The 115,343-nt window shown below is 60.5% G+C and carries 101 protein-coding genes, 2 tRNA genes and 1 pseudogene (1 of these 104 running past the window's edge); 49 read left to right on the forward strand and 55 right to left on the reverse strand.

Features of this window, described 5'->3' with window-relative positions; translation table 11 throughout:
• Positions 1 to 948 precede the first annotated feature (948 nt).
• A complete protein-coding gene (locus tag OB916_RS05770) occupies positions 949 to 1,599 on the forward strand; it encodes a hypothetical protein (protein ID WP_315908339.1) in 651 nt (216 codons plus the stop codon).
• 3 nt (positions 1,600 to 1,602) lie between these two features.
• A complete protein-coding gene (locus OB916_RS05775) occupies positions 1,603 to 2,247 on the forward strand; it encodes a hypothetical protein (RefSeq protein WP_315908340.1) in 645 nt (214 codons plus the stop codon).
• Positions 2,248 to 2,361: 114 nt separating this feature from the next.
• Here the strand turns inward: OB916_RS05775 and OB916_RS05780 are convergent, their stop codons facing one another.
• From OB916_RS05780 to OB916_RS05840, 13 genes are all read right to left on the reverse strand, one after another.
• Positions 2,362 to 2,982 (reverse strand): tyrosine-type recombinase/integrase, encoded by a 621-nt coding sequence (locus OB916_RS05780; protein WP_315908341.1) that lies wholly within the window; start codon positions 2,980 to 2,982, stop codon positions 2,362 to 2,364.
• Positions 2,983 to 3,398: 416 nt separating this feature from the next.
• The gene (locus OB916_RS05785) at positions 3,399 to 6,482 is read right to left on the reverse strand and encodes a UvrD-helicase domain-containing protein (RefSeq protein ID WP_315908342.1); all 3,084 of its coding nucleotides are present in this window, start codon (positions 6,480 to 6,482) and stop codon (positions 3,399 to 3,401) included.
• A gap of 139 nt (positions 6,483 to 6,621) precedes the next feature.
• Positions 6,622 to 7,167 (reverse strand): hypothetical protein, encoded by a 546-nt coding sequence (locus OB916_RS05790; protein WP_315908343.1) that lies wholly within the window; start codon positions 7,165 to 7,167, stop codon positions 6,622 to 6,624.
• Positions 7,168 to 7,372: 205 nt separating this feature from the next.
• Entirely contained in the window at positions 7,373 to 12,946 is a 5,574-nt protein-coding gene (locus OB916_RS05795; RefSeq protein ID WP_315908344.1) for a DEAD/DEAH box helicase, read from the reverse strand.
• Between the two features lie 23 nt (positions 12,947 to 12,969).
• Positions 12,970 to 13,749, reverse strand: coding sequence for a hypothetical protein (locus OB916_RS05800; protein ID WP_315908345.1), 780 nt, complete (start codon positions 13,747 to 13,749; stop codon positions 12,970 to 12,972).
• Between the two features lie 2 nt (positions 13,750 to 13,751).
• Positions 13,752 to 16,808 (reverse strand): hypothetical protein, encoded by a 3,057-nt coding sequence (locus OB916_RS05805; RefSeq protein ID WP_315908346.1) that lies wholly within the window; start codon positions 16,806 to 16,808, stop codon positions 13,752 to 13,754.
• On the reverse strand, positions 16,805 to 17,680 hold the full coding sequence (locus tag OB916_RS05810) for a hypothetical protein (RefSeq protein ID WP_315908347.1): 876 nt from the start codon (positions 17,678 to 17,680) through the stop codon (positions 16,805 to 16,807). The genes OB916_RS05805 and OB916_RS05810 overlap by 4 nt, the downstream gene beginning before the upstream one ends.
• A 10-nt stretch (positions 17,681 to 17,690) precedes the next feature.
• The gene (locus OB916_RS05815; protein ID WP_315908348.1) at positions 17,691 to 18,539 is read right to left on the reverse strand and encodes a hypothetical protein; all 849 of its coding nucleotides are present in this window, start codon (positions 18,537 to 18,539) and stop codon (positions 17,691 to 17,693) included.
• Between the two features lie 164 nt (positions 18,540 to 18,703).
• The gene (queC, locus tag OB916_RS05820; RefSeq protein WP_315908349.1) at positions 18,704 to 19,396 is read right to left on the reverse strand and encodes a 7-cyano-7-deazaguanine synthase QueC; all 693 of its coding nucleotides are present in this window, start codon (positions 19,394 to 19,396) and stop codon (positions 18,704 to 18,706) included.
• Entirely contained in the window at positions 19,389 to 19,991 is a 603-nt protein-coding gene (gene folE, locus OB916_RS05825) for a GTP cyclohydrolase I (protein WP_390884033.1), read from the reverse strand. Before folE ends, queC begins: the two co-directional genes overlap by 8 nt.
• The gene (locus OB916_RS05830; RefSeq protein ID WP_315908350.1) at positions 19,988 to 20,764 is read right to left on the reverse strand and encodes a 7-carboxy-7-deazaguanine synthase QueE; all 777 of its coding nucleotides are present in this window, start codon (positions 20,762 to 20,764) and stop codon (positions 19,988 to 19,990) included. The genes folE and OB916_RS05830 overlap by 4 nt, the downstream gene beginning before the upstream one ends.
• Complete coding sequence (locus OB916_RS05835) at positions 20,764 to 21,225, reverse strand: 6-pyruvoyl trahydropterin synthase family protein (protein WP_315908351.1); 462 nt, start codon at positions 21,223 to 21,225, stop codon at positions 20,764 to 20,766. The genes OB916_RS05830 and OB916_RS05835 overlap by 1 nt, the downstream gene beginning before the upstream one ends.
• Positions 21,226 to 21,358: 133 nt before the next feature.
• Entirely contained in the window at positions 21,359 to 21,634 is a 276-nt protein-coding gene (locus OB916_RS05840; protein WP_315908352.1) for a hypothetical protein, read from the reverse strand.
• 112 nt (positions 21,635 to 21,746) lie between these two features.
• Between OB916_RS05840 and OB916_RS05845 the strand changes: the two genes are divergently transcribed.
• Positions 21,747 to 23,945, forward strand: a complete 2,199-nt coding sequence (locus tag OB916_RS05845; RefSeq protein ID WP_315908353.1) for a queuine tRNA-ribosyltransferase tRNA-guanine transglycosylase — start codon at positions 21,747 to 21,749, stop codon at positions 23,943 to 23,945.
• Between the two features lie 98 nt (positions 23,946 to 24,043).
• On the forward strand, positions 24,044 to 24,661 hold the full coding sequence (locus OB916_RS05850) for a hypothetical protein (protein ID WP_315908354.1): 618 nt from the start codon (positions 24,044 to 24,046) through the stop codon (positions 24,659 to 24,661).
• Here OB916_RS05850 and OB916_RS05855 read toward each other — a convergent pair.
• On the reverse strand, positions 24,643 to 24,915 hold the full coding sequence (locus OB916_RS05855) for a winged helix-turn-helix transcriptional regulator (RefSeq protein WP_315908355.1): 273 nt from the start codon (positions 24,913 to 24,915) through the stop codon (positions 24,643 to 24,645). The genes OB916_RS05850 and OB916_RS05855 overlap by 19 nt on opposite strands.
• Positions 24,916 to 25,023: 108 nt before the next feature.
• Here OB916_RS05855 and OB916_RS05860 point away from each other — a divergent pair, with 108 nt between their 5' ends.
• The 5 genes from OB916_RS05860 to OB916_RS05880 all read left to right on the forward strand — a co-directional run bounded on the left by OB916_RS05860 (position 25,024) and on the right by OB916_RS05880 (position 30,319).
• On the forward strand, positions 25,024 to 26,058 hold the full coding sequence (locus OB916_RS05860) for a tRNA-guanine transglycosylase (RefSeq protein WP_315908356.1): 1,035 nt from the start codon (positions 25,024 to 25,026) through the stop codon (positions 26,056 to 26,058).
• Between the two features lies 1 nt (position 26,059).
• Positions 26,060 to 26,974 (forward strand): hypothetical protein, encoded by a 915-nt coding sequence (locus OB916_RS05865; RefSeq protein ID WP_390884037.1) that lies wholly within the window; start codon positions 26,060 to 26,062, stop codon positions 26,972 to 26,974.
• Entirely contained in the window at positions 26,971 to 28,131 is a 1,161-nt protein-coding gene (locus tag OB916_RS05870) for a BREX system ATP-binding domain-containing protein (protein WP_315908358.1), read from the forward strand. The genes OB916_RS05865 and OB916_RS05870 overlap by 4 nt, the downstream gene beginning before the upstream one ends.
• Before the next feature lie 215 nt (positions 28,132 to 28,346).
• The gene (locus OB916_RS05875; protein ID WP_315908359.1) at positions 28,347 to 29,474 is read left to right on the forward strand and encodes a hypothetical protein; all 1,128 of its coding nucleotides are present in this window, start codon (positions 28,347 to 28,349) and stop codon (positions 29,472 to 29,474) included.
• Positions 29,475 to 29,857: 383 nt separating this feature from the next.
• Entirely contained in the window at positions 29,858 to 30,319 is a 462-nt protein-coding gene (locus OB916_RS05880) for a hypothetical protein (protein WP_315908360.1), read from the forward strand.
• Positions 30,320 to 30,388: 69 nt separating this feature from the next.
• On the opposite strand, the gene OB916_RS05885 is transcribed toward OB916_RS05880, so the two are convergent.
• The 8 genes from OB916_RS05885 to OB916_RS05920 all read right to left on the reverse strand — a co-directional run bounded on the left by OB916_RS05885 (position 30,389) and on the right by OB916_RS05920 (position 45,226).
• Positions 30,389 to 33,637 (reverse strand): PD-(D/E)XK nuclease family protein, encoded by a 3,249-nt coding sequence (locus OB916_RS05885; RefSeq protein ID WP_315908361.1) that lies wholly within the window; start codon positions 33,635 to 33,637, stop codon positions 30,389 to 30,391.
• Positions 33,637 to 35,730, reverse strand: coding sequence for a hypothetical protein (locus tag OB916_RS05890; RefSeq protein WP_315908362.1), 2,094 nt, complete (start codon positions 35,728 to 35,730; stop codon positions 33,637 to 33,639). The genes OB916_RS05885 and OB916_RS05890 overlap by 1 nt, the downstream gene beginning before the upstream one ends.
• Positions 35,723 to 38,470, reverse strand: a complete 2,748-nt coding sequence (locus OB916_RS05895) for a DEAD/DEAH box helicase (protein ID WP_315908363.1) — start codon at positions 38,468 to 38,470, stop codon at positions 35,723 to 35,725. The genes OB916_RS05890 and OB916_RS05895 overlap by 8 nt, the downstream gene beginning before the upstream one ends.
• A complete protein-coding gene (locus OB916_RS05900; protein ID WP_315908364.1) occupies positions 38,467 to 39,585 on the reverse strand; it encodes a hypothetical protein in 1,119 nt (372 codons plus the stop codon). The genes OB916_RS05895 and OB916_RS05900 overlap by 4 nt, the downstream gene beginning before the upstream one ends.
• Positions 39,586 to 39,909: 324 nt before the next feature.
• The gene (locus OB916_RS05905) at positions 39,910 to 41,199 is read right to left on the reverse strand and encodes a site-specific integrase (protein ID WP_315908365.1); all 1,290 of its coding nucleotides are present in this window, start codon (positions 41,197 to 41,199) and stop codon (positions 39,910 to 39,912) included.
• A gap of 80 nt (positions 41,200 to 41,279) precedes the next feature.
• Positions 41,280 to 43,010: a phospholipase D-like domain-containing protein gene (locus OB916_RS05910; protein WP_315908366.1), complete on the reverse strand. Its 1,731-nt coding sequence runs from the start codon at positions 43,008 to 43,010 to the stop codon at positions 41,280 to 41,282.
• A 59-nt stretch (positions 43,011 to 43,069) separates the two neighbouring features.
• The gene (locus OB916_RS05915) at positions 43,070 to 44,464 is read right to left on the reverse strand and encodes a HEAT repeat domain-containing protein (protein ID WP_315908367.1); all 1,395 of its coding nucleotides are present in this window, start codon (positions 44,462 to 44,464) and stop codon (positions 43,070 to 43,072) included.
• A gap of 66 nt (positions 44,465 to 44,530) precedes the next feature.
• On the reverse strand, positions 44,531 to 45,226 hold the full coding sequence (locus OB916_RS05920; protein ID WP_315908496.1) for a protein sorting system archaetidylserine synthase: 696 nt from the start codon (positions 45,224 to 45,226) through the stop codon (positions 44,531 to 44,533).
• A 114-nt stretch (positions 45,227 to 45,340) separates the two neighbouring features.
• Between OB916_RS05920 and OB916_RS05925 the strand changes: the two genes are divergently transcribed.
• Entirely contained in the window at positions 45,341 to 45,748 is a 408-nt protein-coding gene (locus OB916_RS05925) for a cupredoxin domain-containing protein (protein WP_315908368.1), read from the forward strand.
• 69 nt (positions 45,749 to 45,817) lie between these two features.
• On the opposite strand, the gene OB916_RS05930 is transcribed toward OB916_RS05925, so the two are convergent.
• The 5 genes from OB916_RS05930 to OB916_RS05950 form a co-directional block, all read right to left on the reverse strand.
• Positions 45,818 to 46,438, reverse strand: coding sequence for a 30S ribosomal protein S3ae (locus OB916_RS05930; RefSeq protein WP_315908369.1), 621 nt, complete (start codon positions 46,436 to 46,438; stop codon positions 45,818 to 45,820).
• A complete protein-coding gene (locus OB916_RS05935; RefSeq protein ID WP_315908370.1) occupies positions 46,435 to 46,689 on the reverse strand; it encodes a KEOPS complex subunit Pcc1 in 255 nt (84 codons plus the stop codon). The genes OB916_RS05930 and OB916_RS05935 overlap by 4 nt, the downstream gene beginning before the upstream one ends.
• The gene (locus OB916_RS05940) at positions 46,686 to 47,807 is read right to left on the reverse strand and encodes a hypothetical protein (protein WP_315908371.1); all 1,122 of its coding nucleotides are present in this window, start codon (positions 47,805 to 47,807) and stop codon (positions 46,686 to 46,688) included. Before OB916_RS05940 ends, OB916_RS05935 begins: the two co-directional genes overlap by 4 nt.
• Positions 47,808 to 48,272: a 30S ribosomal protein S15 gene (locus tag OB916_RS05945; RefSeq protein ID WP_315908372.1), complete on the reverse strand. Its 465-nt coding sequence runs from the start codon at positions 48,270 to 48,272 to the stop codon at positions 47,808 to 47,810.
• A gap of 314 nt (positions 48,273 to 48,586) precedes the next feature.
• Positions 48,587 to 49,507, reverse strand: a complete 921-nt coding sequence (locus tag OB916_RS05950; RefSeq protein ID WP_315908373.1) for a PLP-dependent cysteine synthase family protein — start codon at positions 49,505 to 49,507, stop codon at positions 48,587 to 48,589.
• Between the two features lie 223 nt (positions 49,508 to 49,730).
• Here OB916_RS05950 and OB916_RS05955 point away from each other — a divergent pair, with 223 nt between their 5' ends.
• Entirely contained in the window at positions 49,731 to 50,603 is an 873-nt protein-coding gene (locus tag OB916_RS05955; protein WP_315908374.1) for an aminotransferase class IV, read from the forward strand.
• Between the two features lie 22 nt (positions 50,604 to 50,625).
• On the opposite strand, the gene OB916_RS05960 is transcribed toward OB916_RS05955, so the two are convergent.
• Positions 50,626 to 51,423 carry a CPBP family intramembrane glutamic endopeptidase gene (locus tag OB916_RS05960; RefSeq protein WP_315908375.1) on the reverse strand — a complete coding sequence of 266 codons (798 nt, stop codon included), beginning with the start codon at positions 51,421 to 51,423 and terminating at the stop codon, positions 50,626 to 50,628.
• 84 nt (positions 51,424 to 51,507) lie between these two features.
• Between OB916_RS05960 and OB916_RS05965 the strand changes: the two genes are divergently transcribed.
• The 9 genes from OB916_RS05965 (at position 51,508) to OB916_RS06005 (ending at position 59,313) form a co-directional block, all read left to right on the forward strand.
• On the forward strand, positions 51,508 to 52,050 hold the full coding sequence (locus OB916_RS05965) for a hypothetical protein (protein ID WP_315908376.1): 543 nt from the start codon (positions 51,508 to 51,510) through the stop codon (positions 52,048 to 52,050).
• A 61-nt stretch (positions 52,051 to 52,111) separates the two neighbouring features.
• Positions 52,112 to 52,585, forward strand: a complete 474-nt coding sequence (locus OB916_RS05970) for a DUF5812 family protein (protein WP_315908377.1) — start codon at positions 52,112 to 52,114, stop codon at positions 52,583 to 52,585.
• Positions 52,586 to 52,699: 114 nt separating this feature from the next.
• On the forward strand, positions 52,700 to 53,584 hold the full coding sequence (gene secF, locus OB916_RS05975) for a protein translocase subunit SecF (protein WP_315908378.1): 885 nt from the start codon (positions 52,700 to 52,702) through the stop codon (positions 53,582 to 53,584).
• Positions 53,581 to 55,482, forward strand: a complete 1,902-nt coding sequence (locus OB916_RS05980) for a preprotein translocase subunit SecD (protein ID WP_315908379.1) — start codon at positions 53,581 to 53,583, stop codon at positions 55,480 to 55,482. The genes secF and OB916_RS05980 overlap by 4 nt, the downstream gene beginning before the upstream one ends.
• 46 nt (positions 55,483 to 55,528) lie before the next feature.
• Positions 55,529 to 55,690: a hypothetical protein gene (locus OB916_RS05985; RefSeq protein WP_315908380.1), complete on the forward strand. Its 162-nt coding sequence runs from the start codon at positions 55,529 to 55,531 to the stop codon at positions 55,688 to 55,690.
• Positions 55,691 to 55,910: 220 nt separating this feature from the next.
• Positions 55,911 to 56,549, forward strand: a complete 639-nt coding sequence (locus OB916_RS05990) for a 50S ribosomal protein L1 (RefSeq protein WP_315908381.1) — start codon at positions 55,911 to 55,913, stop codon at positions 56,547 to 56,549.
• Position 56,550: 1 nt separating this feature from the next.
• Positions 56,551 to 57,591 carry a 50S ribosomal protein L10 gene (locus tag OB916_RS05995; RefSeq protein ID WP_315908382.1) on the forward strand — a complete coding sequence of 347 codons (1,041 nt, stop codon included), beginning with the start codon at positions 56,551 to 56,553 and terminating at the stop codon, positions 57,589 to 57,591.
• Positions 57,592 to 57,606: 15 nt separating this feature from the next.
• The gene (gene rpl12p / locus OB916_RS06000; protein ID WP_315908383.1) at positions 57,607 to 57,939 is read left to right on the forward strand and encodes a 50S ribosomal protein P1; all 333 of its coding nucleotides are present in this window, start codon (positions 57,607 to 57,609) and stop codon (positions 57,937 to 57,939) included.
• A 138-nt stretch (positions 57,940 to 58,077) separates the two neighbouring features.
• Positions 58,078 to 59,313 (forward strand): tripartite tricarboxylate transporter permease, encoded by a 1,236-nt coding sequence (locus tag OB916_RS06005; RefSeq protein ID WP_315908384.1) that lies wholly within the window; start codon positions 58,078 to 58,080, stop codon positions 59,311 to 59,313.
• Here OB916_RS06005 and corA read toward each other — a convergent pair.
• The 5 genes from corA to OB916_RS06030 form a co-directional block, all read right to left on the reverse strand.
• Entirely contained in the window at positions 59,310 to 60,275 is a 966-nt protein-coding gene (gene corA / locus OB916_RS06010; protein ID WP_315908385.1) for a magnesium/cobalt transporter CorA, read from the reverse strand. The two genes, OB916_RS06005 and corA, sit on opposite strands and share 4 nt — an antisense overlap.
• Before the next feature lie 46 nt (positions 60,276 to 60,321).
• Positions 60,322 to 61,806 carry a cysteine--tRNA ligase gene (gene cysS / locus OB916_RS06015; protein WP_315908386.1) on the reverse strand — a complete coding sequence of 495 codons (1,485 nt, stop codon included), beginning with the start codon at positions 61,804 to 61,806 and terminating at the stop codon, positions 60,322 to 60,324.
• Positions 61,807 to 61,873: 67 nt separating this feature from the next.
• Complete coding sequence (locus OB916_RS06020) at positions 61,874 to 62,347, reverse strand: DUF7523 family protein (RefSeq protein ID WP_315908387.1); 474 nt, start codon at positions 62,345 to 62,347, stop codon at positions 61,874 to 61,876.
• A 44-nt stretch (positions 62,348 to 62,391) separates the two neighbouring features.
• Positions 62,392 to 64,047 carry a histidine kinase N-terminal 7TM domain-containing protein gene (locus OB916_RS06025; protein ID WP_315908388.1) on the reverse strand — a complete coding sequence of 552 codons (1,656 nt, stop codon included), beginning with the start codon at positions 64,045 to 64,047 and terminating at the stop codon, positions 62,392 to 62,394.
• A 49-nt stretch (positions 64,048 to 64,096) separates the two neighbouring features.
• Entirely contained in the window at positions 64,097 to 64,372 is a 276-nt protein-coding gene (locus OB916_RS06030; RefSeq protein WP_315908389.1) for a hypothetical protein, read from the reverse strand.
• Positions 64,373 to 64,500: 128 nt separating this feature from the next.
• Between OB916_RS06030 and OB916_RS06035 the strand changes: the two genes are divergently transcribed.
• A complete protein-coding gene (locus tag OB916_RS06035) occupies positions 64,501 to 64,830 on the forward strand; it encodes a carboxymuconolactone decarboxylase family protein (protein WP_315908390.1) in 330 nt (109 codons plus the stop codon).
• Here OB916_RS06035 and OB916_RS06040 read toward each other — a convergent pair whose 3' ends face one another.
• The 6 genes from OB916_RS06040 to OB916_RS06065 all read right to left on the reverse strand — a co-directional run bounded on the left by OB916_RS06040 (position 64,831) and on the right by OB916_RS06065 (position 68,876).
• The gene (locus OB916_RS06040) at positions 64,831 to 65,733 is read right to left on the reverse strand and encodes a glycosyltransferase family 2 protein (protein ID WP_315908391.1); all 903 of its coding nucleotides are present in this window, start codon (positions 65,731 to 65,733) and stop codon (positions 64,831 to 64,833) included. It lies immediately after the preceding gene.
• Between the two features lie 114 nt (positions 65,734 to 65,847).
• Entirely contained in the window at positions 65,848 to 67,029 is a 1,182-nt protein-coding gene (glmU, locus tag OB916_RS06045; protein WP_315908392.1) for a bifunctional sugar-1-phosphate nucleotidylyltransferase/acetyltransferase, read from the reverse strand.
• 396 nt (positions 67,030 to 67,425) lie between these two features.
• Positions 67,426 to 67,496: transfer RNA gene (locus OB916_RS06050), tRNA-Gly, on the reverse strand.
• 168 nt (positions 67,497 to 67,664) lie between these two features.
• Positions 67,665 to 68,315, reverse strand: a complete 651-nt coding sequence (locus OB916_RS06055; RefSeq protein WP_315908393.1) for a class I SAM-dependent methyltransferase — start codon at positions 68,313 to 68,315, stop codon at positions 67,665 to 67,667.
• Between the two features lie 49 nt (positions 68,316 to 68,364).
• Positions 68,365 to 68,595: a DUF7123 family protein gene (locus OB916_RS06060; RefSeq protein ID WP_315908394.1), complete on the reverse strand. Its 231-nt coding sequence runs from the start codon at positions 68,593 to 68,595 to the stop codon at positions 68,365 to 68,367.
• Positions 68,595 to 68,876 carry a hypothetical protein gene (locus OB916_RS06065; protein WP_315908395.1) on the reverse strand — a complete coding sequence of 94 codons (282 nt, stop codon included), beginning with the start codon at positions 68,874 to 68,876 and terminating at the stop codon, positions 68,595 to 68,597. Before OB916_RS06065 ends, OB916_RS06060 begins: the two co-directional genes overlap by 1 nt.
• A 99-nt stretch (positions 68,877 to 68,975) precedes the next feature.
• Here OB916_RS06065 and OB916_RS06070 point away from each other — a divergent pair, with 99 nt between their 5' ends.
• Positions 68,976 to 70,340: a hypothetical protein gene (locus OB916_RS06070; RefSeq protein WP_315908396.1), complete on the forward strand. Its 1,365-nt coding sequence runs from the start codon at positions 68,976 to 68,978 to the stop codon at positions 70,338 to 70,340.
• 238 nt (positions 70,341 to 70,578) lie between these two features.
• On the opposite strand, the gene OB916_RS06075 is transcribed toward OB916_RS06070, so the two are convergent.
• Positions 70,579 to 71,217 carry a DUF5806 family protein gene (locus OB916_RS06075; protein ID WP_315908397.1) on the reverse strand — a complete coding sequence of 213 codons (639 nt, stop codon included), beginning with the start codon at positions 71,215 to 71,217 and terminating at the stop codon, positions 70,579 to 70,581.
• A 101-nt stretch (positions 71,218 to 71,318) separates the two neighbouring features.
• Here OB916_RS06075 and OB916_RS06080 point away from each other — a divergent pair, with 101 nt between their 5' ends.
• Both OB916_RS06080 and OB916_RS06085 read left to right on the forward strand, forming a co-directional pair.
• The gene (locus OB916_RS06080) at positions 71,319 to 71,687 is read left to right on the forward strand and encodes a universal stress protein (RefSeq protein WP_315908398.1); all 369 of its coding nucleotides are present in this window, start codon (positions 71,319 to 71,321) and stop codon (positions 71,685 to 71,687) included.
• Positions 71,684 to 72,214 carry a GNAT family N-acetyltransferase gene (locus OB916_RS06085; RefSeq protein ID WP_315908399.1) on the forward strand — a complete coding sequence of 177 codons (531 nt, stop codon included), beginning with the start codon at positions 71,684 to 71,686 and terminating at the stop codon, positions 72,212 to 72,214. The genes OB916_RS06080 and OB916_RS06085 overlap by 4 nt, the downstream gene beginning before the upstream one ends.
• On the opposite strand, the gene OB916_RS06090 is transcribed toward OB916_RS06085, so the two are convergent.
• Positions 72,211 to 72,663 (reverse strand): universal stress protein, encoded by a 453-nt coding sequence (locus tag OB916_RS06090; protein WP_315908400.1) that lies wholly within the window; start codon positions 72,661 to 72,663, stop codon positions 72,211 to 72,213. The genes OB916_RS06085 and OB916_RS06090 overlap by 4 nt on opposite strands.
• A gap of 102 nt (positions 72,664 to 72,765) precedes the next feature.
• Here OB916_RS06090 and OB916_RS06095 point away from each other — a divergent pair, with 102 nt between their 5' ends.
• Positions 72,766 to 73,230 (forward strand): universal stress protein, encoded by a 465-nt coding sequence (locus OB916_RS06095; protein WP_315908401.1) that lies wholly within the window; start codon positions 72,766 to 72,768, stop codon positions 73,228 to 73,230.
• 2 nt (positions 73,231 to 73,232) lie between these two features.
• On the forward strand, positions 73,233 to 74,297 hold the full coding sequence (locus tag OB916_RS06100) for a DHH family phosphoesterase (protein WP_315908402.1): 1,065 nt from the start codon (positions 73,233 to 73,235) through the stop codon (positions 74,295 to 74,297).
• A 152-nt stretch (positions 74,298 to 74,449) separates the two neighbouring features.
• Here OB916_RS06100 and OB916_RS06105 read toward each other — a convergent pair whose 3' ends face one another.
• On the reverse strand, positions 74,450 to 74,779 hold the full coding sequence (locus OB916_RS06105; RefSeq protein ID WP_315908403.1) for a DUF7322 domain-containing protein: 330 nt from the start codon (positions 74,777 to 74,779) through the stop codon (positions 74,450 to 74,452).
• 58 nt (positions 74,780 to 74,837) lie between these two features.
• Positions 74,838 to 76,097 carry an RNA-guided endonuclease InsQ/TnpB family protein gene (locus OB916_RS06110; RefSeq protein ID WP_315908404.1) on the reverse strand — a complete coding sequence of 420 codons (1,260 nt, stop codon included), beginning with the start codon at positions 76,095 to 76,097 and terminating at the stop codon, positions 74,838 to 74,840.
• Positions 76,098 to 76,163: 66 nt separating this feature from the next.
• On the opposite strand from OB916_RS06110, the gene OB916_RS06115 reads away from it, so the two are divergent.
• On the forward strand, positions 76,164 to 76,412 hold the full coding sequence (locus OB916_RS06115) for a hypothetical protein (RefSeq protein WP_315908498.1): 249 nt from the start codon (positions 76,164 to 76,166) through the stop codon (positions 76,410 to 76,412).
• A 33-nt stretch (positions 76,413 to 76,445) separates the two neighbouring features.
• On the opposite strand, the gene OB916_RS06120 is transcribed toward OB916_RS06115, so the two are convergent.
• Positions 76,446 to 76,901, reverse strand: a complete 456-nt coding sequence (locus tag OB916_RS06120) for an OsmC family protein (RefSeq protein WP_315908405.1) — start codon at positions 76,899 to 76,901, stop codon at positions 76,446 to 76,448.
• Positions 76,902 to 77,170: 269 nt separating this feature from the next.
• A complete protein-coding gene (locus OB916_RS06125; RefSeq protein WP_315908406.1) occupies positions 77,171 to 77,350 on the reverse strand; it encodes a DUF7331 family protein in 180 nt (59 codons plus the stop codon).
• A gap of 108 nt (positions 77,351 to 77,458) precedes the next feature.
• On the opposite strand from OB916_RS06125, the gene OB916_RS06130 reads away from it, so the two are divergent.
• On the forward strand, positions 77,459 to 82,750 hold the full coding sequence (locus tag OB916_RS06130) for a DNA polymerase domain-containing protein (protein WP_315908407.1): 5,292 nt from the start codon (positions 77,459 to 77,461) through the stop codon (positions 82,748 to 82,750).
• Positions 82,751 to 82,762: 12 nt separating this feature from the next.
• Here OB916_RS06130 and OB916_RS06135 read toward each other — a convergent pair whose 3' ends face one another.
• The gene (locus OB916_RS06135) at positions 82,763 to 83,020 is read right to left on the reverse strand and encodes a DUF5789 family protein (RefSeq protein WP_315908408.1); all 258 of its coding nucleotides are present in this window, start codon (positions 83,018 to 83,020) and stop codon (positions 82,763 to 82,765) included.
• Positions 83,021 to 83,228: 208 nt separating this feature from the next.
• On the opposite strand from OB916_RS06135, the gene sufC reads away from it, so the two are divergent.
• The 3 genes from sufC to sufD are packed head-to-tail and all read left to right on the forward strand — an operon-like array spanning position 83,229 to position 86,842.
• Complete coding sequence (sufC, locus tag OB916_RS06140; RefSeq protein WP_315908409.1) at positions 83,229 to 84,140, forward strand: Fe-S cluster assembly ATPase SufC; 912 nt, start codon at positions 83,229 to 83,231, stop codon at positions 84,138 to 84,140.
• Positions 84,141 to 84,190: 50 nt separating this feature from the next.
• Positions 84,191 to 85,615, forward strand: coding sequence for a Fe-S cluster assembly protein SufB (sufB, locus tag OB916_RS06145; RefSeq protein ID WP_315908410.1), 1,425 nt, complete (start codon positions 84,191 to 84,193; stop codon positions 85,613 to 85,615).
• 15 nt (positions 85,616 to 85,630) lie between these two features.
• Positions 85,631 to 86,842, forward strand: a complete 1,212-nt coding sequence (gene sufD / locus OB916_RS06150) for a Fe-S cluster assembly protein SufD (protein WP_315908411.1) — start codon at positions 85,631 to 85,633, stop codon at positions 86,840 to 86,842.
• Between the two features lie 272 nt (positions 86,843 to 87,114).
• Here sufD and OB916_RS06155 read toward each other — a convergent pair.
• Positions 87,115 to 87,187 (reverse strand) — tRNA-Asp (locus OB916_RS06155).
• A 305-nt stretch (positions 87,188 to 87,492) separates the two neighbouring features.
• On the opposite strand from OB916_RS06155, the gene OB916_RS06160 reads away from it, so the two are divergent.
• The 7 genes and pseudogenes from OB916_RS06160 to OB916_RS06190 all read left to right on the forward strand — a co-directional run bounded on the left by OB916_RS06160 (position 87,493) and on the right by OB916_RS06190 (position 96,302).
• Complete coding sequence (locus tag OB916_RS06160; RefSeq protein ID WP_229111019.1) at positions 87,493 to 87,720, forward strand: DNA-directed RNA polymerase subunit H; 228 nt, start codon at positions 87,493 to 87,495, stop codon at positions 87,718 to 87,720.
• Positions 87,721 to 87,722: 2 nt separating this feature from the next.
• Positions 87,723 to 89,291, forward strand: coding sequence for a DNA-directed RNA polymerase subunit B'' (locus OB916_RS06165; protein ID WP_315908412.1), 1,569 nt, complete (start codon positions 87,723 to 87,725; stop codon positions 89,289 to 89,291).
• A gap of 3 nt (positions 89,292 to 89,294) precedes the next feature.
• Entirely contained in the window at positions 89,295 to 91,121 is a 1,827-nt protein-coding gene (gene rpoB / locus OB916_RS06170; protein ID WP_315908413.1) for a DNA-directed RNA polymerase subunit B, read from the forward strand.
• Between the two features lie 3 nt (positions 91,122 to 91,124).
• On the forward strand, positions 91,125 to 94,040 hold the full coding sequence (locus OB916_RS06175; RefSeq protein WP_315908414.1) for a DNA-directed RNA polymerase subunit A': 2,916 nt from the start codon (positions 91,125 to 91,127) through the stop codon (positions 94,038 to 94,040).
• Positions 94,040 to 94,309: pseudogene (locus OB916_RS17080) on the forward strand (hypothetical protein); the annotation flags it as partial. The gene OB916_RS06175 and the pseudogene OB916_RS17080, both read left to right, overlap by 1 nt.
• Positions 94,301 to 95,875: a DNA-directed RNA polymerase subunit A'' gene (rpoA2, locus tag OB916_RS17000; RefSeq protein WP_390884042.1), complete on the forward strand. Its 1,575-nt coding sequence runs from the start codon at positions 94,301 to 94,303 to the stop codon at positions 95,873 to 95,875. The pseudogene OB916_RS17080 and the gene rpoA2, both read left to right, overlap by 9 nt.
• A gap of 1 nt (position 95,876) precedes the next feature.
• Entirely contained in the window at positions 95,877 to 96,302 is a 426-nt protein-coding gene (locus tag OB916_RS06190; protein WP_315908415.1) for a NusA-like transcription termination signal-binding factor, read from the forward strand.
• Between the two features lie 114 nt (positions 96,303 to 96,416).
• Here the strand turns inward: OB916_RS06190 and OB916_RS06195 are convergent, their stop codons facing one another.
• Positions 96,417 to 96,944, reverse strand: a complete 528-nt coding sequence (locus OB916_RS06195; protein ID WP_315908416.1) for a hypothetical protein — start codon at positions 96,942 to 96,944, stop codon at positions 96,417 to 96,419.
• A gap of 189 nt (positions 96,945 to 97,133) precedes the next feature.
• Here OB916_RS06195 and OB916_RS06200 point away from each other — a divergent pair, with 189 nt between their 5' ends.
• The 3 genes from OB916_RS06200 to OB916_RS06210 all read left to right on the forward strand — a co-directional run bounded on the left by OB916_RS06200 (position 97,134) and on the right by OB916_RS06210 (position 99,542).
• Positions 97,134 to 97,562, forward strand: coding sequence for a 30S ribosomal protein S12 (locus OB916_RS06200; RefSeq protein WP_315908417.1), 429 nt, complete (start codon positions 97,134 to 97,136; stop codon positions 97,560 to 97,562).
• A 2-nt stretch (positions 97,563 to 97,564) separates the two neighbouring features.
• The gene (locus OB916_RS06205) at positions 97,565 to 98,158 is read left to right on the forward strand and encodes a 30S ribosomal protein S7 (protein WP_315908418.1); all 594 of its coding nucleotides are present in this window, start codon (positions 97,565 to 97,567) and stop codon (positions 98,156 to 98,158) included.
• 64 nt (positions 98,159 to 98,222) lie between these two features.
• Positions 98,223 to 99,542 (forward strand): PQQ-dependent sugar dehydrogenase, encoded by a 1,320-nt coding sequence (locus OB916_RS06210; protein WP_315908419.1) that lies wholly within the window; start codon positions 98,223 to 98,225, stop codon positions 99,540 to 99,542.
• A gap of 19 nt (positions 99,543 to 99,561) precedes the next feature.
• Here OB916_RS06210 and OB916_RS06215 read toward each other — a convergent pair whose 3' ends face one another.
• The gene (locus tag OB916_RS06215; protein ID WP_315908420.1) at positions 99,562 to 100,314 is read right to left on the reverse strand and encodes a DUF5781 family protein; all 753 of its coding nucleotides are present in this window, start codon (positions 100,312 to 100,314) and stop codon (positions 99,562 to 99,564) included.
• 29 nt (positions 100,315 to 100,343) lie between these two features.
• Complete coding sequence (locus OB916_RS06220; protein WP_315908421.1) at positions 100,344 to 100,706, reverse strand: hypothetical protein; 363 nt, start codon at positions 100,704 to 100,706, stop codon at positions 100,344 to 100,346.
• 368 nt (positions 100,707 to 101,074) lie between these two features.
• On the opposite strand from OB916_RS06220, the gene OB916_RS06225 reads away from it, so the two are divergent.
• Positions 101,075 to 103,261 carry an elongation factor EF-2 gene (locus OB916_RS06225; RefSeq protein ID WP_315908422.1) on the forward strand — a complete coding sequence of 729 codons (2,187 nt, stop codon included), beginning with the start codon at positions 101,075 to 101,077 and terminating at the stop codon, positions 103,259 to 103,261.
• Between the two features lie 68 nt (positions 103,262 to 103,329).
• On the opposite strand, the gene OB916_RS06230 is transcribed toward OB916_RS06225, so the two are convergent.
• A complete protein-coding gene (locus tag OB916_RS06230; RefSeq protein ID WP_315908423.1) occupies positions 103,330 to 104,298 on the reverse strand; it encodes a DUF5787 family protein in 969 nt (322 codons plus the stop codon).
• A gap of 285 nt (positions 104,299 to 104,583) precedes the next feature.
• On the opposite strand from OB916_RS06230, the gene OB916_RS06235 reads away from it, so the two are divergent.
• The 4 genes from OB916_RS06235 to OB916_RS06250 are packed head-to-tail and all read left to right on the forward strand — an operon-like array spanning position 104,584 to position 108,047.
• The gene (locus tag OB916_RS06235) at positions 104,584 to 105,363 is read left to right on the forward strand and encodes an electron transfer flavoprotein subunit beta/FixA family protein (RefSeq protein WP_315908424.1); all 780 of its coding nucleotides are present in this window, start codon (positions 104,584 to 104,586) and stop codon (positions 105,361 to 105,363) included.
• A 1-nt stretch (position 105,364) separates the two neighbouring features.
• Positions 105,365 to 106,393 carry an electron transfer flavoprotein subunit alpha/FixB family protein gene (locus tag OB916_RS06240; RefSeq protein WP_315908425.1) on the forward strand — a complete coding sequence of 343 codons (1,029 nt, stop codon included), beginning with the start codon at positions 105,365 to 105,367 and terminating at the stop codon, positions 106,391 to 106,393.
• Positions 106,390 to 107,718: an FAD-dependent oxidoreductase gene (locus tag OB916_RS06245; protein ID WP_315908426.1), complete on the forward strand. Its 1,329-nt coding sequence runs from the start codon at positions 106,390 to 106,392 to the stop codon at positions 107,716 to 107,718. The genes OB916_RS06240 and OB916_RS06245 overlap by 4 nt, the downstream gene beginning before the upstream one ends.
• A gap of 2 nt (positions 107,719 to 107,720) precedes the next feature.
• Entirely contained in the window at positions 107,721 to 108,047 is a 327-nt protein-coding gene (locus tag OB916_RS06250) for a ferredoxin family protein (protein WP_315908427.1), read from the forward strand.
• Positions 108,048 to 108,206: 159 nt separating this feature from the next.
• Here the strand turns inward: OB916_RS06250 and OB916_RS06255 are convergent, their stop codons facing one another.
• Together OB916_RS06255 and OB916_RS06260 are read right to left on the reverse strand one after the other, a co-directional pair.
• Complete coding sequence (locus OB916_RS06255; RefSeq protein ID WP_315908428.1) at positions 108,207 to 108,668, reverse strand: GNAT family N-acetyltransferase; 462 nt, start codon at positions 108,666 to 108,668, stop codon at positions 108,207 to 108,209.
• On the reverse strand, positions 108,665 to 109,237 hold the full coding sequence (locus OB916_RS06260; RefSeq protein WP_315908429.1) for a cysteine hydrolase family protein: 573 nt from the start codon (positions 109,235 to 109,237) through the stop codon (positions 108,665 to 108,667). Before OB916_RS06260 ends, OB916_RS06255 begins: the two co-directional genes overlap by 4 nt.
• Before the next feature lie 81 nt (positions 109,238 to 109,318).
• On the opposite strand from OB916_RS06260, the gene OB916_RS06265 reads away from it, so the two are divergent.
• Genes OB916_RS06265 through OB916_RS06275 form a run of 3 tightly spaced genes read left to right on the forward strand, consistent with a single transcriptional unit; the run spans position 109,319 to position 113,641 of the window.
• Positions 109,319 to 111,076 (forward strand): Hvo_1808 family surface protein, encoded by a 1,758-nt coding sequence (locus tag OB916_RS06265; protein WP_315908430.1) that lies wholly within the window; start codon positions 109,319 to 109,321, stop codon positions 111,074 to 111,076.
• Positions 111,077 to 111,118: 42 nt separating this feature from the next.
• Positions 111,119 to 112,426, forward strand: a complete 1,308-nt coding sequence (locus OB916_RS06270) for an Hvo_1808 family surface protein (RefSeq protein ID WP_315908431.1) — start codon at positions 111,119 to 111,121, stop codon at positions 112,424 to 112,426.
• 57 nt (positions 112,427 to 112,483) lie between these two features.
• Positions 112,484 to 113,641 carry a nicotinate phosphoribosyltransferase gene (locus tag OB916_RS06275; protein WP_315908432.1) on the forward strand — a complete coding sequence of 386 codons (1,158 nt, stop codon included), beginning with the start codon at positions 112,484 to 112,486 and terminating at the stop codon, positions 113,639 to 113,641.
• A gap of 13 nt (positions 113,642 to 113,654) precedes the next feature.
• On the opposite strand, the gene OB916_RS06280 is transcribed toward OB916_RS06275, so the two are convergent.
• Positions 113,655 to 114,215 carry a DUF1684 domain-containing protein gene (locus tag OB916_RS06280; RefSeq protein ID WP_315908433.1) on the reverse strand — a complete coding sequence of 187 codons (561 nt, stop codon included), beginning with the start codon at positions 114,213 to 114,215 and terminating at the stop codon, positions 113,655 to 113,657.
• 251 nt (positions 114,216 to 114,466) lie between these two features.
• Positions 114,467 to 115,343 carry the 3' portion of a M28 family metallopeptidase gene (locus OB916_RS06285; protein ID WP_315908434.1) on the reverse strand. It continues 455 nt past the right edge of the window, so only the last 877 of its 1,332 coding nucleotides appear in the window; its start codon lies beyond the right edge, outside the window; it ends in the stop codon at positions 114,467 to 114,469.

Raw genomic sequence — 115,343 nt, forward strand, 5'->3', positions numbered from 1 at the left:
GTTCGGGACAATAATGATCGTGGCGTCGATGACCTGATGGAAGAAATCGATCACCTGTTCGTTCATTCAACAGCTGACGCTAACGTGCAAAGCTGAGTAGAATATTTACTCGTACGTCCAGATACAACTGGACGGACTGTTCAACCATTATTTACCAATAAGAAGCAAGAAGAAGGAGGTACGAGTCCAGCACGGTTAGGGTCTGATGCGATGGCAATTAGGCTATTTAGGAATGAAAATAACCCTGATAGCGTGAAAAAGTACGGAAGAGAACGATCTCTTAATCAATGCCCTGACTGCGGTGGATCTGTGGTAAAGTGGAATCAAGTTGATGCCGAAAAAACGGGCCGAATCTTTGAGTGCCAGGACTGTGGATCACAACACCGTAGAGCAATAATGTGGGATCACGGACTCTCCACCGAGCAGAAATTCACTTACCATGTAGTCCGACACTTCTTTTCTGATGCACACAGAGTAGGATCATCAGAACTCCACGAAGGCGAACTCTTGGATAGAGTTCGACAGTATCGAATCCGGGGTGATCGCAACAGTGGTGATGCAGACAGTGAGACGTACCAACATAAAGAAAATCAAGACTGGGAAAAAGATGTTCGAAAACCGTACTTAGATGCGGTATATAAATTTGGAATTTACGACAGGGTAATCTCTGCTGTGGGAGAGACGTAATTTTATTTTTATGGGTTGGCAATTGCCAGTTCTCTGAAACCTGTAACACTTTCACCCTGAGTGGCGTTGTATCTCGGATTGATCTTCCATCCCCGCTAAGACGTTATTATCAATGGGCATGGATGGTGTATTCAGAATTCTGCAATACCAGCCCCAATATTTCGGAACCCAAATAAATTTAAAAGTTCGTGTTATGAGGCTATCAACCACTTTCACCCTGGTTTACGGAAACTTATATTCATACATTGACTACTATTCAACATGGGTAATCTTGCACCAGTTGCATTCGATATTGAAACCTCTGGCTTAGATGACCAGGCTGTAGTAACTGTTGCTGGGATATCACATCAACTGACCAATTGGATTGTGCTAAATACTGGGGACCGTCACGCCTCCACTGACTCCCTTACAGAAGCACTCAATCAATGTACGGATAATCAAACCGAACTCACTGTAGTAGCGAACGAAGAGATGCTACTTCGAACTCTCGATGACTTCGCTGATAATCGGATTGACGGCGATATCCATTACCTCACAGCCTACAATGGGGAAACCTGGAATGGGGGGTTTGATCTTCCATTTCTCCGATCTGCCTGCATCCGAAATGATGTTCCGTGGCCTTTCGGTGATATTGCCTACGCAGACACAATGGAGGCTACAAGCCGGTTTGCCACAAACGATGTTGGTGACTTGGTGGGCGTCTACAATACACTCATTGGTGACGACAATTGTGATCCATTCACAGACAGTGAAGAAGCCGTCACAGCGTTCGAAAACGGAGACTGGCTACCACTTCTGAAGCATAATCTGGCTGATATCGAGCGGACACGGGAACTTGCTGAGCTTGCTGGACGGTTCGTTCCGAGTTCCGATTTTGCGATGAAAAATCTCGCGCCGCCGGAGGTTCGATAACCGATGTTCACCGCCATACACAGCTCATCTGATCAACTGATATCTGGAGTTGATGTCATAGACCCGAAGTCGCTGTTCTCAGATACAGACACCTACTGTTGCCTGCTCTGTAATGACGAAGTAGAATTTAATCGAAGGGCAGATCAGCACGAACTCTTCACACACAGTAGTGGGAAGGATGATTGTTTCAGTCGTCCCCAGAATTCTGTTGTACATCAAGTAGGTTGTGAGAAAGCAATAAAAACCGCTTGTACTCAGCTTGGGTACGATCGAGAAACCGTTGATATTGAATCAGATATCAAAAAAGGAGGTGGTTCGATGAGAGCAGATGTCGTCATTGAAGAACCAGAACCAGTCGTTGTTGAACTTTATTATAAGAGTCGGCTATGTGCTTTGTATCGGAAACTCGATGTGATGTTGAATAAAGGATACTCCTGTTACATAATTTGTGTAGCGCCTGGTCAGTACAAGCCAGCACACAAGCCAGAGGATTTTGATGAGAGTTTGCAGGAGTATGGTCCAATCGAAGTGGGGCGTTTCGTTCCTGAATTCAACATGCTCTCCTTCGGAACCAGAATAACAGCAGAGATTGTTGATTTGAAACTACCAAGTCGTGTGGATGGTGACGGGTACATTCTATCGGGTTAATCGAGAATATTCCGTGATCCTTGAGCCCGACCTTTGACTCAAGTATCACAGAGTTCGATGAGATGAGAACAGTCGAGGACTGCGATTGCATGTCTGGTGTTCGTGCTGTTCCTTTCAGACCCTTCTGAAGTGGTCGTAGACGCGCTCTGTTGTTTGGATAGAACGATGTCTGAGACGGTTGCGAACGTCATAAAGAGTATTCCCGTTGTTCTCATGGAGCATTCGGTAAGCGACGCTGTGACGCAATGAGTGTGGCGTCACATCACTTGGGTCTCCACGACTACCATCCAGTTTGAATGGTTGAACATCAGCAGTCTCAGCAACTGCATGGAGCATGTATCGGATGCCTTGCTCGGAGATCCGGTTTGATTTCCTTGACGGAAACAGGGATTCAGTCTCCTTCCATCTTGAAGCCAGATAGGAATTCAGCGTTCGGGTGGTCTCACTATCCAAATTGATCGTTACCGCACTGGGAGTATTCTCGTTCGGATAATCTTTCTGAACATTTGCTGGTAGGTAAAGCGCTGTATTATTGTCACGCAGCATCTCGACATCAACCTGAACAAGTTCACCTACTCGCAATCCACTGTCGTAAAGCAGACCGATGATCGCATCGTTTCGCTGCTGAAGATATGAGGCGAAGGTGTCGTCGTAGCAAGCGTTCCGAAGTGTATCCACTTGGGTCGGTTCCAACCACACTTTCGCGCGAATGTTGGAATTTGTTTCTTGGGTCATGATCTGATTGGTGGTTTATAAGCAATAGAAGGTTCCACTCATTTGAATGTAGGAGTTCGTAAACAAACTCCTACATTCAGTTTTGCGGGCATTGAAGTAGGCTCAGCTGTGTCGACACAATGCCGGGCGCTCAGAGATGTGCGATCCGGCTCCCCAAGAGAGAGTGACCCCTCGGCATGGTGGCCGAGGTTCACCCGCACAAAACCCGACGGTGGTGCGTCGGGTTTTTCGGGCCGCAGTGGTGTGCGGCCGTTCATCTTTACAAACACCCGAAGTGAAGTCTTTAGGGTGTAGGAAGATAAGACGGAACAGGAGTTTCTGTAGCTAAGGATTATACAGAAGGGCAGAGCTGGAAAGGGAATTCGTAGTGCCGAGATGATTAAGATCCCCTCGTATCAGTGTTTAGAGGTTGTGTCTCAAGGGGTCCGTAGTGGATATCTCCCTTCGACGGCGGGGCAGTCCCACCGGAGGTCACAGTCGGCACAAGTCTCCTCTGTCGGTGCCTCCTCCGGATCTGGAGCGGGCCACGACTCCATGCGCCGACTGTCCTCGATATTGTTGACTGTGTTACTGAATATCTCGATTGCACGGTCAATTTTATCCCTGGTAAATGAAATCTCGACCATGGCGTCTTCGGGATTTCTCTCGCCAAGGAAGTACAGTACTGCGCGGGAGGGCAAGTCGCCGTTTTTCAGTTCGAATAGCCCCGCGTATACCTGCATCTGGAACCGATAGTTCTGCATGTCTTGGCTGTCCTCCGGTGGAACTTGGGACGCTTTGTAATCCCAAATCTCCCAGTCACTGGGATCATTGTCGTCAGCAGCAGACCGTGTTAGCACGTCTACTGTGCCCTGCAGAACGAAATCCTCGTGTTGGCGCTTGAGTTGGTGCTCAGTGTCCTTCACGGCAGGATACAACTCATCGCCCATCTGGCTGTTAAACCGTTTTATGTACTCAAGCGCTTTCTCTTCAGCCTTCTCGCTCATCGGGTAGATCCCCCGAGAGACCAGCGACTCGCTTACCTGCTCAAAGTACTCTTCGACAGTTCCCTCGTCTGGAACCACACCCGCCTCCTTGCCTTCGATCTGTCCCTTGTATTGCTGGTGAATCCGATCCAGCGTCCGGTGTACCACCTGACCGAAGTAGAGCTGTCCCGACCCAGCTGGCGAGAAGCCGAAGTCCGTGAAATGTCCGTACTGTCTGGCGCACCGTCGGTACGAGAGGATATCCCCGGTCACGCTGTAGCGACGGCGTGGCCCGTCGTCGGCCTCGAAATCACGGTCTATTGTCCGGTAGCGGTCGAAATCAGCTTCTTCCCCGATTTCTGCGTCGTTCGCGTCAAACCACTCTGTATGGAGTGGTTCGCCGGTTGTATCGTGGCCAAGCGCGATCTGTTCGACCGAACTTCTGGATCCAGTCAATACGAGTTGGTCCTGCGCTCGTGAGTACTGAACGAAGAAACGACGGACATTGTCTCTGTCCGCACGCTCTTCTGGCGTTGAATCGAGCGAAAGCCCCGAGTACGGTGCCAACTCGTTCTCCATGAAATGCGTACCTCCTGGGCCGTCTCGTTTGTTGATGTCTCCAGCGAACACCACAGGGAATTCAAGTCCCTTCGCCTGATGGACGGTCATCACTTGGACAAGTCCCTCGGGAATCTGGTCGTACGGATCCTCTGGTTCATCGAATCCTGAGTTTGCGACGTATTGCAGGAAATTATAGTAGAATCCCCGAAGCCATCCATGAGAGAAATGACCTGGGATATTGGCCGATGTACGGAGATTCCCGCTGTACACGTTCGAATACGCTTCGATGAGGTTCGAGAGTCGAGCGAGTCGAACCGAGCGGTTCGGATCCTCTTCACGCCAGGTACTGAAGGGTTCACGTGAGAGGATACGGTAAAACACGTCTTGAACCGTTTCCAGTTCCTCTTCGAATCCTGCCCGGTCTAAGCTCTCGTACGATCGTTTGATGTATTCATCGAGTTCGGAACCTTCGTTCGTCTTGCGGAACTCGTCGAACCGCTCGGTCCACTCGTCTACCGTGTCAAGGAATCGGCCACGCATGTAGTCCGCTTCGCGGACGGCATGATAGCGGTCGAGCAGCGTTACGAGTGCTCCTAACGCCAGTTGGACTTCTTCCTGCTCGGTGAGTGCCTTGTTCCGCGGATTGTATATCGGTATTCCAGCGTCCCGTAACGCATCAACGAAGTCTTGAGCATTCTGGGGAGATTCCCGCGTGCTCCGCAGGAGTAGCGCGATCTGGCTGTAATCGTCGATAATTCCCTCATCAAGCAGGAATTCGATGAAGGAGGCCATTCGGTCGGCAGCGTCACGACGAGAGTCGCCCAGTATTGCACTAACTGCTGGGTAATCTCCATCGATACCAGCGGCGGACTCAAGCGATTCCTTCTCCCCTGCCCGAGCAGAGGACGGTAGGTTCTGGTGATTTCCAATGTATCTGTTGATCCAATCGACGACGTCGGAATGCGAGCGGAAGTTCTGTGTTAGTTGAACCGTTTCCGGTTCAACGCCGAACTCCGTCCGACACTTCTCGCCGAACCGAACCATACACTCAACGGATCCACCTCGGAATCGGTACATCGCCTGATCGTCGTCTCCGACGACAGTGATATCGCTGTCGCAGGCCTGCGCCAGTTCGAAGTAGATAGCTTCCTGAAGCGGGTTCGTATCTTGATACTCATCGACGAGTACGTACTCAAGTGGCGGCTGATCCAACTCCTCGTTACCGTTGACGAAACTCCGACCGAACTCCGAATCGAGGAAGTTCAGAAAATGTAGCTGGAGTTCTGCGAAATCTGTTCGGTACTCTTCGGCAAGCGTCTCCTGATATCGAGACAGTTCGTCAGCGAGTTCTCGAAGCACCGACTCGTCGGCTTCGGCTAACTCGTCTGGATCAACCAGATACTGTCGGGTTTTGTTGAGAACCTGTGTGGCTATCTGGGTGGCTTGCCAGGTGTTCGGTCCGTATTCCGAACTAAACCGCGGCATGACTGGACGGAAGTACTCGTAGACCTCGGAGTTACTCTTGACCCAGTCAACCGCCTCGGCATTTCGCTTGATAAAGAACTCTTGATCTTCTCCGTCGAGAAGTTCGAGGTCGATGTACTCCGGATATCGGAACTCGCGCATGACCTCGTCACAGAGGCTGTGAAGCGTCCCAGTACGAAGATTTTCGACATCGATGTCGTCGCCGTATCCGAAGTCCTCAACCGCGTTCGTAATCCGGTCTTGGAGTTCCTCAGCACCCTTCTCCGTAAAGGTCGTCAGCATGATCGACTCTGCGGGTACGCCCTCTACAGTCAGTAGCTTGAGCGTCCTGATAATGAGAGCCTCTGTTTTCCCGGTTCCTGGTCCTGCGATGACCCAAAGCGGCCCGTCTTCGTGCTCCAGAATGTCGGATTTGCCGCCACGAATCTTCCACCCATGAACCTCTTTCCACCGCGCTCGGAATTCCTCCTTCGAAAGTGTATCAACCATAGAAGACTTGCCTCGCTTTTGATGCAGATATAGCAATTACCAGGGGAAGGTAAACTAATTTGGGGAGAATAAAGGGACGTATCAGTCGCTCAACCTCGTCATTGCCCACAGGTATTGTACCTACCCATCAACCACCCATTTACCAAAAACTCGGGCCACGGACGCCACGCCGACCAACAATTAGTGAAATTGTGAGAATAACAACGAGTGTTGCACCTGTCAAAAGCAACCACTGACTGGGAGACTGGAGTTCTCTGTATGCTAAATATACCTGGACGAACGCTCCAGCAGCCAGAAATCCGGTTGCTATCGTAAGTACGACATCAATTTTGCGACTTTCAGAGCGCCACCTCTCTTCCATCTCGGTTCGCTTTCGCTCATGTGCCACCTGATACCCTGCATCTGTTAATCGGTATACTACAAAATCGGTGTCCTCGAACGGCCTTATATAATCCACAAGGCCTTCCTCCAGAAGATGATTTAACTCAATTATCGCTTGATTCTCAGTTAGTTCAGTCTCCGTAAGTATTTCAGAGTCTGACGATAACTGCTCAACAACTGCGTAGTCTGTATCAGAGGTACGTATGTGCGCGAGACTGACAACAACGTCTGTCTTGTATAATACCTCAAGAACGCTGATCCATCCGCGAGTAACCCATTTGTCTCCTTCAACTGTCCTCTCCATCGAGAACTGCAAGACTCAGAACGGCAATAAATATACTCATACTCTACTGACCGAGACTTCCAGCAGTGAGTGAGTGCATCCACTCGACAGTGAATCCGGTAGGACTCATCTTGAGCTGAATCTACCGTCAGGTCTGACCACAATACTCTGTAGTCAGCATAGAGATCTTATCAGATGTCAAGGGTTTCAACAGATCCGAGTCAAATTATTCCTCGATCCCAGGCCGCCGTAATTTGACCTCTTCACCCAGAATACGCGAACGTATGCTATCCAGATCGAATGTCTGTGGTTGATTCCGCTCTGCGCAACCGTATTGGTAGACGCATCGCGGACAACCGTCAGTGCAGTCACAGCGGAACTGGGTTTCGAGCATTTCCATCGCCGTGGCGAAGTTTTGGAACTCGCCATCACGTTCTTGAACCAGTTGTCGGGCGACAGCAGCGCCACCCTCCTGTGCATCGAACACATCAACGTGGGCGTCGCCGACGTGCTCTGAGACATCACGGATCGGAACGCCAGACAGCTTCTGTAGTGCGAGTCGAAGGCCGTGTGCGAGCGTGTGCGTTGCATCGGTGCCGGCATCCGGAAGTGTGAGTCTCACACCTTCCGTTTCGTATTCGTAGCCGAATCGGGCGAACGAAGCGTCTGTCCCCTCGGTGTCGGGAGAATGGTCGGGGTTCGCCGAACACCGCCGGGTATCCTCGTAGTCCTCGTAGATGATACCGGGACAGTCCGGTTCAGTACATACCTGGAATTTCGTTTCGCTGTCGTCGATTCCACCGGACTGGTACTTGGCGCGGAACGACTCTGTGTATTCGAGGATATCATACTCGCCATACGAGAGTGTCCCGATCTCTTCACCATCTTCGGACACCAGCGAGAACGTCTCTGAAGAGTCGAAGCGCAGGATTTCGGTGTGCCGGCGCGAGAATGTGTTTTGGACACGCTCGCTTGGCTTTTCGTAGACGGTTCCTGCCTTGTCGAGTTCGTTCGGGAGGGGTTGCGTATCGAGTGTCGCTTCCACAGACTCCATCGAATACAGACGACGCTCTTGCCACTGCCTACTCCCACACTCGCAACCGGCCATCCGATCCGTCGAAGCGTCTCCACACTCGGTGCAAATGAACTCGGAAGTAAGCGGCGACTCCTCGACATCGATCGCTCCTTCGACGTGATCTCGGAGATCGGCCGATGCCTTGTCATCGGTGATGACCTGTGCCACAACGTGCGGACGACGCTCATGGAGGTAGGCAGCTCCTGGATGGAGTTCCCCCAGAGCGAGTCGGCTTGACCGACCGCCCCTGTCGTCACCGATCTGTGTCGGTTCACCTTTTTCGTCAACGACCGAGATATCTACCGAGTCAGATACCGACCGAAGGTTGAACGCGTACTCAGCGAACGCTTCGGTCAGTACGTCGCCGTAACTCTCTCCAGAGAGTGTTTCGAGGTGGTCTGAGAGGACATCGGCGCGGGAATCAACCTGCTCGATTGCTCGCTCATGTCGTTCGATGTCTTCCCCCTCTGTTGCAGCATCACGCTTGGCGACCAGTCCCCGCCTGCGGTCTTCGAGAGCGCCGATCCGGTCCCGAATTCGATCCGTGTAATTCCGGTATCCGTCTACAAACACCTCTGTCACATTCTGAAGTGCGGTATCAATGCATTCTCCGTGTGCCTCTTTTGCATCGATGAGTGTTCGATCACACTCCTCTTCTTGGCACGTCTCCCCGTTTTGTTTGGCCTCATACCGTCGGTGACAGTTCGGACAGTACGCGTAATTCAGCAGGGATTCGAGGTGAGATCGTATCTCGGATTCGTTGTCCTCGATAGTGATACCGAGCGGCCGAAGCCGGGATGATTCTTCGTCCAAATCCAGCGACGAGACTGACTTTGCCAGTAGCTGTGTGTACTTCGAGGCATCCTCACGCTGTGCGAGGGTTGCGCTTTTTCGCCGGACGACTTCTTCGCCGCCGGTAACGTCATGCTGAGAGACATCCCATGGAATTACGAATTCCGAAGCGACGTAATCGAAAACAGCCCATGTAAGTGATATTTCCAGGACTCGGGCGTTGTGTTCGTTGAGCGGAACGGGTTGCTTGTCGGCCGTGATGAGTTCGGTCGGTTCGTCGTAGTAGTAGTAATCAATCGGATTCCGCTGGCTGACGCTGTGTACCAGCGATGAATGCGAGGACCGTCCTGCTCGTCCGACTCGCTGAAGATAGGCGTTCATGTTCGGCGGCGTCCCATACATCAGGAGTGCGTCCAGCGCTCCGATGTCCACACCCAATTCCATGGTGGGTCCAGATGAGAGGAAGTTCGGCGAGGGTTCGCTTCGGAAGCGGTGTTCGATCTCACGGCGCTCCATCTTCGGTGTCGAACCGTAGTAAAGCCGACTTAGGAGGAGCGCGATCCGACTCCGACTCGCGGTGTAGGCACGTTCGGTGAATCGCGGGTGTGATACGTCAGCGCGGTCCCGTAGCGTGTCTGGGCAATCGACTATGTTTTCGCCATGTCCGAATCGTCGGTGTATCGTCGAGTAGTATTCGTTCGCGTCCGGGTCGTAGCCGATGTTTCCAACTCCTGCGTGTATGATCTCTACCGCACCCGGTGAGAGCGCGAGGCGATCATCGTCTCGTCGGACGAAGACATCCTGCTGCAAGAGGCGATTGGCTGCCGCATCCAGTGGTCCTGAATCACCTACGATATCTTCCTGGAGGGCGTTGTTCCCCGCGGCGACGAGAGCTCCAATAACTTCTTTCTCAGCATCGCTCAGTTCGTCGCCGACTACCGGATTGAGTCGAACGTCGATGAGTCCGTCTCGTTCGAGTGAAACGCCGCCAGTGCCACGCTGTTCGCCGATGTGACGAACCGCTCGCCGCCGGAGTCGATCCTTTATCGCTCGTTCTTGATTGGATATGTATGATGTCCCGAGAATCACTGAACCCAGGTCGATTCCGGCCGCGCTTCGGACATCCTCACCACCAAGTTCTGATTCGAGTACGAGTAGTAACTCATACGCGGTATCTGTGACAGCGTCGAGTGGCACCCAGTCCGTCGTTTTACTGGTACCTTTCCCCTCGTCTCCTGGGCGAAGCGATTCGAGGTCTTCGGGCCCCAAATCGTCCGGAGCGACCGCTTGCTGTTCGAGCGATATCGACGTCAGGATAAGTTGATCCAGTACGGTTTCGACCTCAGGGTCGGTGAATGCCCGGTCGAGATCCTTCATGTCCCGATGAGAGTCTGAAAAAGACAGGAGCTTGGCATCGTCGAATCCAGAGTCGTCAACGAGATCCCGGAGGAGATACTGGGAGGTGGTTACCGCCACGTTCGTCGGACTCCGTAGTAGTTCGTCGAACGCGTCACCAACGACCGTCGAGTACAGTCCATGCGAACACGGCATCGCATTCCGATGTTCAAGTGGCGATACGACGTTCCCGTTGGCGTCCCATGTTCGGTACTTGCGATATGGCTGTTCGTTGACCTGGTAGTCTGGAGCGTCGCATCCGCAATCTCCACCCGGAACGACTTCGCCATCACACTCCGAACACGAGAGAGTCACAGCTAATTCAGCCAGCCCACCTTTCGCAAAGTCGGTTGAACCGCAGGAGCACTGTCTTGGTGGATCACGAGTGAAGTGAACAGCATCACAACTCTCATCTGCACAGACCCACGGCAAGAGTCGTGTACTGTTCACCTCTGTCCCGCATTCACACGTCGTCGGGAGCACGTCCTGCTCGTGGTGTTCACCACATTCGCTACAAACGATTGAACCGGGAACAGTAGCGAGTTCAAAATCGGAGGTAGCGCATACTGAACACGTCGGGGTCTCGGACCACCCGTAGCCACAGGACGGGTTTCGACAGGTGTATTCATCGTCGCCGGTCGGGACTCCGGGGGAGCCACAGTCTGGACAGGAGGCGATGACGCTCCGTCCCTCGTGTGTGCCGCAACTGGTGCACTCGTGGTATGGCCGGAACGTCACACGATGCATCGGGATCGAACTTCCGCTCGACGAGAGGCACGCCGAACAGAATTCGTGTTCGTCCTCTCCGATTAGTCCCTCGTCGGTGTGGACGTAGGGTTCCAGCTGCCCACAGCGGGAGCAGGCGTTCGCCACAAGGTACTCTTCGTTGCATTGGCGGCAGTACGTCGCTCGGGTTACGAAGTCTTCTCCACAGGCCTCACAACGCTCCTGCGGCGAGCGGTATACTGCGGTGCAGGCGGCGCAGGCGTAAAACCCGTCAAGGGGCCACGAAAAGAGGTGGTTTCGGCTTTCGAGCAATCCTGCAAACTGCCCTATCCGCTGGAAATTATCAACTAATGTTTCTGCCGCCTCTATCGAAATATCGAACCGATCAGCACAATCCTGGATGAATGCCTCGGGTGAACGAGGATCGTTCGACAGGTCAGTATGGAGTGCTTGTAGCGTCTTCACCACGGAATCGGTAGGGTTCTCGTCAGTGTAGAAATCGTACAGATCGTCAGCGACCCGCTCTTCGACCCGTTCATTGTCAAGTGACTCCGCTTCCGGGATGTTCAGGTCGATGTCTCCCAGCTGAGAAGGGGCTTGGTTTTCTTGTCTGCCTGCTTTGACGATTGAATCCGCTGACACAATGTCTTCATACAGAACGGATGGCGCTTCCTCAGGTGGGTCAGCAGTGAGTGTGCGTGGCTCCTCGCTCACCCTACTGATGTCGGTTGCACCGCTGATTTGTCGGAACAGTTCCGCGTCGTTATCGACGGTCGCACTACTCCCAATCACCTGTAACGGGTTACTGTCGTTCTGCTCGCGGAGCCGTCGGAGTCGCTTGACCAGAGTGGCCGTATAACTCCCGAGCAGTCCGTCGTAGGTGTGTACCTCGTCAAATACCAGGAACGACGGATCGTAAACGAAGGCCTCTTGCTCCGTTTCAGCATTGACGTTGAGCAGACGGTAGTTAAGGGTGTCCGGATTGGTCAAGATGATATCAGCTCCGGATTCCAACACGGAGTTCTTCGTCAAACGGACGAAATCCAATGGGACCTTGTGGTCCGCGTCGGTTTCACAGCGAGGCTTGTCGGGACGAAGACGGTAGTCGTCAGTCGTTCGCTCAACGAACACGCCCTGCCGACAGTTCTGGCATTTCTCCAGTTCGTCGTTCGCACCGGGACAGCCGAAGTGCTGGAAAGTCCGGTTCAGGTACCCCTGTGCTTTTGATTCGTAGCTGTTTCGAGGCGTATCACCGTCGTAAATCCCAACCGTGACCCACTCTTTCTGTCTGAGATTCCGGTTGATACGATAGAGGATTTGGACGAGGCGTTTGAACTGGTCTTGTGCCAGGGCCTTCGTCGGATACAGTAGCAGCGCCTTCGTCGGTGTTCGACCGTCGGAATCTTCATTCCGTTTGGCGGTGACGATTCGGTCAAGAATCGGGATGAGCCATGCCTCAGTTTTTCCTCGACCCGTTGCTGCGGTGATGACAGTATCATCACCGTCGAGAATGGTACTGACACTCCGTTCTTGGAAGTCGTAGAGCCGTCGGAATCCTTCTTGCTTGAACGCCCGAATTACGTTCGGATGTAGTGACTGATTCTGTGCAAACGATTCCCAGTCCGTATCGCTCCAGTTGGCGATCGGTAGCGCCTGCAAATACGGACCTCGCATCCCTGCGAGTGTCGATTCCCCAGCCGAATCCGGTTGTAACCGCTGTGAAACACTTCGAGCAGGTATGCCGCCACGCCCCTGGAGATAGGTCTGGTAGGCCTCCCGCATCGAAGCAGCGTGGCGAGCAGGATCGTTCATCGCTGAATCCCTCGTAGCATCACTCAAATACTCAACTCGACAGCATTCGCTAACTGGTCAATACCTTTCAACTCGCGGAGTACCTCGACATCCACATCGGCCAGAGTTAGACTGGAGCGCGAACTTAACCGTTCGACCGCTTCGACAGTGTCATCACTCAGGCCGTGAGTCTCTTGGAACGCGTCGAGTCCTTGCAACTCCTGGTGGTTCTCCCACTGCCTGGTAGCGTTCTCCCAGTTGTTGACCACTGTGGATGCGGTTCGCTCCGGTTCCCACATATTTGTCGTGATGATCTGTTCCAGCCAATTGACCGTTTTGGCGAATTCGTCGTTTTGTCCGCCGATGATTTCTTGCAGGTCCCGTGCCGAAGAGAGGCGCTTCTCCCATTCATTCTTGTAGCTTCGGAGCCGCTCCTTGACGATGTCTGTCGCCTTGCTGACTGAGGATGTCGCAGCAGTTACGTCCTTCCGCAACTCGTTAATCGGTGTCCCTGGGCCACCTCCCGTGTTTTCGACCACTGCATCAACAATGTCGGCCTTATCTGACTTAACAGCGTCTTCGGCCTCGTCAAGCGCGGCTTGAACTCTTGGTGTCTCATTCCCCTCAAACATCTCATTTAGCAATCGTCGGTAGAACTGCAAGGTTTCGACCGCTTCAGCGAGTTCTCTCACGTCGCTGTTCAGGCTTGATACTGTTCCCTTAGCCGTGGCTACCTTTTCGTCGATATTCTCGGCCCTCTCCTTACGATCTGCTTGCTTCTCGATGGCTTCGACTGCCTTTGAAAGTGTTGCAGCGTTACTCATTATTAGTAGGAATTCACCGCATTGATGACATCACTTCGAGCGGATTCATATTCTGTGACCTCGTTCAGTTCCTGAATCTGCGTTCGCAGGTCGCTACTTTCGGAGACATCGAGCCCGGATAACTCCTCGATAATCTCGTCGAAGGTTCGATACACTTCCCAGGTTATGTGGTCCTCTTTGCTTGCTTGGAACTCATGGAGGAGTTCGACCCGTTCGAGCGGCGACTCCGCCTCCAACTCGACGAACGACGATATAGATTCGTTGAATGTGGTAAGATCGATGGACTTCTTCTCGTGCAATTCCTGCTGAACGTTCTCCCAGCGCTCCAGTTTCGTCACGCCAAACATACCAAGACACTCAATCAGCGTATCTAGCATGGATTCGATCTCGTCCGCCCTATGGCTCGGGTCGTGCCACTGTTGAATCGGATCCAGCGCGGATTCAAAGTGCGATTCGAGGTCTTCGTCACTCAGACGGGACAGTTCGATGGCGTAATCCGAAATAGAGTTCAAGAATGTTACGACGCTGGTCTTCTTATTGGAAGAACGACTTGTACCAATATTGTACGCACTTGGGTAGTCGAGTTTCTCCGTATCGATCTGTTGTGCCAACTGCAGGTACTTATCAGGATCCGACGCGATATCTTTTCGAACAGGGTCGAGTCGATCATGATCCACGAGGTTCTTTTTCAACAGGAAGAATCCATCAACGAGTCCCTCGATGTCCCTCCGGCGATCTTTGAGTCCACCGAGTGTGGATCTGAGACTGGATTCGTCTGAGAGGGCTTCTCGAATAGGACTCTCGTATTCTCGATCTCTGGGAACCTGTCGATCGAATATGGCTTCACGGTCGAATTCGGTCGTCCCGAACTCAGCGTTCGAGAGCAACAATTTGCCGAGCAAGATAGTGTGCTCTATCGTAAGTCCGGGAGGAAGCATACCGTTTTTATCGTCTTCGATCTCCTTACGCATCTTCTGTCGGAAGCCGACGACGGAATTCGTCGCCCACGACCGCAGCTGTTCAACTGTTGCGGACTCGGGAAGCTCCCCGTCTTCATTCATTCCGACCTCCAACAGTTCGAAGTAGAGATCCATGTACTCCTTTCCGAACGGAAGCATTACTGACAGGCCATCACGCTCGTCTGGCCCTTCGATGGACACTGGGACCTTCTCACCGCGTGTATAGTAGATAGCAGTTGCTGGATCTCTCGAAGAGTTCGTGTTCCCGAGTTTTGTGGGATCGTGCCACATCCCCAATACTGATTCTGCTCCGGAACGGAGTACCTCCGAACTCGGGTAACTGTCGCCGGTCTCCACCCACTCTAAGAAGTCGTTGATCTGGTTCTCCCGCCGATCCGTATCTTCCCCCTCGCCGCCCTGTTTTGTTTTGGTCTTAGTTTTCTCTTTCTTATCGATCTCGGTTTTCGTTTCCTTTTCTGTCCCCGGTGTTTTGGTGATTTCTGACTCGCTTTCTTCTGACGCTGGGATTGATGGCCGGGAGTTATCGGCGTTTCCGAGAATGCGAGTCGCCGCTTCGTTCGGATGAAACGCAACGTAGTTGGCCCCCTCGTAGTCAACCGTCCCTTCACCGTCTGTATCGAACTCGAACGCTTCCAGTACGCCACGATGGATAAGAATCTCTGACGAATCATCGCGTACCTCGTCACGATACCCGTACCATGTGGCGAGTTTTTGCATTTGGTTTGAGTACGACCCGGGATCGATAGGGGTCACTTGGTTGTCCACGTTCGGGTTCTTATCCACCACTTCGTATGGCGGATCGTCCGAGAGGAGCACGCGTCGTACGACCTTCTGTAATAGTACGCGTGGTGTGCGACGAGGAGACCCATCCTCTAAGAGATGATCGTATGCCATCTGTACGAACGCTCGGTTGAACGGGTAGAGTCCGTCAAAGGCCGATTCAGTAGATTCGTTGATCTCTGCTCCGGATTCACGCTTGATCACATCCATGTACTTGTGAACAAGATCCACCGATAGCGAGTTGTCCAGGAAGTAGGCAACCCCGTCCTGTGTCAGACTCAGGTACCCCTCAGAGCGGTCCTGAAGGTATGTCAACGCGTCTTCGTTGCCACGGTTACTGAGTGCATCCTGCAGGTCGTCTTGTTCGAACCCGGTGGTGTAGCCGAGTACGATATCATAGGTCGCGCTCTCGACCTGAATGATTTGGTCGAGCAATTGCTCTTTCAGCACCGAGAACGTAGTGACATCCTCACAGATGATTACCGGTCGCTTGTCGAGTTCCTCTACGTAGCGCTGAGCGTAGTCTCGGAGCTGCCCTTGGAAGTCATCTACACCAATGACGTGTGAGAAGTGTCGGTGGATCTCGTCTCGAAGTGCCTGTCGAAGCACCTGCCTTTTGTTGTGGAATACAGAATCGGTGCCGAGGGAAAGAGCGATATCCCGGTAGTCTTCCTTCGAGATGAGGTTAGGATCGAAGTCGGTTTCATCACCTTCATATAGACCGTTCTGATACTCCTGTATGTTCGACGCCAGCATCGACTCCAGATTGCCTTCCTGAATTATTCGATCAATGTTAGCATCCGCAAGTTTCTGTCCCGGATTTGCAACCAGATTTCTGACAATCGCATCAGCCACCTTTTCCGCGTCTAGTTCTGTTACCTGTCTAATCTCGGGGTCCTCACCGAGTGGTTCGGCAAGTGTTGAGATAATGTGCTCTATGTTCGTCTGGTTGGCCTTGATGTGTAGCGGGATTCGATCCGGTGCACCCTCCGATTCTCCTTTCCCCGCGAGTTCGTAGTCCAACCACTGACAGAGTTGGCTCTTCCCAGACCCGGTTTCTCCGCGAACGATGAACGTTCGGATATCTGCGTCGATGGGTGAATCAACTAACTCGTCTCGGAACTGCTCCTGTGTTACGAACTCATCCTGATATCGAGGTAAGAATTTTGCATAAATCCGGTCGATATCAAGGTGCGTATTGTAGAAGGTCTTCGGATCATCTTTTTGTTGTGCAGTTGCTGTAAGATATGTCCGAACGACCTCGTCGTCCCAGGGTCTCTGGTCGGCAAGAAGACTCATAACGTAGCCACCTCATCATGTTCAAGCGGATATCGATACGCCGGCTTGTCTGGTCGTTCGCTGAGTTCGAACCGGCTCACCTGGTCAGCTTTTGTCGCTGGAATCCTCACCTGATAAGTAGCGTCACTCGGTGTCTTTAGTGCCAGCACGTCGTCTTCGATCATCGTCTTCATGGTATCGCTAAGCCCCAGATAGACGCGGGGAACGCCGCCCCGTGACGCATAGCACGCGAAAAAGTGTTCTTCGATCCAGTCCAGCGCTTCGCGGATGCTGTTTGAGCCCTCCTCACGCTCGAACTCTTTGAGAAGGTCGTAAATCAGCGCGGGACATGGACTCGTTCCGATTTCCTGGTTATCTTTTATCGAAATGAGGCCTACTGGTGCCATCAGGTTGTACCACATCTCGACCTTCTGAACGGTCCAGTCGAAGGGGTAGTCGTCTGCTTCCCGTTCGAGGTCTTCTTTCAAGTTGCCTTTGTCGTAGAGGCGGACCTCCTTGTCTTTTTCTTTCTCAATCATAACTTCCTGAATCCGGGCGAAGTGATCTTGAGCGTCCTGCTGCTGTTTGAGATGGTGAAGCACTCGAATTTCGAATGGATACTCCGAGAACGGTTGGTCGTCGATTGGTTCGACTACGCGTTCGGACGGTTTCTCGATTATGTCGATGGCGTGGAGGAACTGTACCGTGTCATCTACGGAGTCCGTATTCGAATCATCTGCCGGTCGAACGAAATCCTGGTGCACTTGTGATATGGGCGTCGAGCCTTGAACGTTCGTAGCTATTGCCTTGACTTCGGCTCCACGAACGCCTTGATAGCTGGCCAGGTCTTTGGTCGATTTTCCGTCTGCGTAGGTGTAAATGTCGTCCGTCATTAGTGGTGGATCATCGTTGGTCTGAATGCTGGTACTCGGTCAGTTCCCCGCTGTCGAAATTACATCGGTGAAGGGTCGCAATCATTCGCTTTGCGATCTTTTCAGTATCGCCCCACTCGATCCACGACCGAAGGGCAGTCGTGACGTGTGCCTCGTACTCCTCCAAAACCTCTTCGAGTTCGTGTTCTATAAAGAAGTGTAACGGTTCCCAGACGGGACTTTCGATCGGGGCGCGTTCGTAATCGAACAACTCAACAAGTTCGGATGCCGGTGCACCTCGGGTGGCATGATGTTCTGAGACTCGGTGGAAGTACAAGTTCTTGGTATCGTAAAGAGGGAGCCGGGATTCAACGTTTGACTTCACGTATTCGTGGATCAGCTGTTCATACTCGAAGCTGATTGCATTGAACTGATCTGCAACTGAACGCCTTGGAACGGGGATTCGGGACTCAATATGAGGTGTGGGCGTATCGGTGACAAACACGTATTGTCCGCCTGTCGCCTCTGTGCCTTCTTTGAACAACTCCCATGTGACGTCTGCCTGTGAGATGAACTCTTGTCCCTGATCTTGTTCGTCCTTCGACCGCAGTTGTTTCTCGGTGGCAATATGAGTCAGCGGAAACGAAACATCGGATAGTGTTATTGCCCCGGGAGAACAATGGCCGTGGTTCACCAACTGAAACTCGCGGGCCCAGAGGTCGTCGTACACGAAGCGCGAGACGCCTAACTCCAGAAAGAACGGAATCGTCCTTAGTTGTGCTCGTGCTCTCTGGTCCCGCTTTTCCAACTGTGAATCGTGTATAATAATCGGCGATTCGGTGGTTCCTAATGCCCGAGCTAATTTCCTATCCTCCGACACAATACTCCGAGACAAAGCGGGGATATAAAAATGTTTGTCCGAATGAATATGCCTGACAATTCACATCTGAATTATTATAATATGACTAATATAGAATTTCGAGAAGAAATCTAAGATGACTAAACAGGCGGATCCCTTCGCTGGCGGATGCGCTCAGTACTAAATTAATTGAAAGCAGATCGTTCGGCGTACTCTATCGGATCCCGAGAACCTGCCCTACGGAAAGCTTCCAGACGGAAGGCACAGGAATCGCACGTCCCACAGGCAGGTGCTTCGTCCCGGTAACACGACCACGTTATCTCGTATGGGACACCGAGTTCCAACCCACGTTCGGCGATGTCGGTTTTTGACCACTCGACGAAGGGAGCCACGAGTTCGATCTCAGTATCCGGTTTCGTTCCGACATCGATGACCTGCTGGAAGGCGTCGAAGAACACGGGGCGACAGTCCGGGTATCCTGAGAAATCCTCGGAGTGAGCCCCAATGAAGACTGCAGAACAATCGTTCGCTTCGGCGTAGGAGACAGCCATTGACAGTAGATTTGCATTCCGGAAAGGGACGTAGGATGTCGGAATATCATTACTGTCGGGATCAGCGTCCTCAACCTCCATTTCATCGTCGGTCAGACTCGATGCGCCAATTGCGGAGAGGTGTCCCGTCTCGATGTGCAGGAAGTCTGTTGCATCGACCTCCTCGGCCAGCGCCTTCGCACACTCGTACTCCTTATTCTCTGTCTCTTGTCCATAGGAGGTATGCAGGAAGTACGGCTCGTAGCCGCGATCCATTGCCTCGTAGACTGCCGTTGCGCTGTCCATACCACCGGAAACCAGAATGACTGCACGTTTGTTGTTACTCATGGGAATCTACCGCGGAGCGGAACCGCCGCTGTTCGTTTTCAGTCAGTTCACCAATCGTAGTCTGGGTCGTGGTTTCAGTTGCCGTTTCGACGCCACGCATCGCTTCACAGAGGTGTGTCGCCGTAATCTCTACCCTGACGGCCTCTGCATCTACTTCGTCCGCCAATCCTTCAGCGATATCTCTCGTTAGCCCTTCCTGTACCGTCAGCCGACGCGATTGCCACCGGACGTACCGAGCCAGTTTCGAGAGCCCGACGACATCGCTGTTTGGACGGTACGCGATGTTTGCAACACCGTGGTAGGGAAGTATGTGGTGCTCACAGAGACTGTACACCGGAATCCCGGTCTTGATCACAAGATCGGTCGTTTCGGCTTCGAAGGTGCGCATTTCGGGCTTTTCAGCGTCCTGCTGGCCCTCGGTGAGCGTCTCGAACGTAGCTGGTACCCGACGTTCCCACGTGTCTTTCAATCCGCCTCTGTCGGGATTTTCACCGACCGCCTCCAGCAACATCCGAGTCGCACGCTGTGCTTTTTCCCAATCGATACTGCCTGACTCCCCATCCGCGCCGTTCGTGTGGTACTGCTGGCTCGTCATGTTCCAGGTGCGTCGTTCCAGAGATCGACGTGTAATCGCGGTGTGTAGCGATAGCCGTATTCCATTGCTAACTCCGCGACATCGTTTCTCTTCGCGTCCAGTTCCTCTCGGGTCATCCCTTCTGGCATGAGCAGCACATCCTCGCCGGGGACGGTCGTGTTGGTTGCATCTCGAACCCGCTTGACCAACGATTCGATCTCGACCATATCGTCGCCTCCAGTCACGACGAACTTCAGTTGACTCTCATATTTATCGACGAGTGCTGTGAGGGCATCCATGTCGATACGACGCTGTTTGTGACGGTCGGCCCACTCGCCATCGCCCTTCGGGTCACGCTCTGCTGTGGGTGTACTGGAGGCGAGTTTGGGACTGATGCTGGCCAGATCGATCGCCGCATCTCGGTAAATGGTTCCGTTCGTCTCTACGGTTGTGTGATAGCCATGGTCGGCCAACTCGTCGAGCAATTCCACTGATTCTTCGTGAATCATCGGTTCACCACCCGTGAAGACAACGTGGTCGGCTTGATCGTACGATAAAATCTCGTCTACGATGTCTTCGATCGAGAGCCATGCTCCGGTCGGCTCCCACGAAGTGTGATAGGAATCACAGAACCAACATCGGAGATTGCATCCCGAAGTCCTCACGAATACTGAGGGAATACCAGCGAATTTTCCTTCCCCTTGCAGCGAGCAGAAGAGTTCGTTAATCGGGAGTCCTTCCTTCTCAGCATCACCCTCGGGGCCGAGTTCATCAACGTTACTGGCAACCGGCATTAGTACGCTGCACAGAGCTCCCCGGTCTCTCGGACCGAGACGGAAACACCGGAGACAGAATCCGGGAACGCCTCTACCATTTGCTCTTCGAGCATGACTGCCATCACCTCCGCTGTCGGCGGATGATCCAGCACGACCAGCGCATCGTCGTCACCCGACGCTTCGAACGCGTCGATGAGTGGGTCACCGTCCTCAACGAGAAACATGTGATCCCACTTGTCAATGACGTCGGTCACATCGCCCTTATCGACGATCCATCCCTCTTCCGAGAGGGTGCCTGTCACCTTGACGGTAATCTGGTAGTTGTGTCCGTGTGGACGCGAACACTTCCCGTCGTGGTGGAGAATTCGGTGGCCCGCGCTGATCCGAATCGGTTTCTCATCTCCGATACGAAGAACTCTCTCCCCGGCTTTTTCCGATAAAGTGCTATTTTGGCCTTCTCCGAGAGCACTTTGAGGCATACCTGAAGAATATTGGGGTAATATATAAATCTAACTCTCAGTGCCCTCCGACTCCAACGTGATCTGCTATCTCAGTTGGATCTGCTCTTTATTAGGGGAATAAAATGAGAAGAGGTCGCGGCGCGCTGGACTGTTACTCACAGTAGCAACGTACCGGCCCGTGATTGAATTCGTCCTCTTCAGCATCGATTTCACAGATGAACGTCTCACCGACGGGGTACATGATGAATCGATCCTCTTCAACGTTTTCGACACGCGCGATATCTTCGACATTCCAGTCGGCATCCTCGACACCGTTCCAGGTGTAGTAGTCGTCTTCTCCCTTGACTGCGAAGTCCAGAGTCCCGCTTCCACTACCGAGGATGTGTTCGACATCGCGGAAGACAGTCTTCTGTGAGATGACAGCCATGGTTACTCTATGGGCCACCCAGCTCAAATGTGTGTGGGTTATTCACCAAACCAGGACGTCCAGCAACCTTCATATGGAAAAGGCCAGTAGCAGTTGGTGGTGAATATCTTACGTGCGATTCTATGTCCCTGAGTGGGATGACAACGTTGATGCGGACTACGATTTCGTACATGATGAGCACTCTTCTCTGGATCCAAGTAAGCGGAATCTCTCGTACATCTGGGACATCTTCGACCGAGAAACGACACCCATTGACGGAGTTCTCATCTCGCGTGAACAGGTAGAAGATACACCCTCGAAGTTCGACCGAATCACGCAAAGCGGTGTTTACGATGCTCCGGTGTTAGACATTCCAGAGTGGTTGCCTACCATTAGCGACTGTGGCGCATGGGGATACAAGTCGCTCCCTTTCCCTCCGTATGGGAACGAGGGAATGTTAGAGTTCTACGAAGAACTCGACGTGACGGTCGGGGTCACTATCGACCACCTCGTTCTGGGAAGCGGCCACACTGCGAGGCTGTACCTTGACGAACGTGCGTTTCCCAAGGGGTTCACGAAGTCCGATATCCCAGATGAAGTTTCGGACGAAGTCGATGTGATGATCGACAAGTGGCCATCGAAATGGCCTGACTACGTCGGGAACTATGAGCCCTCGATCTGTGGTACTGAAGACGTGATGACGTTCGACCCGGCCATTTTCGACCAACCACTTCCAGCCCTTCTCTCGGATCTCGAAGCACATCCACACGCCGTTTATCGAGATGATGATATGGCCTTCCGGTACGACTTGACATTGACCAACGCCCGCGAAATGAAGGATCTCTATGACGAGGGCGACTATTCGTTCCGGATTATGGTGGCCATACAGGGGTGGAACGCCCGCTCGTATGCTGAAGCCGCCGAACGCGTTCTCGGTATGGGCTACCAGTACCTTGGAATCGGTGGCGTCGCGGGGAGCCCAGAAGAAGCGGTCAAAGACTACGTCACGACGATTGGCAACTCGGTGAAGGAGTTCGAACGTGACCACGATACCCGAGTCGATACGCACGTCTTCGGGTTCGCCAAGACTGGAGCGTTCGACACCATCGGGAGGAGTGGGATGACCAGTTTCGACAGCGCCAGCATGCTTCGGGCCGCCTGGACTGGAGGTGACAACTACCATCTGGACAGCGATCAACGGTACGACGCTTTCCGGGTCAGATACCCACCCAACACAGCGACTCTCCGACAGGCCGTCGAAAGGTCTCTGCGCGCTCAGGAGATACTTCACGCGCTCCGGGCTTTCGACGCGGATCAATCGATTTCACAGGCTTTAGCTGACTGGTATCGAGAAGCGGAAAAGACGCTTGAGAACCTCGAATCGTATCTGCGAGAACACCGCCATGATGACCAGTACGACAGCTCGACCCTTCGTCCCATCAAGCAGGCGTTTCGTGACGACTACCAGTACGGCCACAAAGTGTGTGCGAACTTCAGCGGGAAGTTCCGGGGACAGTTAGCCAAACTTCTTCGGCGGGACAGTCACGACGACCCACTGCTGTTCGAAGAGTACCAAGAGCTGCTTTCCCCAGTTCAAGACGTATTCGACGACTGGGAACCGACAAAAATAGAAGAGATTGAACAGCGTGAGGATCGCTCCGGTGAACACGGAACCTTCGACCAACTTTGGGTCCTCGTCGCCAACTATACTGCACACGTCGGTGACGAGGGTCATCGAGATGCATACGAGGAGCTTCTTCGACGCGAACCATGGACCGAGTGTGATTGCCGAATTTGCCAGGAATACGGTATCGAGGTAGCAATCTTCCGTGGGAATAACCGCAACAGGCGACGTGGATTTCACAACACACGACGGTTTTACGACGAGTTCGAACGCGACCTTCCAAAGATGGCTATCTTGACACGAGGGGGGACATCCCTCTCAATGGGCGAGACTGTCGAGGAATTCCTCTGCGACAAGCGGAAAGCATTCTGGAAGCAGGTTCACGATCTCCCAGTGACCGAAGTCGGGGCTGTTACAGCTAATGGGGTTCATGAGTGGTGGGAGGACGCTCCACGAACGATTTCGTTTGCCCCTCAACCCATGCAGGAGGCTCTCGGGGAGTTCGCACTTCGATATCAAGAGTTATTCATCGACGGGGATAATTGGATGCCTGAGGAGGAACTCTTGGACGCGATACAGGCTGCTGGTTGTGAGGTGCACGTCGTAGATAATCCAGCAGACCTTCGCAGCACCGTTCTTGAACGCCTCGGCTATGGATCGGATTTTGTGCCAAACTCGCTGCTTCAATCCGGACTCACAGAGTACTGACCATGCGTATACTCATCGTAGACCAATGTTCAAGCGCGAAGAAGACGAGCGAGCGAAACGAACCGCTCGACAGGGAGACTATCGATTCAACGTCTTGCGTGGAACTGGTCAGCAAGGAAGGCGTGGAATCTTATCGTGCTGAAGAATTGTACCAAGGCCGCCAGCAGAAGCGAATCACGGAGGCCAAACAGATACTCGAACAGGCCAGTGACGATGTCGGTCGAGTCTTTATTAGCGCCGGTTTCGGCGTCGTTGATGGGAGTGACGAACTCCCTCTCTACGATGTCACGTTCGCAGATATGAATTCCACTGAAATCGACGAGCGCGCCGAAAAATTGGGCATCCAGGAGGATCTACATGACATAATCGTCGGCGGAGAATACGACATCATTTTCTTTGCCCTTGGAGGTGACTACTATCGTAGTGCGGGGTTAGATAAAATTCTCCCCGATGTATCCGAAGAGACCTATGTCGTGTTCTTCAACCGCGAGGACTTCGAAGAAGAGTACAACAACGGACTCTCAATACCTGCACGCACCTCTCAGGCGAAGGCATATGGAACGATTGTTATCGCGTTGAAGGGAGAATACCTTCGCAATTTCGCTTCTCACAGAGCAGCAGGAAAGGATGTTGAAGGGGTGGATGATATCAAGGACTTCTGCGAACAGGAAGCTAGTCCCCAGTCTGGCTTAGACGATTACTCTTCGAGTAATTGAGATATTTGGTCAACCAGTGCAATGAGTTCTCGACCATCCGCGGTAATCGTGTATCGGACGTCTTTCGGTCCCCGTTCCTGACGACTCAACAATCCGGCAGATGCCAGTTCCTGAAGCCGTTTGACGACCACGTCACTTGAGGTTTCGAATTCTGCTTCGATCTGACTGTAGTTCTGCGTCCCTTCCTTGAAGAGGAATCGAAGGACTTCCAGGGCCCATTTGCGACACAACACCTCTCGGATGTCGTCGGGCATCTGCCGTTGCACAAGCAGAGGAATGATATACAACCATCGTTCCACTCCGATTACTTGGTTTCAACCAAGTCTTTATTACCCAGCCCAGCTAATCGGAGCGCGCCGCAGATGCTGTATCGACAACGAACGCTGGAAACCCCCAGCGGACCATTACGAACCCCGACGCTTTTCCCGGTGCGGAATATCGGGAAGCGGTCGTCCGACAATACACCGGAATACGCGGACTCGATTCCGGATCTGGGTGTTGCGATGGTCAACGCTAGGGCGATTCGGCAACGACAACCCCAGTGGAACCGAATTCAAGAGGGAGTAACACTTCGAGAGGAGATGTGTGTTCCCGAGGATACTATTGTGTTCGCCGACAGCGGTGGGTTCGACTTTAGCGATGACGAAGTGGACACCACCCCAAAACGGACGCTCGAAACCCAGCGAGAGATTGGTGCCGATCTCTTGGGAACCGTTGATATCCCGCTGTTGCGAGAGAATCGAGACTCCGAAAATCAACGTCGAGTGAAACAGAGCACGCAATATGCTCTCCAGGCGAGTAATGCGCACGAGGGAGAGGGATTACTCATCGGAAGTGTGCACGGTCACGACCCCGAAACGATCCGGAACACACTGCAGTACCTCGAACGGCACGGTGACTTCGATGGGTACGCGCTCGGAAGTATGGTCCCTATCCGGACCGACTACAAAAAGGTAACAAAGTTGATAATTTCTGCACGACAGGCGACCGATAAGCACCTCCACGTTTATGGACTCGGAGGAATCGTCTATCAACCGCTGCTCCTGTATTTGGGAGTCGATAGCTTCGATTCTTCAGCGTTCATTCGGAGTGCCGGAAACAGGAACTACCTACTCCCGGGATTCGGTGGACAGGAACTCCACACCATCGAGGACCTGGAGTACCTTCCTTGCTCGTGTCCGGTCTGTCGTGATCAGACCCTCGACGAAATACGGAAAGACCGGGATCAACTCACAAAACACAATCTGTGGTCGCTGGCGATGGAACTCCGACGGTTCAGATATATGATCGCGGCGGGCGAAGACATCGAAGCTTATCTCGACCTCCGTTTCCGCGGCAACGAGGTAACCTATCGGGCCTTTAAGCAGGCAAAGCAACAGGTTCGGAGGTTGACTTGACATGGCCGAAAACAGTGAACGGGCGACTGTCCGGCCTGTAACCCTCGCTCGACTTGTGGAGACAGCATATGTTTGTTCTACGGGACCTCGCTTGACTGCCGACATCGAGGAACAGTTGGACGTGAGTCACCGTCGGGCCAGAGAGACGCTTCTCGAAGCACTCCGAATCGATCTTATTGACGAGGATACGGTCCCCGAAGAGACCGAGTACGAGACCACTCACGTCGGCGAAGAGTTCCTGTCCGCGGTTCGCGCTGAAGATTGGTCAACAGTCAGTGATATCCTTGCCACCCGAAGCCCACACTACAGTGCGTTCTTAGACGTGCTCGATACTGTCGCGCCAACGAACCTGCAAGACATCCTTACGGAACTGGAAGAAGTTGAAGAACATACTCCGCGCTCGTACAACCAGACGAGCGTCGAAGTAGTCGGCGACTGGGCTGAGCGACTCGGGGCCATTCAGCGGAACGCGTTTACCGGGAGTTATTATCCCGTTGAGAGTGACCGTGTCCCGATAAACTTCCCCTACACCCTGCTCGCAGTCTACGACGATCTGGAAGAGACTGCTGGTGTCAGCCTTCGACAGCGGTATCTTGCCATCCCAGAGTTGCGCGAGGTATTCTGTGAGCGCCACCACTGTAGGCGCGACGGATTCGACCAAGCTCTCTGCCAGTTGGCGAGCCAAAATGTCGGCCGACTCGAACTGTCTGGTGCACCGATGGACACCGGCGCGAAGGATGCGAAGTTGGGAATTAAAGAAATAGCACTTGGGGGTGACGACGGACTCATTTCGACCACGCAATCGACAGAGAAGGTGATGGCCGGCGTTGAACAGTTCGGCAAACAGTATTATTACCTCGCGGTTCACGACCGCGACCTCAGCTACGATACGACAGAAGACACTTCGGAACCATGAGCAATGCCAACTTCACGATCACGGACGAACAGCGCGACTATTCCTCGCTTGGACTCGAAGAAAACCCCTTCCCGTACAGCCCAGTTCCGGATGATAATCCGGAACTCTACTGTGGTCAGGACCAAGCGACCAAGACCATCAGCGATACGGTTTCGACGATGCTCTCAACGGGCAAGTCGAAGCACCTCGTTGTCACCGCGAAGTACGGTAATGGTAAGTCTCACACACTGAAGTACACTCGGTCGCTCGTCCGCGACCGGGGGGACGTGATCGTCGGCTATGTCGCTCAACCGGGAGAGGGCTTCCGTGACATCTACCACGAATTCCTTTACGACCTCGGTTTCGACCGAGTACAGGAGATTGCCTACGAGTACTTGGCACAGGTCACCCGTGAGACGACCGACCACAACCCGATGGGAGCTGACGCGATGGAGGGTCTCATCGACGACGGTGAGATACTCCTCTCAGAACTCGTTCCGACAGCAATTCAACAGCTGAATGATGTAACGAAATTCGCCGACTTCGCGCGGGCCATCATTCACATGATCTACGAGGACACTAACCTCTACGCGTGGCAGTGGCTCACTGCTGAGGGGATTCGCTACGAGCAGCGTAAGGAGATGGAGATCCACAGTGCACTTGACGATGATACCACGAGTGTAAGAGCTTTTACAGCACTCAAGAACCTCCTGCTCGAACTCGGATACACCGGCGTGTTCGTCTTCGTTGATGAGTTCGAATCGATCGCTCGGTTGAGTTCGAAAGACGAGCAGGCGACACTCAACAGTATTCGACATCTGATGGATCAGAACAGCCACGGACTGTGTATGCTCTTCGGGTGTGCGCCTGAGGTCTGGCAAGATGTTATGAGCGAGTACCACGCGTTTTCGGAGCGTATCGGCCAGGAAGTGGCACTCCGTCCGCTTACTGACGAGCACATTCAGGAGTTGGTCTCGTCGTATCTGGATCTCGTTCGGACGAACGGGACAGAGGGAATCGAACCATTCGAGGAAGAGTGTCTGGGACTGATTCACCAACGGTCACAGGGGAACATTCGACAGGCACTGTCGTTGTGTAGCCGGGTACTGGATGCGGCAGTTGATAACGAAAAAGAGCAAGTCGAATCTGAGTTCGTGCAGGATGTATTAGCAGGGTAATCCCGAATCAGCGTTAACTGAATAGTGTATTAATCGTCTTATTAAAGCTTCAGAGCCGATAAAACGCGCCCTTTGCTGTGTTGGTGCGGTGCAGTTCTCCAACGCTGTGAGCGACTTGAGTCCAGTATCGGCGACACCTGTCAGTGCCGATAGCCAAGTCGTTTTCGCGTTCCCATCACCGGTAGAATCAAAAGCGATGGCGCTCCTGAGTGAATATGGCGAGGCTATATCATATCAAAAACGATCCCTCAAACCTCTACCTCATACATCCGTTCAACGGCAATCCCAGGAAGATCAGCTGTGATCCAGTGGCACAGCGACTACTTGCTGAACTAGATTATGAACCGGAGGTACTGCATCAACGCCAAGGCGATAAGATTCCAGCCGACCTCCTGTGGGCCTTATGGGACACCGGTCTCATCGGCACCGACGACGTAGGCGAACAAGATCCAGATATCGGACGAGTACAGGAGAAGACAGGATACTCGGTTCCACTACAGGAGGCGGACGTTGAAGTTCTCAAAGAACTTATCCAGTCCTACACCGGGCAGTCGCGCAGGTCGCTTGAAGAAGTCGCCGAGTCGCTTGGACTGACGCTAAACGCCAATTCGGCCACAAATTCTCTCTCCGAAGGTAATTCTGAAGTCAGCAGCGAGTACAATTCACAGAGTGGATTGAGTAACAACATAATGATCGAGAAGCGTCTAAAAGCCGTGGGTGTCTCGGACATGATGTCCGCTCCGGCCTTTAGAGAGTGGTATGAGGAGACGGTCACGGGTCCACGAATAGAGGACTTCTTTCTCTCCAGTGAAACTACCCGGGCGCTTGTGTTTCTCGCACGGCGGACAGATGTTACCTCAGTAAAGTTGACAGGAAAGAAAGACTCTGAGCACATCCAGATAAGCGGTGACATCCAACCTAATGGATTTTCTGAGATGTCAGAGACAATTACATCAGTAACATTTCACACAGGTGATTATCTACTCCCGCCCGAGGACCATCTCACGGGCACTTGGGATGATGAGTTCCTATTTGTGAATTGGGACATATGTTCCTCCGCCTCACTCACCAGAACGGACGCGGAACTGGATCTATCCACAGGGGTAACCATCCACCCATCAGGTATCTCTGCGGTTCATACAGGTGTTGATGGTGGATCCGGTCACACCCAAGAAGAGTTCGTTGCCCGACGTCACCAGACTGAAATCGTGGATTTCGTACTTCGACAGCATATCAGTGATAGTGGCCTGTTCGCTCTTCCCGAATCCCGGAGCTATACCGAGTACACCTGCTCTGTTGAGTACACCGACTTGCCAGGCTCGAAACAAAACACCGACAAGTAATTCATACGACCAGTGACTATTCGACAGGTCAATGAGCGGCATTTTCCTCGCCACCGGCCTTGTTTAGACGCGGTGTAGCTCGGGTGAAGTGGCCGCTATCCGAAGAACGAAATCGAACAGAGAGGCTCTCATAGACTGATCCTGTTCAGTCAACACAAACGCTAACCCACGTTATCGGGAGCGTCTAAACAAGGCCCTCGCCACCCAATCGGGGGCAAATGACCAACCCGCGTCTGCATGCAGCAAGGGCCGACCCGAGGTTCTGTCAGAAACCGGCTACTGTATACATAGCCTGTAGTCATCATAGGATCGAAATATTTGGCTCTGGTTGAGGATACCAGCGGGAGTTGTATTTTTATGTGAGTGTCGTGAGTCGTGTAGATATGGTTGAGAAATACATCGGTATTCGAATAAAAGATACTCAAAGCAAGAATAACACCGGAGTCAATGACCGATATCACTTGGTTATCCGTCCCGAAAAGAATCCCTCTGTGTTCCGCACGTTCGATAAGCAGACAAGGAAGTCTAACGACGTAATCTTTCGTCAAGAGACTGTGCGAATGCAAGACGTTCCGACAAGAGTCGCCGACGTATTCGATCAGTACGTTGATGCGGCGGCCCTTGGTATGTCTCCAACCGGTAACTCTCAGACGCTTGAAAACGAGGAGGCGACGATTACAATTGAAGCAAACGGTAAAGAGTATAAATATGCCGTATACCGCCGAGAGTACGTTGATATCATCAAGTCAGGCGGCGGATCAACCATACCTGGAAATGTAGAACGTAGTGCCAAACAGCACATTCCCCGAGGCGCAAAATACCTCGGGGGCGGATCCGTTTATTAGTGAATGAAATAACAATCTTTTGATATGATGGCCGTTTCAGTGTGATGTATGATTAGTAAGTAGCACGGTTCACTCTACTCTTTCAGATACATAGCTATCAGCCAGTTCATCCACTAACCATGCCAAATCTTGTTTCGACCGAAGCGTTTCACCGTGCCCAACTAACAACAGTTCAGATCCACACGACAGCAACTGGTACAGCATCTCTGGTTCGGTCAGTGGCGGTCGAAGTACCCCATGTTCGCTCGACACCCCGAATGAGACGATCGCCTTCTCAGCTTGTTCAGACAACTGTTCAGGTAGAACAACAGGCACGTCGGACCCGGCTTCGTCCAGCCGCTTCCGGAGTTCGTTCGCGTGTGTCTCGAACGGCGTCACGACGACATCGGCACCGAACTCCTCGGCGACCTGTGCAAGGATCCGGGCCTCCGGCCGGTTGTAAAGGAACGCTCTCCCGAATTCGGGCGTTTGTGCCGCGTTCGAACGAACGACGACTCTATGATGGGTAGCATTCGCAGCATCCAGCTGGGCTTTCTCTTTTAGGAAGAGCGGCAAATCGTCCATCAAGGCCACCTCTCCCTCGTGGAGGGCCGTCGCATCGAGATAATCCATCGATTCGAATACTGACTGAACTTCGAACGGATTCGTGGTCGTATCCGAAGCATCAAAGACTAATTCCATCGGTGCACCCTGGCGTGCTCGAACTGAGGTCCGAACTTCGACCTTACTTGCGTCGATGGCCACGTCACCTTCGATGTCGAGGAACGAGAACGCTGTATCCGTCTTGTCCCACTCATCGTTTGGGAAGAGTTCGCGCACGAACTCGTTGGCTTCTCCTGGCAATCGGAGGCTCGTAGCATCTTCGACTGGGAGGTTCGCGTATCGGCTATGCGCCCAGGTAAAGTATGAGCGATCCAATCCACGCTCGGTCGCTTCTTCGCTCACCATTGATGGGCCGAGTCTGCGTGTATCGCCGATGGCTACGACTCGGTCGGCGAGGTCACTCAAGAATAGGTACTCCGGTTCAGTAACTTTCTCTGCGCCAAGTAACACGAGGACGTCGAAGTAGCGTGGGGAGTGGTCGCGGTCGCCGAAAGCACCCTCGACCAGACTGTGGAAATGTTCGGTCTCTAGAGCGTACTGAACCGACGACAGCAGGGATTTCGATTCCTTCCAACGGTCTTGGACCTCGTGGTACGAGTCTGAAGCGTGAATCGCAGTTTCGCCTGTACCCCCGTCGTCCATCCGGTAGTGATCTCCGTCAGCGGTCAGAACCGCTCGCTCTGCGAGTTCGACTTGTTGGGGTGTCGTACCGAGGACGAGTGCACGCTGGCCTTCGATGGAAACCGTGCCTTCACCGTCAATGAGCGGGTACTTAGTGTCGGTATCGACAAGATTCCTGACAAGGGAAACGAGAACTTCCGGGCGGTCGCTGCGTACTGGCACGTCAAGGAAGATCTCTTTGTTGTCGAGGAACTCGGTGACGGCGGTGGGTTCTTCGACCGTCGTGGCCCCCGTTTCGACAGAATTTGACTGCGTATCGTGAATCTGCTCGTGCTCGAACCTGCGGTTGTGCTCGCGGCGCTGTGCGTAATCCAGATACGCGAGGAACTTTCGGGAGACTGTCTCCGGTTCGAATGTTTTGCGGATTCGATAAGTAACATCATCTCGGAGGAACGCGAGGTGTGCCTGCACGTCGAACTGGAACCGGTATTCGCCATCGATTACGCCGAGGAAAGTCACTTGTTTCCCGACGGTTCCCTCTTCTTCGGGTTCCAGAATAACGGTATCCCCCGGAGCGAATGCGGGAACACGACGCTTCTCTGATTCGAACGCAGCGTAACCGATTGATACTCCGGACAACTTTAATCCCTGCAGTAACCGGCCGCTTGCAGCTAATATCTCGTCGTCGAGTTGTTCTAAGAGATCACTCGCCGTCTCGCGTCGGTCCTCCTCAAACTCTAGGGCCTTCCGGAGGCGGTTGTAGTGATCGACCCGGTCCGGGTCCCGGTATTCCAATCGCTGTTCACACTCGCTAAATAGCGAGCAGTCCGATACTACGCCGCCATCGGGGGCGGTTTCGGAGCAGGGCCATCGACGCTCCGTCTGACAATGGAACTTGCAGGCGGACGGAAGCGGTTCCCGTTCTGGGCGATCCTGACCGCGTGGGGATACCAGTTCCTCCTCTGTCCGGTGACGGCATCCCTCACAGTCTCGGTTGTACGGTGATGGCGGCCCAAAGGTCTCTCTGGAGCCCGCCACGCCGTTCCGCATTTTGAGCAGATCCCGAACGTCATCCGTGGTGAGTCGCACCTTTTCGAAGCGTACCGACTCAGTGTTCTTGATGTTCGGGTAGACGATGTACCCGACCGGAACGTCGTCAATATGTTCGGCAAGATCGTCACCGATGTCGGCGCGTTCAAGCAGGAGAGCGAACAAATACAGTTGCAACTGCTTGCTGTGATAATCGACGTTAACTGACTGTGACGTCTTGAAATCGTACGGAACACCGTCCAACACGAGGTCGATATCACCACGGTAGCCGTATCCGTCACCGAGCCTCCGCTCGGTCGATACTTCGCTCGCCTCAGCGACGTGGTCGCAGAAGGATTCGTCGGTGAACAACCGCGAAACAATCTCCATGGCGTCGTCTCGCCCCCAAAGGCCGATGCCTGAGATACTCAACTGAGCCATCCGGATGCCAAACTCCTCGTTGAGTACCTCTTGGACGTATTCCTCGGCGTTATCGTCGGTCCAGTCGTTGTTTTCGAACCGTCCACGGTGTTCCGTCAGCGCTCGCTCGGCAACTCGGTGGACGACGTCACCACGGAATCGATTACCGTTCACGGGGAACCGCGACGTGTACACCTTCTTCACGTAGTTCAGGTAGTACCGGCGCGAGCATTGCTCGTTGGTTCCCATCTCCCCTTTCCCGATTTGTAGGTCCGGCGACCTAACAAGTACGGACGTGACGTTGATATAGAGTCGCTCCTCATCGTCCCACGTCCCACGATGGGGTGTCCCTCGAACCAGGACGGTTTCTCCCCGAGAGAGCGTTTCCTCGTTCGATTGGCCCGTGCCGATGGCGTCCAAGACGTATTCCTCGGTCTGTTCGATTGCAGGGTGTGGCGGTTCGTCGGTCCACAGTGACAGAAATGTTGGGAGAGTCAGGTTCCCACGTGGATCGTCAAGTTCGTATAGAACTTTGCGTCCGTCCTCTCCGGGCATCGGATCGCCACGGATACGACAGCGGACGCTCACTTCCTCGTCTTCGAAACGGTCGTACTCGTCATGGATGGTTGCCAAATCGTATAGCATCAGTATCCACACACCTCCGACAGCAGTTTCCTACTGAGTAGTTTCGACTGGTATGTCCCCCCGTGGACACAATTCGGTCCTTCTGTCTCTAAGCAGTCGGGGCAGGCCGTGATGCACTGAACTGTCACCTCTTCGAGACGCTCGCCAAGTTCGGAAAGGTCGCGGCGATTGGTTCCGCGGGCGAACCGCTGGTAGGTCTGTTTCACCCGCGGGTCATGGATGAGTTCCCGATCGAGGTGAAGCAAGAGATCGACTGACCGCGGCGTACGTTCGATAGTCTCTGCCACCTCATCGTATCGGTCCGCGACGTACGCATAGAAACGGGCAGTTTCCCGTGTCTCGAACAAACTGCTGATACGCTTTTCGGCCTGTGACGTGAGGTCTTCGAGGTTGTACGCGTCGGCGTGGGCCCCAACTGCGGTGTCACGAGCATCGATCAATCGTCCGCGGAAACCAGTCATCTCATCGTCGCTACTTCGATCCTCGTAGAGGTCGTAGAGCACGTCCCCGTTTGCATTCGATAGCAGTTCGAGAACTGTTCGGTCTGCTGCGCCGGTGTGGCAAGCGCCCTGGGCTGCGAGTCCGGCATCCAGATCTGGGTTTGCAGTCGCCTCAAGATAATCGTAAACTTCCGTAGCGATGCCGGCACCACCTTGGATGGAGTCGTAGATGCCGACATGGGCGATGTCATCGTCGCGTTGCTGGAAGTTGACGTCGTACCAGAGTTCGAACGACCCGCCCGCTGGCGTCGCCTCCGTCGCCCACGTTGAGAGGGCGTGTTCGATGGAGTGTATGAGTACTTCCTCGGCAAAGTCGAGCAGTGTCTCACGTTCACGGCACTCTGCAAGTAGTCCCGAAATCATCTCGTCGTGCTCACGGAGGATTTCGAGTACCCGAGAACTGCTGGCATCGTCGTACCCCATCAGAGTGAGTCGTTCCGCTTCGGGGGCAAGCAGCGTCGAAAGCAGGTCCGACAGTTCTTCAGTGCTTAGTTCAAACACTGAGTCGGCGTCGTAATCCGGATGTTCACGTGTCCAGTAATCGGCCGCTATCAGGTGCTTCACGAACGGTTCGACGGCGAAGACGTGCTCCAGAATACCCTCCTGGAAGAATAACTGCTCCCATGCTTCCTTATAAAGAAGTGCGAAACGAGTATCCCGCTCGATATCGGACCGTTTGCTGAATACACGCGCAGCCTGGCTGCGCACTCGGGCGCGGTTAACATCCATCAACAGGAGTTGACTCTCTTCGAGTGCCCCAACGAACGCTCGCTGGTCCTCACCACCGTGTTCGTAGGAGAGTGTCCGGGATATCGTGTCGTTGTTCTCCTTTTCGTACATCGTCAGCAGCGATGCGTAGTAACAGCGCAGAAACTCGGTCTCGGGTTCAAATTGATAGCTCTCAATGACTCGACTGTCATCGACGGATGTCCGCTCGCCTTCGGGCTCTGAACGGTAATGGCGGAACCACAGGTAGTTAGTGGTCGGATCGCTTCGTCCCAACCTCAGCGTTCGCCCCGGTGGATTCTGATCTGCGAAGATATTCTGGAGCCCTTCATGCCAACGATATTGCGTGTCGTAAGGGAGGCGCTGGACGTGCATCTTTCTGGGGACGTAAATCGTCACGTCCTCAGTTAGGAGTTCGTAACCGGTGTAATCCTCTCGCTCTGTTTTGAGGAGGTCGGACAGTGGGAGTCGCTCGTCGAATTCGAACATCGGTGCGATATCTGTCCGGCCAGGATGTTCTTGAACTGGATCCCACCGGCCCTGCCAGAGGTTGAAGTTCTCCCAGCGCTGTTTATAGCCCCCGGGAAGGTAACTCCCGAGCATTTGTTCAAGATTTTCGGTAGCGAGCGAATCGTGGATGTCCTCCTCCGGGTCTCGGTGGACGACACGGATGTTCCCCCCGACGGATTCCGGGATGAACGAGTCAGAAACCACGTATGGAGGTTTTGCGACCGGATCCTGTTCGAAGATATTCGGCAGGTGGAGAAACGGGTAGCCAAGATCTTCGAGATCCTGGAGGTGCTGCTGGATTCCTTCCAAGCGACCGAGACGGTCGTCGTCGTCCAAGGATCTGCCGTTATTACTCATCAGCGTCACCCCGGAGTTCATCGGCAAGTTCGTCGATGTGGGTTGAGGAACCGGTCGCCTTAGCCTCTCCCACAGCATCACTGAATGCCTTCCAGAACGCCGTTTCGTCCTGGCCCGGGGCGATGGGTTCGTCCAGTAAATCCACGTATTCGTCGAGTTCGTCAAGTACCCGCTCGACGCCCGACTCGTCGGCGTCGAACGCGGAAACCAGCCACTCGCGCAGATCGTCACGCCGTCGGTTCAGTTCCTGTTCGAGGTAGTCGAAATCGGGTCCCTCGTAGTTCGAGTTCCATCCTCGGTAGATGCGAGTGGAATCCACGGTGTCGTGAACACTGAAGTAGTCGAATATCGCGGCAGTCATGTGCTCTGCGCGCACGAACTGGTTCTTTTCGTCGAGCGGTACTTCCAGATGCTCGTCCCGGGGGTTACTGAGGTTCTCCGAGTGGTGAAAGTAGAACGAATCCGTCGAGGTCGAACCCAGAACAACGACAGTCACCGGTTTGTCTTCTGCATCCCGTCCGCCTCGGCCCTTCCGCTGGAGGAAACTCGGGACCGACATCGGTGCTCTGTATTGGAAGGTTCCGATGATGCTCGGGTGGTCGAATCCGACTTCCAGCGCGCTCGTGGCGATCAACTGATCCCAGTTGTCACCGGGGTCACGCGGGTCGGTCGGCCGCTGACGCTTCCCGCTTTTGTGAATCGCCATGTCCATCGGCTGGAGATCCATCACATCGCGCATTGTCCACCAACACTCCCCGTCTTCGTAGACCGAACAGGCATTCAGATGAGGGTTCGGTGTGACCTGCTCACAGACAGCTGACTCCAGTTCTCCTAACTCCGGATCGGCACCCTCGCGGAATTTGGCGCTCGGACAGTCTGGGTTCGTTCCTTCACCATCGAGGAACGCGTCTGGCCGACGCAGACGGAACAGTTCCCGTTCGCGTTCCGCGTCCTCGACGTTGCTACCGAGTCGTCCCACCGAATCGATGGAATCCACGAATCCCAAGATCCGGTCCTTGTCCACGTCCAGTCCCGGACGCGAACCTGCGGCCTCCTTTCGCATGGTGTGGTAGAATGCGAAGGCAATCTGGATCATACACGAGAGATTCGACGCCGTCGTCCGTTCGAGATCGTCCCATTGATCTCGTGGCTTAAATACTGAATCGCCGACGGGGATCGCAACATCCCGCGGTTCGGTCGCCTTCACAAACAGCATGTATTCCGAACCGAGCCTCTCCGTGTCCTCTTCGGAGGGGTGGATGTGCTCAGCCTCGTCGGTGTCGAATATTCGTTTCGTGAAATCGATCGCGTTGTGAATGGTCGCACTTGAAGCGACGAGCATTGGCGTCTGTCGGGATTCCTTATGACGCACACCTTGCTTGAACCGACGGACCACGTTCGAAACGTGCATTCCCGACTGTTCAGTGTAGACGTGAACCTCGTCAAGTACCAGGAATTTCGTGGGGTAAGGTGACTGCCAGAACGCGTCGTTTCCGTATCGATCCATCAACCGGACGTGCAGGGAGTCCTGGGTGGTAATAATAATGTCCGCCGGGGCGGCTCGGTCGGTCGTTGCCCAGTCGAGTTGGTGGTCGTCGTGACGGGAACAGACGAAGTGCCCCTCGTCGTCGTCCGGTTCCATCTTCGTCTCGTCATCGTCACAGAATGGGCATTCGATTTCGACGCTACCGCGGGAGCCGTGTTGGATACCGACAGAAATCGGCGCTCCTTGGAACGAGGCATGGGCTTCGTTTGCCTGTTCGTTGATTGTAAAGACGTAATCGACGAGCCGTTCGAACTGGTTGTTACACAGGTCTTGACGGGGATACGTAAGTACCGCCTTATTCCCCGAGATACCCGCACGCCACGCCGTATGGCAGTACGCCAGAGTCGGGAACAGGAACGCCTCAGTCTTCCCACCACCGGTACTGGCCGTGATGACCTGCGAACGCTCCGGTTGGTCGGTCGAATCGGTGACCGAATCGACATACAGATCGACAAAAGCGTCCGTCTGGTACTGTGCCATCGTCTCGAAATCATCCGGGAGGCCCTTCTCGAAGAATTCACCCATCACCTCGACGGTCTCTCTCACTACTTCCCGCCAGTCGCTGCCGAGCGTCTCGTCGAGTTCGACTGCGGGTTCGACGTCATCACCGCTAATCCGCCGGTTCACCTGTCGGAGTGTCTGTCCGAACCCGGGCGTTCGGTCGGGATCGAGAATCGGCTGGTTGCGATCGATGATGTCGAGTTTGACCATCTTGACCAGGTTCGGCGCGAACCCATAGTCTGTTAGGCCGTCCACGTCGATTCGCTGTCGAACGAGAGCGAAGTAGCGTGCTATCTCCGCAACACGACTCCTGACGCGCTGTCGGTCGGAAACGTAAATGAGCTCGTCCCGGTTGTTCAACTCCTCGATGAGCCGTTCGAAGATCTGCATACCCAGCCGTTCACGGGAGTAATCCAGTGTCTCCATAAACACGGCATCCGATTCGAGAACTTCGGTAACGAACACGCTATCGTCGGCGAGATGGTTCTCACGGAACCAGTCGAAGATGTTAGTCAGCGCGACTGCCGCATCGTAGTTACCAGCGTTCAATTCCTTCTTACACCGTTCATCGATCTCTCGCTGGGTTTGTGCTCGGATGCGCTTGTGAAGTGTCTCGTGTTCTTTGGTAAACTCTTCCCAAAGCACTTCCAGTTGATTCGTTCCCGGTATCTCCGTTTGGTTCTGGCTGCTCACTCCAATCGAACCTCCAGATCTACTATTTTGTCCTGCAAGAAGAGATCCTGCAGGTCGTCGAAGAGTTTCTCGGTCGGTCGGTCCAAAGATTGTGCCGTCCGCCGTACACTCCCGTCGTGCTTCGCCAGCACCTGCAAAAGCTGCTCTGTATCAGAAGTCATTGTCTCATTTTCAATGAGTCGCTCAACGGAATTCTCGATTGGCCCTAATTGGAACGAGGTGAGTCGGGGACGGAGGTCTTTCTCTACGTCCGCTCCAACTGAAAGATTACTGTCTTCGATTGTGGTGATCAACTTTTCACCGAGTTCGTACTTTTCTCGGCGCTTTCCGGTAAGGACGACAATATCAGCGTACGTCTCTATTACACCACCTACGGCTTCCACGTCATCGAGTGTAGTACTATCCTCTTTGGGGCGTGTCCTAACTGGTTCCAAGTCGGGGACGTCTGAAACACGTTCCGTGATACTGATGGCGTCTTTGTTGACACCCACCTGCACGAGGCCGGCGAGATCGTCCGTGTATTGTTCCTGGAACGATTCGGCGAGTTCGAGACCAACTGCAATGTATACTTCCGGTGAAACTGCGTCCCGAACCGCTTGGTCAAATTCACGAACCTTCCTTTCGATGTCGGCTAATTCGATACGGTCGCTGTCGAGAAGTTGTCCGTATTTCCCTGCACTTGTGAGCCTCTCCAAAGCTTGCATCTTTCGTCGCAGCGAGGACTGGTCGGCTGCGACATCAGCATCGGCATCTTCGATACATGCTACAAGTGCGTCGAACCATTCTCGGCGGATACTCACCCGGCGTTCGATAACGCCTTCGTGATATTCACGATACGCCTGTGTTACCGAAGCCAAGAATGTTGCATTGTCGGCGGTGTGATTGGCTCGTTCAAGTTCCGTTTCCGTGACCTCGTATACTGAATCAAAACTCTGAGTTGTCTCTTCGATCTCCGTCAACGCGCTAATGTACTCTTCCGAGAGGGGTTCCTCGGTTTGCTGAACGATCTCGTGGTTCTTCCACGCTTGTTTCAATTGCTCATCTGCACATGCTACTGCTTCCTCAAATGCATCCCAGATATCGGCTTCTTCGTTTCCTGCGTCAGAGTGGGACAAACCCCATCACCATATGCTAAGAGAGTGTCGAGTCGGTCGCATAAACCTTGCTACGGTCACGGTGTCTTGTATCCAGTACGTCGCATAATTCAAAGCAAACGCAATTGGTTCGCGTAACTCTATTGTTGAACCGTAGTAGTCGGTTATACCCACCCCCCTTCTCCCGAGCACGGCGGAATACAGGATGAGAATTAATACCCCGTCAGTTCAGCCAGGCATAGCATCAACAGTATTGCGACAACCCCCTATTCGAAGTTTGGTGGGACCCTATTGTGTCCCCGTCATCTTGAACATGCGCCAGATGGCCCACCAATTAGCGTATGGTCATTTTTTGAGCGGGTTATTCGAATCTTCAGTCAGTTCTATATCGTATCCTTCACGAAGCCACTCTGTAAATTCTTCATTTTCAGCTAACTCATAATCTGCTTGGTGGTGTTGATAATTCGCCCCGAAACTTGTAGACAAAATTAGATGTTTCACCTTCTCGATCGCTTCTTCTGGCAAGTTCTCGATGTTAATTATTTCCATAATTTCATCATGTGATCCTGGTGGGTCTCCAAGTCCAACACGTTCTACCAGAAATGATCTAAATACTGCGTTAACCCACGAAAACTGTTCGCGTGGCAGACGCTGCATTGTTGGCGTTGTGCCTGACATACCTGCATACTTCTTATGCAGTGGGTCATTTTCGGGGTCAATTAGCAGTTTCGAGTACAGCTGATACCAGCCAGCAGGTTTCTCATCGACCCTCACAGAGCAATACGGGCAGTTTCGAGCGTCATACGGAATTTGCCGTCCGCAACGGGGGCAGTCCTGAAGTTCCGGCTCAACGGTACCTGATTCGGCCTCAATACCTCTCGCCTGCAACACAGACGCGATCTTGTCATCCTGAGTCACGTGACTGTATCTTTTCATCTGATTGCTACCTTCAGCCCAATCTAACGTGTGTTCAATATCCATATCGTCATATTCAGGAGATTTCTTCATATACGTGACCCGAGCGTGGCGAAAGCAATGCACATGCACGCGGTCTTCGTCGATATCAGCGTCTTTAGCCGCCTTTTTCAATTGTCTTCGCACTGCTTCAGACGACATGTGTTCTCCGTAGTGCGTCTGCTTATCAGTTCTACAAAACAAGGCCGCGTCGGGGTTATCACTTCGTGGGTGCTCATGTAACCAGTTGTCCAAGTACCCCCTCGCAACCGTTACCGGTTTTTTATCTCCGCCAGCGCCCTTATCTCCAACGACATCGGTCGGAGCCGACAGTAATCCGTACTCGTCATTCACTTCCTCATAGTCTTTAACTCTCAGCGACATTAGCGCGGTCGCCCGCCACGCACACTCCCAACAAACCGCGATAACAGCTTTCGTCCGAGGTTTATCCGCTGCATCGATTAAGTCCCACACTTCATCCTTATCAAGCACCCATTCTTCGTCGATTTTTCCTTGCTTAACCGATGGAACGTCAATATCAGATAGCGCATCAATATCCCGTGCCTGTCCAAAGTCCTCCACAGTTCGCAGGTATTGACGGCGCGTCCCGTCAGAATACGATTCTCCCTCACCCTTGTTTTTTTCTGCCAGGTCTGCCATCCCTAAATTGATATCGTCCACGTCACAGTCTCTAAGTGGCTTATCTAGCACTTCGGCCAATCTCCGCAGGCGACCAACGTAGTTGAATGCGCAGCTGTAGTCTACGCGGTCAGTAACGGAATTAGCATACAGTCGCAAATCTTTGCGGTCCTGTTCCTTCGGAACACGATACTCCCCATCCTCGTTTTGTTCCGTGATGGTTCCCATCTCATGTTCGTACTGTTCTTTGTAGCTGTTCGGGTCGTCTCCAGACGCGACCATACACAGTAATTGGATTGATGGTATAACAACCTATGGACAGCGTTCCAGTTGAGGCTGCCCAGCACGACCGTGTCACTGTCGATGACGACGCCTTTCGCGTGGACCTTCTCGTAGCGGCCGCTCGGATCGGCGAGTCTGGTCGACAGCCGGAGGTCCTCGCGCTCGGCGACTGTCCCGAGATACTGCACCAGCCCGCGGTTCTCCTCTTCGGTGTACCACGCACTCGAGAGCAGGATCTCGACCTCGACGCCCCGCTCTGCTGCTGCGATCGCCTCCTGGAGCAGGGGGTCGTCGCGTCCGCCGATCGAAACCTGGATGATCCGGATCGAATCGGTTGCGTCCGCCAGCAACTGCTGCACGCGATCGGCCGCGTTGTCCGGTGCGACCAGCAACTCCGTCCGCTCGACTGCGACCGATCGCGACTCGATCCGGGCCGGGTATCGACCCCGCGAGGGAGCCGCCGGCTCGGTCGAGACGTCCTCGCGAAACTGTGCCCAGGACGTGACGTCGTGGCCCCGGCTGTCGGCCCGGAACGTTCGGGATAGCCCGCTGACGACTGCCGGCGAGTCGACGACGGCACCCCACCCGCGACTCGACGCGCCACCGACGCCAGCCGGTTTCCAGTTCTCGGTGAGCACGATCGCCCGGTCGTCCACGACGGCGTATTTCGGGTGATGGAACCGGTAGCGTCCGCCGCCACCGAGGACGCGGACGGTGACGTTCGCCGCGATCAGCCGATCGAGGACGGCCGCGCTGCGGTTTGTCAGCCCTCCCACCGGTGCGCCGTCGACGAGCACCTCGACCGCGACGCCGCGCTCGCGAGCCGCGATCAACTGCTCGGCCACGCGCTCGGAAGTGAACGTGTATCCCGCCAGCAGAATCCGCCTGTCCGCACTGTCGAGGACGTCGATCGGGACGCCCGGCGAGTCCGGCAGCGCGAACGCTCGCACCGATCCCGACTCGCCGACGACTGGCTCGAAGGCCGTCGAACCGAGCGGTCGCCACCGCCGGTCGCTGTCGGGCCGGAGTATCTCGCCTTCGGGTGCGTTCTCGTACGTGATCGTATCGACCGTTCCGTTCGCGCCCGAGAGTGTCAACGCGTCACCGGCGTTCGCGAGGGGGACCATTCTCGGCCACTCGACGATCGGTCCCTGCACTTCCTCCGGGACGGCGCTTCGATTTCCCGTCAGGACGACTCGAGCCGCGGCTCGCCGATCGGGGAGTCTCGCTTCCCGATGCTCGTCGGCGAGTCGGTACGTTCCGAGATCGGTTACGCTGGGGACCGTGAGCACGAGATATTCTCCCTCGTCGCCGTGCGCGATCGGATTCGGGTAGACGGCCGTGATCTCCGGGGCCGTCGTGTTGTCAGTCGCCGTGATCTCCGGGGCCGTCGTGTTGTCAGTCGCCGTGATCTCCGGGGCCGTCGTGTTGTCAGTCGCCGTGATCTCCGGGGCCGTCGTGTTGTCGACTGCCCCAGGCCCCTGGTCCGGCGTCGCCACGGCGACGGAGACGAGTCCAGCGGCTATGGCGAGTGTGACGACGAGCAGCACCACCCCACTGGCCCGGAACACGTCACGGGGTCGTGTCGGATCCGGATATAAAGATCAGGACGACGCGCGATCTTGTAAGATCAGGACGACAGCGCGGCCTTTTCAGCCTCGACCTGGACGAGATACGAGTCGTCGGCGTTGTCTTCGACGGCCTCGAAGGCACGCTCGGTGCCGATCTGGATCAGTGCCCACGCCGCGCTTGCGCGCACAGTGTCTTCGGGATCCTCGGCCAGGACGTCCGCGAGCGGCTCGATAGCCCGCGTGTCGCCGATCCGGCCGAGCGCCCGGGCGGCCGCAGATCGGATGTCGGCCTCCTCGGCTGCGAGGCGGTTCGCGACCGCCTGCGTCGCCTCCTCGCTGCCGATCGCACCGACCGCACGTAGCGTCGTGAGTTGCAGCGTGAGGTCACCGTCGCCCTCGATGAAATCCAGCAGCGTATCCAGCGCCTCGGGATCGCCGATCTTGCCGACGACCGTGATCGCCTTCTTGTTTCGCTTGCCAGCCATCGGGAGCACGTCGTCGAGCGCCTCCGGCGGCGCGATACGGGCCAGTGATTCGAGGATGTTCTCCTCCATGAAGTGCTCTTTCCCGCCGGGCAACTTCTCGAGGGCCAGCAGGATCATTTCGATCGCTTCCTCGTCGCTTCGGTCCTGCTGGTACCGTTTCTCGTAGATCTTGACCGCGTTCCACTCGGGCGGGTAATCCCTGCGTGCCTCCGGACCGAGTACGTCGTAGAAGCCCTCGGCAGTGAGCTGTTCGCGGACCGTCAGGTCGTCCCAGGACTCGGCGGCGTCGATATCGTCTTCGAGGTCGTCCGCCGCGGTCAGCAGCGCGTCGATCGCCTCGGCGTCGAGGCCGCGGCTGAGCGGATCCCTGGCCGTGGTCGAGAGGGTCTGGGCCACGCCGTCGAGCAGTTCGGCCGCGTCGCTTTCGACCGCTTCCTCGAACAGTTCGGCCGCGTCGGTGTCGACCTCCTCGTCGAGCAACTCGGCCGCACCGTCGGCGTCGATCTCTTCGTCGACCCGATCCAGGACCGCCGTCACGATCGAGGTGTCGATCTCCTCGTCGACGCGGTCCAGAAACGCTATTACGGCCGAGTCGACGGCTTCGCTCCCGTCTTCAGTCCAGCGCGTCTCCCGGATCGTCGCGACCACGTCTTCGACGGCGTCCACCACGTCCTCGGTGTACTGGACCCGGTGTGCGTCCAGGTTCTCCTGCAGCTCCTCGATCTGCTCTTCGATCGCCTGCTTGCGCGGGATGCTTCGCGTCGTCGTCCCGGGCAGGTCCGTCGCGTCCAGACTCTCCCTGAGGTCTCCGATCGTCGCTTCGATGTCTTCGAGATCCGACTCCGTCTCTGCCGCTTCGAGTGCCTCGCCGACCTCCGCCAGCCGCGTTTCGAAGTCGCTGACGTCGGTCAATTCCACCTCGTCGGCCTCGTCCTCGTCCGTCGCGTCTTCGTCGTCCCCGTTGCTCATGCCCGTGAATGTGACTGTCTCGGGCAAGAGCGTTTCCCTTCCGGCTATCGCGCACGGAGCGCTGTCCTACCGTGCCCGCGGATACAGCATCGGCGCGAGAAGCAGGTACGCAAGCGCCGCCGCGAGCAGGGTTCGCGGGAGCGCACGCGCGAACGCGAGCGGTGCGAGCACTGCGCCGAACTGGACGACGCCCATCGCCAGGGCGTCCCGCTCGCTCAGTTCCGGATACTCGATCGAGGTGATCATCAGGTAGACGAAGACGCCGGTTGCGCCGAGCAAGAGCGCGGGATCGGTCACGCCCGAGAGATACGCCGCCGCCAGGACCGTCGCCGCGAGCGTCGTCTGGACGCCCCGGGTCGTCCGGTCGTCCAGATCGTAGGCGGTGTACATCCCCAGCCGGACGACTGCCGCCGCGACGTACAGCGCCGGGACGGCGAGCGTCACCACCTCCGGTGCCGACAGTACCCCGAGATCTAGCCCCCACGCCCGCCTCGCGATGGCGTAGACGAACACCGCGGGCGCGACGCCGAAGGAGGCGACGTCGGCCAGCGAGTCGACGTATTCGCCGACCTGGGTGCTCCCGTGGACGCGCGCGAGGACGCCGTCGAGTCCGTCCGCGATCGCCGCCAGCAGGATGAGTCGTGCGGCAAGTCCCGGATCTGTCGTCGCGGCCACGGCGGCGGCAAAGCCCAGCGCGGCGTTGGCGACGGTCACGACGTCGGCCGCGCCGAGGCGACCGAGAAACCGGGGCCGGAGCTGCATATCCATCCCGTCGCCGAGGGTCGCCTTAGTCCGTTCGATCTCCGGGTGTTCCACTGCCGGCTGTCGAATGGTTCCGACCGAGACCTCTTTGTCGTCGAGCCCCGAGGAGAGCGTATGAAGCGACGGACGTTTCTCGCGACCGGCGCGGCGACGCTGGCCGGCGGCTGTCTCGGCTTGGGAGCCGGCGAGTCCGACTACGACGTCGGGATGACTTCGATGTCCTTCGAGCCCGAGACCCTCACTGTTCCGGTCGGCACGACGGTCGTCTGGCAGAATACGAACTCGCGTGCCCACACTGTCACGGCCTACGCAGGCCGGATCCCCGACGGGGCCGAATACTTCGCAACTGGGGGATTCGACGGCGAGACTGCGGCCCGCGAGCAGTGGTTCGAAAGCGGCGGAGGCAACATCTACGGCGGAGAGACGTTCAGCTACACCGTCGAAGTGGCCGGCACCTACGAGTATTTCTGTATTCCGCACGAGAGCGGCGGGATGGTCGGGGCGATTGAAGTTACCGAGTGATCGATCGCAGAAGAGGGCCGTCGACGTGTCGGTGCGGAAACAACTGCCGAAACGTCGTTTCGAAAACCGTTACTCTTCGACGTCGACGCTGGTCTCTTCTTCGGCGGCGACCTCTTCGGGTCGGGCCTCCAACGTCGCCTTCTGGATCTCGACGCGGCGAAGCGGGTAGATCGTCTTGGCCTCGTTGTAGATCGCTGAGGAGAGACGACCCTCGACGACGCTATCGATGAGGTCCTCGAAGGTGTGATCGGTTGCAGTCTCCTTGACCATATCGATCATCGTTCGACGGATGGCCTTCTCCTGGCTCTCGTCGGCGCTTTTCGTGGTGAGCGCGACGGGCTGGATCTGGACGCGGTAGTCGTCGGTCGTCAGGACCGTGATGAACGCCTCGATCTTCGAGGAGCCCCGGCGGACGAGACTTCGCATGTAGTCGCGGGTGAGTTCGTGCTTGACGAACTCGGTGTAGGCGGTGTCGCTGCCGACGTCGTTGATCTTGAACGTCAGTTTGGTGTTGTTCTCGCTGGCGTCACTGCGGAGTTCGCCCAGCGTGGTCTCGATCTGTCGGTCGTAGAGCTGTTCGACTTCTGTTGCCGGTGTCGAACCGAGTTCCTCCCGCCCGAACTGCTCGGGGGCGAGGACGGTATACCACCGTTTCTGCTGTTTCTGCTTGGATACGGATCGTTCGCTCATGTGTTATCGTGGTTGTCGTGGTTGGTCGTACACTGTGCGGCTACGTGGAGATTGACGACGTAATCGTCCGCCGTCGAGTGCAGTCCACTGGTCGTCTCCCGCGTGATTTCAGTCTCGATCGCCTGCCCGTGGACGTCCGTCGACATCTCGTCGGTGTTGTCCGGCCGAACTGACGCGGCGATTGCCTCGGGATCGTCGTGGGTCGTCCGGACGACGAGCTCCCGTGTCACGCCTGGATCGCGTCGACTCATGTCTGGATCGCCTCCCTGACGGCCGTGATCACGTCGGCGGTCTCGGCCTCGACAGTCGCGACCGCGCGCCGTCGCGTTCCGAACGCGGTTCCGTCGCCCAGCCGGCTGATCGCCCGCTCGAAGACGGCTTCCAGATCGACCTCGGCCTCGGGCGTCGCGGCCGCAGCGGCCCGGCCGTCGGTCAGCGCGAGCACGACCGGTTCGGGCGAGCGGACGTCCCGGAGCAGTCGCGCGACCGTTTCGACGGGCACGTCGCCGTCGTCGCGAGCGACGAACAGGCCGTCGTACCGGCCCGTCGTCGCCGCGTCGACCGCGGCGTGTGCACTGCGGGCGTGGCGTCGCCAGGCCGAAAGCGCGGCCTCGCGAACGTCGTGGCCCAGCGCCAGCGCGACGGCGGTCCCGGGGTCCTCTCGAACTGTGGCTTCGAGCACGTCGGCGTAGCCGCCGATCGTCTCGAAGGGGCCGCCCTCGAAAGGCCGGAGCGCGGCACCGATCGTCTCGGCGACTCGCTCGCTTGGGCTGCCTTCGAGGGCGGCCAGCGCGAGCAGCGAGGCGACGCGCCGGTCGTCGTCGGCTCCATCGTCGATCGTCTCCAGCGCGTCGGCTGCGGCCCCGGGATCGCCCGAGAACGGCGCGTGCGTCAGCGTCGTGTGCGCCAGCCCGTCCGCGAGGTCATCGGTCGGCACGGCGACGCCGGGCCGCCGTTCCAGCCCCGTGATCTCCGCGAAGTCGGTCGCCGTCGGCGCGTCGGCCATCCGGGACCCGGCCAGCGCGAGCGTCGGATCGGCGCTCTCGGCATCGAGTTCGCGCGCGGCCCCGAAGGCGGCCGCGCTGGCCGATCTGGAACCCGAAAGCGCGAGATCGCCGTCGATTCCTGTCGGGCCGATCGCGACGGTCAGGTCGGCCTCGGTCGCGCGGTCGGCGCTCGCCCAGGGACGTGCGACGGTCACCTGGAACGGGATCGAGTTCCCGTCGAGCGCGCGGGCGAGGAGCCCGGCCCCAGCCAGCGAATCGGCGTCGGCACCAGCGACGAGCCGAACGAACTCGGCCGTCGCGAGCGTGCCGGCGACGTCGCTGGCTGCGGGGGCGTCCTCGCGGGAGCGACCGGTGGTGGACATCTACTCGAGGTACTCTTTGGCGACGTCGTAGCTGTAGGTGAACTCCTCGTCGAGTTCGTCGCCGCGGTAGTAATCCACGAGGCGACGGATCTTCGACTCGGTGTTCTGCAGAGCGCGCTTGTTCTGGTGGTCGCCGGGGTGCTCGTCCATGTGCTCGCGCAGGCGGACGGCACGCTCGAACAGGTTGTAGAGGTCCTCGGGGAGTTCGGGGTCGGTGTCGTTGTCCTCGAGGATCTCGGTGATCTTCTTGCCGGTCGCGAGCTTGACGTCCGGCACCGGCGTGCCCTGGACGCCCTCGTCGCGCAGCTTCAGCCCGATCTCGCTGGGGCTGTGGCCGTCTTCTGCCAGCTCGACGACGCGCTCCTCGATGGCGTCTTCATCTACGTCACTCCACTCCGGCGGTTCGTCCGCCACGGGCTTGTCCGAACTGGACGAGCCGCGGCGGCGTGTATGCATTCGTGCCATTGTTCTGATTGGAACGACACTGACCGCGATTCGTGTGGCGTCGGAGTGACCGTTGTACCGAGTTCCCGGCACGACCGCACTCGTGCAGTCGGTCCGGCAGAGACGGACAACGGTCACTATCGCTCGCGCGTCGGCAGTGGAGACTGCGTTCGGCGCGTGACGCCGGACACGTCCGCAATCCCGAGCCGCCCAATCGGACGGCGTGTCAGATTTGCGGTCGTGTGTTCCCGTCTTCCTCTTCGTGGGCGGCCACTAAACGGTTTCTCTTTGCCCGGCGAAGCTCTCGGCGCTCCGGTTCGCACCAGCAGCGGCGTTCACGCCTGTTCGTCGAACATCCCGGTGGACATGTACCGCTCGCCGCTGTCCCAGAAGACCGTCGCCACCAGCGGCGGGTCCTCGCTGTCGCCCGGGTCGGCGAGCCGCTCGGCGACGTCCCGTGCGACCACACCCATCGCGCCGGAAGACTGGCCGACGAGGATCCCCTCCTCGCGGGCGAGTCGTCGACACTCCGCCTCGGCGTCCTCGATGGTGACGGTTTCGAGTTCGTCGATCAACTCCACGTCGAGGATCTCACTGACGAAGCCCGGCCCCATCCCCTGGAAGTCGTCGCTGCCGGCCTCGCCGGTCGCGAGCACTGCGTTCCCCTCCGGTTCGACCCCCACGATCGTCACCCCGGGGAACGCCTCGCGGAGCCGCCGACCCGTGCCGGTGATCGTCCCGCCGGTCCCGATCCCCGCGACGAAGGCGTCGATCGTCCGGTCGCCGACCTGCTCGAGGATCTCCGGGCCCGTCGTCTCGTAGTGCGCCTGCGGGTTGGCCTCGTTCTCGAACTGTCGCAACTGGACCATTCCCTCTTCGCGTTCGAGCCGGTCGGCGACCTCGCGTGCGCGAGTCATGTCGCCCTCGATCAGGTGCAGGTCCGCGCCGTAGGCGCGCATGATCTGCTGGCGCTCGATGGACTTCTCTTCGCTCATCACGATCGTGACGTCGTAGCCTTTCGCCGCGGCGGCCATCGAGATTCCGATACCCGTGTTACCGCTGGTCGGTTCGACGATCCGGTCGCCTGGCCCGAGCTCGCCCGCGTCCTCGGCGGCTTCGATCATGTAGGTGGCCGGCCGGTCCTTCGCGGACCCGCCGGGGTTGAACGACTCCACCTTCGCGGCCACTGTCGCGCCTTCCGGCGACTCCAGCTCGACCAGGGGCGACCCCAACGTCTCCAGGATGTTCTCTTTCACTGCTCGGGTGTATGCTACTTGAGTCCCTTATACTGTCGACTGTCCCAAGCGTTGCCTCTGTGGGATCGTCGACCGCGTCGATCCCGACCGCCATAGCCGGACTACACGATCCCTGTAGAGACAGCCGGACCGCACAAGCCCTCGACTGCCATAGCCGGACCGCACAAGCCCCCGACTGCCATAGCCGGAACGCACAAGCCCTCGACCGACCAACCGCGTCACGATGCAGTATCATCTCGACGGGAAACTCGTCCCCGAGGAGGAGGCGACTGTTAGCGTCCGCGATCGCGGGTTCGCCTACGGCGACGGGGCCTTCGAGACGCTGCGGGCCTACGGCGGGACGATCCTGGCGTGGGACGCCCACGCTGACCGCCTGGAGCGGACCGTCGCCACGCTGGGCTTCGCGGAGGCGATACCCCCGCGCGAGGACCTCCACAAGCGAGTCCGTGAGACGCTTGCAGCGAACGATCTGGCCGACGCCTACGTCAAGCTCTCGATCACGCGCGGGGTCCAGCCCGGGAAGCTCACGCCCGCCGAGCGGGTCGATCCGACGATCGTCGTCCAGGTCTCACCGCTGCCGCGTGGCGGGACTGACGGCGAGAACGTCTGGGACGAGGCCGCTGTCCTCCGGACGGTGGCGACACGGCCTGTTCCCGACGAGTCGATCCCGTCCGACGCGAAGACGCACAACTACCTCGACGGGATCCTCGCCCGGCTGGAACTGCGGCGGACGGGCGACGTCCAGGCCGACGAAGCACTCATGCGCGACCCGGACGGTTACGTGGTCGAAGGCGCGACGAGCAACCTCTTTTTCGTAGACGACGGCGTCCTGAAGACGCCTTCGACGGAACTCCCTCTCCTGCCGGGCGTCACCCGATCGATCGTGCTCCAGCTCGCCGGCGAGGAGGGCCTTCCCGTCGAGGAAGGCCGTTACGCCGTCGAGGAAGTACACAGGGCCGACGAAGCGTTCGTGACGAACACGACCTGGGAACTCCGCCCGGTCGAGACACTCGACGGCGTCGAGATCGGAGGCGGGCCGATGACGGCGTTGCTCTCACGGCTGTACGACCAGCGGGTCGAACAGCTGTGCTATTGACTCTCGTGGGCGTCGTGAGCGATCAGAAGGGAAACAGGACGACGAGCGCTTGCTGGGGGAGGTCGTGGGTCGCGACATACCACTGCGCAGCGAACTGCATCGCGTTCCAGAAGCCGTGGATCACCGCGGGAACGACGATGTTATTCGTCAACTCGTAGACTGTGCCCAGAACCACACCGAGGACCGCTGCGACAGCGAGATACGTGACGATACCGCTGGCACCCTGTCCGAACGTCGCGACGAAGTGAGCGATGCCGAAGAGCGCACTCGCGATCAGAATCCCCGGAACGATGCCGTAGGCGCGCTTGAACAGCCGCTGGACGACCCCGCGGAAGAGCAGTTCCTCGCCCGGGCCGACGAGCAGCAGATTGATCGGGATCAGATACAGGAAGAGTTCGGGATTCTCCTGTCCCATCCCGACGACGGAGTTCTGCGCGATGTCGACACCGATAGCGCTGATGATGACGCTCAGGACCGCATTCAGGACCAGCAGCGCCAGGAAGCCGCCGACGACGTATCCGAGGTCGCGGAGCGTCGGAACTCGAACACCGATCAGCGACCACTCCTCGTACCGGTAGAGATAGGCCACGACGACGAGTATGAAGCCGATGAACTGCCACGACATCCCGACGGCGTTGGCAACTGGCGTCAGGCCACCGTCCGGGAGCCTGATGTCCACGAACGGCGCGAGAAGCAGGACTCCCACAGTTGAAAGGACGAAACCGCCCACGAGGAACGCGGCCACGACGACGCCGATGCTGTGCCCGGCCGCCCGGAGACGCGTGTCGAAGTCTCCTACCTCGACGTACTTCGAGTCCATCTTCCCGCTCGACTACTGGTTGAATCCGTATGATTGCACCGATCCCGGCCGTTTAATGTCCCGTCGGACCAACGTCGACTGGTGATGGACGCAGACACCGCCGGATCGGACGGGGACGACCGAACATATCGCGGCGTGTTCGGCGCGTTCCCCTACGCCTTTCGCCGCAGTGACTCGTGGCTGTTCCGTTCGTACGTGCTGGTCGGTGGACTGGCCGCGCTGGTGGTCGCGTCGGCGTTCGTCCTGGCGCTGATCTACCTCATCGGAGGGTCGTTTGGTGCGCGCGCGGGCGTGTTCACGTTTGCCCGGAGCTTCTACGTCGTCGTCGCGCTGTTCGTGCTCGCGCCCGTGATCGCTCCCGTGCTGCTGGTCGCGCGCCGCCACCGCACGGGACGCGGCGACCGACGGTACGACCGCGAGCTGGCCGCCAGCGGCTATCTCTTCTTGCTGTCGCTGTATCTCATGCTCGTCGTTTCCACGCCGGCGGAGTTTCAGGTTTCGGTCGATCAGTACGGCGCGCTCGCGCCCGTGATCCGCACTCTCTACGATCTGCCGCCGCTCTCGGGGCTCGGCGCACCGATCTCGGCGGCTCTCGTCGTCTATCTCGTCCACCGGTGGCGACGATGACCAAACGCTGCCGCGGTGCCAGTCGAAAGGGCCAAACCGGCCGCGTCGTCTACGAGTGGGCATGAACGAGACCGAAGGGACCTTTCTGGTGAGCGAGTCCGACGCGGAGACGGCGATCCTCACGGACGTCGCGACCAGCCAGGTTCACACGCTCGGCGAACAGCCCGATCCGCCGCTCGAACCCGGCGAGGTCATCGTCGGAACGCTGGTCGCAGAGCCGCCGACGACGGCCATCTACGCCATCGAGTCGATCGACGAGCGCCGGACGATCCCCGTCGAGTACAGCGACGAGTCGCCGACCAAACAGGAGCACGACATCGCCGCCGACCAGTCCGTCGGCGAATTGACGCGCCAGCCACGGGCGGGCAAGGGTGAACTGCACGTGCTGACCGTTCCTGACGACCGGACCGAGCAGGCGGCCCGGGACGTGATCGACGACCGACAGACGGTCGCCCGCGCCGCCCGCCTCGGGGTCGACCGCGTCGAGGTCCGTGCCGCGGAGGGCGTGCTGAGCGTTCGGTATCTCCCCGAGTAGCGAGGCACCGAGCAAAGCGAGGGGCCTCGAAAAGTGAGCGGGGAGCGGTAGCGACCCGCGAGTAGGCGCGCGGACTTAGGAAAACTTATTCACGGCCGTCTCACACCCTGGCCTATGGTCGAGTTCGACGTACCGGAGATCGATTACGACCGGTACTCAAACCGCCAGCTTGCGGGACCTCCGCTCGCAGTCCTCGGGTTCTCGCTACTGGTGCTCGTCGTATACTATCTCTTGCACGGGACGCCCGTCCCACTCGGGTTCGATTTCACCGGTGGGACGGAATTGCGAATTGCCACTGATGCCGGTCAGTCGGGGATCCGTGAGGCGTTCGATGCCCCGATCGATTCGATTCGGCCGGTTCAGGGCAGCAACGAGTACATCGTGACGTTCCTGGATCAGGGCTCGTCCAGTGCCGAAGCGATCAAGTCAACGGCGGAGGCGGCTGGATTCGACGTCCAGCGGACCAGCACCCGTTCGGCCGCGTTCGGGACGACCAACCAGCAGAACGCCCTGCTCGGGCTGGCGCTCGCGTTCGCCGGCATGAGCGTGTTCGTGTTCGCTCTCTTCCGGACGTTCGTGCCCTCGATCGCGGTCGTCATCTCTGCGTTTTCGGACATCGTGATCCCGCTCGCGATCATGGATTTACTGGCGCTGACTGGACTGTTCGACATCAACCTCTCGCTGGGGACAGTCGCTGCCTTGCTGATGTTGATCGGGTATTCGGTCGACTCCGACATCCTGCTCAACAATCACATTTTGCGGCGGCGCGGCAGCTTCTACGAGTCGACGTACAACGCGATGCAGACCGGTGTGACGATGACGCTCACATCGATCGCGGCGATGATCGTGATGACGCTCGTCTCGTCGATCCTCTCGATCCCGCTGTTGCCCGACATCGGACTCATCCTCGTGTTCGGGCTGACGGCTGACCTGATGAATACGTACATGCTGAACCTCAGTCTCCTCCGATGGTACAAGTTCGAGGGGGTGGCCCGATGATCTCCCTCCGCGAGAACTGGCGGATCGTGATGCTCGTGGTCTTCCTGCTGGCCAGCGCGCTCGTGCTGGTCGGGCCTGTCGGCCAGAGCGATCCCGGCACGCAGACGGAATTCGTCGAATTGACAGGTGACGACAAACAGCTCACGCTCGAACAGAGCACGATCACGCTCGACAATACGACCGTCGAGACGACCAACGAGTCGACGGACACGATCGTCGCGTCCGACGCCGACATCGAGGTCGAAGGCGAGGTGGCCGAGCGCACGAACTCATCGGCACGGGTCATCAACGGCTCGCTGACGATCACCGGCGGGACGGTCGTCACCCCCGAGAACACGACGGACATCACGGCGACCGAGCGATCGATCGCTATCGGCGGCGAGACCACCCTCCACGCGGAGAATTCGAACGTGACGCTCGCGCTCGAACGCCGGGCTGACGCCGGACTGACGAACCTCCAGTACGGGTTCGATCTCTCCGGCGGGACGCGCATCCGGGCGCCGCTTGCTGGCATGCACGCGACCGATCTGGACTTCGACCAGAACCAGTCGGCCGAACTCAACAGACAACTCGCCGAACAACTCGGCGTCGAACCGATCGACGTCCGCGTTCGAAGCGGGACGATCGAGGTCTTCAGCCAAGACGTCACCAGGGAGGAGTTCGCGAGCGCGCTTCAGGCGTCTGGCTTCGACGCAACTGAAGACGACATCAACGACGGTGTCACGGCCGCGACCCGGGAGAACGTGGTCGAGATCCTGCAGAGCAAGATCGACCGGACCGGGCTGGCCGGCGGTACGGTGACAACTGTCGGCGACGGGTTCGTCGTCGTCGAGGTGCCCAACGCCGAGATTGACGAGGTCCGGGACATCGTGACCGATCGTGGCGTCGTCCGCATCGTCGCCGAAGTCCGCGAGCCAGGGGCCAATTCGACGACGAACACCACGGTCATCACCGGTGACGACATCGCCAGTACGGGACAGATCGGCCAGCGAACCAGCCCCAGCGGCGAGGTAACTGGCTGGGAAGCGCCCGTCACGCTCACCGAGGAGGGAGCCCAGCAGTTCCAGCAGCAGATGCAAGAGCTCGGGTTCACAAGCGCCACCGGAATCGGGAACTGTGATCGAACCGGCGGCCCCGGTTCGGAACGGCAGGGCAGTTACTGTCTGTTGACGACGCTGGACGGCGAACTGGTCCGGTCGAACGGCATGGGCGAGGACCTCGGTACCGAGTTAGGTGCCAACGAGAACTGGCCTACCGAGGACCCCACGTTCACCATCGGTGCCTCGAGCGCCGCGCAGGCCGAGGAGATCAAGATCAGCCTCGAGGTCGGGTCGCTGCCGACGAACCTCGACCTCTCCGAGGACGCGGAGAACGACGTCTCCTACATCCAGCCCAGCCTCGCCGAGGAGTTCAAGTCGCTGTCGCTGATTACCGGCCTGCTCGCCTGGTTCGCCGTCGCCGGGATGGTCTTCCTCCGGTACAACAAGGTCCGGGTCGCGATCCCGATGATCTTCACCGCGATCGCGGAGGTGTTCATCCTGCTCGGGTTCGCGGCCGTCTCCGGGCTCGCGCTGGACCTGTCGCACATCGCCGGCCTGATCGCGGTGATCGGGACCGGGGTCGACGACCTGATCATCATCGCCGACGAGATCCTCCAGCAGGGCGAGGTTGCCACGGGACGGGTCTTCCAGAACCGCTTCCGGAAGGCCTTCTGGGTCATCGGCGCTGCAGCCGTGACGACCATCATCGCGATGAGCCCACTGACCTTCCTGTCGGTCGGTGACCTGTTCGGGTTCGCCATCGTCACCATCGTCGGCGTGCTCATTGGCGTGCTCATCACCCGTCCGGCCTACGGTGACATCCTGCGCAACCTCGTGCTGAGCGAGGATCAACGATAGGCGGTCGAGGGCTACCGTTTTCTTCCGTCGGCTCGTACACGCGTCTATGAGCGAGGAGTTCTATTGTGATACCTGCGAGCGATCGGTCGCACGCGAGGACGCCATCCGGACGGAGACGATGGCCGATCTCGACCCCGACAAGTGGCAGGTGCTGTGCTGTCCGAACTGCGGCAACCGCCTGAAAACTGTCTTCGTCGGCGACGAGTGATAGCGCTGCCCTGCGCGGGGTCGTCCGCTCGTCCATTCGGATCCGCTCGCCACTCACGGGTCGCTACCGCTCCCCGTTCGTGCATTCGGAGGCGCTCACATTCGTTCGCGCCTCCCGTTCGACGGCTTTAAGTTTCGCATCGGCCTCTGACCGTACGAGACAGGCATCCGCCTGTTTCACTGACCCGTAGAAGCCATCTGGCGCACTACGGAGGTGAACAATGGCAGATCAGGAAATAGAGAACGCAGTCTCTCGCGCACTCGAGGAGGCACCTGACCGGAATTTCCGGGAAACGGTGGACCTCGCGATTAACTTGCGCGATCTTGACCTCAACGATCCGTCGAACCGTGTAGACGAAGGTGTCGTCCTGCCGGAGGGGACCGGCCAGGAAACGACAATTGTCGTCTTTGCCGAGGGAGAAACCGCTATGCTGGCAGAAGACGTCGCCGATGACGTCCTCGATGGCAACGACCTCGAAGACCTGGGCGACGACGATGACCGGGCCAAGGATCTCGCCGAGGACACCGACTTCTTCATCGCGGAAGCGTCCATGATGCAGGACATCGGTCGATACCTCGGGACGATTCTCGGGCCGCGCGGGAAGATGCCCGAACCGCTCCAGCCGGACGACGATGTCGTCGAAACCGTCAACCGCATGAAGAACACGGTCCAGCTTCGCAGCGGCGAGCGGCGGACCTTCCACACCCGCGTGGGTGCCGAAGACATGTCCGCCGAGGAGATCGCCGACAACATCGACGTCATCCTGCGCCGTCTCCACGCCAACCTCGAGAAGGGGCCGCTGAACGTGGATTCGGTGTTCGTGAAGACGACGATGGGGCCGGCCGTGGAGGTGGCCTAACATGAGCGCCGAATCCCAGCGCAAGACCGAACACATTCCCGAGTGGAAGCGCGAGGAGATCGACGATCTCGTCGCCACGCTCGAGTCCTACGACAGCGTCGGCATCGTCGACCTGACCGGCATTCCGAGCCAGCAACTGCAGGACATGCGCCGTGACCTGTACGGCACGGCCGAACTGCGCGTCAGCCGCAACACGCTGCTGGTCCGCGCCCTGGAAGAGGTCGACGAAGGCTTTGAGCAACTGACCGAGTACATCTCGGGCCACGTCGGGCTCATTGGCACGAACGACAACCCCTTCGGGCTGTACAGGCAACTGGAAGCCTCCAAGACTTCTGCCCCGATCAACGCGGGCGAGGTCGCGCCCAACGACATCGTCATCCCTGAAGGTGACACGGGCGTCGACCCGGGGCCGTTCGTCGGTGAACTCCAGTCGATCGGTGCGAACGCACGCATCCAGGAGGGCTCCATCCAGGTTGTGGAGGACAGCAAGGTCCTCGACGCCGGGGAGGAAGTCTCCGCGGACATGGCCAACGTCCTCTCCGAACTCGGTATCGAGCCCAAGGAAGTCGGACTGGACCTGCGTGCCGTCTTCTCGGATGGCGTGCTCTTCGAACCCGAAGACCTCGCGCTCGACGCCGACGAGTACCGCTCGGACGTCGAGACGGCCGCCGCGCGCGCCCGGAACCTGGCGATCAACGCCTCGTTCCCGACCGCACAGACCCTGCCGGCACAGCTCGGCAAGGCCAGCGGCGAGGCCAAGAACCTCGCGATCCACGCCTCTATCGAGAACGAGGACGTCATGCCGGACCTCCTCAGCAAGGCCGACGGCCAGGTCCGGGCGCTTGCCGCCCAGATCGACGATCAAGAGGCGCTTCCCGAGGAACTGCGTGACCTCGAACAGCCGGAAACCGAATCGAGCGACGAACAGACCGACGACGAATCCGAGGACGCCGACGCCGAAGAAGAAGCCGACGACGCCGACGAGGAAGACGAAGACGACGACGGCGGCGACGCAGGCGCAGCACTCGGTGACATGTTCTAACACAAGGTGACAACAATGGAATACGTATACGCAGCACTCATCCTGAACGAATCGGGCGAAGAGATCAACGAAGAGAACCTCACGGACGTCCTTGAGGCCGCGGGCGTCGACGTCGAAGAGTCCCGCGTCAAGGCACTCATCGCCGCGCTCGAGGACGTCGACATCGACGAGGCCGTCGAGCAGGCCGCTGCCGTCCCCGCGACGGGCGGCGCCACGACGACCGACGAGGCCGAGCCCGCCGACGAAGGCGGCGACGAAGCCGACGAGGAAGAGGCCGCCGACGAAGACGAGGAAGACGACGAGGACGAAGAGGCCAGCGGCGAAGGTCTCGGCGAACTCTTCGGCTAACTGTCGCGAACCACCGTTCGTTTCTTTCGACGCCGACCGCGTAGCGGCGCGACTGTCGAGCGTTGCGTTTTCATACGATCGTCCGGCTGTCGAACCCGACCGCGGGTTTATCAGCGAACCCGAAGGAAGCGTGGCCCGATGGAGGCTGCCGGAGTCAGATTCGTGGTCGATCCGGGAGCGACCGCGCTGGTACTCGTCTACGTCGGGAGCGGGATCTGCCTCGGGACGGTCAGCGGGCTCACGCCCGGGTTGCACGCCAACACGTTCGCGCTGTTGCTCGCGTCGCTGGCGTCTGCGGTTCCGGGGCCACCGCAGTACGTCGCGGCCGCGATGCTCTCGGCGGGGATCGTCCACACGTTTCTGGACATCGTGCCGTCGCTGGCGCTGGGCGTGCCCGATCCGGCGATGGCCGCGAGCGCCCTCCCGGGCCACGAACTCGTCCTCGCCGGACGGGGCCGCGAGGCGCTGCGACTCTCGGCGCTGGGCAGCGCCCTGGCCGTGCTCGCGACGGTTCCGCTGGCGATCCCGCTCACGAGGGCGATGCGCGCCGGGATGCCGTGGCTCGACGCCCACATGTCGATCGTGCTCACGGCCGTCGTCGCCGTGCTGATCATGTCCGAGCCGGATCGCCCGGCACGGCTCGGCGCGGCCCTCGCTTTCGCAGCGAGTGCGGCACTCGGGTTCGCGACCCTGGATATGCCTGTCGGCGGCGTCGTCCCCGTCGGGAACACGCTCCCCCCGCTATTTGCCGGCCTGTTCGGCGCGCCGATCCTGCTGGACTCGATCGGCGGCGCGGGCGTCCCGCCTCAGGACGAGCCGGTCGCGTTGACGACTCGCTGGCTGGTCGTCGGCCTGGCCGGAATGGGTGCGCTGGCAGGCGCTGTCGTCGGCTTCTTACCGGGCGTCTCCAGTGCGATCGCGGCGACGATGGTCCTGCTCGCAGTGCCGCGAACCCGTGGTGCCCGCGGGTTCGTCGTCGCGACCAGTGGCGTCAACACGGCGACGGCGATCTTCGCGCTCGTGGCGTTCGTCACCTTCGGCTCGACCCGTACGGGCGTCGTCGTCGCCGTCGAGTCGGTCAACGCTCCGCAGTCGCTGGCGCTGTGGCTGCTCGCGATCGCCGTTGCGTCGCTGGTCGGATTCGTGCTCGTGATCGTCGTCGGTGATCGCTATCTCCGGATCGTTGGCCGACTCGACAACACGCGACTGTCGATCGGCGTCCTCGGCCTGCTGGTCGCGTTGCTCTGGCTGCTGAGCGGTCTCGTGGGCGTGGGGGTCTTCTTCGCCGCGACGCTGGTCGGCCTGCTCCCGCCGCGCGTCGGCGCCCGGCGCGTCTCGCTAATGGGGGTGTTGCTCGGGCCGCTGATCCTCTAGATGTACCCTCGATCGCGGAAGAACACGAGCATCCCGACGGCGATAGCGGCCATCACTGCTAGTACAGCCGGATATCCCCACTGCCAGGTCAACTCGGGCATCCATTCGAAGTTCATACCGTAGACCCCGGCGACGAACGTCAGCGGGATGAAGACCGTTGCGACGACCGTCAGGACCTTCATGACCTCGTTGGTCGATTGAGAAACGCTATTGAGGTAGATGTCCCGCGCACCGCTGACCAGATCGCGGTAGGTCTCGGTCAGATCGACCAGTTGAACGAGGTGGTCGTGGACGCTACGGAAGTACTTCTCGGTGGATTCGTCGACCAGTCGGGGGTCACCCCGGGCGAGCGTACCGACTGCCTCGCGGGCGGGCCAGAGCAGTTTTCGAAAGGAGAGCAACTCCCGACGGACACCGTTGATCTCGTCGAGCACGTCCAGTTGCGTCGATGCGATTACGTCGTCCTCGATCGATTCGATCTTGGTTTCGATGCCGTCGAGCACGTCGAAGTACTGGTCGACGAGCACGTCGACGATCCGGTAGGCGGTGAAGTCTGCGCCGCGTTCGAGCAGTCGCTCGTCGCCGGACTCGACCGCAGCACGGACGCGACCGATCTCCGGTGCCGTTCCAGGCGTCATCGAGACGACCCAGTCGCTACCGAAGAACACCCCCACCGGAGCGGTATCGATCTCCTCCTCGAAGCTCGTCTCGCCGCGGGTAAGACGGGCGGTCTTCAGCAGGACAAACACGAATCCCGGGAACTCCTCGACTTTCGCGCGGACGTTGCTGGTCACATCCTCGATTGCCAGCGGGTGCAGATCGAACGCCTCGCGGATTCGGTCGCGCTCCTCGCCAGTCATCTCCGTCGCATGGATCCAGGTCGTGCCCGTCGCGGCCCTGGCTGTCCTGAGGTCGTCGTAGGACTCGACGGTGCCGCTCTGATAGACGAGCGCGTCGATCATGCTCGCAGGTCGCCGCCGAGCGAAAAAAGTCTGTGGGAGCGCGCTATCACTCGATCCGCGCGACAGGCCCGTCGTCGGTGTCCTGGACCTCGACGCCCAGCGCCTCCAGTTCGTCCCGGAGCTCGTCGGCTCGCTCGTAGTTGCCGGTCGCCCGTTCCTGCTCGCGGATCGAAAGCACGAGATCGATCACGTCCTCGGCGAGTTCGACATCGCCGCCGTCGGCCCCACCCAGCGACAGGCCGAAGACGCCACCGGCGAATTCCTCGAGGGTCTCGATCGCCCGCCGGAGCCCGCGGTAGTCGTACTCGTCGGAGTCGTCGAGATGGGCGTTGACCGCCCCGACGAGATCGAGGAGCCCGGCCATCGCTCCACGGGTGTTGAAGTCGTCGTTCATCGCGGCCTCGAACTCCTCGCGGGCCGTCTCGACCGCCGCGCGCAGGTCGGCGTCCTCGACTTTGGTCCGGGCGTCGACGCTATCGCAGGCCTCGACGGCACGCTCGTAGCCGCGTTCGAGGCGCTCGAATCGATCCTGTGCTTCCGAGATCGTCCCCTCGCTGTAGGTCGCCCGGCTGTGATAGGCTGTCGACAGCAGGAAGGTCCGGACCACGTCGACGCCGTACTCTTCGATGGCTTCCTCGACGGTCGCGAAGTTGCCCAGCGAGGAGGACATCTTCTCGTCGCTGGTCTCCAGCAGGCCGACGTGTAGCCAGTAGTTGGCGAAGGTCTGGCCGGTCGCGGCCTCGCTCTGGGCGATCTCGTTCTCGTGGTGGGGAAAGACCAGGTCCTGCCCGCCGACGTGGATGTCCAGTGTCTCGTCAAGATGGGTCATGCTCATCACCGAGCACTCGATGTGCCAGCCAGGACGGCCCTCACCCCACGGGGAGTCCCAGGTCTCCGCGGTCTCGCAGGCCTCTTCTGCGGGCGCAGCCTCGGGATGCTGGTGCTCGGTGATCTCCTCGGGCTCGACGCCGTCGGCCTTCCAGAGGGCGAAGTCCGTGGGGTTGCGCTTCTCGGCCTGTTCGTCCTCGTCGCCCTGGGCCTGCAACTCATCGAGGTCCTGGTTCGAGAGCTTGCCGTACTCGTCGAAGGCGGTCACGTCGAAGTAGACTGACCCGTTCGATTCGTAGGCGTAGCCCTTCTCGATCAAGGTTTCGACGAGATCGATGATCTCCGGGACGTGCTCGGAGACGCGCGGGTAGACCTCCGCCCGCCGGAGGTTGAGCTCCCGCATCGCACGGATGACTTCGCCGATATAGTGCTCGGCGACCTCGGATTCGCTCGATCCGTCCTCGCCGACCCGGGCGACGATCTTCTCGTTGACGTCGGTGAAGTTCTCGACGTGATGGACCGTATAGCCCAGCCAGGAGAGCCACCGATCCATCACGTCGACGTGGACCCACCCGCGGGCGTGACCCAGATGCGGCGGGTCCGAGACCGTCAGCCCGCAGTAGTACAACCGGACGGCGTCGGGATCCTCGGGTACGAACTCCTCGCGCTCGCCGGTCAGCGTGTTCGTCACGCGCAGCGTCATTGCCCGTCACTACGCGAGCCAGCGTTTCAATCCGTCGGAGTCCGCTCCCTCCCGTCGCTCCCTCCCGTCAGGTCTCGACGTGGCGTTCGAGCAACCGGACGACGTCCGGCCCGTCCCGGCGGCCGACGACGAGCACGAGCGCGTCCGCACTGACTGCGGCGGCTTCGACTGGAATCTCGGACGCCGCACACTGGCCCAGCACAGTCCGGAGGAGATCGGGGCCGGCGTCGCCGGTCGCGACGACGGCCGTCGCGTCGCCGCCGTCGGCTGCGAGTGCCGTCTCGCCCACCACGAGCAGTGGGTCCTCGCCGTCCTCGACGGGGCCGACGCCGCTGTACATCGTCACGCGGAGTTCGCACGCGGCGTCTTCGCGTTCGGGCAGCTCCTCGGCATAGCGTCGCAGTGCCGCGGCGACGGCCTCGGTCTCGCCGACATCCAGAAACCGGGCGGCTGCAGAGTAATTGACGATCCCTGCACGCAACCCCTCGTAGACGAACGGGTGGTCCCGGACCGCCTGCCGGGTATCCGCAGCGAGTGACATACCGGCGTCTCGGGCCGTCCGGTCAAAATACCCGCCGGTTCCCGTTACCGATCGCGCTCCCGCAAGAGCGTCACCGTCACTGTCGCCCCCGTCTCGTCGCTCTCGAACTTGACGCGGCCACCGACGCGTTCGATCGCCCACGTGACCAGCCACAGCCCCACGCCGCTCGCGTGCTCCATCGGCGTCTCGGCACCCGCCTCCAGCACTTCGAGTTCCTGATCGGGGATTCCCGGCCCGTCGTCGCGGATTTCGAGGCGGGCGTCGTCCCCGGCGGTCGTGAGCTCGATCCGAACTGTCGGGTCCGGCCGATTCGCGTGTTCGAGCGCGTTCTCGAGCAGTTCCTGAATCGCGATCTCGACCGAGGGGTCGCCGACGATCCGACACGTTTCGGGTGCATCGAGCGTGATCGTCGCCCGTGCATATTCCTCGCGGAACGACTCGACGAGCGACGTCAGGATCGAGGGGAGATCGAGCGACTGCGTCGGCTGGTCTTCGATAGAACGCGACAGCGCACTGATCTTCTCGCTGCGCCCGATCACTTCGTCGGCGGTATCGACGATCGTTTCCGCGTGGTCGCGGTGGTCCGGACTCTCTAGGCGTGCGGCGAGCAACTCGGCGTTCCCGCGAACGACGTTCATTTCGTTGCGGAGATTGTGTCGATAGAGACGGTTCATCACGTCGAGTCGTTGCTCGCGCCGGGTGCGTTTTGTGACGTCTCTGAGGCTGATGATCCGGCCAGTGACGGTCCCATACGCCCGGTCCAGCCGCGAGATGCGAACGTCGTAATAACAGCGCCTGCCGTCTCGCTCGAGCGTGATCTCGTCGCTTCCGTCGACGGTGGCAAGCACCGGGTCGAAAACTGCCAGTTCCGTGCCGATGGCGGCCTCCGCCGAGACGTCCAGCAGCGACTCTGCGGCAGGATTGAGATCGACGACTCGCTGCTCGGCGTCGGCGATGATGACCGGATCGTCGAGTTCGTCGATCAGCTTCTCCCGACCCAGTTCGCGCGTCGCCGGCGCGACGTCGAGCAGGTGCTCGTACAGGATCGCCCCTGCGAGGACGGTCCCGGAGAGGACGAACGCGATCCCGGTCGGATCGACTCTGCCGGGCGTATATCCGAAGATGTACAGCGCGTTGATAATCATCGGTGCGGCGATCGCAACCAGCAGCGCGGTGCTCTGATCTCGAAAGACGCCATCGGTCCGCCACAGCATACTGACCAGCAGTGCTGCCCCGATCACGATCAGCCCGTAGGCGTACACCTGGTGGCCCCAGAACGCCAGCCCCGCTGTCCCATCGAACACGTAATACCGACCGGCGACGACCACACGGCTCGATTTCCAGACGGTGTGATGGGCGTCGTTCGTCCAGATGAGCACCGAGAAGACGGCTGGCTCGATGACCAGCACGAACAGTCGCGGCCCCGAGAGCCAGTGCTCGCGGCCCGTGTACTCGAGGACGAGTGCGAGCCACGCGAGCGGCACCAGCGTCGCAATCGAGAGCTTCAGCGACGTCCAGAGGCGTGGCGCGTCCGACGCGACGCTCAGAGCATCGGTCAACGACCAGAGACTCGCTGCGAGCAGAAAGAGTGCGAGCGGTGCTGCACCCGGTGTCTCTCGGTGAAGCCAGGCGAACAGCGCAAGTCCCGATCCGGTGACAGCGGCGAGCAATACCAGCGGCAGGTACAGCGACGAGAGCATCTCGATGGCTGTGACGTTGCACGGGCGGTGGTAAATCGTTTCGCCGATATCACCGACGCGCGGCCAGGGCGGTCCAGACGCCGAGCACGCCCAGCCCCAGCGCCGGAATCAGTGGCACGACCAGGAACGTCTCCCGCCAGGGAAGGCCGACGGCCGCGACCGCCTCGCGTGCCGAGGAAAGCAGGATCAGCGCCCAGGGAACGACCAGAAACGAAACCACGAGCGCACCGACAAGTACCCAGCCCCGCCACCCGAACTCCCGTTCCGATTCGGCCGAGGACGCTGTCGACCGGTGGACGTATTCGTCGTCGCTCTCGTCGCTCATCGTACCCGCACGTCGAGTTACGGGTGCAAAACGGTGACGGTAAGCCGCCTCCCGACCACGACACCCACCTCCGATCGTGTGGCCACACCACGGTAAACTACAACACGGTCGGGTACGAACGACGTGACATGGTAGACGAACCTGCGTCCCTCGACGACCTGCCGGACGTCCCGAACGAACTCGCGAGCGAACACCCCGAGGTCTGGGAGCGCTACAGCGACCTCGGGCGCGCCTGTGCGGAGGCCGGCCCGATCGACGGGGAGACGAAGCGGCTCGTCAAACTCGCGCTGGCAGTCGGTGCGGGGTCGGAAGGGGCCGTCCACTCGCACGTCAGGCGTGGACTGGAGGAAGACGTCGATCCCGAGGCGCTGCAGCACGTCGCGACGCTGTCGATCCCGACGCTCGGGTTCCCGACAGCGATGGCCGCCCGGAGCTGGATCGACGACGAACTCGAGTGATCAACGCCAGTCGTATACCGAGACTGCGCGCTCTGCTTGCTTGCTCGCGCCGTGTGGATTGCGTGCGATCGACCGGTCGCGCGCCCGCGCGGACAGCCCGTCTTTGAGTCCCACAGCTGCCCCCGAAAGCACGTCGCGGCCAGTCGCGAGCCACTTCGATGGCCCGCTCTTGCGGCGGACTACGTCACCGAGTGCGTCGACGGCGTCCTTGCCGGCGTGTCCGAACAGTCGCCGGAACACCGTCGGGTGGGTCCCGTAGTTTTTCGTCAGTCGGTAGGCGAGCGATCGGTACTTCCAGCCCCAGTCACGCTGTGGCTCGCCGCCGTCGGCCCCGTAGGTCCGCTCGACGGCCATCGACTGGGCCCACTCGACGCTGAACTCGCTGTCGGCAAGCCGGTGTGCCAGATCGCGAGAGCCGCCGACCTCGAGGTACTCGTCGTACCCGTCGAACGCGTCGAGGACGGCCCGATCGAACGCCACGTTCCCGCTGTTGAAATAGGTGACTTCCCGGCCTGCGACAGTCCGGATTTCGACAGTCTCCGTCGCAGCACCGGCGCGTCGCGGACGGCGGGTCGGGCCAGTGACGACGTCGGCGTCCGCTAGCCCTGTCCGGACCGCCTCAGCCCATGCCTCGTCGACGGCGAGCCCGTGATCCACGAGCGCGACGACGCTGCCGCTCGCGTGACCGATCCCGGCGTTGCGTGCCGTCGCGACCGACCGATCCGGTATCTCGACGAGCACGTCGACGTCGTCGCGCTCGCGGACCATCCCGGTCGTCCCGTCGGCCGACGGGCCGTTGACGACGACGACCTCGGCCGCTGGAACCGAACTCGCGAGGGCATCGAGCGTGCCCGCGAGGCGGTCCCGGCCGTTGAGCGTCGGGACGACTACCGAGAGTTCCATATCCTATATAGCCCACCCAGCGATTAAAAACGTCGCGAAACACTACCCAACGCCTGTGGAATGTTCTCACGGAAAACGTTCTCTCTCCACGCAAACGCTCCCTCCTCCGTGCTTCTATCGATCGCGTGTCACGGATTCGCCGGGTGTCGTCCGCGCCCCCTCCGAGAGGACCACGCCAGCGTTCAGGCTCGTGTTGATAGCCGTCTTCACGCCGTCGCCGACGACGACACCGAACTTCCGGCGCCCCGTCGAGACGCGCTCGCCTTTGACCGTCACTCGGACGTCTTCGCCGTCGTGACGGAGGTTCGCGACCTTCGTCCCCGCGCCGAAGTTCACCTGCCGACCGAGGACGCTATCCCCGACGTAGGAGAGGTGCGGGACGCTGGTCTCGGCCATGATCACGCTGTTCTTTATCTCGACGCTCTGGCCCACGTGCGTCCCCTCACCGAGGAGCGTCGCACCCCGAATGTAGGCGTTTGGCCCCACCTCCGCGCCGGAACGGATCAGTGCCGGTCCCTCGATCACGACGCCCGACTCGACGGTCGCGCCGTCCTCGACGACGACGGAGCCCCGGAGGTCGCCCTCGTCGCTCACGTCGCCGTCGAGTCGTCGCTCGAGACCGGCGAGCTTCCACTCGTTGGCTTCGAGCAGTTCCCAGGGCCGGCCGACGTCGAGCCAGCGATCGAGTTCGACGGGCGTGACGTCGAACGCCTCGATCACGCGGGCGACGACGTCGGTAATCTCGTATTCGCCGCGCTCGCTCTCGGGGACGTCGAGCCACTCGCGGGCCTTCGCGGGAAAGACGTACGCGCCGGTGTTGGCCCGGTCGGTCGGCGGGTCGTCCGGCTTTTCGACGATCCCGGTGACCCGTCCGTCCTCGACGGAGATCACGCCGTAGTTCGACGGGTCGGCGACGCGGACGGTGGCCAGTGCCGGCCCGGACGAGAGTAGCGTCTCGATGCTCTCCGGGTCGTAGAGATTGTCGCCGTTCAGCACTGCGAACGGCCCGTCGAGGTATTCGCTGGCGGCCCGAACGGCGTCGGCAGTCCCCTGTTGTGACTGCTGGACCGCGAACGTGACCGGAACGCCGCGATATTGCTCGCCGAAGTATGACCGGACTGCCTCGGCCTCGTACCCGACGACAATCACGAGCTCGCTCGCGCCGGCGTCGACGGCCGCGTCGACCGTGTGTGCGACCAGCGGCCGGTCTGCAACCGGCAGCATCGGCTTCGGACGCGACTCTGTTAGCGGTCGCATGCGGGTGCCCTGTCCCGCCGCGAGGATGACGACTTGCATGCTCGCAGCGTCCGAGCGCGGCCGGATAAGTCCCTCGGGATCGCAGCCGACCGGGAGTGACGGAGCCGGACGTGAATACTTGCACGTCAGTAACGCGCAGGTAACTCCGTAAAATATCGGTTTCCTTATCTATTTGCGTAAGGGATAGAAAGTAATGTGTGGTGGTAACATGAAGCGTAGATCTTTCGTCAAGACGACGGGCATTGTCGGGCTCGCCGCAGATATGCGCCGGAAGACTCACGCAGTTCGTCTTCCGAGCCTTCACTCACTTCCTTCGTGAGGACGCCGGCCGGGATTTGAACCGGAGCCAGACGTGCTCACTTCGTTGCGTGCGACTGGCAGGATTCAAATCTCGGTTCCGCACACAGAACTCTCACGTTCGTTCGAGTTCAGAAGTGCGCCGGCCGGGATTTGAACCCGGGCCATGAGCTTGGAAGGCTCAGGTCCTACCACTAGACCACCGGCGCTCGCTCCTTTCATCCGCTCGCGCCGTGCATCGACGGACTCTGTCCGTCTCAACACCGGCGCGCTTGTCACTGCGTTCCTCGCGCCCTCCGAGTCGGGCGCTGACGTTCGCATTCGCCAGTAGCGGATGGGTCACTAAGGGTGTTTCCTTTCGGACTCGCCCGGTCGCCCTACGCTTGACTCTGGACCTCGGCGTAGCAGTTCCCGCTGGAGACGCGGACGCTCTCGACCTGCAACTGGCTCGCCTCCAGATCGGCCTCGAACTCCGCCGGCGCGTAGATGTGATAGAACCGCGGGACGACGCTCCCGTCCGGGAGCGTCCAGTCGATCGTCGTGTCGAAACCGGTCTCGGCGTCCGGGTCAGCGTCGAACCGATCGTGCGCCGTGCTCCAGACGCTGACCAGCCCTCGTCCGTCCGCCCCGAGCACCCGCGCCAACTCGTCCAGGCTCTCTCGCCGGTGCTCGCGACTCGGGAGGTGATGCAGCGTCGCGACGTACACTGCCAGCCCGACGCTGTCGGCGCGCAACGGCAGCCGCGCGGCGTCGCCCTGGACGAGCCGCATTCCCGGATCGTCGATGCGATCCCGGGCGGCCCCTAGCAGGTTCCGGCTGGCGTCGAGTGCGACGACGCGGTCCGCCCGCTCGGCGAGGACGGCTACGTGTCGACCGTTGCCACATCCCAGATCGAGTCCGACGGCGACCGGGTCCTCCTCCTCGACGAACGTCTCGACCTCCGGCCAGGGATACGCTCGCGTCTTCGAGAAGTGATCCGCAATCTCCTCGTAGGTCTCGCGAACGTCGCGGGCGTCGGTGTCGTCCATACCTGACACTCGCCGACAGGCCGTATCGACGTTTCGGATGCGCTCGTGGTTACCGTTTCTGCTCTATCCGCCAGGTCGTCGCGTTCGTGTACGACCACCTCTCGACGACCAGTCCCGAGGAGGACTCCGCGAGGCGACCGAGGACGCTACCGATCTCTTTCGCCGAGAGATCGAGCTCTTCCGCGAGGAACTTGCTTTTGACGTAGATCGGCTCCTCACCGATGCGCTGACGGAGGTGGGTTTCGACGCGCTGTCGTTTGTTTGCCGTTGCCTGTGACATCAACGGTCTCCCTCCCTTGCAGTCTCAGACGTGACCAACGCGAGCACGCCGGCGTCGATCCGCGGCTGATGACGGTGTCCGACGAGCAGACACGCAACGTTCGCGCCGATCAACGCGCCGATCACGATCACCGGGCCGTCGAGCGCGAGCGCGACGAGATACCCCAGGGGCAGGAGGATCGACCCCCAGAACGCGGCGGCTTCGACCACAGCGACGACCCGGCCGAAAGCGAGGGCAGGGAGGTGGCCGAGCCGTTCGATAGCGGGTTCGGGGCGGGACATACGCGTAGCCACGTGCGAGATCTGCCAAAAAGCACCGGAAGCTCAAAGAGACGTTTGACCAGCGAAATCCCTTTCTCTCCCGCCCGTGACCCATGCAGTATGGGGCTGCTCGACGCGATCAAGTCGGTACTCGGAGCGCGCGAGACGTCCGAATCGGAATCGTCGACAGCCGACGACACGCCGCAGGCGTCGGACACACCCGCTGGCACCGCTAGCGACGCTGAACCCGACACCGAGGCGTCTTCCGGTGCCGAGACAGACGTGGCCGAGTCGACCGCGGCTGGATCCCAGTCCCCGGAGACGAGCGGGGCCGATCTGACGGAACCCGACTCGTCTCCGGATAGCTCAGGCTCCGGGTCGGCTGAGATGGCTGCCAGTGGCACGAGTGATGCGGCCGCCGAGGATGCGAGTGACAGGGAATCCGGGTTCGATCATCTGACGACCGAGCCGGTCGAGGATGGGCCGGACATGGCGGACGACGCTGCCGAGTTGATTACCGAAGCCGAAATGGACGACACCGACGCGGGCGAGGACGACATTCAGGGTACCGGGACGATCCCGGAAGACGACCCCCGCGTCGAGTTCGTCGACGCGGCGACCGAACTGGTGGAGTTCTGGGGCGAGTACGAGCTGGATTTCTCGCTCTCGTCGCTCGCCCGCCTGGACGACCTCGTCGCGGAGCAGTGGGACGCCGACCGCTTCGAGGACGTCGAATTCGGGGACGACAGCTACGACGCGAAGGTGTACACCGAGACGGCAACCCAGCTCGGCAGCTATTTCGGCGAGGTGCTGGTCCGCCAGCACGACAGCACCTGGCAGCGAGAGACCAGCACCGGCTGGACGGTCAGCGTCCCCTCCGGACCCGACAGCGAGGCCGCCGGAGCGACGGTGTCGGTCTTTCAGGTCGCCGAGGACTGTCTGACCGGCGAATCGACGTTCACGGGTATGCACGACGCTCTGGCCGACCGGCTCAACCTCTCGGGCCGGGCCGGCGACGGCGACACACCCGTCGATCTCGACCGGGCGGACATCGAGACCGTCGCGTCTGACGCCGAGATCGAGGACGCCGCCGAGCGCCTGCGGAACGGGGCCGAAGACCTCGCCGAGCGCTGGCCCGACTACGATCTGGACTTCTCCGTCGACTCTCTGGAGCGGCTGGATCGCCTGCTCGAAGCGGAGCTCGATCGCGATCGGTTCGAGAACGTCGAACTGGGAGACGAATCCGACCGGGAGTCGATGTTACTGACCGCCCACGTCGTCGGCGTCGCCGGCTATCTCGCCGAGGTGTTACGACGCCAGCGCGACGCCGACTGGGCCGAGCAGGGACGGATGGTGCTGATCGTCGCACACAACGACTCCCGGACCCGGATCGACCCGATCGAAGTTGCGATCGCTGCCGTCCGCGGGAGCGGCTCGCTCGCCGCTTCCGTGCCGGATGTCAGTCACGACGATGGACTCGTCTGAGCGGCGGCGACGACCGTCTCACGTTTTCCCGCTCCACTCGGCAGTGGACGACGTCTCACTCTCCCGCTCCTGTCGGCAGGAGACTAGGTGTTCGGCCACGAGGGCCTCACTGGCTCGCGGGTCACGTTCGTTTCCCCGCTTGCTCGAACCGAGGACTCACTTCGCTCGTCCTCGCTGGCCTAGTCTCCCGCTCCTGTCGGCAGGAGACTAGGTGTTCGGCCACGAGGGCCTCACTGGCCTACTCTCCTGCCTCGAACTCGTGCCCACATTCCGGACACGTCACCTCGTCGTGGCGCAACGCCGTCGAGTGCTCGCGGACGTCACGCATGACACTCGAGATCCGGTCTTCGGCCTCGAGTTCGTCTTCGACGGCCAGGTCGACGCCCTCGACCTCCAGCAGGAACTTCGCGACCTCGGTCGCCTCGTACATGACGTCGTCCAGCTCCTCGGCAGTGAAGAAGTCACACATCGCCCCGTAGAGGAAGGTCGCGCCGGCCTTGCGGACCTTCTCCTCGAACGAAGCGCGGGCCTGATTGACCGCCTGCGGCGAGTAGGTGTCCGTCATAAAGGGAACCAGCTCGGGCAAGTTCTCTCCGATTTTCGTCATCTCGACGCCGGTCTCGGTCCGGAAGTCGGCACAGAGTCGGGCGATCGCCCACTCGCGGGCCGTGATGTAGGTCCGATCGCGCAGGAAATCGTTCGCGCGCTCGTAGGTCGACCCGTCGATCTTCTTGAACCGATCGTACTTCTGGACGTCTTCGGGAACGTCGTCTCCAGCCGACGACGCGTCTGTTTCGACTGGCGACGCGTCTATCCCGGCCGTCGAGTCGGCGTCGTCCGGGACGTCGTCTTCGTCCCCGGCAGGCGTGTCTGTCATAGACGACAGTGTGGTCGCCCCCGCGAAAAAGCGTGTCGCCGTCCGTATCGTGGCTCCGACGATCCCCGGTGCTTAACCTCCCGGCCCTCGTGGGTGGCCGTATGAACGTGCTGCTGGGCCACGACGGCAGCGAAGGATCCTGGGACGCCTTCCACCAGACGCTCGAGCGGGCGGCGGTCGCCGGCGACGACGTGACGATCGCGATATACGACGACACAGCGGTCGACGCGACACCGGAAGAGATCGAACAGCAGGTCGAATCGGAACTCGACGCGTACGAGGTCGACGTCGAGATTCGCCACATCGACGGCCACGTCGGCGGGATGCTCGTCGAGATGGTCGACAGCGAGAACTTCGACCGACTGGTGATCTCCGGCGGGAAGCGGAGTACGCTCGGCAAGATCCGACTCGGGAGCGTCGCCGAGTTCGTCGTCCTCAATTCCGAAACTCCGGTGACTCTCGTTCGATGACTGTCAATCGAACCTACCCCGACGAACCGGCCGGTACGTTCCCGCGGCCCTCGCGGACGATCACCGACAAAGAGGGTCGGGAGATCCAGATCCGGGCCACCGAACCCGACGATCGAGATGCGCTCGTCGAGATGTACACGGCGTTCGACCCGTCCGACCGTGCCCAGGGGATCCCGCCGGTCAAAGAGTACGCCATCGACAACTGGCTCGATACAGTGCTGGCCGAGGACTGTCTGAACGTCATCGCCTGGGACGGCGAGGAGGCCGTCGGACACTCGATGCTCGTGCCGGACAACGCTGACGCCTACGAACTGGCGATCTTCGTCCTCCACACGTACCAGGGGGCGGGGATCGGAACCGAACTCCTCAAGACGCTCTTGGGGCACGTACAGGAGCACGACATCGAGACGGTCTGGCTGACCGTCGAGCGGTGGAACGAGCCGGCGATCGAACTGTACAAGAAGGTCGGTTTCGAGGTCTGCGGGGCCGAGAGCTTCGAGATCGAGATGTCGATCCGGTTGCGTTAGACCGAGAGCACGGGCTGACTCGCATACGAGAGGACGTACTGGGCGACTTTTCCGAGCATCGCACCCGGGGCGTCACTGATGCTCTCGCGCGGAACGACGATCAGGTCGGCGTCGATCTCCTCTGCCGCGTCCAGAACGACGTTCACGGGGTGCTGGCTGAGACGCTCCGCGGAGAAGCCGGCGACGGTCGACTGGGTCGCTTCGATCTTTCCCTCGGGGCTTTTCGTCATCTCGTGGACTGCAGCCATGAATGCTCGGTGTTCGTTAGCCACGGCGTCGGCGTCGATCTCGTCTCGCTGGATGGCGCGCGCGACGGAGTCGTCGATGATGTGCAGGATGTGGATGCTCGCCTCGTAGCGCCGGGCGACAGCGACGGCGTATTCGACGGCGCGTTCCGCCTCGTCGGTCCCGTCGACGGGCACGAGTACGGTATCGATTTCGACGGCCATTGGTAGCGTATCCGTCGGGTGATGGCAAAAAGCCACCGAGGTACGAAGTCGCTTGCGAGCGTCTCCATCCCATTTATACTGTGACCGCCAGTACGTAGACGTATGTTCGAGACAGTCGTGCTCGCGACTGACGGGTCGGAGAGTGCTTCCCGAGCTGTCACGCTCGCGTTCGACTTCGCCGAGCGGTTCGACGCGACGATCCACGCGCTGTACGTCATCGACGAGACGGAAGTCGAAACGTCGCCGGAACGCGTCCGTGGTGAACTCCACGCTGCGCTCGAGGAACGAGGGGAGGAGGCCCTTTCCGAGATCGCGTCCCGGACCGGCGACGTGACGACGGCCGTCCGGGAGGGCGATCCAGCGAAGGAGATCTGTGCCTACGCCGAAGACGTGAACGCCGGTCTCATCGTGACGGGCACGCGCGGCCGTCACGGCGAGCACGCGTTTCTGCTCGGTAGCGTCGCCGAGGCAGTCGTCCGCCGTTCGCCCGTCCCGGTGTTGACAGCGCGGCAACTCGATCCGGATGAGGAGCGAGACGTCCCGGTTCCCGGCGGGATGGGGTCCTGAGTATGGACGCCGAACTCATCGACGACGAGTCGCTCTCGCTGGAGCGCAAATCGGTCCTCCCCGGAGAGGGATTCTTCCGGCCGGACGATCTCACGCGGACCGAACAAGAACAGGAGGTCGAGGACGCGCTCGAAGGAACCGAACGAGTCGTCATCGCTGATCCTGATGCCGACGGGCTGGCCTGTGTCGCGCTCGTCCGTGCGGCCCGCGGCAGCGCTGCGCTCGTGCCCGCAAGCCCACACGAACTCCGGCGACGACTCGCATGGACGGCGGAGTATCTCGATGCCGGGGCCGAAGTGTTTGTCTGTGACCTCTGTCCGGACCAGCCCGCCGACGTCGAGCCACTCGAGACGCTGGCCGAACAGGCAGGCGAGATCCGCTGGTTCGACCACCACCAGTGGGACGAAGACCTCGCGGAGATCGTCAGGGCCGCCGGCGTCGAACTGGTCGTCGGCGAGTCTGACGAGGAGTGCTCGGCTGACGTCGCGTTACGCGAACTCGATCACGAATTCGAGCAGTCGCTAGTCGAACTGGTCGAGGTCACGCGCGATCACGACCTCTGGATCCGTGAGGATCCCAGAAGCGACGATCTGGCGGACTTCTCACACTGGAGCGAACCCGAGGCGTACCTCGACGTCGTCGTCGAACACGGTGCCGACCTGCCGCCCGATGTCGAGGATTTCCTGGAGGAGAAACGCGTCGAGAAAGAGGCACTCATCGAGAAGGCGATCGAGCGCGCCCAGCTACGGGAAATCGGTCCCTGGACCGTCGGCGTGACCTACGGTCGCTGTTCGCAAAACGAGGTCGCAGAGGCCCTGCGAGAGCGGGGGGCTGACGCCGCCGTAATCGTCAAGCCCGCAGGGAGCGCGAGCCTGCGCGGGACGGAGTCGTTCGAGCGGTGTCACGAGGTCGCCGAACAGGTCAACGGCGGCGGCCACCCGCGCGCGGCGGGCTGTAAACCCGACGTGTACGACGACATGCTCGATTATGCACACCACTGGACGACGCAGGGCGCGGTGGCGAAACGGGCGATAATCGATGCGTTCTGGCGGATTGCAGAGGAGTAGCATCCGCGAGCGAAGCGAGCGGTCTTTTTCCCAAGTTTTTGTCGTGAGTGGTACCCGCAGGGCCGACGGCCCGAGGATACCCGAACGGGAAAAAGCTGTGGGGAAACGGGCGATCATCGACGCGTTCCGGTGGATCGCCGAGGAGGACTAGATCAATCGGACTGAAACTGCCTGACGCGGTAGTAGACGTACCCGCCGAGGATCAGGCCGGCCAGGGTGAGCTGCGCCCCGAGCGCCCACTGCTTTTGGAAGACGATGAACATGATCCCGAGACTGGCAGCCATGAGTGCGACGTTCGCGAGAGCGGCGAGCCACCAGAACAGTCCGCGGACCTCCGGATCGACCGCGTCGCTCTCTGGTGGATCAGGTGCACTGGGCACCTCGGGCCCGAGTGAATCCGTGTCGAACCCGCCGGGCCCGAGCGAGTCCGGGTCGAACTCGTCGGGTTCGTGTGGTGACTTCTCGTCGGACCCGTCGAGCATACCTCGTGGTTCGTGAAGGGGGCCGAAAAACGTTCCGTGGTGGATCAGCGGGCGTGAACTACCCCTGCCTACTCGCCGCCGTTGGCGACTCCTTGAGGCAGGGGCTTCCTGCTTCCACGACGCGCTTTGCAGGAACGACCGCAGTTCCCGTAGGGAGCGCAGTCTCCACAGGCGTTAATTCGGAGTGAGCCACTCCTATGTCGGTGAGTCCGCGAGAAAGAACGTTCCACGCCGCGTTTGCGTCTCTGTCCGCCTCGAACCGACAGGCCGGACAGGAGTGCTCACGCACCCACAGCGGCTTGTCTGTTTTGACGCCACATGACGCACATTCCTTGGTCGTGTCTTCTGGGTCAACCGCCACGAAGTGCGTGCCTTCGCGCTTACACTTGTATTCGAGTAGATCGGTGAAGGTGTCCCACGCCGCAGACGCGGTGTTGCGGCTGTTGCCCGGCGATTCCAGTATCCCTTTCACGTCGAGGTCTTCGACCGCCACCAGGTTGTACTCCCGAGCGTAGTAGTTCGAGAGTTTGTGGAGGAAGTCACGCCGCTTGCGCTTGATTTGCTGGTGGCATTCTGCAACACGCCGACGTTGCTTCTCCCAGTTGTTCGACCCATGCTCTTTGCGCGAGAGCTTCCGTTGCTCTCGTTCAAGCCTGTCGCGTTCGTCCGCGAGGTCGAGTGAACCAACTGCTGTGCCGTCTGTATCGTGGGCATACTTCAGAATGCCCACGTCGATGCCGACCATCTCATCGGCGTCAATCTCCGCCAGCGACGGTTTGGACGGTTCCTCCTTGTCGTCGACGGCGAAAGAGGCGTACCACTCACCAGTCGGTTCTTTCTTGAGCGTGACTTCTTTGATAGTTTCACCATCTGGGATGTCTCGGTGGCACTCAATGGGGATATCCGCGAGTTTCGAGAGTGAGAGCACAGTCTGGCCGTTCTTCTTGTCGAACTCGAAGCCAGACTGGACGTAGGTGAAACTGCGGAAGTCTCTGGGTGCCTTCCAGTTGAGACTGCCGACGTTGTAGCCCTTCTCTTTCAGTTCAGAGAGGGCTTTGATACTGTCCTCGATCCGCATGACTGCGGCCTGTGCAACCGTTGAGTACAGGTCGTTCAACTCGTCCCACCAGTCTTTGAGGTCGGTGAGTTGATCGCGGACTTGTCGCACCCGTTGATTGAGCGTTCCATCGGACTCTGGAATCTTATTAAACTCCCTGAGAGCGTGGTTGTAGAGTTGCCTACAGGTATCTCTATGGTAATCCAACAGCTCACGCTGTTTGGCGGTTGGCTTGAGCCGGAACCTGTAGGCGTGGTGCATCAGTGATCACTCACGTTGTTCGATAAGTTCATCCAGTTTCTCTTGAACGAATGAGGAGAGGTTCAAGTGGTTCTCCTCGACCCACTCGGCTTGATCTTCACGGATTGTGATGTTCTTCCGTTCCACGGTGTGTACTATGCGCGTTATGTGTGTAAGTGTATCGGAACGGTGGGCCTGTGGGCCAGCAACAGGAAGGTGCAAAAAGACGAAGACGGCGTGGACGAATCGCGCCGCGATTCGTTCGCCCACCAGAAATCGAAGATTTCTGGGGACGCTGTATCCCCGCCCTACTCGCTCCCGTTGGTCGCTCCTTGAGGACGGGGGCTTAGCGCCTGCATTCAGCTAATTTCACGTGGAAGTGTCGACCGTGACCTCGGTCGGCGTCGGGTTCGCGATGTTGTCACCGACGGGACAGCGCTCTTCGACGGCCGCAGCGAACGCATCCAGGGCCGCTTGATCCGCGTCGGACTCGATTTCGACGTCGACCCGCAACTCCCGGTATCCGGCTCTCCCGTCGTCGGTAACACCGAGGAACTTTCTGGGGTCGAGATCGCCCTCGATTTCGATCTCGACGTCACCGACATCGATCTCGTACTCTTCGCCGACGGTGTGCACGACGACGTTGAGACAGCCTGCCCACGCCCCAATGAGATACTCGACGGGATTCGGCCCGTCGTTCGTTCCCCCGAGTTCGGCGGGCTCGTCGACGACGAACTCGAATTCGCGCGCCTCGACGACAGTTTTCGTTTCGCTCTCACTCGCGGCCGAAACCGCGAACCGTTCGATGTGGTCTGCTTCGCTCATCGAGTTGATCGATGTGGCCCGCTATATTCAGACGATTGCTAGTGGCCGGATGTGCCGCTCTCCGTGACACCGTCAACCGCGCTTTCGTTTGTAGATCGGGGCCGCTGGATCGTACTGACCCCGTACGGTGTCGAAAAACGGGCTCGCTCGTTTCGGCAAGAATTGTGATCCACAGACTACGCTCGTTGCTCCCATACTGGCGGCTATACCGTTTCGAAGTGATTCGATATGACGGCGTGAATGCCTTCACCGACGTACAGCCACCAGTATCAGGTGGCGTCCTCTAGCGCGACCGCCGAATCCGATTCGATCCATGCGATGGGGTTCTCCGCGTCGTAGAAGACTACGTTTCCGCTGTCCTCGTAGGCCTCGATTGTCTCCGCGCCGGTCATCGTCTCGGGAGTTGCCGCACGATCCGACTCACCTGCTGCGTTGACGCGGTTCGACATGACTTCAGAATCTGGTATGACACCCCATACCAAAAGTCTTGTCCATCCGTCAGAGATTGCCAGCCCGACCGTCGGTGTTTTTAGGCGCCCTGCCAAAGTGGGGACAACATGAGTGAGGGCGAGCAGACGGGTCTGTCGGCGTTCGGAGAAAGCGGGACGGGCCGGCCCGAGGACGAAGCGGCGGCAGTCGCTGGCGCGGAGAGCATCGCCGCTGACGTCGTCGACGCCGAAGAGTTCCGGTATCCTGACGCCGGGGGCACCGTCGAACTCTCGGTGACGCAGGTCGATTACACGGTCGAGGGCTCCGGTGACGGGGAGTTCCCTGTCGTCCACGTGTTCGGTCGCACGCCGGGCGATCGGGAACTGATCCACGTCGAGGTCTACGAGTTCAGACCGTACTTTTACGCGCCGACTGCGAATCTGGACTTCGACGACTTGCGGTCTCGCGACCGGATCACTGGCTGGGAGACCGGCTACGAGTCGATCCGGGGCGAGAATCTGACGAAGATCTTCGGACAGACGCCGCGGGACGTCGGGCAGATCCGTGACGAGTTCGACCACTACGAGGCGGACATCCTCTTCCCCGATCGGCTGTTGATCGACAAGGACATCACGAGCGGGGTCCGCGTGCCAGATCGCCGCACCGACGAGAACGCAGACGGGCACCGGATCCGCGTCCCACACGACGAGATCGAGGCCGTCGACCTCGACGCCGAGCCGCGCGTCTCGACGTTCGACATCGAGGTCGACGATCGCTCGGGGTTCCCCGAGGTGGGTGAGGAGCCGATCATCTGTATTGCGAGCCACGACTCCTATCGCGACGAGTACGTTCTCTGGCTGTACGACGCCGGCGAAGGAGCCGAAGTTCCGGACCTGCTCGACGAGTACGCGCCGCTGGAAGACGACGACCTCGACGCCGACATCCGGGTCTTCGAGGAGGAGCCGGCCATGCTGGAGGCGTTCGTCTCTTACATTGTGGACACCGACCCGGACATCTTGACTGGCTGGAACTTCGCCGACTTCGACGCGCCGTATCTCATCGACCGACTGGAGATCCTCGATCCGACGACCGACCACGATCTGGACTACAACCGTCTCTCGCGAGTGAACGAGGTCTGGCAGAGCGACTGGCAGGGTCCGGACATCAAGGGTCGGGTGGTCTTCGACCTCCTGCGGGCGTACAAGCGGACGCAGTTCACGGAACTGGAATCCTACCGGCTCGAGGCGGTCGGCGAGGAGGAACTCGGCGCCGGCAAGGAGACCTACACCGGCGACATCGGCGACCTCTGGGAGGAAGACCCCGAACGCCTGCTGGAGTACAACCTCCGGGACGTCGAACTCTGCGTGGAACTGGACCGCAAACAGGAGATCATCGCCTTCTTCGAGGAGATCGCTTCCTTCGTCGGCTGCCGGCTCGAAGACGCACCCACGCCCGGCGACGCCGTCGACATGTACGTCCTCCACAAGGCCCACGGCCGCTTTGCGCTGCCCTCGAAGGGTACGGTCGAATCCGGTGAGGAGTTCGAGGGCGGTGCGGTCTTCGATCCGATCACTGGTGTCAAGGAGATGGTCTCGGTGCTGGACCTGAAGAGCCTCTATCCGATGTGTATGGTGACGATCAACGCATCGCCGGAGACGAAAGTCGATCCCGAGCTCTACGACGGGGATACCTTCGTCGCGCCCAACGGCCAGCACTTCCGCAAGGAGCCTGACGGGATCGTCCGCGAGATGGTCACGGAGCTCCTATCAGAGCGGGAAGAAAAGAAGGAACTTCGGAATCAGCACGATCCGGGCACTCCAGAGTACGAACAGTACGATCGACAACAGGGAAGTGTAAAGGTCGTTATGAACTGCTTCACGCCGGACACAGAGGTGGTAACCCCGGACGGCGTTCGGAACGTCCGTGAGCTTGACGTGGGCGATGACGTGTACTCGATCGACCCGGATACGCTGGAGATGGAGGTCAAGCCGGTCACCGAGACGTGGGAATACCCCGACTATGACGGCGAACTGGTCGACATCGTGACCGACAAGATAGATTTCAGCGTTACGCCGAACCACCGGATGCTCGTACGGAAGGCGGAAGCGAACGGGATCACCTGGGACGAAGACGACTATCGCTTTGTCGAAGCCGGGGAACTCGATCGGGCGACGAACTATCAGTTACCTCACGACTGGACGGGACCGGCGGGCGAGCGGATCGACGAAGTCGACCTCACAGAGTTCTATGACGGCGAGTACGAGGTCTGGGCGGACAACGACGTGCACGGGCACACGCTGGCTGCCGAAATCGGCTACTATCCAGACAAGGTGCAGAAGGCCGACGAGGGAACGACCGGATACGTCTTCGACGATGACGAGTTCGAAGAGAACCGTGCATACCTCGAGGGCGCGTGTTCGACGTTTTACGTCCACACAGAGGCCAATCGCAAGTGGATTCCGCGCCGGTACGACGGTGACGACTTCCTCGAATTGCTGGCCTGGTATATCACCGAAGGATCGGTCTACACGTTTGAGGACAAACAGTTCGGCGAGAAATTCCGCGGTTCCGCGACGACGGTCTCGATTGCACAGGACGCACAGGCGATCACCGACGGAGGAGACAGCGGCCGTACTGGCGGTGCACGAGACGACCACGCGGCGATCGGGGAACTGCTCGACCGGATGGGCTTCGACTACCACGTCGACGAAAATGGCTATCAGTTCACGTCGCGGCTCCTCGGCGATCTGCTGGAAGAGATCGCCGGCGAAGATAGCTTCAGCAAGCGGATCCCGGAGTTCGTGTTCGAGGCGAGTCGCGACCAGAAGCGGCGCTTTCTCGAGACGCTCATCGCTGGCGACGGTGATTGGCAGGTCAATTCCTGGCGATACAGCACGGCGAGTGAGCAATTGCGGGACGACGTGCTCCGACTGTGTGCCCATCTCGGTCTCACTGCGAGTTACAACGAGGACAGCGGCACGTACCGGATCTACGTGACCGAGGATTCGAAGAACACGCTCCGGATGCACCGAAGCGGCACGCGTAGCGAGGCAGAAAACGGTGTGTACAGCGTCACTGTCGAGGATAATCATACCGTCCTCGCAGGTCGAAACGGTAAATTCCAGTGGGTCGGGCAGTCGCTGTACGGCGTTTCGGGGTGGGATCGGTTTCGCCTGTACGACAAGGACAACGCCGCTGCCGTGACAGCTACTGGTCGGTCCGTCATCGAGCATACTGAGAATGCTGTAGAAAACCTCGACTACGAGGTCGCCTACGGGGACAGTGTGACGGGCGACCGCCCTGTAGTTGTTCGCGACCCGGACGGACGGGTGCGGATTCTACCGATCGAGGACCTCTTCGAGCGTGGTGAACGTCTCGCTGACGCAGACGTTCGAATCACGGCCGACGGCGGTGATGTCGCTACTGCTGAACCTGGAAAGGACCGTCGCCAACTCGACGGCTGGGAAGCGCTGTCGCTGAGCGACACCGGTGATCCGGAATGGCAATCGATCGAGCAGGCGATCCGCCATGAGACAGGCGAAACAGTCGTCACCTTGCAGCACAAGTTCGGAGAGTCGACGACGACACACGATCACTCGTATGTCGTCGAAGACGGCGACGAATACGTCGAAGCCGCGCCGAGCGATGTCGAAGAACCGCTTCGGATCCCTGGCCTTCCATCGGTCGATACTGTCGGGACAATCGACACGTACGAGGTGCTCGATGGCTACACACGAACGTACGAGGACGGCCGGAGTGTCGGGAAGGACGAAGCAACGACCAAGACAAATCGCGTACACGCAGACGACGACTGTGTCTGGTTCGGTCACGAACATCAGCGAGATCAGGATAAAACGGTCACCGTCCAGCGATATATCGATGTCGACAGTGCAGACGGTCGATCGCTGATTCGGTTGCTTGCAGCATATATTGCTGAGGGGAGTGCTTCGACGACCGAAACGACGGACAGCCGGTTCGGGGCTAGCATCGCGGAATCCCGCCACGAGTGGCTCGAACAATTACAGTCCGACTACCATCGGCTGTTCGACAACACGTCTGCGAGTATCATCGATAGCGATTCCCGGGACGAGCGCACCGCGGCATACGATGCGAACAACGGGACACAGACGACGTACAACGACCGGACGAAGAAACTCCAGATGATGAACGAACTCGCGGCGGTGTTCTTCCGTGAGTTTGCCGGACAGACCTCTCGTGGGAAGCGGATCCCATCGTTTGTGCATCATCTGCCCGACGACGAACAGCAACTGTTCCTCGATATTCTCGTCGAAGGCGATGGGTCCAGGGAGTTCCTGCGATCTTCCGAGGAGTACGCGACCGAGAACTTCGATTACGAAACGACGAGTCGGGAGCTCGCAGCCGGGCTCTCGATGTTGCTGACACAGCGAGGCAAAAAACACTCGTTCAAGTACCGCGAGGAGAAAGACAGCTATACGATCCGTACGTGCCAGTTTTATCGCTCCGGCCGTGATCCAGTCCTCCGCGAGCAGGACTACGACGAATACGTATACGACCTCAGCGTTGCGAACAACGACAATTTCGTCGACGGAGTCGGGGGCATCGTCCTCCACAACACCGACTCCGTCATGATAAGCCTTGGACAGGACATCTCGGTCGAGGACGCGATCACCCAGAGCTTCGACATCGAGGAGGCGATCAACGCTTCCTACGACGAGTTCGCTCGCGAGCAGTTGAACGCAGAGGACCACCGCTTCAAGATCGAGTTCGAGAAGCTCTACCGGCGGTTCTTTCAGGCCGGCAAGAAGAAACGTTACGCCGGTCACATCGTCTGGAAGGAAGGCAAGGAGGTCGACGACGTCGACATCACCGGCTTCGAGTACCAGCGCTCGGACATCGCGGAGATCACCAAGGAGGTCCAGCTGGAGGTGCTGGAGATGATCGTCAAGGAAGGCGACATCGACGGGGTGAGTGACTATCTTCACGAGGTCATCGAAGACTTCCTGGTGGGGAACATGAACTACGAGAAGGTCGCCATCCCGGGCGGGATCGGCAAGCGCCTGGACAACTACGACACCGACACCGCCCAGGTCCGCGGCGCGAAGTACGCCAACCTCCTGTTGGGGACGAACTTCCAGCGCGGGAGCAAACCCAAACGGCTGTACCTGAAGAAGGTCCACCCGGACTTCTTCGAGCGCGTCGAAGCGGAGACGGGACTCGATCCGGCCGAGGATCCGCTCTACGGAGCGTTCAAGCGCGACCCGGACGTGATCTGTTTCGAGTACGGAGAGCAGATCCCCGAGGAGTTCGAGATCGACTGGGAGAAGATGCTCGAAAAGACGCTCAAGGGACCGATCTCCCGCGTGATCGAGCCGCTCGGGATCTCCTGGGACGAGGTCAAGAGCGGGCAGGAACAGACCGGGCTCGGGCAGTTCATGTGAGCAGCTACGTGCTCAAGCGTCGCCCTCCGACTGGAAGGGTTCGCCGACCGCGCGCCGCGGGAGATGGGTGTACAACTCGGTGACCAGTTCCTCGACCGTATCGAACGTCTCCGCGTGTGAGCGGCCGATCGTTTCACCGAACGAGACGGTCCCGTCGGCCAGTTCGAGCGTCACGTCCGCGAACGCGCGCTCGGCCTGTACTCTCGTCAGCGGCAAGTCCTGTGGATCGATCGCCGTCTCGACGTCTTTCAGCCTCACTGAATCCTCCATCAACGATCAGTAGCTTTCGGCCGATATAAGTGTTCCTCTGGTTTCGTGGAAAAGTGACGTTTTAGATCCTCTGAGGCCGAAATAGCACAGAAACCGTAACACGGAACTTCGATCATCACAAACAAAATTTTGGGTAAGGGGAAACAGATTGTTCAGGAATGCGAAAGGGTTATGGGGTCGACGGCCCCATTTTCGGTTGACCTAGACCATGGCAGTACTCGAGATTTCGAATCTGCACGCAGAAGTCGCAGAAGACGGCGGCGAGACGATCCTGGAAGGGGTCGATCTCGAAGTCGAGTCGGGGGAGATTCACGCGCTGATGGGACCCAACGGGAGCGGGAAGTCCACCACGGCGAAGATCATCGCCGGCCATCCCGCCTACGAGGTGACCGAGGGTGAGGTGTTGATCCACCTGGACGAAGACGAGTTCGGCGAAGACTTCGAGATCCCCGAGGACATGCGCACCTGGAACCTGCTCGATCTGGAACCTAACGAGCGCGCCGCGCTCGGCGTCTTCCTCGGCTTCCAGTATCCCGCCGAGATTGAGGGTGTCACGATGGTGAACTTCCTTCGGACGGCACTCAACGCCAAGCTCGAAGAGCGCGAGGAGCTGTTCGAGGACGAGGAAGACGTCGAAGACGAGGACGAGGACGTCGGCTACGAGACCTCGCCGATGGAAGGACCAGCCGACGAGGGCGAGATCGGCGTTGCCGAGTTCCAGCAGCTCCTCCAGGAGAAGATGGAACAGCTGGACATGGACGAGAAGTTCGCCAATCGGTACCTCAACGCTGGCTTCTCCGGCGGGGAGAAGAAACAGAACGAGGTCCTGCAGGCCGCGATCCTGGAGCCGTCGATCGCCGTGCTGGACGAGATCGACTCCGGGCTCGACATCGACCGCCTGCAGGACGTCTCGAAGGGGATCAACGCCCTGCGAGACGAGCAGGGTGCCGGAATCCTCCAGATCACCCACTACCAGCGGATTCTCGACTACGTCGAGCCCGACCACGTCCACGTGATGCTCGACGGCGAGATCGCGATGAGCGGCGGCCCCGAACTGGCCGAGAAGCTCGAAGACAAGGGCTACGACTGGGTCCGCGAGGAAGTCTACAGCGCCGCGTAACCATAACAAGCTAGAGAAAGACCCTACCGTAAGGAGACAAATTAACACACATGAGTTCAGACGACCTCAAAGACACCGACACCGAGGCTCGCTTCGAGTTCAAGAAGGAGGAAAACTCCGCCTTCGAGACCGAGAAGGGCCTCACCGAGGAGACCGTCCGGGTCATCTCGGAGGACAAAGACGAACCCGAGTGGATGCTCGAGCGCCGCCTTCGAGCACTCGAACAGTTCCAACAGATGCCGATGCCGACCGACTGGCCCGGCCAGCCGGACCTCTCCGAGGTGGACATCGACAAGATCGTCCCCTACATCCGCCCCGATATCGAGACTCGCGGCGGCGCCGAGTCCTGGGAGGACCTCCCGGAAGAGATCAAAGACACCTTCGACAAGCTGGGCATTCCCGAAGCCGAGAAGAACGCCCTCTCGGGCGTCGGCGCCCAGTACGAGTCCGAGATCGTCTACCAGAACATGCAGGAACGCTGGGAGGAGAAGGGTGTCATCTTCATGGACATGGACAAGGCCGTCCAGGAGCACCCCGAGCTCGTTCGCGAGCACTTCATGACGAAGTGCGTTCCCCCGAGCGACAACAAGTTCGCTGCCCTGCACGGTGCGGTCTGGTCCGGCGGGAGCTTCGTCTACATCCCGGAGGACACGACCGTCGAGATGCCCGTCCAGGCGTACTTCCGGATGAACTCCGAGGGGATGGGCCAGTTCGAGCACACGCTCATCATCGCCGAGGACAACGCCGAAGTCCACTACATCGAGGGCTGTTCGGCCCCCCAGTACGCCGAGTTCAACCTCCACAGCGGTGGCGTCGAGGTGTTCGTCGGCGAAGGCGCACATGTCCAGTACTCGACGGTCCAGAACTGGTCGAAAAACACCTACAACCTCAACACCAAACGCGCCATCGTCGAGGCCGACGGCCGCATGGAGTGGGTGTCCGGCTCGATGGGTTCGAAGGCGACGATGCTGTACCCGGCGACAATCCTCAAGGGTCCCGGCGCGACTGACAACCACATCACCATCGCGTTCGCGGGCGAGGGCCAGAATATCGACACCGGCGCGAAGGTCTATCACAACGCCCCGAACACGAACTCGACGATCGAGTCGAAGTCGATTAGCAAGGACGGCGGCCGCACCAACTACCGCGGTCTCGTGCACATCAGCGACGGCGCCGAGAACTCCAAGACGAACGTCGAGTGTGACGCGCTGATGTTCGATAACGAGTCGACGTCGGACACGATGCCGTACATGGAGATCCAGGAGAGCAAAGTCGACGTCGCCCACGAGGCGACCGTCGGCAAGATCGGCGATGAGGACGTCTTCTATCTGCAGTCTCGCGGCCTGGACGACGACGACGCAAAGCAGATGATCGTCGCCGGCTTCATCGAGCCGATCACCGAGGAACTGCCCATCGAATACGCGGTCGAACTGAACCGTCTCATCGAACTGGAGATGGAGGGTTCGCTCGGGTAATCCCCGGTCGATATCATGAGCACGCAGGTACACGCAAATCTCACCGAGGAACAGGTACGGACGATCAGCGAAGATCTGGACGAGCCCGAGTGGCTGCTGGAGACGCGTCTGGACGCTCTGACGGCGCTCGACGATCTCGACATGCCCAGCGTCATCCGGACGCCGGGTCGCGACTGGACGAACCTCGACGCGCTCGAATACGAACGGATCGTCGATCCGCTCGATCGCGCCCAGGAGAAAGACCGCGTCGAAGCCGAAGGCGTCGACGTGCTGGAGTGGTCCGAGGCACTGGCCGAGCACGGCGACCTGATCGAGGAGACGTTCGGCAGCATCGTCGACCCCCAGCGGGACTACCTCACTGCGCTCTCGACGGCGCTTTTCAGCGCTGGCACGGTCATCTACGTCCCGGAGGGCGTCGACGCGGAAGACGTGAAGATCCGGACGCGGATGAACAGCCAGTCGCTGTTCAACTACACGCTGGTCGTCGCGGAGGAGTCGTCGTCGGTGACGATCCTCGAACGCCAGTCTACTGGCGACGGCGTGGACGGCAACCGCTACTACTCCGGGATCGTTGAAGTCGACGCGCGCGAGAACGCCCACGTCCAGTACGGCGCGCTGCAGAACCTCAGCGAGGAGACGTACAACTTCTCGGTCAAGCGCGGCCATGCCGATACCTACGCCACGGTCAACTGGATCGAGGGCAACATCGGCTCTCGACTGACAAAGACGAGCGTCGAAACGCGCCTGCTGGGCGACTCCAGCGAGTCGAAGATCGTCGGCGCGTTCTTCGGCCACGGGGACCAGCACTTCGATCTGGCCAGCCGTGTCTGGCACGAGGGCGAGCACACTGTCGCCGACCTCGTTACCCGCGGCGTACTGGACGATGAGGCACGCTCGGTCTACGAGGGCGTTCAGGACGTCGGTCGCGAAGCCTGGGACACCTCCTCGTATCAGCGCGAGAACACCCTGATGTTGAGCGACGACAGCGAGGCCGACGCCTCCCCGAAGCTGATCATCAACAACCACGACACCGAGGCCAGCCACTCCGCGACGGTCGGACAGGTCGACGCTGAAGACCTGTTCTACATGACTTCCCGCGGGGTCGACGAGAAACGTGCGACGGACATGCTCGTCGAAGGCTTCTTCGTGCCGGTCATGGAGGAGATCGCGGTCGACGAACTCCGCGAGGACCTGGACGAACTCGTCGTCGAACGACTGCAGCAGTAAATCCCTTTCCTGTCGGACGTTTCCGGCTCGTTGTCTGATCCGTTGCCACTCCCTCGTCGGCGTTTCGTCGACGCAGTGGCTCGCTCCGCTCGCCGTTTGCGTCAACAGAAAGCGCCCGGAGCGGGACTGAGCGATCCGAGTAGGTTCGCGAGGGCCGGGAGACCTCGTCTCCCGGAATTTGAACCGCACGAAGACTCGCTGACGCTCGTCTTCCAGGGTTCAAATCCGCTCTTAGGTATTTGCGGCTCGCGAATTTGCTCGCCGCAAAAGTACGCCCGGAGCGGGATTTGAACCCGCGTCACGACCGTGACAGGGTCGTATGATGGGCCACTACACCATCCGGGCTTGCTGCACTCATCCGTACCGGGGTCCTAGTATTAAGGCTTTCCAAACGAGGGCGCAGTGTGTGGCGTTCACTCACGTCACTCCGGGTGGGTCGCCATGGTCCGAACCGATTCGTAGTCAGGGTGGCCCGTTCGGCTCAGATATACCCAAACACCTTTGTCTGTGGTCCACGTACGCACAGGTACTGTTCGCGGGGTCGCCGATAGCTGTTGCAGGCGGTTTTGGCAAGCGTTAAATGCGTGCCGCCAATATGTGGCTGTAGTATCTCGAACAGCCTTCTCTAGCCGGTCAAACCCCCACCACACATGGTAGACGTAAGCCAACACGAACTCGTCCCGGACCACACCGTCCTCGACAGCGACGAACTCGAGGACGTACTCGCAGAGTACGACATCAAGAAAACCGACCTGCCGAAGATCAAACGCACCGACCCCGCGCTGCCAGACGAGGCCGAGGTCGGCGACGTGATCAAGGTCGAGCGCGATTCGCGAACCACAGACCGAGCGGTCGTCTATCGACTCGTCATCGAGTAAGCATGGATACAGAACAACGCCGAACCATTTCACGGGCATACTTCTCGAAGGATCGACTCGCCGAACACCACTTCCGGTCGTTCAACGCGTTCCTCGAACGCGGCATGCAGGAGGTCGTCGACGAGAAGGCGACCATCGAAACCGATATCGGGGACAAGGAAGGCCAGGAACCCGTCTGGGTCGAACTGGGCGACGTCCGCGTCGTCACGCCCCGGGTTCGGGAGGCCGACGGCTCCGAAGAACTGCTCTACCCCCAGGAAGCCCGGCTGCGGAACATCACCTACGCCGCGCCGGTCTTCATGGAAATGGCGATCGTCAAGGGCGGCGAGGAGGAGGAAGAACGCGTCGTCGACCAGACCGAGACCAAGATCGGCCGCATGCCGATCATGGTCGGCTCGCAGAAGTGCAACATCGCCGGCTTCTCCGAGAAGGAACTGATCGACATCGGTGAGGACCCGGCCGATCCCGGCGGCTACTTCATTGTCAACGGCTCCGAACGCGTGCTGATGACCAGCGAGGACCTCGCGCCGAACAAGATCCTCGCCGAATACGACACCAAATACGGCGACGAGGTTCAGGTCGCAAAGACCTTCTCCCAGCGCCGTGGCTACCGCGCGCTGGTGCTGACCGAGCGTACTCGCGACGGACTGCTTGAAGTGTCGTTCCCCTCTGTCTCGGGCTCGGTCAATTTCGTCACGCTCGTGCGCGCGCTCGGACTGGAATCCGACGAGGAGATCGTCCACCGCGTCAGCGACGACCCCGAGATCGTGAAGTTCATGCTCGAGAATCTGGAGGCCGCCGACGTCCAGACGACCGAGGAAGCCATCGAGAAACTCGGCAAGCGCGTCGCCTCGGGCCAGGGCAAAAACTACCAGCTCAAGCGCGCCAACTACGTCATCGACCGCTATCTCCTGCCGCACCTTCACGAGGAAGGTGTCGACGAAGAGGAGGTTCGGATCAACAAGGCCTACTACCTCTGTCGGATGGCCGAGGCCTGCTTCGAACTGGCGCTGGATCGCCGGGAGTCAGACGACAAGGACCACTATGCCAACAAGCGCCTGAAAGTCTCCGGTGACCTCATGCGAGACCTGTTCCGGACGGCGCTGAACAAGCTGGCGCGCGACGTGAAGTACCAGCTCGAACGCGCCAACATGCGCAACCGCCAGCTCTCCGTTTCCACGGTCGTCCGCTCGGACGTCCTCACGGAACGACTGGAACACCCGCTCGCGACCGGCAACTGGGTCGGTGGCCGTTCGGGCGTCTCTCAGCTCGTTGACCGGACGGACTTCATGGGAGTCCTCTCTCACTTGCGTCGGCTGCGCTCGCCGCTGTCGCGCAGTCAGCCACACTTCGAGGCGCGGGACCTGCACGCGACCCAGTGGGGTCGTATCTGCCCCTCCGAGACGCCGGAGGGTCCGAACTGTGGGCTGGTGAAGAACTTCGCGCAGGCGATGGAGCTCAGTCAGAACATCGAGGACGCACAGAATCTGAAACAGTCGCTCGCCGACATGGGAGTCCAGGGCATCCCCGGCATCGAGAGCATCGAAACACAGCAGCCCGCAGACGATTAAACAATGAGTCAGGGACGCGACGCGAAAGTCTACGTCAACGGAAGTCTGGTCGGGACACATCCCGACCCCGAACAGCTCGCCGAACAGATCCGCCAGGCCCGCCGCCGCGGCGAGGTCAGCGAGATGGTCAACGTTTCGGTCAAAGACCGAACGCGGGAAGTCATCATCAACGCCGACGCCGGTCGTGCACGGCGACCGCTTATCGTCGTCGAGGACGGCGAACCGCTGTTGACCGAGCGCGAGGTCGAACTGCTCGAGGAGGACGAGATCGACTTCCAGGATCTCGTCGACCGGGGCTATATCGAGTTCATCGACGCCGAGGAGGAAGAGGATATCCTCGTCGCTGTCGACCGCGAGGAACTCACTGCGGATCACACGCACCTCGAAGTCGATCCGCAGCTCATCTTCGGGATCGGTGCCGGGATGATCCCCTACCCCGAGCACAACGCGAGCCCGCGCATTACGATGGGGTCGGGGATGATCAAACAGTCGCTGGGACTGCCCAGCGCGAACTACCGGGTCCGACCCGACACCCGTCAACACTTGCTGCACTACCCGCAGCTGTCGATGGTCAAGACCCAGACGACAGAGCAGATCGGCTACGACGAGCGCCCCGCGGCTCAGAACTTCGTCGTCGCCGTCATGAGCTACGAAGGGTTCAACATCGAGGACGCGCTCGTCCTCAACAAGGGCTCGGTCGAGCGTGCGCTGGCTCGCTCGCACTTCTTCCGGACCTACGAGGGTGAGGAGCGACGCTATCCCGGCGGCCAGGAGGATCGCTTCGAGATCCCGGACGACGAGGTCCGGGGCGCTCGCGGCGAGGACGCCTACACCCATCTGGACGAGGACGGTCTGGTCAACCCCGAGACGCGCGTCGACGAGAACGCGGTCCTGCTCGGCAAGACCTCGCCGCCGCGGTTCCTCGAAGAGCCGGACGACATGGGCGGGCTCTCCCCCCAGAAGCGTCGTGAAACGTCGGTAACGATGCGGTCCGGCGAGAGCGGGATCGTCGACACCGTCACCCTGATGGAAGGCGAGGACGGCTCGAAGCTCTCGAAGGTCAAGGTCCGGGACGAACGGATCCCCGAACTCGGGGACAAGTTCGCCTCCCGACACGGCCAGAAGGGTGTCGTCGGCCACATCGCGCCCCAGGAGGACATGCCCTTCACCGAGGAGGGAGTCGTACCGGACCTCATCCTCAACCCCCACGCGCTGCCGTCGCGGATGACCGTCGGACACATCCTCGAGATGATCGGTGGGAAGGTCGGCGCGCTGGAAGGCCGCCGGGTCGACGGGACCGCCTTCACCGGTGAGGACGAGGAGGAACTCCGCGACTCGCTAGAGGAACACGGGTTCGACTCCAGCGGCAAGGAGACCATGTACTCCGGTGTCACTGGCGAGAAGATCGAGGCCGACATCTTCGTCGGCGACATTTTCTACCAGAAGCTCTACCACATGGTCTCGAACAAGATCCACGCCCGCTCGCGCGGACCGGTTCAGGTGCTGACCCGCCAGCCCACGGAGGGTCGCGCCCGCGAAGGTGGTCTGCGCATCGGAGAGATGGAACGGGACGTGTTCATCGGCCACGGCGCGGCGATGACGCTCAAAGAGCGACTGCTCGATGAATCCGACCGGGAGTTCATCCACGTCTGTGCCGAGTGTGGGATGACCGCCGTCGAGGACGTCGAGCAGCGCCGCGTGTACTGCCCCAACTGTGGGGAGGAGACCGACGTCCACGAGATCGAGATGAGCTACGCGTTCAAGCTCCTGCTCGACGAGATGAAAGCACTGGGCATCGCGCCGCGGATCGAACTGGAGGACGCAGTCTAAACCATGTCAGGACACGCACCGAAATCGATCGGGAGTCTCAGTTTCGGGCTGATGGATCCCGAGGAGTATCGCGACATGAGCGCCACGAAGGTCATCACGGCCGACACCTACGACGACGACGGGTTCCCCATCGACATGGGACTGATGGACCCGCGTCTGGGCGTGATCGACCCCGGACTGGAATGCAAGACCTGTGGCAAACACAGCGGCTCGTGTAACGGCCACTTCGGCCACATCGAACTCGCCGCCCCCGTGATCCACGTCGGCTTCTCGAAACTCATCCGCCGACTGCTGCGCGGGACCTGCCGGGAGTGTTCGCGGCTCACCCTCGACGAGAACGAACGCCAGGAGTTCCGCGACCGCCTCGACCGGACGCGCGAGCTCGGTGACGACCTCAACGACGTCACCAAGGCCGCGATCCGCCAGGCTCGCAAGAAGGACTACTGTCCCCACTGTGGCGCGGTGCAGTACGACATCAACCACGAGAAGCCGACGACCTACTACGAGGTCAAGCAGGTGCTCTCCTCGGAGTACCCACAGCGGATCGCCGCCGCGATGGAGCCCGACGAGGAAGACGACGAGCCGGTTTCGCCGCACGACCTGGCCGACGAGACGGGGATCGACGCCGGCCGGATCCAGGAGATCCTCTCCGGTGAGTTCCGTCCTCGCGAGGAGGACCGCCAGGCCATCGAGAAGGCCCTCGACGTCGATCTCACCGAGGAGGACATGGACAAGCTGATGCCCAGTGACATCCGGGACTGGTTCGAAGACATCCCGGACGAGGACCTGGAAGTGCTGGGGATCGATCCCGAGAAGTCCCGTCCGGAGTGGATGATCCTGACCGTCCTCCCCGTGCCACCGGTCACGGCGCGGCCGTCGATCACGCTGGACAACGGCCAGCGCAGCGAGGACGACCTCACGCACAAGCTGGTGGACATCATCCGGATCAACCAGCGGTTCATGGAGAACCGCGAGGCCGGCGCGCCCCAGCTGATCATCGAAGACCTCTGGGAACTGTTGCAGTACCACGTCACCACCTTCATGGACAACGAGATCAGCGGGACGCCGCCCGCCCGACACCGCTCGGGTCGCCCGCTGAAGACCCTCTCCCAGCGCCTGAAGGGCAAGGAAGGCCGCTTCCGTGGCTCGCTGTCCGGCAAGCGTGTCAACTTCTCTGCACGGACGGTCATCTCGCCGGACCCGACGCTCAGCCTCAACGAGGTCGGGGTTCCGGATCGGGTCGCCAAGGAGATGACCCAGACGATGAACGTCACCGAGCGCAACCTCGAAGAGGCGCGTCGGTACGTCCGAAACGGTCCCGAGGGCCATCCCGGCGCGAACTACGTCCGCCGGCCGGACAACCGCCGACTGAAAGTGACCGAGAAGAACTGCGAGGAACTCGCCGAGAAGGTCAAGCCCGGCTGGGAGGTCTCCCGGCACCTCGTCGACGGCGACATCGTGATCTTCAACCGCCAGCCGTCGCTGCACCGGATGTCGATCATGGCTCACGAGGTCGTGGTGATGCCGTACAAGACCTTCCGGCTCAACACCGTCGTCTGCCCGCCGTACAACGCCGACTTCGACGGCGACGAGATGAACATGCACGCGCTGCAAAACGAGGAGGCACGTGCGGAAGCGCGCGTGCTGATGCGCGTCCAGGAGCAGATGCTCAGCCCTCGCTTCGGCGAGAACATCATCGGGGCCATCCAGGACCACATCTCCGCGACGTACCTGCTGACCCACACCAATCCCACCTTCAACGAGACGCAGGCGCTGGACTTGCTGCGGGCGACCAGCGTCGACGAACTGCCGGAACCTGACGGCCACGAGGACGACGGTACGGAATACTGGACCGGCCGGAGCATCTTCTCGGAACTGTTGCCGGACGGACTGGATCTGGAGTTCACCTCCAGCGCCGACGACACGGTCGTCATCGAGGACGGCCAGCACGTCGAAGGGACGATCGACGAGGACGCCGTCGGCGCGTTCGGCGGTGAGATCGTCGACACGATCGCCAAGCAGTACGATCGCACGCGCGCCCGGATCTTCATCAACGAGGTCGGGACGCTCGCGATCCGGACGATCATGCACTTCGGGTTCTCGATCGGGATCGACGACGAGTCCATCCCGCCGGAGGCCCAGGAACAGGTCGACGAGGCGATCGAGAACGCCTACGCACGCGTCGAGGAACTCATCGAGACCTACGAGCGAGGCGAACTCGAATCCCTGCCCGGCCGGACCGTCGATGAGACCCTGGAGATGAAGATCATGCAGACGCTGGGCAAGGCCCGCGACAGCGCGGGTGACATCGCCGAGGACCACTTCGACGACGACAACCCCGCGGTCATCATGGCCGATTCCGGTGCGCGTGGGTCGATGCTGAACCTCACGCAGATGGCCGGTGCAGTCGGCCAGCAGGCAGTCCGCGGCGAGCGGATCAACCGCGGTTACGAGAACCGGACCCTCTCCCATTACCGTCAGAACGACCTGAGTGCGGACGCTCACGGGTTCGTCGAGCACTCCTACCGCGAGGGGCTGGAACCCAAGGAGTTCTTCTTCCACGCGATGGGTGGCCGCGAGGGTCTGGTCGACACGGCAGTCCGGACCTCCAAGTCCGGGTACCTCCAGCGGCGGCTGATCAACGCCCTCTCCGAACTCGAAACGCAATACGACGGGACCGTTCGGGACACCTCGGATACGATTGTCCAGTTCGAGTTCGGCGAGGACGGCACCTCGCCGGTCGAGGTCTCCTCGAGCATGGATGAGGACGCCGTCGACGTCGAGGACATAACCGAGCGGATCCTCGACGAAGAGTTCGCCGACGAGACCGAAAAACAGCAGTTCCTCGGCACCGAGAAGCGACCGACCAACCTCTCTGAGCACGCCGACGACTGGTGGCTCGCGGAGGGTGATGACTGATGAGCGAGACACAATACCACGCCACGGACCGATTCGAGTTCGTCGACGAGGACGTCGAACTCCTCGTCGAGGACACGGATCTGCCGCGACGCCTGAAAAACGAACTGTACGAGACGATCGACGATCGCGGCGGGATGGACCTGGAGGCCGTCGAAGAGGTCGCCTCCGCGGTCGAATCCCGGTACGTCAACACGCGCGTCGATCCGCTGGATCCCGTCGGGACCGTCTCCGCTCAGTCGATCGGGGAACCCGGGACCCAGATGTCCGTTCCATACGACGAGAAAGTTCTCGTCCGGCGCGACGGCGAGACTGACGTTACCGAGATCGGATCGCTGATCGACGGGCTGATGGCTGTGCGAGAGTCCGCCGACGTAGATGGACACGAAGTCACGTCTGGTCCCGAGGGCATGGAAGTGCTCTCGCTTCGAGCCGACGAGCGCGTCGAGTGGAAACCGCTCGAACAGGTAAGTCGCCACGAAGCGCCCGAGGAACTGCTCCGGTTCGAACTCGAATCGGGGCGGTCGATTCGAGCGACCAAAGCTCACTCGTTCGTCGTGCAAGACGACAGCGGTGACATCGTCCCGATCGCCGGTGACGAACTCGCTGTCGGTGACGAACTACCAGTCGCCGGCGAGTACGACGCGCGGGCCGGTGAAGCAGACGTTTCGACGCTGGAAGCCGAGACGGCGCTCACCGATGGAGGCGTTGTCGCTTCGAAAGCATCACAGCAATCGAGTATCGTCGGGACAGCCTCGTGGGACCGCATCGAGTCCATCGAGACCGTCGAGCCGGATCACGAGTACGTCTACGACTTCTCGGTGGCCGGGCTGGAGACGTTCACGACCGCGCAGGGCGTCGTGACCCACAACACGATGAACACGTTCCACTACGCGGGTGTTGCCGAGATCGACGTGACGCAGGGGCTGCCGCGGCTCATCGAGCTGGTGGACGCCCGGAAGACGCCGGACACCCCGATGATGACGGTCCACCTCGAAGACGAGTACGCGACAGAGCGCGAGCGCGCCCACGAGGTCGTCTGGAAGATCGAGGCGACGAAGATCCTCGCGCTGGGGGACATCTCCACCAACGTCGCGGACATGCTCGTCCAGATCGATCTCAACCCCGACACGCTGGCCGAGCGGTGGCCGACCGTCGACGACGTCGAGGCCGTCGCCGAGGAGATCGCCTCGACTATCGAGTCGGCCCTCGGCGTCCAGACCCGCCAGTCGGGGATGCTTATCGAGTTCGGCCCGGAAGAGCCGTCCTATCGCGATCTGCTGCAACTCGTGGAGGACCTCCGGGAGATCGTCTTCAAGGGGATCGAGGACGTCTCCCGCGTCGTCATCCGCAAGGAAGAGACCGAAAAGGGCGAGGAGTTCGTCCTCTACACCGAGGGATCGGCGCTGGGTGACGTGCTGGACATCGAGGGTGTCGATGCCTCCCGGGCGACCTGTAACAACATTCACGAGATATACCGGAACCTCGGAGTCGAGGCCGCTCGCGAGGCGATCATCGACGAGACGATGAACACTCTCGAAGAACAGGGGTTGGACGACGTGAACGTCCGCCACCTGATGCTGGTCGCGGACATCATGACCAACGATGGCGAGATCGAGTCGATCGGCCGCCACGGTATCTCCGGTAGCAAGGACAGCGTCCTCGCCCGGGCGGCGTTCGAGGTGACCGTCTCGCACCTGCTCGACGCCGCCATCCACGGCGAGGTCGACGGCCTCGACGGCGTCACCGAGAACGTCATCGTCGGCAAGCCGATCAAACTCGGCACCGGTGACGTCGATCTGCGGATGAACCCCGGCAAGGGCGGCTCCACGGACTGATATGACGGTCACGCTCAGCGACGAGGCGCGCCAGCTCATCCCGATCATCGAGGACGAGACCGGCGCGACCGTTCGTGATTGCGTGATCGACGCGGAGTTCGATCGCCTGCTCGTGCTTGTGAAAGCCGGCGAGATGGCACAGGCGATCGGCCCCGGCGGCGAGACCGTCCGCACGCTCGAAGACCGCCTCGACCGATCGATCAAGTTCGTCGAAGACGGCCCCACGCCCGAGGACGTCATCGCCAGCGCGCTCGCCCCCGCCGCGGTGTACAACGTCACGATTAGCGAGAACGATGACACCGTCGCCTACGTCGAGGTCGATCAGAACGACACCGGCATCGCGATCGGCAAAGGCGGGCGAAACATCGACGCCGCGCGGACGCTGGCCAAGCGCCATTTCGACATCGACGACGTCGAGTTGACCTGAGCGGGTCGACTGCCGATTCTCCGAGTGGGGCCGTCCCCATACTGTCGGTAACATTTCGGCAGGATTTCGCCACCAGGTGTGGCGAAAATATCCACGAACGTACAGCCGGCAGTATCACTCGCTGGGACAGGGGGGCTCACTTCTGTTGTGGATCGTGATCGCCCGGATTTCACTCGTAATGCGCTCGCCGTCGTGCGATACAGTCAGGTTCGCCGTCGCCGTCGATCCTGGCTCGAGCGTGCCGTCCCACTCGCCGGTGTCGATGAACGTGAGCCGCTCCGATCCGTAGCGGTCGAGTGTTGCCGTCCCGTTCGACAGTCGGCGTCCGTCGACAGCCAGCATCCACGAGAGCGTCCGTTCGCCGCTGGCGTTCCCCGATCGTTCGAGAATAGTGCTCCCCGCGAGTTGCCAGCTTTCGGGCATCGGTACGGTGCTGACACAGCTCGTTGTCCCGTTTCCGGAGAGCGCCTGCTCGAGCGACAGCGCGTTGACCGACACGCGAGGTTCGAACTCGGCGACGGTCGCGTCTACAGTCCCGCCTCCATTACCGCCACCCGTTGAGGCGAGCCACAGGACGCTGTAGCCGAGCAGCCCGACGACGAGGACGAGACCGACACCGGCGATCAGGGCGATCCGGCGCATGGCGTTTGGAACTCACAGGTTCGGCATATGTTTTACCATTGCACAGCCGCATCGGGCACGCCGCGGCGGGGCGCACGGATGTGACCCATCACCACGCGAAACCGCCGGACGACCGCCTGGGAACCAGCCACACGGCGTGGGATCCAAAAGAAGACGCTTAAGTGCCTCGGCAGGGTAGGCAAGCGTACTATGGCGAACGGCAAATACGCCGCACGCAAACTCAAGAAGGACCGCCAGAAGCACCGGTGGTCCGACTCTGATTACGCGCGCCGAGAGCGTGGGCTGGGCGAGCAGTCCGACCCCCTCGAGGGCGCCCCCCAGGGTCGAGGTATCGTACTCGAGAAAGTCGGCATCGAGGCCAAACAGCCCAACTCGGCGATCCGGAAATGCGTCCGGGTTCAGCTGATCAAGAACGGCAAACAGGTCACCGCGTTCGCACCGGGCGACGGGGCGATCTCGTTCATCGACGAGCACGACGAGGTCACCATTGCCGGGATCGGTGGCGCGAAGGGTCGCGCGATGGGTGACCTCTCGGGTGTCAACTACAAGGTCGAGAAGGTCAACGGCGTCTCGATGATCGAGCTCGTCCGCGGAAACGCCGAGAAGCCGGTGCGATAACCATGTCTGAGGCAGAATCTTCCGAATCCGAGTCCGAGACTGGCGCACAGCTGTTCGGCGTCTGGTCGGTTGACGACATCGAGTTTCGCGATCCCTCGACCGAGCGGTACATCACGGTCACGCCGATCGCGCACACGATGGGTCGCCACGCGGAAAAACAGTTCAAGAAAAGCGATATCTCGATCGTCGAGCGGCTCATCAACCGTCTGATGCAGACCGACGAGAACACGGGCAAGAAACAGCAGACGACGCGGATCGTCCGCGAGGCCTTCGAGATCGTTCACGACCGCACCGAGGACAACCCCGTCCAGATCCTCGTCCGTGCCGTCGAGAACAGCGCCCCGCGCGAGGAGACCGTCCGCCTGAAGTACGGTGGCATCTCCGTCCCCAAGGCCGTCGACGTCGCGCCCCAGCGTCGCGTCGACCAGGCCCTGAAGTTCATCGCCGAGGGCGTCTACAACAGTTCGTTCAAGACGACGACCGACGCCGCCGAAGCGCTCGCCCAGCAGCTCGTCGGCGCCGCGAACAACGACGTTCAGACGTACTCCGTCTCCCAGAAAGAGGAGAAAGAGCGCGTCGCCGCTGCCGCGCGGTAACTCTCCTGTCTCTTCTGTTTGCCTCGATCAGGGCAGTTTTGCCCGGCGATTCCGAGCATACCGTATGGACTGTCAAGGGTATTCTCGTCGCCAGGTGCTGGCACTGGCTGGCGCCGCCGGAGTGGCGGGATGTAACGCAGTTGGTCGGTTTGCGACGCCGACGACCCGACCGTTGACCGAGCAGTACGATCTGACAGTGTCGCACGGATCGCCGGCGCCCGACTCCGAGTGGATGGCCCCGACGGACGCGCCGCCAGCACTTGGCGCGGAGGTGCTGGTTGCGAACCTCGAGATCCCGTGGGATCTGTCGGTGACAGCGGACGGAATGACGTTCGTCACCGAGCGTGTCGGCCGCCTGCGGGCGTTCGACGGTGACGGGACGCGGGTGATCGCCGAGCCCTCGGACGCGATCGACGCCGAGGCGATCGAACCGGGCGAGGACCACGACAGCTGGTGGGTCAAAGGCGGCGAGGGTGGGACGCTCGGCGTCGCAGCCCATCCCCGCTATCCGGATCCGCCCGTGGTCTACGTCTACTACACCGCCGAGACCGACGCCGGGAAGCGAAACCGCGTGGTCGCGCTCGACGTCAGCGCCGAGGAACCCGCGGAAACCGAGACCGTCGTCGTCGGGGATATCCCGGCCGACGGGATCCACAACGGGGGCCGGATCGCGTTCGGACCGGAACACTACCTGTGGGTGACCTGTGGCGACGCCGGCGAGGCCCGGACTGCACAGGATCCGTCGACGCTGTCCGGTACCGTGCTCAAACTCACTCCGACCGGCCAACCGGCCCCGGACAACCCCGATCACGGAGGCGATCCGCGTGTACACACGTACGGCCACCGAAACCCCCAGGGAATCGTCTGGCTGCCCGACGGGACGACCGTCGTGACCGAGCACGGTCCGGACGGTCGGGACGAACTCAACAGACTCGAAGCCGGGGCGAACTACGGCTGGCCGGACGTTCGTGACCGCGACGCCTATCTCGACGCGCCCGAGATCCATCCGCCGCTGGCGAACTCGGGGCCACGCCCCTCCTGGGCACCGACAGGGGCCGCCTTCTACACCGGCTCGGACGTGCCCGGACTGACGAATCGGCTGCTCGTCGGCGGTCTGGGCAGTCAACGAGTGCTCGTCGCGACGCTGACGCCACCGGGCGAGACACGCCCGCCGGTCGAGAACGGAACGAGACACGACAGCGACTACACCGACGACGCCTACACCGTGACCATGCACCCCCTCCTGGAGAACGAACTCGGCCGGATCAGGCACCTCGAACAGGGGCCTGACGGCGCACTCTATGCGATCACGTCCAATCGTGACGGCCGGGCAGACGGTCCATTCCCGAAGGACGGCGACGACGTACTCGTGCGACTGGGTTGATCGCCCACGGGAGGGCCGACTAGTCGGCAGCCTGCCGGTCGTCGAGTGCGTACTCGCGGGTCAACTCGACCATCGACTTGCGGTACGCGCTCGCGTCGGGGTCCGGGTCGAGCGTCAGGAACCGATGTTTGAATCCCTCTAGACTGACGTTCGGCGCGTCTCGTGCGGCTGCGTGCGCGAGGTCGTACAGCGGGTGGCCTGCTTCGAGGAGCTCGTGGCGCTCCGACAGCGCCAGCGCGAAGGCGGCGTTGACTGCGGTAATGTCGGGATCCGACGCCGACGTGCGTCGCGTCCAGGCTGGCGCGGGATCGACCGGTCGATCGGCGAGCGCGGCGGCCAGCGTCGATTCGAAAAACCGGACTAGCTTCTCGCCGGGGGCGAGCCCGACCCACAGGTCGTCGGCGTAGATGTCCTTGACGTGGTTCGCGATCTGATAACAGTGGGTGATCTTCCGGCGCTCGACGCTCTGGCCGGCTAGCGCCAGGAAGAGCACCTCGTCAGTCGACTGCACGTGTGAGGGGTGGCGGCGCTCGTGGCGGTACATGTGCGCGAACTCGTGTAGGGCGAGTTCGCGAGCCATCGCGCTCGTGGCTGCCTGTTTCGAGATGATCAGTTGATGCGCGCCGTCGTCGTGGCTGACCCGCGTCCGTTCGTCGGGGTCGGTCCGAATCTCGACGTGGACCGGCCGCTGGAGTTCGTGCTCGGTCTCGAAGAGACTCGCCGCCCCGAGGAACGGTTCTGCCGGGCCGCTACCCCGGACCCGTATGTCCATGCGTGTCGTTCACAAGGTTCGGAGACGTATCACTGTTGCGGGCCGAACAAACCGTATTCGATCCAGGCGACCCGGACGCCGAGTGCCAGGCCGATAGCGACGAGGAGAGCGCCACTGACGTTGCCGGCGAGCACGTATAGCAGCCCGATTCCCGTTGCCGCGATCGCGAACAGAAGTTCGACCTTCGGCGAGATCGTCGGGAACCACCCGTCGACCGCCGGGCTCGGCTGTTGTCCCGGCGGTGGTTCGCCGAAGCCCTCGTCGAGTTTCGCTTCGAGATCGGCGAGTGCCTGCCGGGCCGTCGGACCCCTGCCGACTGGCTCGCTGTTCTCTTCGACGGCTACCCACTCCTCGTTCACTTCCCGTAGATGGATAGACCGCTCTTTAGGCATAGGGGTCTATAGGCTCCCCTGGACGTAAAGCGTCGGGGTCGGGACAGTCGCCCTCTTTCGAGCCTCCGTGTTCGGGTCCCAATAGCACGCTCCACTGAAAGATCACCCCTTAACGATCGTTCTCTTTCCAGCTCCCATGTTCGCGCGCCTGTATAGCGCACTCACGCGGAAACACCGAAAGATCGCTCCTATGCAGTCGTTCTCTTTCGAGCCTCGCTGTTCGCGTGCTAATCGCACGCTCACACCGAAACGCCGTTGGAGACTTCCTTCCGGTCGTCTCCAACGAGCTTCCGCGTTCGTGCGCCTGTATAGCGCACTCACGCGGAAACACTACCCTTTTGACTCTCCTGCCGGTAGGGGCGCGTATAATGGGCCGACGCAAGAAAATTGTCCAGGAATGTGAGACGCTGATGGACAAACCGGAGAACATCCGGAACATCGCCATCGCTGCTCACGTCGACCACGGCAAGACGACGCTGACAGACAACCTGCTGGCCGGTGCCGGCATGATCGCCGACGAGGGCGAGGCGACGAAGCTGATGATGGACACCGAAGAGGACGAACAGGAACGCGGGATCACCATCGACGCGGCTAACGTCTCGATGACCCACGAGTACGAGGGGACCAACCACCTCATCAACCTCATCGACACGCCGGGCCACGTCGACTTCGGTGGCGACGTCACCCGTGCGATGCGCGCTGTCGACGGCGCGCTGGTGGTCGTCGACGCCGTCGAAGGCGCGATGCCCCAGACCGAGACGGTGCTGCGACAGGCGCTCCGGGAGGGCGTCAAGCCGACGCTGTTCATCAACAAGGTCGACCGCCTCATCTCCGAACTGCAGGAAGGTCCCGAGGAGATGCAGGAACGACTGCTCTCGGTCATCCACGACGTCAACGAGCTCATCCGCGGGATGACCAAAGAGATGGACGACATCGAGGACTGGACGGTTTCCGTCGAAGAGGGGACCGTCGGCTTCGGGTCCGCCCTCTACAAGTGGGGTGTCTCGATGCCGTCGATGCAGCGCACTGGGATGGACTTCGGCGAGATCATGGAACTCGAACGCGCCGACAAGCGCCAGGAACTCCACGAGCGCACGCCGCTCAGCGACGTCGTGCTCGACATGGTCTGTGAGCACTTCCCGAACCCGGTCGACGCCCAGCCCCGTCGTGTCCCGCGTATCTGGCGCGGTGACGCCGACTCCGAACTCGCCGAAGACATGGCACTGGTCAACGAAGACGGCGAGGTCGTGTTCATGGTCACTGACATTTCGATGGACCCCCACGCTGGCGAGATCGCGACGGGTCGTGTCTTCTCCGGGACTCTCGAAAAGGGCCAGGAGCTGTACGTCTCCGGGACGGCCGGCAAGAACCGCCTGCAGTCCGTCGGGCTGTTCATGGGCGGCGAGCGCGAGGAGGTCGAGCGCGTTCCCGCCGGGAACATCGCCGCTGTCACCGGTCTCAAGGACGCTATCGCCGGTTCGACGGTCTCCAGCGTGGAGATGACGCCGTTCGAGTCGATCGAGCACATCTCCGAGCCGGTCATCACCAAGTCCGTCGAGGCTCAGAGCATGGACGACCTGCCGAAGCTCATCGAGACGCTCCAGCAGGTCGCCAAAGAGGACCCGACGATTAACATCGAGATCAACGAGGACACCGGGGAACACCTCATCTCCGGGCAGGGCGAACTTCACCTCGAAGTCGTCACTCAGCGCATCGAGCGCAACCAGGGCATTCCGGTCAACACCGGCGAACCGATCGTCGTCTACCGCGAGGCCCCCCAGACTGCGAGCCGCGAGGTCGAGGGCATCTCGCCGAACCGCCACAACCGCTTCTACATCACAGTCGAGCCGCTCGACGACGATATCGTCGAAACGATCAAACGTGGCGAGGCATCGATGGACATGCCCGAACTGGAGCGACGTGAAGCCCTCCAGGAAGCCGGCCTCGACAAGGACACCTCCCAGGAGGTCGAGCACATCCACGGATCCAACATCTTCATCGACGACACGAAGGGGATCCAGCACCTCAACGAGACGATGGAACTCGTCATCGAGGGGCTCGAAGAGGCGCTCAACGACGGCCCCCTCGCAAACGAGCCAGTCCAGGGGTCGCTCATCCGTCTGCACGACGCCCGCCTGCACGAGGACGCCATCCACCGCGGTCCCGCGCAGGTCATTCCGGCAGTCCGACATGCCGTTCACAACGCCCTGATCGACGCCGAGATCCGCCTGCTCGAGCCGATCCAGGACGTCCGCATCGACGTGCCCAACGATCACATGGGGGCTGCCTCGGGCGAGATCCAGGGCCGTCGTGGCCGCGTCGACGACATGTACCAGGAAGGCGACCTCATGGTCGTCGAAGGCATCGCGCCGGTCGACGAGATGATCGGCTTCTCCAGCGACATCCGGAGCGCGACCGAGGGCCGTGCCTCCTGGAACACGGAGAACGCTGGCTTCCGCGTGATGGCTGACAACCTCCAGCCCGAGAAGATCATGGAGATCCGCGAGCGCAAGGGCATGAAGACGGAACTGCCCGAAGCCGTCGACTACTTCTAGACCACGGCGCTCGCCCCGGTCTTTTCTCAGCTTCTCTCCGGCCGCTATCGGGCACACGCGGCCCGAGATCACCCGAACCGGTCGAGTCCTGCCTGTCGTCGCTTGTAGCCGCTCGGATCGCGCTGCCAGGCGCTGCTGACCGATCGCTCTCTCTCGCGATCGAACGCAGGCGGCTCTGCCGGCTCGTGACCCGGACACTCGGGACCGCACTCGACCGCGGGTTCGACGATCCGATCGTGAAACGCACAGAACGGCACGGTCGCTGCTCGTGGGCCACCCGTCGGCTCGCAGTTCGCACACGCCGGCAGTTCGGTCGGCCGCCAGCCCTTGCCGTACGCGCGTTCGGCCAGTCGCCGTCGAGCGCGCCGTTTCCCTTCGGCGTCGACGAGACGGATCTCCGTCCGCCCGGGATGCTCCGCGACGATCTCGGTCCCGTCAGCCGCGGGATCGAGCGCTTCCGGTTCGCGGATCACCTCACGGTCTCCGGCTTCGGGATCGAACCGCCAGACGCCGACCGCCTCCGGGATGCGATTGAGGTGTGCGCCGGTAACGTACGACCCCGTCGCAAGGACCACCTCGTCGAACAGTCCCAGCGCCACGTCCTGCCGGAGCTGACGCTGGAGGTCGCCCGGCCGGTCGAGATCGGGCTTGTTCTCGATGCCGACGAGCCGATCGAACCACTGGTCCGGATAGCGAGCTGTCTGCCGGACTCGAAGGCGACCGTCCCGTCGCTCGCGCTCGAAGAACCCGATGTCGACGCCGCGTTCGACCAGCGACCGGGCCCGTTCCGGCCGGAGATCGGGGAAGACGCTCCGCCAGTCGCGGGCGCGACCGACGCCGACATCCGCTTCGATGGCCCGGTCTGGTATCGTCCGGTCGGTAATCGCTGCCCGCTTCTCGAACTCCGGTCCGGGTTCGAGTACGACCGTGTCGACGATCCGCCTGCCGTGAACGCTCGCGCCGAGCTGGCGGCCGAGCACCCGCTGGTCGGTTTCGAGTGTGGCACACAGCGCCAGTTCGAACCCGTATTCGCGCACGTCGAGAGATTCGTCCCGACGGGCAAAAGCGTCTCGCCGCGATATACGCGATTCTGCAATCCCTCTCTATACGCGATTCTGTAACCCCGTATATAGGGGGGCGGTGTCACAGACGGGTGTGGAGAAGAATCGGGCGCGTGACGCCGTGCAGACCCTCTCATATTTGAACCTGCCGCTGCAGGGTGGGGGTTCTCACGCGCTGGGAATGTGGCGTTTGTTTACTAAGATAAGGCTCTGTTTTCCGAGTGAAGAGTAACCCCACACCCGATATATGGGGGTCATACAATGACAGATGGATGGAATATAGTCGTCTGCGTCAAGCAGGTACCCGACGCGGACGACGTCTCGATAGACCCGGAAACGGGACGGTTGAATCGCTCCGACGCCGAGGCCGTGATGAACGCCCCGGATTACAACGCGGTCGAAGCGGCGCTGGAACTGCGCGACGAGGTCGGCGGGACGGTGACGGCCCTCTCGATGGGACCACCGAACGCCGACGCAGTGTTGCGCGTGGCCGTCGGGATGGGTGCCGACGACGGCGTGCTCCTGTCGGACCCGGCCTTCGGTGGCAGCGACACCTGGCCGACGAGCCTCGCGCTCGCACGCGCGGCCGAAGAACTGGACGCTGACGTGGTCTTCGGCGGCGAGGAGACGACCGACTCCTCGACCGGCCAGGTCCCGCCGGGGATCGCCGCCCACAACGGCTGGGCGCAACTCACCTACGTCGAAGAACTCGAGTCGCGCCCGGAGGAGGACAAGCTCGTTGCCAAACGTGACGTCGAGGGCGGCTACGAGCGCGTCGCCGCCGAACTCCCGGTCGTCGTCGCGATGGGCTTCGGCGAGAACGACCCCCGTCCCGCGGGGCTGCACCGGAAGATCTACGCCGAGACCGACTTCGAACCCGAGACCTGGACGGCCGAAGATCTCGGCATCGAGGACGAGGTCGGGCTTGCCGTCTCCCCGACGCAGGTCGGTGGGATGGACACGGCCGATCCGGTGCCGCGCGAACAGGAGGTCGTCGACGAAACCGACGAACTCGCCGAACAGATAGCGGAGGTGCTCTGAGATGGCAGCCACGAGTGACACCAGTGCCGACATCGAGGAACACGAGGACGTCTGGGTGTTCGTCGAGCAGCACGACGGTGAAGTCGCGAATGTCACCTGGGAACTGCTGAGCAAGGGCCGGGACCTGGCCGACGAGCGCGGCGAGAACCTCGTCGCCCTGGTGATGGGCGAGAACATCGACGAGACGGACATCCCCGAACAGTGCATCGCACGCGGGGCCGACAAGGTACTGATCGCCGACGATCCGGTCTTCGAGCCCTATCGATCGGATCCCTACGGCGAGCAGTTCCGTCACCTCGTCGAGACGCACAAACCTGCCATCGCGCTCATCGGCGGGACGCACACCGGCCGGGACTTCGCCGGCCGCGTCGCGGTACCGACCCACGCTGGCCTGACCGCCGACTGCACCGAACTGGAGATGGAAGACGGCCGCTACGAGATGCGCCGACCTGCCTTCGGCGGGGACGCGCTGGCGACGATCATCTGCCCGGAGCACCGTCCACAGATGTCTACCGTCCGTCCCGGGGTGTTCCCGGCGGCCGAACCGGATGCGGATCGCGACGGTGAGATCGAGGAGGTCGAGGTCGTCGTCGACGAAGCGGACACGATGACCGAGGTGCTCGAACGCGAGGTCGGCGACGTCGCCGACATCACTGACGCCGACGTCGTCGTCGCCGGCGGGATGGGCGCTGAAGGCGACTTCGAACCGCTGTGGGAACTGGCCGACCTGCTGGACGGCGAGGTCGCCGCGACCCGCGACGCCGTCGAGGAGGGCTGGATCGAACCCGCCCGTCAGGTCGGGCAGACCGGCAAGACGGTCCGCCCGAAGCTGTACATTGCCGCCGGCATCTCGGGTGCGATCCAGCACCTCGAAGGGATGGACGACAGCGAGACGGTCATCGCGATCAATACTGACCCCAACGCACCGATCTTCGACAACGCTGACTACGGTATCGTCGGGGATCTCCACGAGGTCATCCCCGAGTTGATCGAGTACTTCCAGGAGAACGAGGAGGCGATTCCAGCATGAGTGAGACCCCGAACTACGACAGCGAGTACGACGCGATCGTCGTCGGCGCGGGACTGGCCGGGTCGACGGCCGCACTGACGATGGCTCGCGACGGACTGGACGTGATCATGATCGAGCGCGGCCCGTCACCGGGAACGAAAAACGTCTTCGGTGGCGTGCTGTACACGCCCCGGATCCGTGAGCTGACGGACTTCGACGACGCCCCGAAGGAACGGTACGTCGCCAAGAAGACCTACAGTATGCTCAGCGAGGAGGGTGACGAGACCTCGATGTCGATCGCGCCCTCGTCCTGGCGCGAGGAGCCCCACAACAACTCCTGGATGGTCCTGCGTGCGGACTTCGACGAGTGGTTCGCCGAGCAGGCCGTCGAAGCAGGCGCGATGTTGGTCACCGAGACGACCGTCACGGATCTCATCAAGGAGAACGGCGAGGTCGTCGGCGTCGAGACCGACCGGCCCGACGGCGAACTCCGCGCGCCCATGGTCGTTCTCGCAGAGGGGGCTAATTCCCTGGTCAGTGAGGCCGCCGGTCTCAAGGACCGAGACGACCGGGACAACGTCGCCGTCTCGGTCAAAGAGGTTCGCAAGTACGACCGCGAGAAGCTCGAAGACCGCTTCCACATCGACGGCGACGCCGGGCTGGCCGCCCACTACTTCGGGGACGGCGCCTGCGGCGACGCCGTCGGCGGCGGCTTCCTGTACACCAACAAGCGAACCGTCTCGATCGGCGTCGTCTACTCAATCGAGGACGCTGCCCACGACAAGAAGACGCCCGACGAAGTGCTGGAGGAGTTCAAACAGCACCCCGCGGTCGCGCCGCTGGTCCGTGGCGGCCGGATGGTCGAGTACTCCGCCCACGCCATCCCGGAGGGTGGACCGGACTCGATGCCCGAACTGGTCCACGACGGTGCGGTCATCGTCGGTGACGCGGCTGGCCTCGTGCTCAACAGCGGGGTTCACCTCGAAGGGACGAACATGGCCGTCGAGAGCGGCTATCACGCCGGTCGGGCCGTCGCCGACGCGCTCGCACAGGGTCGGACCGACGAGGCCGCGCTGGCGAGCTACGAGACCAACCTCCGGGACTCCTATGTCGTCGAGAATCTCGAACACTACGGCTGGTTCATGGACACCGCCGCCGAGGAGAAGGAGTTCCTGTTCGACGACCTGCCGCGAGCGCTCGGACGGGCCGGCGACGCGTACTTCAAGATGGACAACACGCCGAAAGACGAGCACGTCTCAGAGGCCAAGAGTCACATCCTCGATGCGACCGGCGGCTGGCTCGGCGCCGCAAAGAAAGCCTGGAAGTTCCGTAAAATGCTATCCTAACAATGAGCACCGCAAAACCCAACGTTCCGGACACCCCCGAGATAGAGCGCGAATCGATCGAAGACCGCCTGTACACGGTCAAGTACAGCGACAGTGGCGAGAGTCACCTCGACGTCAAGGTCGAGGGGATCTGCGAGGAGAAGTGTACGAACTACGAGTGTGTCAACGCCTGTCCCGCCGACGTCTGGCGAGCAGAGGAGGGCGGCGTGCCGACGATCGCCTACGAGAACTGCCTCGAGTGTGGCACCTGCCGGTTCGCCTGCCCGCACGGCAACGTCGAGTGGGAATACCCCGAGACCGGCAACGGGGTCTCCTACAAGTTCGGGTAGTGCGAGGTTCTGACCGAAGGGAAGAACCTCGGATTGTGCGAGCGGTAACGCCGCGAGCAGCGAGACGCCGAGCGCGGGTCTCGAATAGCGAACGGCAGAGTCGCGAAGACGGCCAAAGCGAATCCTCGGAAAGCAAGCGGTGGGCAAACGAATCCTTGGCTACAGCTGTTTCTCGAACTGGATCAGTTCGTACTCGCCGAACGACCGCCGGTCCTGCTCCTCGAAGCCATGGGCCGGGTAAAACTCTGTCGCCGCCTGCTGACGGCGGGCCGTCTCCGCAAGCAGTCGCGTCGCGCCACGTTCGCGGGCGGCCTGCGCCAGCCGATCCAGCAGCGCCGAACCGATCCCGCGGTGCTGATAGGCGGGATCGACGCGCATGCGGAACACCTCGGCAGTCTCGCCGTCGACCGTGAGCCCGCCCATACCGACGATCTCGCCGTCGAGGTCGGCGACCAGGAACTCCCCGCCGGAGTCGAGATACTCGGCCTCGATCCGGCGAAGGTCGTCGATCCCGGGCACGTCCTCGGGATCGGTCCCCTCGGCGGCCATCGCCCGCTCGTTCAGCGCCAGCACGGCGTCCGAATCGTCGGGATCGAACCGGCGAATCGTGGCGTCGGTCACGCGAACTCGGTGTCCTCGCGCGTGGTGACCTCGCCGAACAGGAACTCGGCGTGTTCCAGCGCGTACTCGCGATGGTCGTCCTCGATCGCGCCAGTGGCGTCTTCGAGGAGGATCGGCCGGTAATCACGCAGCCCGGCACTGGAGGCCGTATGCAGGACACAGACGTTCGCCAGCGTGCCGGCGATCACCAGGTCGTCGATCCCGCGGGCGTTCAGCCACCCTTCCAGCTCGGTTTGATAGAAGGCGTCGTAGGTGTGTTTCTCGACGATCAGATCCGCGTCGTCGGGGTCGAGCTCCTCGACGAGTTCGGCTTCCCAGGAGTCTTCGAGGACGTGTTCGCCCCAGCGCTCGAACTCGTCGTAGTAATGAGCGTCCTCGAACTGCTCGGGCGGGTGGACGTCACGGGTGAACACGACGGTCGCTCCAGCCTCGCGGGCCCGGTCGACCAGGTCGACGCAGGGCTCGATCGCCGCCTCGCTGCCGGGCGCGTAGAGGCTCCCCTCGGGGTGGCAGAAGCCGTTTTGCATGTCGACCACGACGACCGCGGTCGAGTCCGGATCCAGTTGCATACGCGAGTCTATGGATTCGGAACCGAAGATAGTTGTGCCGTATCGCGTGTGCTTTTGTACTGTCAATCCGTGGGCCGAGATATGCGTTTCCGAACCGCCCTGTTCGTCGGCTTCGTCGCCGCCGTCGCTGTCGCGTCCGTCGGGACGGTCGCCAGCGGTGCCGCGACTGTCGACGCCCCGAGTGATCAGACAAGCGAACCCGTCGCGGACGAGCATCTGCCCGATCCCGAGACGGATCGGCTGGGCTGGGAGAACGGCGTCTGGTACAACGAATCGATCGACGTGACGCCCGAGGACGGGCTCAACGAGACCGAACTCGACGCCGTCGTCGCACGGGGGATGGCCCGTGTCGAGTACGTCCGCGGACTGGAGTTCGAAGAGACGCCACCGGTTGCGGTCATCAGTCGTGACGAGTTCCGCGAGGAGGCTGGCAGTCTTTACGGGAACGTCACCGCGAGTCAGCGAATCGCGGAGAACGTCTACTACGAGGCGCTGTTGATGGTCGATGAGTCGACCGACGCCGTTGGCGTCCAGGAGTCGAACACCGCTGGCGGCGTCGGGGGCTACTACGATCCCGCGAACGGTGAGATCAAGATCGTCTCCGAGAACACGACGACGCCGCAGATGGACGAGATCACGCTCTCTCAGGAGCTGTTCCACGCCCTGCAGGACCAGAAGTTCAACATCTCGTCGTACCCGAGTGAGACGACGGAGAACGTCAACGCCCGCAACGGCATCATTGAGGGCGACGGCAACTACGTCGACTACCTGTATCAGCAATCCTGTGAAAACGAGTGGGAGGGTGAATGCATCATGCCCGAAGAGAGCAGCGTTCCGTCCGATTTCGACCCCCATCTCGGACTGTACCAGATCCAGCTCCAGCCCTACAGCGACGGCCCCGCGTTCGTCAGTGACCTCCACGAACAAGAGGGCTGGGAAGCAGTAAACGAGGTTTACGAGAACCCGCCGGCCTCGACCGAGCAGATGATCCACCCCGACAAGTACGGCGAGGACACGCCCACGACCGTGACTGTCGAAGACACCTCGGGCGAGGACTGGCGGCCGCTGGACGTCGAGAACGGGACCGATTACGAGTCCTTCGGCGAGGCCGGACTCTACGTGACGCTGTGGTATCCAGGCTACGAGATCCTGTCTGAAGGTGGGGACGAAGACGACATAATCATTCCGTACAGGAACCATCTGAACCCCGCTGCCGGTGGCCTCGACGAACAGGATCCGTACAATTACGACTACCGTTACACGGCGGGTTGGGATGGCGACAGGCTCGTCCCGTACGTGACCGACGAGAGTTTCGAGACCAACGAGACCGGCTACGTCTACGAACTGGTCTGGGACTCGGAGAACGACGCTGCCGAGTTCCTTGAAGGCTACCAGCAGCTCCTCGACTACCGCGGCGCACAGCCCGTCCCCGACAACGAGAGTACCTACCGGATCCCCGACGACGCACGATTCGGTGACGCCTTCTACGTCCAACAGGACGGCACGACGGTGACGATCGTCAACGCCCCGACTGTCGAGGACCTCTCGGCGATCCGTGCCGGTGCCGCGCCGCCGAACGAGACAACTCCGGGAGAAACGACGACTGAGGGGACGACTCCGGGAGAAACGATGACTGAGAAGACGACTGAGGAGACGATGACCGACGAAGCGACTGGAGCAACGACGACCGACGAGATGACTGATGGGGAGACGACGGGCGCGTCCGGAACGACAGAGACCACGACCGAGACCAGCGACGGGTTCGGGCCCGGATTCGGCGTCCTCGCCGCGGTCTTCGCAGCAGTGTCGACCGCGCTGGTGGCGTCCCGTCGACTGTAGCGAGCGGAATCGCTTTGCCGTTCGAACCCTGTTTTCCGGTCGATGCGGCGACTCCTCGGTGTGGCGGCCCTGCTGGTGCTTGCCCTCGGAGCCAGCTGTGTCGCTCCGGGCGGTCCCGGCGAACTCGGCGTCGAAAACGGCTATCGCTACGACGATGCGATCGCCGTCACGGTCGAGGACGGGCTGAACGAGAGCGAGCGCGAGGCGCTACTCGGGCGGACGATGGCCCGCGTCGAGGTCATTCGGGAACTGGAGTTTCTGGAGACGACAGATGTGACGGTCATCTCCCGGAGTGAGTATCGCAACCGGACCGGCAGCCCGCCCGACACCGCGAACCTGAGCGAGAAACAGCTGTGGAACGAACAGGTCTGGGAAGCCCTGCACGTCATCGGCGAGAACGAAACGTATCCCGGGGCGCGGGCGAGCAACCGCGGCTCGTCGGTCGTCGGCTACTATTCGTCGAGCAAATCAGAGATCGTCCTCGTCAGCGACTCCCCGACGCCACAGGTGACCCGCGGGACGCTCGTCCACGAACTCGTCCACGCGCTGCAGGACCAGCACCTGCATCTCGGCGCGTCACGGCAGCTACAGGACGAGCAACTCGCCGTCCGCGGCGTGATCGAGGGCGACGCAAACTACGTCGAGGCACTCTACGAGAACCGCTGTGGAGCCTCGTGGGTCTGTGTGGAGACGCCCCGAGCGACCGGTCAGCGCTCGGACTCGTTCAACCAGGGGCTGTTCCTGGTGAGTTATCTCCCCTACGCCGAGGGGCCGCAGTTCGTCGAGGCGCTACGCGACCGGGGCGACTGGGCGGCCGTCGACGACAGCTACGAGACGCTCCCCGAGAGCACCGAACAGGTCATCCATCCCGAGCGCTACCCCGACGACGAACCGGCGACGGTGACCGTCCCCGATCGCTCGGACGGCGAGTGGGAGCGGTTCGACGATCTCGATCGGCCCGTCCACGACACCGTCGGCGAGGGGTCGATCTACGCGATGTTCGTCACGAACGGCGTGATCGACCGGAGCGGGGCGGCACAGTACAACTACGAACACCCGATCTCGACCGGCTGGGCGGGCGATCGGCTCGTCCCCTACCGCAACGGCAGCGGCGGCTACGGCTACGTGTGGCGGCTCTCCTGGGAGACGCCCGAGGAAGCCCGCGAGTTCGCCGATGGCTATCGAGAGCTGCTCGACGGATACGACGCCGAACGCCTCGACGGCGGTCGGTACGTTATCGGGGACGGTGCGTTCGCCGACGCGTTCCGGCTCTCGCGGGACGGCAGGACGGTAACGGTCGTCAACGCGCCGATCGTTGAGGGGCTCGACGATGTCCACGCGCCGGCCTAGCGACGCTCGCTGCCCACAAAGGATACCCTTTTTTCGCCGCTGGACCGTAAGGCCGCTATGACCGACTCAGGGCCGTTCGATTTTCTCGGCAGCGAGGCGATACAGGACGGACGGGTGACCGATGCGTACTTCGACCGCACCGTCGAGGCGCTCGAACACGCGGGCAAGACCCCCCACGTCGTCGCCGAGGTGACTGCCGATCAGTTCCCGACCGGCGAGTTCGAAGTGCTGGCCGGGGTGAAGGACCTCGCGCACCTCTTCGAGGACCTCCCGGTCGACGTCGACGCGCTGCCGGAGGGACAGCTGTTCGACGGCGGACCCGTCGCTCGCATCGAGGGCAAGTACCTGGATTTCTGTCGCTTCGAGACGGCACTCCTGGGCTTTCTCTCCCACGCCAGCGGTATCGCGACCAATGCGTTGCGCGCCAGGCTCGCCGCGCCCGACTCGACGGTGCTGAGCTTCGGATCCCGACACGTCCATCCCACGATCGCGCCCGTCGTCGAGCGCAGCGCCCTGATCGGTGACCTCGACGGCATCTCCAACGTCGCAGCGGGCGAGATGATCGACCGGGAGGCCGGCGGGACGATGCCGCATGCGCTGCTTCTGTGTTTCGGTCGCGGCGAGCAGGAAGCAGCCTGGCGTGCCTTCGACGAGGCCGTCCCGGCGGACGTCCCGCGGGTCGCGCTCTGTGACACCTTCACCGACGAGGTCGACGAGACGCTCAGGGCAGTCGAGGCGGTCGAGGATCTCGATAGCGTCCGACTCGACACGACCAGTTCGCGTCGCGGCGACTTCCGTCACATCGTCCGCGAGGTCAAGTGGGAACTGGACGCCCGCGGACACGACGACGTCGGCGTGTTCGTCAGCGGCGGGCTCGGGCCCGAAGAACTCCGCCATCTCCGTGACGTCGCCGACGGCTTCGGCGTCGGTGGATACGTCAGCAACGCCGATCCGGTCGACTTCGCGCTGGACATCGTCGAGGTCGACGGCGAACCGATCTCCAAGCGCGGCAAGTTGACTGGCGTCAAAGACGCCTACCGGACGCCGGACGGCAGCCACCACATCGGCCTGACCGACCGACCGGGCCCCGTCGACGGCGAGTCGCTGCTGAAGCCGCTAGTCCGGGACGGCGAGATCGTTCGGGAGTTCGATATCGACGAGGCCGCACAACGGGCAAGACAGGACGCCAACGCTGTCGGCTTCGGTGTCGAGTGACGAAAAAGCGCGATCAGTGGTGGGAGTGACCGACCGGCTCGCCCGGATACGCTTTCTCACCGGCCTTGATCGGGATGTCGAGCCAGTTTTCCATCGGGATCAGCGGGCACTCGTAGGCCTCGTTGTACGCGCAGGTGGGGTTGTACGCCTCGTTGAGATCGAGAATCCACGTCCCGTCGTCCGTCCGGTCGTGCCCCGGTTCGAGGTCGATGTATCGACCCGCACCGTAGGTCTCCTCGTCGTTGGTCTCATCGCGGAACGGTACCCACAGCCGGTCCTCGCCGCCGACCGGCTGGTAGGCCTGCAGCGTCACTTCCTCGCCGTCGACCTCAAGGCGGAACTCGCCGTATCGGACGTACTCCTGACTTCCGTCGGCGGTCGTCTCGACGGTGATCCGCTCCTTGTCGTCGTGTTCGTGCAGGTCGAGTTCGAACCGGTAGTCGGGATCGATCGGATAATAGTCGAGCCCCGCGAAATCGGCGTGGTTCGGGATCGGCGACCGCGGGTGCGAGGCGAAGTACTGCTCTTTCTGTTCGCGCTGCTGTTCTAACTCGCTTTGCCAGTCGTCGCTCATACCCGCGGCTACGGTGAGGAGCCAGTTTACTCTTCCGACTGTTGTGCACAGTATGAACAACACTATTGACCGGTTTCCGCAGCCCGTGGAAGCGAGCGGGTAGCACAGGTTCCCTCGATGGATTCAAAACCGGTCGATCCGTCGAGCGCTTCGGCGATCCACCTGACGGTCCAGCGGCCGACCCTGATCGTGTGTTCCAGTGGCGTTTCGCGGCCGTTCGCGAGCCGTTCGACCTCGTGACCCCGTCGCCGTCACCCGCTCCACGCGTCGGGCCAGACACCGGCGGCCCGCATACTGGGTTCTGCATCCGAAAGGTCGGATCGCAGCCGGTCGGGGTCGATCCGATCCAGGTCGGTACCGGCCAGCACGGCGACGAGCAGGGTCACCAGCATCGCGTGCTCGCGGAGCGTTCGCCGGTCGACCTTGTCCCGCGTATCTGCACGCGTGTGCGTCCAGCCCCGCTCCCAGGGCCCGGTCTCGTCTTCGGTCTGGCTGTGGATTTGCAGCGCCGGGATCCCCTGACGCAGGAACGGCCAGTGGTCGCTGTAGGGGTGGGGTCGCTCCTGTATTTCGAGGGGATGTCCGACCGCGTCGAACGTCTCCGCCGCAAGCGTGCCGAGCTGGTCGCTGCCGTGTGTCAGTGCCTGGATCGTCCGCTTGCGGCCGACCCCGTCGAGATTGACGACCGCATGCACGTCCCCGGCGTCGACGTTCGCTGCTAGCGTCTCACTACCCTGCAGTCCAAGCTCCTCACAGCCGACCAGGCCGATCTCGATCCCGCGATCTATCTCCAGGTCTTGCAGTGCCCCGACCACGGACAGCAGCACGGCGACGCCACAGCCGTTGTCGAGCGCGCCTTCCCCGACGTCGTGGGCGTCGTAGTGAGCGAGCAGGAGTACGGCCGCGTCGGTCTCGGGGCCGAACCGGCCACGGACGTTCTGGCTCGTTCCCGGTTCGACCGACGCAGTGACGTTCAGTCTAGCGGCCGCGCCTTCCCGGGCGTACTCGCGGAGCCACTCGCCGGTCTCGTAGCTGACTCCCACCGCAGGCAAGGTGTCGCCGACCCGGAGCGATCCGGTCGGCGGGAGCTGTCCGGGTCGGTGGTTCGCGAAGATGAACCCCGTCGCC

The sequence above is a fragment of the Halapricum hydrolyticum genome (assembly GCF_025517535.1).
GTDB lineage: Archaea > Halobacteriota > Halobacteria > Halobacteriales > Haloarculaceae > Halapricum > Halapricum hydrolyticum.

Excerpts from the sequence above, each read along its gene's own strand:
- OB916_RS05770 (WP_315908339.1), top strand. The coding sequence starts at position 949 with ATGGGTAATCTTGCACCAGTTGCATTCGATATTGAAACCTCTGGCTTA.
- OB916_RS05775 (WP_315908340.1), top strand. The coding sequence starts at position 1,603 with ATGTTCACCGCCATACACAGCTCATCTGATCAACTGATATCTGGAGTT.
- OB916_RS05780 (WP_315908341.1), bottom strand. The coding sequence starts at position 2,982 with ATGACCCAAGAAACAAATTCCAACATTCGCGCGAAAGTGTGGTTGGAA.
- OB916_RS05785 (WP_315908342.1), bottom strand. The coding sequence starts at position 6,482 with ATGGTTGATACACTTTCGAAGGAGGAATTCCGAGCGCGGTGGAAAGAG.
- OB916_RS05790 (WP_315908343.1), bottom strand. The coding sequence starts at position 7,167 with ATGGAGAGGACAGTTGAAGGAGACAAATGGGTTACTCGCGGATGGATC.
- OB916_RS05795 (WP_315908344.1), bottom strand. The coding sequence starts at position 12,946 with ATGAACGATCCTGCTCGCCACGCTGCTTCGATGCGGGAGGCCTACCAG.
- OB916_RS05800 (WP_315908345.1), bottom strand. The coding sequence starts at position 13,749 with ATGAGTAACGCTGCAACACTTTCAAAGGCAGTCGAAGCCATCGAGAAG.
- OB916_RS05805 (WP_315908346.1), bottom strand. The coding sequence starts at position 16,808 with ATGAGTCTTCTTGCCGACCAGAGACCCTGGGACGACGAGGTCGTTCGG.
- OB916_RS05810 (WP_315908347.1), bottom strand. The coding sequence starts at position 17,680 with ATGACGGACGACATTTACACCTACGCAGACGGAAAATCGACCAAAGAC.
- queC (WP_315908349.1), bottom strand. The coding sequence starts at position 19,396 with ATGAGTAACAACAAACGTGCAGTCATTCTGGTTTCCGGTGGTATGGAC.
- folE (WP_390884033.1), bottom strand. The coding sequence starts at position 19,991 with ATGACGAGCCAGCAGTACCACACGAACGGCGCGGATGGGGAGTCAGGC.
- OB916_RS05830 (WP_315908350.1), bottom strand. The coding sequence starts at position 20,764 with ATGCCGGTTGCCAGTAACGTTGATGAACTCGGCCCCGAGGGTGATGCT.
- OB916_RS05835 (WP_315908351.1), bottom strand. The coding sequence starts at position 21,225 with ATGCCTCAAAGTGCTCTCGGAGAAGGCCAAAATAGCACTTTATCGGAA.
- OB916_RS05840 (WP_315908352.1), bottom strand. The coding sequence starts at position 21,634 with ATGGCTGTCATCTCACAGAAGACTGTCTTCCGCGATGTCGAACACATC.
- OB916_RS05855 (WP_315908355.1), bottom strand. The coding sequence starts at position 24,915 with ATGCCCGACGACATCCGAGAGGTGTTGTGTCGCAAATGGGCCCTGGAA.
- OB916_RS05860 (WP_315908356.1), top strand. The coding sequence starts at position 25,024 with ATGCTGTATCGACAACGAACGCTGGAAACCCCCAGCGGACCATTACGA.
- OB916_RS05865 (WP_390884037.1), top strand. The coding sequence starts at position 26,060 with ATGGCCGAAAACAGTGAACGGGCGACTGTCCGGCCTGTAACCCTCGCT.
- OB916_RS05870 (WP_315908358.1), top strand. The coding sequence starts at position 26,971 with ATGAGCAATGCCAACTTCACGATCACGGACGAACAGCGCGACTATTCC.
- OB916_RS05875 (WP_315908359.1), top strand. The coding sequence starts at position 28,347 with ATGGCGAGGCTATATCATATCAAAAACGATCCCTCAAACCTCTACCTC.
- OB916_RS05880 (WP_315908360.1), top strand. The coding sequence starts at position 29,858 with ATGGTTGAGAAATACATCGGTATTCGAATAAAAGATACTCAAAGCAAG.
- OB916_RS05885 (WP_315908361.1), bottom strand. The coding sequence starts at position 33,637 with ATGCTATACGATTTGGCAACCATCCATGACGAGTACGACCGTTTCGAA.
- OB916_RS05890 (WP_315908362.1), bottom strand. The coding sequence starts at position 35,730 with ATGAGTAATAACGGCAGATCCTTGGACGACGACGACCGTCTCGGTCGC.
- OB916_RS05915 (WP_315908367.1), bottom strand. The coding sequence starts at position 44,464 with ATGAGCAACGGGGACGACGAAGACGCGACGGACGAGGACGAGGCCGAC.
- OB916_RS05920 (WP_315908496.1), bottom strand. The coding sequence starts at position 45,226 with ATGCAGCTCCGGCCCCGGTTTCTCGGTCGCCTCGGCGCGGCCGACGTC.
- OB916_RS05925 (WP_315908368.1), top strand. The coding sequence starts at position 45,341 with ATGAAGCGACGGACGTTTCTCGCGACCGGCGCGGCGACGCTGGCCGGC.
- OB916_RS05930 (WP_315908369.1), bottom strand. The coding sequence starts at position 46,438 with ATGAGCGAACGATCCGTATCCAAGCAGAAACAGCAGAAACGGTGGTAT.
- OB916_RS05935 (WP_315908370.1), bottom strand. The coding sequence starts at position 46,689 with ATGAGTCGACGCGATCCAGGCGTGACACGGGAGCTCGTCGTCCGGACG.
- OB916_RS05940 (WP_315908371.1), bottom strand. The coding sequence starts at position 47,807 with ATGTCCACCACCGGTCGCTCCCGCGAGGACGCCCCCGCAGCCAGCGAC.
- OB916_RS05945 (WP_315908372.1), bottom strand. The coding sequence starts at position 48,272 with ATGGCACGAATGCATACACGCCGCCGCGGCTCGTCCAGTTCGGACAAG.
- OB916_RS05955 (WP_315908374.1), top strand. The coding sequence starts at position 49,731 with ATGCAGTATCATCTCGACGGGAAACTCGTCCCCGAGGAGGAGGCGACT.
- OB916_RS05960 (WP_315908375.1), bottom strand. The coding sequence starts at position 51,423 with ATGGACTCGAAGTACGTCGAGGTAGGAGACTTCGACACGCGTCTCCGG.
- OB916_RS05965 (WP_315908376.1), top strand. The coding sequence starts at position 51,508 with ATGGACGCAGACACCGCCGGATCGGACGGGGACGACCGAACATATCGC.
- OB916_RS05970 (WP_315908377.1), top strand. The coding sequence starts at position 52,112 with ATGAACGAGACCGAAGGGACCTTTCTGGTGAGCGAGTCCGACGCGGAG.
- secF (WP_315908378.1), top strand. The coding sequence starts at position 52,700 with ATGGTCGAGTTCGACGTACCGGAGATCGATTACGACCGGTACTCAAAC.
- OB916_RS05980 (WP_315908379.1), top strand. The coding sequence starts at position 53,581 with ATGATCTCCCTCCGCGAGAACTGGCGGATCGTGATGCTCGTGGTCTTC.
- OB916_RS05985 (WP_315908380.1), top strand. The coding sequence starts at position 55,529 with ATGAGCGAGGAGTTCTATTGTGATACCTGCGAGCGATCGGTCGCACGC.
- OB916_RS05990 (WP_315908381.1), top strand. The coding sequence starts at position 55,911 with ATGGCAGATCAGGAAATAGAGAACGCAGTCTCTCGCGCACTCGAGGAG.
- OB916_RS05995 (WP_315908382.1), top strand. The coding sequence starts at position 56,551 with ATGAGCGCCGAATCCCAGCGCAAGACCGAACACATTCCCGAGTGGAAG.
- rpl12p (WP_315908383.1), top strand. The coding sequence starts at position 57,607 with ATGGAATACGTATACGCAGCACTCATCCTGAACGAATCGGGCGAAGAG.
- OB916_RS06005 (WP_315908384.1), top strand. The coding sequence starts at position 58,078 with ATGGAGGCTGCCGGAGTCAGATTCGTGGTCGATCCGGGAGCGACCGCG.
- corA (WP_315908385.1), bottom strand. The coding sequence starts at position 60,275 with ATGATCGACGCGCTCGTCTATCAGAGCGGCACCGTCGAGTCCTACGAC.
- cysS (WP_315908386.1), bottom strand. The coding sequence starts at position 61,806 with ATGACGCTGCGCGTGACGAACACGCTGACCGGCGAGCGCGAGGAGTTC.
- OB916_RS06020 (WP_315908387.1), bottom strand. The coding sequence starts at position 62,347 with ATGTCACTCGCTGCGGATACCCGGCAGGCGGTCCGGGACCACCCGTTC.
- OB916_RS06025 (WP_315908388.1), bottom strand. The coding sequence starts at position 64,047 with ATGCTCTCGTCGCTGTACCTGCCGCTGGTATTGCTCGCCGCTGTCACC.
- OB916_RS06030 (WP_315908389.1), bottom strand. The coding sequence starts at position 64,372 with ATGAGCGACGAGAGCGACGACGAATACGTCCACCGGTCGACAGCGTCC.
- OB916_RS06035 (WP_315908390.1), top strand. The coding sequence starts at position 64,501 with ATGGTAGACGAACCTGCGTCCCTCGACGACCTGCCGGACGTCCCGAAC.
- OB916_RS06040 (WP_315908391.1), bottom strand. The coding sequence starts at position 65,733 with ATGGAACTCTCGGTAGTCGTCCCGACGCTCAACGGCCGGGACCGCCTC.
- glmU (WP_315908392.1), bottom strand. The coding sequence starts at position 67,029 with ATGCAAGTCGTCATCCTCGCGGCGGGACAGGGCACCCGCATGCGACCG.
- OB916_RS06055 (WP_315908393.1), bottom strand. The coding sequence starts at position 68,315 with ATGGACGACACCGACGCCCGCGACGTTCGCGAGACCTACGAGGAGATT.
- OB916_RS06060 (WP_315908394.1), bottom strand. The coding sequence starts at position 68,595 with ATGTCACAGGCAACGGCAAACAAACGACAGCGCGTCGAAACCCACCTC.
- OB916_RS06065 (WP_315908395.1), bottom strand. The coding sequence starts at position 68,876 with ATGTCCCGCCCCGAACCCGCTATCGAACGGCTCGGCCACCTCCCTGCC.
- OB916_RS06070 (WP_315908396.1), top strand. The coding sequence starts at position 68,976 with ATGGGGCTGCTCGACGCGATCAAGTCGGTACTCGGAGCGCGCGAGACG.
- OB916_RS06075 (WP_315908397.1), bottom strand. The coding sequence starts at position 71,217 with ATGACAGACACGCCTGCCGGGGACGAAGACGACGTCCCGGACGACGCC.
- OB916_RS06080 (WP_315908398.1), top strand. The coding sequence starts at position 71,319 with ATGAACGTGCTGCTGGGCCACGACGGCAGCGAAGGATCCTGGGACGCC.
- OB916_RS06085 (WP_315908399.1), top strand. The coding sequence starts at position 71,684 with ATGACTGTCAATCGAACCTACCCCGACGAACCGGCCGGTACGTTCCCG.
- OB916_RS06090 (WP_315908400.1), bottom strand. The coding sequence starts at position 72,663 with ATGGCCGTCGAAATCGATACCGTACTCGTGCCCGTCGACGGGACCGAC.
- OB916_RS06095 (WP_315908401.1), top strand. The coding sequence starts at position 72,766 with ATGTTCGAGACAGTCGTGCTCGCGACTGACGGGTCGGAGAGTGCTTCC.
- OB916_RS06100 (WP_315908402.1), top strand. The coding sequence starts at position 73,233 with ATGGACGCCGAACTCATCGACGACGAGTCGCTCTCGCTGGAGCGCAAA.
- OB916_RS06105 (WP_315908403.1), bottom strand. The coding sequence starts at position 74,779 with ATGCTCGACGGGTCCGACGAGAAGTCACCACACGAACCCGACGAGTTC.
- OB916_RS06110 (WP_315908404.1), bottom strand. The coding sequence starts at position 76,097 with ATGCACCACGCCTACAGGTTCCGGCTCAAGCCAACCGCCAAACAGCGT.
- OB916_RS06120 (WP_315908405.1), bottom strand. The coding sequence starts at position 76,901 with ATGAGCGAAGCAGACCACATCGAACGGTTCGCGGTTTCGGCCGCGAGT.
- OB916_RS06125 (WP_315908406.1), bottom strand. The coding sequence starts at position 77,350 with ATGTCGAACCGCGTCAACGCAGCAGGTGAGTCGGATCGTGCGGCAACT.
- OB916_RS06130 (WP_315908407.1), top strand. The coding sequence starts at position 77,459 with ATGAGTGAGGGCGAGCAGACGGGTCTGTCGGCGTTCGGAGAAAGCGGG.
- OB916_RS06135 (WP_315908408.1), bottom strand. The coding sequence starts at position 83,020 with ATGGAGGATTCAGTGAGGCTGAAAGACGTCGAGACGGCGATCGATCCA.
- sufC (WP_315908409.1), top strand. The coding sequence starts at position 83,229 with ATGGCAGTACTCGAGATTTCGAATCTGCACGCAGAAGTCGCAGAAGAC.
- sufB (WP_315908410.1), top strand. The coding sequence starts at position 84,191 with ATGAGTTCAGACGACCTCAAAGACACCGACACCGAGGCTCGCTTCGAG.
- sufD (WP_315908411.1), top strand. The coding sequence starts at position 85,631 with ATGAGCACGCAGGTACACGCAAATCTCACCGAGGAACAGGTACGGACG.
- OB916_RS06160 (WP_229111019.1), top strand. The coding sequence starts at position 87,493 with ATGGTAGACGTAAGCCAACACGAACTCGTCCCGGACCACACCGTCCTC.
- OB916_RS06165 (WP_315908412.1), top strand. The coding sequence starts at position 87,723 with ATGGATACAGAACAACGCCGAACCATTTCACGGGCATACTTCTCGAAG.
- rpoB (WP_315908413.1), top strand. The coding sequence starts at position 89,295 with ATGAGTCAGGGACGCGACGCGAAAGTCTACGTCAACGGAAGTCTGGTC.
- OB916_RS06175 (WP_315908414.1), top strand. The coding sequence starts at position 91,125 with ATGTCAGGACACGCACCGAAATCGATCGGGAGTCTCAGTTTCGGGCTG.
- rpoA2 (WP_390884042.1), top strand. The coding sequence starts at position 94,301 with ATGTCCGTTCCATACGACGAGAAAGTTCTCGTCCGGCGCGACGGCGAG.
- OB916_RS06190 (WP_315908415.1), top strand. The coding sequence starts at position 95,877 with ATGACGGTCACGCTCAGCGACGAGGCGCGCCAGCTCATCCCGATCATC.
- OB916_RS06195 (WP_315908416.1), bottom strand. The coding sequence starts at position 96,944 with ATGCGCCGGATCGCCCTGATCGCCGGTGTCGGTCTCGTCCTCGTCGTC.
- OB916_RS06200 (WP_315908417.1), top strand. The coding sequence starts at position 97,134 with ATGGCGAACGGCAAATACGCCGCACGCAAACTCAAGAAGGACCGCCAG.
- OB916_RS06205 (WP_315908418.1), top strand. The coding sequence starts at position 97,565 with ATGTCTGAGGCAGAATCTTCCGAATCCGAGTCCGAGACTGGCGCACAG.
- OB916_RS06210 (WP_315908419.1), top strand. The coding sequence starts at position 98,223 with ATGGACTGTCAAGGGTATTCTCGTCGCCAGGTGCTGGCACTGGCTGGC.
- OB916_RS06215 (WP_315908420.1), bottom strand. The coding sequence starts at position 100,314 with ATGGACATACGGGTCCGGGGTAGCGGCCCGGCAGAACCGTTCCTCGGG.
- OB916_RS06220 (WP_315908421.1), bottom strand. The coding sequence starts at position 100,706 with ATGCCTAAAGAGCGGTCTATCCATCTACGGGAAGTGAACGAGGAGTGG.
- OB916_RS06225 (WP_315908422.1), top strand. The coding sequence starts at position 101,075 with ATGGGCCGACGCAAGAAAATTGTCCAGGAATGTGAGACGCTGATGGAC.
- OB916_RS06235 (WP_315908424.1), top strand. The coding sequence starts at position 104,584 with ATGACAGATGGATGGAATATAGTCGTCTGCGTCAAGCAGGTACCCGAC.
- OB916_RS06240 (WP_315908425.1), top strand. The coding sequence starts at position 105,365 with ATGGCAGCCACGAGTGACACCAGTGCCGACATCGAGGAACACGAGGAC.
- OB916_RS06245 (WP_315908426.1), top strand. The coding sequence starts at position 106,390 with ATGAGTGAGACCCCGAACTACGACAGCGAGTACGACGCGATCGTCGTC.
- OB916_RS06250 (WP_315908427.1), top strand. The coding sequence starts at position 107,721 with ATGAGCACCGCAAAACCCAACGTTCCGGACACCCCCGAGATAGAGCGC.
- OB916_RS06260 (WP_315908429.1), bottom strand. The coding sequence starts at position 109,237 with ATGCAACTGGATCCGGACTCGACCGCGGTCGTCGTGGTCGACATGCAA.
- OB916_RS06265 (WP_315908430.1), top strand. The coding sequence starts at position 109,319 with ATGCGTTTCCGAACCGCCCTGTTCGTCGGCTTCGTCGCCGCCGTCGCT.
- OB916_RS06270 (WP_315908431.1), top strand. The coding sequence starts at position 111,119 with ATGCGGCGACTCCTCGGTGTGGCGGCCCTGCTGGTGCTTGCCCTCGGA.
- OB916_RS06275 (WP_315908432.1), top strand. The coding sequence starts at position 112,484 with ATGACCGACTCAGGGCCGTTCGATTTTCTCGGCAGCGAGGCGATACAG.
- OB916_RS06280 (WP_315908433.1), bottom strand. The coding sequence starts at position 114,215 with ATGAGCGACGACTGGCAAAGCGAGTTAGAACAGCAGCGCGAACAGAAA.